Annotated in this window: 88 protein-coding genes, 2 tRNA genes and 2 pseudogenes (2 of these 92 only partly in view); 31 read left to right on the top strand and 61 right to left on the bottom strand. The window is 63.7% G+C overall.

Annotation, left to right across the window (positions count from 1 at the left end):
• The 3 genes from IPM16_21010 to IPM16_21020 form a co-directional block, all read right to left on the bottom strand.
• Positions 1-144 carry the 5' portion of a VWA domain-containing protein gene (locus IPM16_21010; protein ID MBK9125586.1) on the bottom strand. It extends 654 nt beyond the left edge of the window, so 144 of the gene's 798 nt are visible here — the first part of the coding sequence; the start codon lies at positions 142-144; the stop codon falls past the left edge of the window.
• A gap of 164 nt (positions 145-308) precedes the next feature.
• The gene (locus IPM16_21015; protein MBK9125587.1) at positions 309-1,430 is read right to left on the bottom strand and encodes an ATP-binding protein; all 1,122 of its coding nucleotides are present in this window, start codon (positions 1,428-1,430) and stop codon (positions 309-311) included.
• A gap of 123 nt (positions 1,431-1,553) precedes the next feature.
• Positions 1,554-2,357, bottom strand: coding sequence for a hypothetical protein (locus IPM16_21020; GenBank protein MBK9125588.1), 804 nt, complete (start codon positions 2,355-2,357; stop codon positions 1,554-1,556).
• A gap of 591 nt (positions 2,358-2,948) precedes the next feature.
• Here IPM16_21020 and IPM16_21025 point away from each other — a divergent pair.
• Positions 2,949-15,077 carry a hypothetical protein gene (locus IPM16_21025; protein MBK9125589.1) on the top strand — a complete coding sequence of 4,043 codons (12,129 nt, stop codon included), beginning with the start codon at positions 2,949-2,951 and terminating at the stop codon, positions 15,075-15,077.
• A 144-nt stretch (positions 15,078-15,221) separates the two neighbouring features.
• Here IPM16_21025 and IPM16_21030 read toward each other — a convergent pair whose 3' ends face one another.
• Positions 15,222-17,204: a hypothetical protein gene (locus IPM16_21030; GenBank protein ID MBK9125590.1), complete on the bottom strand. Its 1,983-nt coding sequence runs from the start codon at positions 17,202-17,204 to the stop codon at positions 15,222-15,224.
• Positions 17,205-17,231: 27 nt separating this feature from the next.
• Positions 17,232-17,642 (bottom strand): DUF4864 domain-containing protein, encoded by a 411-nt coding sequence (locus IPM16_21035; GenBank protein ID MBK9125591.1) that lies wholly within the window; start codon positions 17,640-17,642, stop codon positions 17,232-17,234.
• Between the two features lie 124 nt (positions 17,643-17,766).
• Here IPM16_21035 and IPM16_21040 point away from each other — a divergent pair, with 124 nt between their 5' ends.
• The gene (locus IPM16_21040) at positions 17,767-19,083 is read left to right on the top strand and encodes a hypothetical protein (GenBank protein MBK9125592.1); all 1,317 of its coding nucleotides are present in this window, start codon (positions 17,767-17,769) and stop codon (positions 19,081-19,083) included.
• Positions 19,084-19,121: 38 nt separating this feature from the next.
• Positions 19,122-20,447 carry a hypothetical protein gene (locus tag IPM16_21045; GenBank protein MBK9125593.1) on the top strand — a complete coding sequence of 442 codons (1,326 nt, stop codon included), beginning with the start codon at positions 19,122-19,124 and terminating at the stop codon, positions 20,445-20,447.
• Here IPM16_21045 and IPM16_21050 read toward each other — a convergent pair.
• On the bottom strand, positions 20,444-21,310 hold the full coding sequence (locus IPM16_21050; GenBank protein ID MBK9125594.1) for an SDR family oxidoreductase: 867 nt from the start codon (positions 21,308-21,310) through the stop codon (positions 20,444-20,446). The two genes, IPM16_21045 and IPM16_21050, sit on opposite strands and share 4 nt — an antisense overlap.
• A complete protein-coding gene (locus IPM16_21055) occupies positions 21,289-22,476 on the bottom strand; it encodes a hypothetical protein (protein MBK9125595.1) in 1,188 nt (395 codons plus the stop codon). Before IPM16_21055 ends, IPM16_21050 begins: the two co-directional genes overlap by 22 nt.
• 46 nt (positions 22,477-22,522) lie before the next feature.
• Here IPM16_21055 and IPM16_21060 point away from each other — a divergent pair, with 46 nt between their 5' ends.
• The 4 genes from IPM16_21060 (at position 22,523) to IPM16_21075 (ending at position 27,615) form a co-directional block, all read left to right on the top strand.
• Positions 22,523-23,128, top strand: coding sequence for a pentapeptide repeat-containing protein (locus IPM16_21060; GenBank protein MBK9125596.1), 606 nt, complete (start codon positions 22,523-22,525; stop codon positions 23,126-23,128).
• Positions 23,129-23,330: 202 nt separating this feature from the next.
• Entirely contained in the window at positions 23,331-24,764 is a 1,434-nt protein-coding gene (locus tag IPM16_21065) for a hypothetical protein (protein ID MBK9125597.1), read from the top strand.
• A gap of 62 nt (positions 24,765-24,826) precedes the next feature.
• The gene (locus IPM16_21070; protein ID MBK9125598.1) at positions 24,827-27,037 is read left to right on the top strand and encodes a hypothetical protein; all 2,211 of its coding nucleotides are present in this window, start codon (positions 24,827-24,829) and stop codon (positions 27,035-27,037) included.
• A 143-nt stretch (positions 27,038-27,180) separates the two neighbouring features.
• Complete coding sequence (locus IPM16_21075) at positions 27,181-27,615, top strand: single-stranded DNA-binding protein (protein MBK9125599.1); 435 nt, start codon at positions 27,181-27,183, stop codon at positions 27,613-27,615.
• Positions 27,616-27,702: 87 nt separating this feature from the next.
• Here the strand turns inward: IPM16_21075 and IPM16_21080 are convergent, their stop codons facing one another.
• The 7 genes from IPM16_21080 to IPM16_21110 all read right to left on the bottom strand — a co-directional run bounded on the left by IPM16_21080 (position 27,703) and on the right by IPM16_21110 (position 39,548).
• Positions 27,703-28,662 (bottom strand): ABC transporter ATP-binding protein, encoded by a 960-nt coding sequence (locus tag IPM16_21080; protein MBK9125600.1) that lies wholly within the window; start codon positions 28,660-28,662, stop codon positions 27,703-27,705.
• Positions 28,655-29,149, bottom strand: a complete 495-nt coding sequence (locus tag IPM16_21085; GenBank protein MBK9125601.1) for a DUF402 domain-containing protein — start codon at positions 29,147-29,149, stop codon at positions 28,655-28,657. Before IPM16_21085 ends, IPM16_21080 begins: the two co-directional genes overlap by 8 nt.
• Positions 29,146-29,799: a thiamine diphosphokinase gene (locus IPM16_21090; GenBank protein MBK9125602.1), complete on the bottom strand. Its 654-nt coding sequence runs from the start codon at positions 29,797-29,799 to the stop codon at positions 29,146-29,148. Before IPM16_21090 ends, IPM16_21085 begins: the two co-directional genes overlap by 4 nt.
• A 7-nt stretch (positions 29,800-29,806) precedes the next feature.
• A complete protein-coding gene (locus tag IPM16_21095) occupies positions 29,807-30,910 on the bottom strand; it encodes an alpha/beta fold hydrolase (protein MBK9125603.1) in 1,104 nt (367 codons plus the stop codon).
• Positions 30,911-31,282, bottom strand: a complete 372-nt coding sequence (locus tag IPM16_21100) for a response regulator (GenBank protein ID MBK9125604.1) — start codon at positions 31,280-31,282, stop codon at positions 30,911-30,913. It abuts the gene before it with no gap.
• Between the two features lie 4 nt (positions 31,283-31,286).
• Positions 31,287-38,525, bottom strand: coding sequence for a GAF domain-containing protein (locus tag IPM16_21105; GenBank protein ID MBK9125605.1), 7,239 nt, complete (start codon positions 38,523-38,525; stop codon positions 31,287-31,289).
• 87 nt (positions 38,526-38,612) lie between these two features.
• On the bottom strand, positions 38,613-39,548 hold the full coding sequence (locus IPM16_21110; protein ID MBK9125606.1) for a response regulator: 936 nt from the start codon (positions 39,546-39,548) through the stop codon (positions 38,613-38,615).
• Between the two features lie 156 nt (positions 39,549-39,704).
• Here IPM16_21110 and IPM16_21115 point away from each other — a divergent pair, with 156 nt between their 5' ends.
• Both IPM16_21115 and IPM16_21120 read left to right on the top strand, forming a co-directional pair.
• On the top strand, positions 39,705-40,646 hold the full coding sequence (locus IPM16_21115; GenBank protein ID MBK9125607.1) for a hypothetical protein: 942 nt from the start codon (positions 39,705-39,707) through the stop codon (positions 40,644-40,646).
• 118 nt (positions 40,647-40,764) lie between these two features.
• Complete coding sequence (locus IPM16_21120) at positions 40,765-41,859, top strand: hypothetical protein (protein ID MBK9125608.1); 1,095 nt, start codon at positions 40,765-40,767, stop codon at positions 41,857-41,859.
• A 140-nt stretch (positions 41,860-41,999) separates the two neighbouring features.
• On the opposite strand, the gene IPM16_21125 is transcribed toward IPM16_21120, so the two are convergent.
• The 9 genes from IPM16_21125 to IPM16_21165 all read right to left on the bottom strand — a co-directional run bounded on the left by IPM16_21125 (position 42,000) and on the right by IPM16_21165 (position 50,427).
• On the bottom strand, positions 42,000-43,475 hold the full coding sequence (locus tag IPM16_21125; GenBank protein MBK9125609.1) for a DUF348 domain-containing protein: 1,476 nt from the start codon (positions 43,473-43,475) through the stop codon (positions 42,000-42,002).
• Positions 43,476-43,482: 7 nt separating this feature from the next.
• Complete coding sequence (gene purE / locus IPM16_21130) at positions 43,483-43,968, bottom strand: 5-(carboxyamino)imidazole ribonucleotide mutase (protein MBK9125610.1); 486 nt, start codon at positions 43,966-43,968, stop codon at positions 43,483-43,485.
• A 78-nt stretch (positions 43,969-44,046) separates the two neighbouring features.
• On the bottom strand, positions 44,047-44,967 hold the full coding sequence (locus tag IPM16_21135) for an esterase (protein MBK9125611.1): 921 nt from the start codon (positions 44,965-44,967) through the stop codon (positions 44,047-44,049).
• A gap of 43 nt (positions 44,968-45,010) precedes the next feature.
• Complete coding sequence (locus IPM16_21140; protein MBK9125612.1) at positions 45,011-45,907, bottom strand: hypothetical protein; 897 nt, start codon at positions 45,905-45,907, stop codon at positions 45,011-45,013.
• Between the two features lie 22 nt (positions 45,908-45,929).
• Entirely contained in the window at positions 45,930-46,901 is a 972-nt protein-coding gene (locus tag IPM16_21145) for a nucleoside hydrolase (protein ID MBK9125613.1), read from the bottom strand.
• 254 nt (positions 46,902-47,155) lie between these two features.
• On the bottom strand, positions 47,156-48,679 hold the full coding sequence (locus IPM16_21150; GenBank protein MBK9125614.1) for a FesM: 1,524 nt from the start codon (positions 48,677-48,679) through the stop codon (positions 47,156-47,158).
• Positions 48,680-48,682: 3 nt separating this feature from the next.
• On the bottom strand, positions 48,683-49,075 hold the full coding sequence (locus IPM16_21155) for a FixH family protein (GenBank protein ID MBK9125615.1): 393 nt from the start codon (positions 49,073-49,075) through the stop codon (positions 48,683-48,685).
• A gap of 75 nt (positions 49,076-49,150) precedes the next feature.
• Positions 49,151-50,071 (bottom strand): aminoglycoside phosphotransferase family protein, encoded by a 921-nt coding sequence (locus tag IPM16_21160; GenBank protein ID MBK9125616.1) that lies wholly within the window; start codon positions 50,069-50,071, stop codon positions 49,151-49,153.
• A 23-nt stretch (positions 50,072-50,094) separates the two neighbouring features.
• Positions 50,095-50,427, bottom strand: coding sequence for a hypothetical protein (locus IPM16_21165; GenBank protein ID MBK9125617.1), 333 nt, complete (start codon positions 50,425-50,427; stop codon positions 50,095-50,097).
• Between the two features lie 109 nt (positions 50,428-50,536).
• Here IPM16_21165 and IPM16_21170 point away from each other — a divergent pair, with 109 nt between their 5' ends.
• Together IPM16_21170 and IPM16_21175 are read left to right on the top strand one after the other, a co-directional pair.
• On the top strand, positions 50,537-51,721 hold the full coding sequence (locus tag IPM16_21170) for a WXG100 family type VII secretion target (GenBank protein MBK9125618.1): 1,185 nt from the start codon (positions 50,537-50,539) through the stop codon (positions 51,719-51,721).
• 10 nt (positions 51,722-51,731) lie between these two features.
• The gene (locus IPM16_21175; GenBank protein ID MBK9125619.1) at positions 51,732-52,145 is read left to right on the top strand and encodes a CoA-binding protein; all 414 of its coding nucleotides are present in this window, start codon (positions 51,732-51,734) and stop codon (positions 52,143-52,145) included.
• Positions 52,146-52,193: 48 nt separating this feature from the next.
• Here the strand turns inward: IPM16_21175 and IPM16_21180 are convergent, their stop codons facing one another.
• The 10 genes and pseudogenes from IPM16_21180 to IPM16_21225 all read right to left on the bottom strand — a co-directional run bounded on the left by IPM16_21180 (position 52,194) and on the right by IPM16_21225 (position 63,635).
• A complete protein-coding gene (locus tag IPM16_21180) occupies positions 52,194-53,042 on the bottom strand; it encodes a transposase (protein MBK9125620.1) in 849 nt (282 codons plus the stop codon).
• Positions 53,043-53,205: 163 nt separating this feature from the next.
• Entirely contained in the window at positions 53,206-53,787 is a 582-nt protein-coding gene (locus IPM16_21185; protein MBK9125621.1) for a M23 family metallopeptidase, read from the bottom strand.
• A 29-nt stretch (positions 53,788-53,816) separates the two neighbouring features.
• Positions 53,817-55,325, bottom strand: a complete 1,509-nt coding sequence (locus tag IPM16_21190) for an amidophosphoribosyltransferase (GenBank protein ID MBK9125622.1) — start codon at positions 55,323-55,325, stop codon at positions 53,817-53,819.
• Between the two features lie 138 nt (positions 55,326-55,463).
• Positions 55,464-56,423, bottom strand: coding sequence for a phosphoribosylaminoimidazolesuccinocarboxamide synthase (locus IPM16_21195; GenBank protein ID MBK9125623.1), 960 nt, complete (start codon positions 56,421-56,423; stop codon positions 55,464-55,466).
• Between the two features lie 74 nt (positions 56,424-56,497).
• Complete coding sequence (locus IPM16_21200; GenBank protein ID MBK9125624.1) at positions 56,498-56,875, bottom strand: GxxExxY protein; 378 nt, start codon at positions 56,873-56,875, stop codon at positions 56,498-56,500.
• 60 nt (positions 56,876-56,935) lie between these two features.
• Complete coding sequence (gene purB, locus IPM16_21205; protein ID MBK9125625.1) at positions 56,936-58,336, bottom strand: adenylosuccinate lyase; 1,401 nt, start codon at positions 58,334-58,336, stop codon at positions 56,936-56,938.
• On the bottom strand, positions 58,333-59,289 hold the full coding sequence (gene purQ, locus IPM16_21210) for a phosphoribosylformylglycinamidine synthase I (GenBank protein ID MBK9125626.1): 957 nt from the start codon (positions 59,287-59,289) through the stop codon (positions 58,333-58,335). The genes purB and purQ overlap by 4 nt, the downstream gene beginning before the upstream one ends.
• Before the next feature lie 537 nt (positions 59,290-59,826).
• A pseudogene (locus IPM16_21215) lies at positions 59,827-60,813 on the bottom strand (phosphoribosylformylglycinamidine synthase).
• A gap of 390 nt (positions 60,814-61,203) precedes the next feature.
• A pseudogene (locus IPM16_21220) lies at positions 61,204-62,757 on the bottom strand (phosphoribosylformylglycinamidine synthase).
• A 329-nt stretch (positions 62,758-63,086) separates the two neighbouring features.
• Positions 63,087-63,635 carry a GNAT family N-acetyltransferase gene (locus IPM16_21225; protein MBK9125627.1) on the bottom strand — a complete coding sequence of 183 codons (549 nt, stop codon included), beginning with the start codon at positions 63,633-63,635 and terminating at the stop codon, positions 63,087-63,089.
• Positions 63,636-63,769: 134 nt separating this feature from the next.
• Here IPM16_21225 and IPM16_21230 point away from each other — a divergent pair, with 134 nt between their 5' ends.
• Positions 63,770-64,297 (top strand): DinB family protein, encoded by a 528-nt coding sequence (locus IPM16_21230; GenBank protein MBK9125628.1) that lies wholly within the window; start codon positions 63,770-63,772, stop codon positions 64,295-64,297.
• A 6-nt stretch (positions 64,298-64,303) separates the two neighbouring features.
• Here IPM16_21230 and IPM16_21235 read toward each other — a convergent pair whose 3' ends face one another.
• A complete protein-coding gene (locus tag IPM16_21235) occupies positions 64,304-64,792 on the bottom strand; it encodes a hypothetical protein (protein ID MBK9125629.1) in 489 nt (162 codons plus the stop codon).
• Positions 64,793-64,952: 160 nt separating this feature from the next.
• Here IPM16_21235 and IPM16_21240 point away from each other — a divergent pair, with 160 nt between their 5' ends.
• Together IPM16_21240 and IPM16_21245 are read left to right on the top strand one after the other, a co-directional pair.
• Positions 64,953-65,624 carry an aquaporin gene (locus IPM16_21240; GenBank protein ID MBK9125630.1) on the top strand — a complete coding sequence of 224 codons (672 nt, stop codon included), beginning with the start codon at positions 64,953-64,955 and terminating at the stop codon, positions 65,622-65,624.
• Between the two features lie 175 nt (positions 65,625-65,799).
• Positions 65,800-67,014: a PAS domain-containing protein gene (locus IPM16_21245; protein MBK9125631.1), complete on the top strand. Its 1,215-nt coding sequence runs from the start codon at positions 65,800-65,802 to the stop codon at positions 67,012-67,014.
• Here the strand turns inward: IPM16_21245 and IPM16_21250 are convergent.
• On the bottom strand, positions 67,011-69,236 hold the full coding sequence (locus tag IPM16_21250) for a protein kinase (protein ID MBK9125632.1): 2,226 nt from the start codon (positions 69,234-69,236) through the stop codon (positions 67,011-67,013). The genes IPM16_21245 and IPM16_21250 overlap by 4 nt on opposite strands.
• Before the next feature lie 477 nt (positions 69,237-69,713).
• On the opposite strand from IPM16_21250, the gene aspS reads away from it, so the two are divergent.
• The gene (aspS, locus tag IPM16_21255; protein MBK9125633.1) at positions 69,714-71,006 is read left to right on the top strand and encodes an aspartate--tRNA(Asn) ligase; all 1,293 of its coding nucleotides are present in this window, start codon (positions 69,714-69,716) and stop codon (positions 71,004-71,006) included.
• A gap of 43 nt (positions 71,007-71,049) precedes the next feature.
• On the opposite strand, the gene IPM16_21260 is transcribed toward aspS, so the two are convergent.
• The 8 genes from IPM16_21260 to IPM16_21295 all read right to left on the bottom strand — a co-directional run bounded on the left by IPM16_21260 (position 71,050) and on the right by IPM16_21295 (position 79,177).
• Positions 71,050-72,003 (bottom strand): MoxR family ATPase, encoded by a 954-nt coding sequence (locus tag IPM16_21260; protein ID MBK9125634.1) that lies wholly within the window; start codon positions 72,001-72,003, stop codon positions 71,050-71,052.
• A 57-nt stretch (positions 72,004-72,060) separates the two neighbouring features.
• Positions 72,061-72,849 (bottom strand): isoprenyl transferase, encoded by a 789-nt coding sequence (locus IPM16_21265; protein MBK9125635.1) that lies wholly within the window; start codon positions 72,847-72,849, stop codon positions 72,061-72,063.
• Positions 72,850-72,992: 143 nt separating this feature from the next.
• A complete protein-coding gene (frr, locus tag IPM16_21270) occupies positions 72,993-73,550 on the bottom strand; it encodes a ribosome recycling factor (GenBank protein ID MBK9125636.1) in 558 nt (185 codons plus the stop codon).
• 230 nt (positions 73,551-73,780) lie between these two features.
• Entirely contained in the window at positions 73,781-74,524 is a 744-nt protein-coding gene (rlmB, locus tag IPM16_21275; protein MBK9125637.1) for a 23S rRNA (guanosine(2251)-2'-O)-methyltransferase RlmB, read from the bottom strand.
• Positions 74,525-75,235: an aspartate/glutamate racemase family protein gene (locus tag IPM16_21280; protein MBK9125638.1), complete on the bottom strand. Its 711-nt coding sequence runs from the start codon at positions 75,233-75,235 to the stop codon at positions 74,525-74,527.
• A 2-nt stretch (positions 75,236-75,237) separates the two neighbouring features.
• Positions 75,238-76,695, bottom strand: coding sequence for a cysteine--tRNA ligase (locus tag IPM16_21285; protein MBK9125639.1), 1,458 nt, complete (start codon positions 76,693-76,695; stop codon positions 75,238-75,240).
• Positions 76,696-76,702: 7 nt separating this feature from the next.
• A complete protein-coding gene (locus IPM16_21290; GenBank protein ID MBK9125640.1) occupies positions 76,703-77,776 on the bottom strand; it encodes a PIN domain nuclease in 1,074 nt (357 codons plus the stop codon).
• Between the two features lie 216 nt (positions 77,777-77,992).
• Positions 77,993-79,177 (bottom strand): glycosyltransferase family 1 protein, encoded by a 1,185-nt coding sequence (locus IPM16_21295; GenBank protein ID MBK9125641.1) that lies wholly within the window; start codon positions 79,175-79,177, stop codon positions 77,993-77,995.
• Positions 79,178-79,481: 304 nt separating this feature from the next.
• On the opposite strand from IPM16_21295, the gene IPM16_21300 reads away from it, so the two are divergent.
• Positions 79,482-81,008: a hypothetical protein gene (locus tag IPM16_21300; protein ID MBK9125642.1), complete on the top strand. Its 1,527-nt coding sequence runs from the start codon at positions 79,482-79,484 to the stop codon at positions 81,006-81,008.
• A 148-nt stretch (positions 81,009-81,156) separates the two neighbouring features.
• On the opposite strand, the gene IPM16_21305 is transcribed toward IPM16_21300, so the two are convergent.
• The 4 genes from IPM16_21305 to IPM16_21320 form a co-directional block, all read right to left on the bottom strand.
• Positions 81,157-83,415, bottom strand: coding sequence for an NADP-dependent malic enzyme (locus IPM16_21305; protein MBK9125643.1), 2,259 nt, complete (start codon positions 83,413-83,415; stop codon positions 81,157-81,159).
• 159 nt (positions 83,416-83,574) lie between these two features.
• Positions 83,575-83,787, bottom strand: a complete 213-nt coding sequence (locus IPM16_21310; GenBank protein ID MBK9125644.1) for a cold-shock protein — start codon at positions 83,785-83,787, stop codon at positions 83,575-83,577.
• 372 nt (positions 83,788-84,159) lie between these two features.
• Positions 84,160-84,921 carry an SDR family oxidoreductase gene (locus IPM16_21315; protein MBK9125645.1) on the bottom strand — a complete coding sequence of 254 codons (762 nt, stop codon included), beginning with the start codon at positions 84,919-84,921 and terminating at the stop codon, positions 84,160-84,162.
• A gap of 53 nt (positions 84,922-84,974) precedes the next feature.
• Complete coding sequence (locus IPM16_21320; GenBank protein MBK9125646.1) at positions 84,975-86,240, bottom strand: SH3 domain-containing protein; 1,266 nt, start codon at positions 86,238-86,240, stop codon at positions 84,975-84,977.
• Between IPM16_21320 and IPM16_21325 the strand changes: the two genes are divergently transcribed.
• Positions 86,239-86,976 carry a hypothetical protein gene (locus tag IPM16_21325; GenBank protein MBK9125647.1) on the top strand — a complete coding sequence of 246 codons (738 nt, stop codon included), beginning with the start codon at positions 86,239-86,241 and terminating at the stop codon, positions 86,974-86,976. The genes IPM16_21320 and IPM16_21325 overlap by 2 nt on opposite strands.
• A gap of 38 nt (positions 86,977-87,014) precedes the next feature.
• Positions 87,015-87,087: transfer RNA gene (locus IPM16_21330), tRNA-Arg, on the top strand.
• Between the two features lie 39 nt (positions 87,088-87,126).
• On the opposite strand, the gene IPM16_21335 is transcribed toward IPM16_21330, so the two are convergent.
• Positions 87,127-87,870, bottom strand: a complete 744-nt coding sequence (locus IPM16_21335) for a HEAT repeat domain-containing protein (protein ID MBK9125648.1) — start codon at positions 87,868-87,870, stop codon at positions 87,127-87,129.
• 68 nt (positions 87,871-87,938) lie between these two features.
• The gene (locus IPM16_21340) at positions 87,939-89,033 is read right to left on the bottom strand and encodes an AlkZ family DNA glycosylase (protein ID MBK9125649.1); all 1,095 of its coding nucleotides are present in this window, start codon (positions 89,031-89,033) and stop codon (positions 87,939-87,941) included.
• A gap of 130 nt (positions 89,034-89,163) precedes the next feature.
• Between IPM16_21340 and IPM16_21345 the strand changes: the two genes are divergently transcribed.
• The 3 genes from IPM16_21345 (at position 89,164) to IPM16_21355 (ending at position 92,267) form a co-directional block, all read left to right on the top strand.
• Positions 89,164-90,228: a hypothetical protein gene (locus IPM16_21345; GenBank protein ID MBK9125650.1), complete on the top strand. Its 1,065-nt coding sequence runs from the start codon at positions 89,164-89,166 to the stop codon at positions 90,226-90,228.
• Positions 90,225-90,941 carry a hypothetical protein gene (locus IPM16_21350; protein MBK9125651.1) on the top strand — a complete coding sequence of 239 codons (717 nt, stop codon included), beginning with the start codon at positions 90,225-90,227 and terminating at the stop codon, positions 90,939-90,941. The genes IPM16_21345 and IPM16_21350 overlap by 4 nt, the downstream gene beginning before the upstream one ends.
• Before the next feature lie 108 nt (positions 90,942-91,049).
• On the top strand, positions 91,050-92,267 hold the full coding sequence (locus IPM16_21355; protein MBK9125652.1) for a hypothetical protein: 1,218 nt from the start codon (positions 91,050-91,052) through the stop codon (positions 92,265-92,267).
• A 2-nt stretch (positions 92,268-92,269) separates the two neighbouring features.
• On the opposite strand, the gene IPM16_21360 is transcribed toward IPM16_21355, so the two are convergent.
• Positions 92,270-92,728, bottom strand: coding sequence for a hypothetical protein (locus IPM16_21360; protein MBK9125653.1), 459 nt, complete (start codon positions 92,726-92,728; stop codon positions 92,270-92,272).
• A 194-nt stretch (positions 92,729-92,922) separates the two neighbouring features.
• Here IPM16_21360 and IPM16_21365 point away from each other — a divergent pair, with 194 nt between their 5' ends.
• A complete protein-coding gene (locus IPM16_21365) occupies positions 92,923-93,342 on the top strand; it encodes a GNAT family N-acetyltransferase (GenBank protein ID MBK9125654.1) in 420 nt (139 codons plus the stop codon).
• Between the two features lie 136 nt (positions 93,343-93,478).
• Here the strand turns inward: IPM16_21365 and IPM16_21370 are convergent, their stop codons facing one another.
• Complete coding sequence (locus IPM16_21370) at positions 93,479-93,964, bottom strand: MOSC domain-containing protein (protein MBK9125655.1); 486 nt, start codon at positions 93,962-93,964, stop codon at positions 93,479-93,481.
• 136 nt (positions 93,965-94,100) lie between these two features.
• On the opposite strand from IPM16_21370, the gene IPM16_21375 reads away from it, so the two are divergent.
• Both IPM16_21375 and IPM16_21380 read left to right on the top strand, forming a co-directional pair.
• Positions 94,101-95,087, top strand: coding sequence for an aldo/keto reductase (locus IPM16_21375; protein ID MBK9125656.1), 987 nt, complete (start codon positions 94,101-94,103; stop codon positions 95,085-95,087).
• A gap of 13 nt (positions 95,088-95,100) precedes the next feature.
• Entirely contained in the window at positions 95,101-96,060 is a 960-nt protein-coding gene (locus tag IPM16_21380; protein MBK9125657.1) for an ornithine cyclodeaminase family protein, read from the top strand.
• Between the two features lie 193 nt (positions 96,061-96,253).
• On the opposite strand, the gene IPM16_21385 is transcribed toward IPM16_21380, so the two are convergent.
• From IPM16_21385 to IPM16_21410, 6 genes are all read right to left on the bottom strand, one after another.
• On the bottom strand, positions 96,254-98,308 hold the full coding sequence (locus tag IPM16_21385; GenBank protein MBK9125658.1) for a S9 family peptidase: 2,055 nt from the start codon (positions 98,306-98,308) through the stop codon (positions 96,254-96,256).
• Between the two features lie 108 nt (positions 98,309-98,416).
• Positions 98,417-99,046 (bottom strand): hypothetical protein, encoded by a 630-nt coding sequence (locus IPM16_21390; protein ID MBK9125659.1) that lies wholly within the window; start codon positions 99,044-99,046, stop codon positions 98,417-98,419.
• A gap of 641 nt (positions 99,047-99,687) precedes the next feature.
• Positions 99,688-100,986, bottom strand: a complete 1,299-nt coding sequence (rho, locus tag IPM16_21395) for a transcription termination factor Rho (protein MBK9125660.1) — start codon at positions 100,984-100,986, stop codon at positions 99,688-99,690.
• 269 nt (positions 100,987-101,255) lie between these two features.
• Entirely contained in the window at positions 101,256-101,654 is a 399-nt protein-coding gene (locus IPM16_21400) for a zinc ribbon domain-containing protein (protein ID MBK9125661.1), read from the bottom strand.
• A gap of 438 nt (positions 101,655-102,092) precedes the next feature.
• Positions 102,093-103,124 carry a hypothetical protein gene (locus IPM16_21405; GenBank protein MBK9125662.1) on the bottom strand — a complete coding sequence of 344 codons (1,032 nt, stop codon included), beginning with the start codon at positions 103,122-103,124 and terminating at the stop codon, positions 102,093-102,095.
• A 23-nt stretch (positions 103,125-103,147) separates the two neighbouring features.
• On the bottom strand, positions 103,148-103,759 hold the full coding sequence (locus IPM16_21410) for a sigma-70 family RNA polymerase sigma factor (protein ID MBK9125663.1): 612 nt from the start codon (positions 103,757-103,759) through the stop codon (positions 103,148-103,150).
• Positions 103,760-104,082: 323 nt separating this feature from the next.
• Here IPM16_21410 and IPM16_21415 point away from each other — a divergent pair, with 323 nt between their 5' ends.
• Positions 104,083-104,577, top strand: coding sequence for a hypothetical protein (locus tag IPM16_21415; protein ID MBK9125664.1), 495 nt, complete (start codon positions 104,083-104,085; stop codon positions 104,575-104,577).
• A 705-nt stretch (positions 104,578-105,282) separates the two neighbouring features.
• On the opposite strand, the gene IPM16_21420 is transcribed toward IPM16_21415, so the two are convergent.
• Positions 105,283-106,776, bottom strand: coding sequence for a hypothetical protein (locus IPM16_21420; GenBank protein ID MBK9125665.1), 1,494 nt, complete (start codon positions 106,774-106,776; stop codon positions 105,283-105,285).
• A gap of 40 nt (positions 106,777-106,816) precedes the next feature.
• Between IPM16_21420 and IPM16_21425 the strand changes: the two genes are divergently transcribed.
• A tRNA-Leu gene (locus IPM16_21425) sits at positions 106,817-106,897 on the top strand.
• Between the two features lie 47 nt (positions 106,898-106,944).
• On the opposite strand, the gene IPM16_21430 is transcribed toward IPM16_21425, so the two are convergent.
• Positions 106,945-107,715 carry a hypothetical protein gene (locus tag IPM16_21430; protein ID MBK9125666.1) on the bottom strand — a complete coding sequence of 257 codons (771 nt, stop codon included), beginning with the start codon at positions 107,713-107,715 and terminating at the stop codon, positions 106,945-106,947.
• Positions 107,716-107,841: 126 nt separating this feature from the next.
• On the opposite strand from IPM16_21430, the gene IPM16_21435 reads away from it, so the two are divergent.
• Entirely contained in the window at positions 107,842-108,315 is a 474-nt protein-coding gene (locus IPM16_21435; GenBank protein MBK9125667.1) for a CinA family protein, read from the top strand.
• The gene (locus tag IPM16_21440) at positions 108,312-109,085 is read left to right on the top strand and encodes a hypothetical protein (GenBank protein ID MBK9125668.1); all 774 of its coding nucleotides are present in this window, start codon (positions 108,312-108,314) and stop codon (positions 109,083-109,085) included. The genes IPM16_21435 and IPM16_21440 overlap by 4 nt, the downstream gene beginning before the upstream one ends.
• Here IPM16_21440 and IPM16_21445 read toward each other — a convergent pair.
• Positions 109,082-110,131 carry a HAMP domain-containing histidine kinase gene (locus tag IPM16_21445; GenBank protein MBK9125669.1) on the bottom strand — a complete coding sequence of 350 codons (1,050 nt, stop codon included), beginning with the start codon at positions 110,129-110,131 and terminating at the stop codon, positions 109,082-109,084. The two genes, IPM16_21440 and IPM16_21445, sit on opposite strands and share 4 nt — an antisense overlap.
• A 54-nt stretch (positions 110,132-110,185) precedes the next feature.
• Positions 110,186-112,396, bottom strand: a complete 2,211-nt coding sequence (locus tag IPM16_21450) for an NYN domain-containing protein (protein MBK9125670.1) — start codon at positions 112,394-112,396, stop codon at positions 110,186-110,188.
• A 418-nt stretch (positions 112,397-112,814) separates the two neighbouring features.
• Between IPM16_21450 and ychF the strand changes: the two genes are divergently transcribed.
• The 3 genes in view from ychF to IPM16_21465 are tightly spaced (at most 53 nt apart) and all read left to right on the top strand, a layout consistent with a single transcriptional unit that may run on beyond the window.
• The gene (gene ychF / locus IPM16_21455) at positions 112,815-113,900 is read left to right on the top strand and encodes a redox-regulated ATPase YchF (GenBank protein ID MBK9125671.1); all 1,086 of its coding nucleotides are present in this window, start codon (positions 112,815-112,817) and stop codon (positions 113,898-113,900) included.
• Positions 113,901-113,906: 6 nt separating this feature from the next.
• Entirely contained in the window at positions 113,907-115,040 is a 1,134-nt protein-coding gene (locus tag IPM16_21460; GenBank protein ID MBK9125672.1) for a glycosyltransferase family 4 protein, read from the top strand.
• 53 nt (positions 115,041-115,093) lie between these two features.
• A protein-coding gene (locus IPM16_21465) for a tetratricopeptide repeat protein (protein ID MBK9125673.1) crosses the window boundary here: on the top strand, positions 115,094-115,343 show its 5' portion. 2,210 nt of this gene lie beyond the right edge of the window; only the first 250 of its 2,460 coding nucleotides appear in the window; the start codon lies at positions 115,094-115,096; the stop codon falls past the right edge of the window.

Below are 115,343 nucleotides of genomic sequence, written 5' to 3' on the forward strand. Positions count from 1 at the left end.
TTTTTGGTGGACAGCCGCGGCGCGCAAGGTGGCGTCGAAGGCGATGTCGTTGTTCTTGCCGTTGGCGGGGCGGGCCTGCACGTAACGCCCGCGTTTGCGGTCGGTCCGCGTGCGCGAACGGCGCCCGGACTGCCGGCGCGTGATCTTGTCGACCTGCGACTGGAGCTTGCGCGGGGCGAACTCGGTGTCGCTTTCGACCTTCTGCCCGCCTTCCCACCAGTGGCTTTCCTGCGCGCCCTGAAACGGATTCTGCGGCGCTGCCTGCATGTCTTTGACGTCGGGATTCTGCTCAGCGTCCCCGGATTCCGTTACCGGCTGGCTTTTTTTTTGCCATCCGCAGCTTCTTGCTGGGCCGTGGTCTGCGAGTCGCTGTCCGCGTCGCCTTCGCCCATCTCGGATTCGAGCTGATCCATCTGTGCATCGAGCGTGCTGAGGTCGATCTTGGCGTCGGCGAAGGGGCCGCGCTTGAGGCGATGCGGCACGGCCAGCTCGAACGCGATACGGATGTCCTCGCGGCTGACCTGACGGCGCCCGTTGAAGGCGGCGTTGGCGCGCGCGCCCTTGAGGATCACCAGATCGGCGCGGTGGCCGTCAATGTGCAGTTGGCTGGTCATCAGCGCGATCAGGCGCAGGTCGCCACGGGTATATTGCACGTCGTCCACCAGCGCGCGAGCGGAAATGATGCGCTCGGCCAGATCCTTCTCGTCCGGCGCCCACTCCTCGAGGAACCCCTGCGGATCATCTTCGAACGCGATGTGCCGTTCGAGGATCTCGACGCGGGCGCTCGGGTCGGTGATGCCCTCGACCTCGACCGACAGCGCGAAACGGTCGAGGAGCTGCGGACGCAGGTCGCCTTCTTCCGGGTTCATGGTGCCGACGAGGATGAAGCGGGCCGGATGGCTGAAGCTGATGCCCTCGCGCTCGACCACGTTGATGCCCATTGCGGCGCTGTCGAGCAGCAGGTCGACCACATGGTCGTCCAGCAGGTTGACCTCGTCCACGTACAGGATGCCGCGGTTGGCCGAAGCCAGCACGCCGGGCTCGAAATGCCGTTCGCCGCGCTGGATCGCCTTTTCGATGTCGAGCGTTCCGACGACGCGGTCTTCGGTGGCGCTCACCGGCAGGTCGACGAAGCGGATACGACGTTTCTCGGTCGGGATATCGTCGGCAGGTGTAGCGCTGTAGCGTTCGCGGCTGATGTCCGACCACGTCGCGGGGCTGTGCGGATCGTCGTTGAAAGGCGAGTCGGCGATAACGTCGACCTCGGGCAGCAGGGCCGCAAGGGCGCGCGCCGCGGTCGACTTGCCCGTGCCGCGCTCGCCGCGGATGAGCACGCCGCCGATGCGCATGTCGACCGCGTTGAGGATCAACGCGCGCTTCATACGCTCCTGCCCGACGATAGCCGTAAACGGGTAGACGAACCGTGCCATATGATGCCATCCATTCAGATTTTGTTGAATGCAACGCAATTATAGGAGGGGACGGCGCACGCGGCAATGCCCGAAACAGACCACGACCGGGGGTATTTCGATGCTGCCCCGCGGGAATGGAGGCTAGCCGTTGTTGCGCAGGAAGTCGACCAGCAGGCGTTTCTTGTCCTTCACGTGCTCGCCAGAGTCGAGGAATGCTACTAGCTTGCCGTAAACGCTGCTCAACTGGTTGTCGATCGTACGCGGAGACTTGCCAAGCGCGACCGCCAATTGACCGTTGGTGGAGTAAGGGTACTTCATCAGTGTCTCGACGACGTTGCGCTCTTCGTCGCTGAGTTTGACCATAAACAGCGTGCGCGCGTCGCGCCGCATGGTGAGGAAGTCCTCGACGTTCTCCGGGGCCATGCCCGGCGCAAAGCGGGCGGCGACCAGCGGCAGATCGACCAACTGGACGTGGCGGCGCTCGCGCGGCTTGATGTGGAACTTTCCCGGGACGATCACGTGGTCGGGCGAAAGCACGACCCACACCCGGTCGGCATGGCCGAACAGCACGTTGGCGGCGAGCGTGGCATAGATGCTCATCGCCTTACGCCCGCTTGAGACCAGCAGGTGCACGGTGTGCTTCTGCTTCAACTCGCGCAGCGTGTCGTATAGGTGCCGGAAGTAGTCCTCCGCGGCTTCCCGGGTAGTCAGCTCGGACAGAGGACGCCCGTCGGCATGACGCACTTCACGCCAGTCGACAGGGATCTCATAGTCCTTGTCGAGGACGCCTTTCAGCGACGTATAAGCATCCGCGATATTTGCCGCGCGTGGGTCCGTATGGATAACGATTGATCGATGAATGCGGACCGAGTCCATGAGTGCGTCGAGCGCGACCGTGATGGCTTCTGGTCGCTGGCCCAGCGTGGCCACAAATACATCTGGCATTCGGTAACCGGAACTGTCCTAATCAAGTAATGACATTACGTTGTAAATATACAGCGTGCGTCGGTGGTGTGCATGAGTGGTATTACCTAAATTCGCGTGCCATTGTTAAGCCGTATTCGGTACCGGTCGAAATCCGCATCGATCAAATAGACTGTGACAGCCGAAAGTATCGCCGGTTCGCCCTACTTGTTAAAGAGTTCATACATTACGTTAGTTTCGTCCATCCGAGCATCCAGCCTCGAAACATAAGCAAGAGATGAGGCGCGAGGCGATGCCTGGCGTGGTCTTGCACGGGACGGAGAACAGCTTAAGCGTCAGGGTAACGGACCGGGGTGGTTCATCGTTTACTCACATATCGAAGCCTGCGATGTGCCGGTCTTCACGGGTTCGCAGTCTGTCGTTAACGCCAAAGCGAGTTGACGTGCTTAACGCAACATGAATATACTTTGTGTAACGGGACGCTACATGAGGACCTGCGTACCATTCGTGTAGCGCTGCAATGACCGGCACTAAGCCAGAATTCGGTCTGACAGTACTTCACGAATGGGACCTCAGTCCCGATTATCGATAGGCCCTAGGAGATTATTGGCCATGACTTATCGAACTCGCGTTCGGGCGATCAGCGTCTGCGTGCTGATCGTCCTCGCTTTGGGAGTCGCCGGTCTAGCGTCGGCGACCAATCAAAGCATTACAGCGCCCGTCAGCGTCAACTGCGCCGAGGGCGACATCGGCACGACCGTCTGCGCCATCCCGGTATCGCATACCTACGACGGCGGCGGGACCACGCTGGGCAATCTCACGCTGCTTGGTGCAACTTCTGCGGTCGGGGCCAGCCCTGCAACTGCTGACGTCGACTACGTGGGACTTTCCGAAGGCCTCACCGTTTGCGAAAACGACACAAGCGTCGGCTCGCCGTATACCTGTACGTTCTTCGTGACAGTCTACGGAGATACCGGGATCGAGCCCAATGAGACCTTCCAAGTGGCGTTTACCTCGCCCGGATTCAACGACGTATTCACCAACGCCGTGACGACGGTCACCATCATTGACGACGACGCACCCGTCGGGCCATCGACGTTCCACGTCCCGACCGTCTACGTCGATGAGACGGCAGGCACGGCGACCGTCACCGTCGAGCTAAGTACGGCGCTCGCCGGCGGGGCATCGGTCGAGGTGTTCACCGCTGCGGGCACGGCATCGGTCCCCGACAACGACTTCACGGCCGTGCCGGTGACCACGCTCAACTTTGCGGCCGCTGGCAGCCCCGGCGATACCGCGCAGTCGTTCAACGTATCGATTACAGACGACGCTAAGTTCGAGCCCAACGAGTACTTCTACGTCATCCTGCAGAACAACAGCGCCGGCACCGAACTGGGCACGCCGGATTACGGCATCGTCGTCATCAACTCGGACGATGCGCGCCCAACGGTCAACTTGACGCCGCTGGCGACCGTGTCGGAAGGGGCGGGCAGCGCCGTCTACAGCGCAGCGCTCACCAACCCGACATTCGAGTCCGTCTCGGTCAGCTTCGCCGCCGCGCCAATCGGCGGGACACCCGCCACGGCAGGCAGCGACTTCGCCGCGGAGACGGGAACGGTCGTTATCCCAGCCGGCGGTGTCGGCGCGACGATCTCCATCCCGATCGTCGAAGACACGAGCGACGAGCCGGCTGAGACGTTCTCCGTCACGCTGTCGAACGCGCAGCCCGGTGGCTATTCGATCGGTACGGCGTCGCAAACCACAGCCATCACCGACAACGATGGCGCGCCCACGGTCAGCGTGTCGAACGTGTCGGTCAACGAAGGCGCTGGAACCGCGTCCTTCACCGTCGCTCTGAGCAATCCGACGGCGAGTACGGTCAACTTCAACTGGGCGACCGCCAATGGCAGCGCGACACAACCGGCGGACTACACCAGCGCCGGTGCCGCGGCGTCGATCCCGGCGGGCAGCACCAGCGTCGTGCTCGGCCCGATCCCGATTGTCGATGACGCGACCGACGAGCCTGACGAGACGTTCACGATCAATCTGACGGGCATCACCAACGCCAGTAACGCGAGTGCCAGCGGCACGGTCACGATCATCGATAACGACGGCGCGCCGACCGTGCGCCTGCTCAGCCCGGCCAACGTCAACGAACCGGTCGCCGGTACGACCAATCAGACGTTCACCGTGCAGCTCAGCAACCCGACCACGACTCCGGTCACCGTGCGCTACTACAACAACAGCGCGACCGCATTCTGGGACGTCGACTTTGACGGCATCAACGTGGGATCGCCGCAGTCGATGACCATCCCCGCCGGCAGCACGTCCGGCACGTTCAGTATGACGATTTTCGCCGATACGATCGACGAGCCGAACGAGTTCTACTTCGCGCGCCTGCTCGACGTGCCGACCGGCAACGCGGTCATCGTCGAGGACGAGGCAGAAGCGTATATCCTCGACAGCGACGCCGCGCCCGTGCTGACGATCAACAGCCCGACCCTTGTCGAAGGCGATTCGGGCACGACCAGCATGGTGTTTACGGTGACGCTCACCGGTTCGACGTCGTGGCTGCCGGTCTCGTTCAACTACGCCACCACGCCGGGGACGGCGTCTCCTGCCGACTTTGTCTCCACCGGCGGCGCGATCACGATTGCCGCTGGCGCGACCTCCGCGACGATCAGCGTCCCGGTCGTGGGCGACACCATCGACGAAGGCGACGAGACGTTCACCGTTGCGCTCAGCAACCCGGTCAACGCAACCGGCACGCCGACCGGTACCGGCACCATTCAGGATGACGACGCCGCGCCGACGATCTCGTTCAGCTACGCGCCGGGCACGACCGTCACCGAAGGCGGCCTACTGCAAGTCAACGCGACGCTCAGCAATCCGTCGGCCAACCCGATCACCGTTGACATCGCCACCTCGCCCGGCGCTCCGGCCGCGACGAGCGGCGCGGACTACACGCTCAACGCCGCGTCGATCACCTTCCCGGCGGGTGCCGTGGGCGCGTCGTTCACCGTGAGCATCGCGGACGATGCGCTGTACGAGGCGGGCGGCAACGAGGTATTCAACCTCGACTACACGCTCGGCTCAGGAACGGCAAGCGGTCTCCCGGCCTCTCAGGCTATCGAGATCGCCGAGAACGAATCGGCCCCGATCATCAGCGTGCTGGACGCGACGCCGGTCAGCGAAGGTAACGCCGGCACGCAGAACCAGAGCTTTACGGTTCGCCTGAGCCATGCCAGCACGCAGGCGGTGACATTCGGTTGGCGGACCGCGGGCGGTACTGCCGCTGCGGCCGACGGCGATTTTATAGCGCAGGGCGGGGCGGTCCTCGTGCCCGGAAGCATCGCGGCAGGGGATACTACCTTCACGCTGCAAGTCGTCGTCAACGGCGACACCAAGTTCGAGCCGGACGAGTTCTACAGCGTGCTGATCGCGAACGTGGTCGGTGCGACGCTGGGCGATTCGCTTGCCTTCGGTTATCTGCTGAACGACGATCAACGCCCGACCGTGTCGATCAACAGCGTGAGCGTAACCGAAGGCAACACAGGAACGCGCACAGCCGTACAGACGATCGCGCTGTCGAACCGCAGCTACGACTCGATCACCGTGACGTACAGCACGGCCGATGGCTCGGCCACCGCCGCGGGCGGCGACTATGGCCCGGTTGTCAGCGGTACGATCGTCATCCCGCCCAATGTCGACTCGATCAGCCTGACGACGCTCGTCAATGGCGACACGATCGACGAGGCCAACGAGACCTACACGGTCAACATCAGCGGCACGCACGGCACGGGCGGCTCGGCCGGCACCGACAGCGGTACCGTCACCATCCTCGATGACGACGCCGCGCCGACCGCCTCGCTCAGCGTTCAGCCGTCGACTACCGTCGAGGAGAACGCCGGCTTTGTGACTGTCACGGCGACGTTGAGCAACGCGTCGGCGCAAGCCGTGGACGCGACGGTCTCGACCACCGACGGCACGGCCGTCGGCGGCACCGACTTCGTCAATCCCGGCACGACCATCACGATCCCGGCTGGCAGCCTCAGTGGCAGCGCCACCATCACGATTGTCGAAGACTCAATCGATGAGACGAATGAGACGTTCGACGTCAGCCTGACCGGCATCACCAACGCGTCGAACGCCACCGCCGGCCCGGTCACCGTCACCATCGTGGATAACGACGGTCCGCCGGCGATCCGCGTGGCGGATGTCGTGGTCAACGAAGGCGTGAGCGCGGTCTTCACGTTTGAACTGGTGGACGAGGCCAACGCCCTGACGACCAGTCAGAACGCCGTCAGCTTCGATTACGCGCTGGTGCCCGGAACGGCATCCGCGGCCGACTACGGCGCAGGCGCGCCGGCCAGCCCGGTGACGATCCCGGCCGGCAGCAGCAGCGTTCAGGTCACCGTACCGACGGTCAACGACACCACCGACGAGCCGAACCAGACGTTTAGCATCGTGCTGTCGAACCTCGTCAATGCCAATGCGCTCACCAGCGACACCGAAGCGTTTGCCACCATTGTCGACAACGACAACCCGCCGACCGTGACGCTTGGCGCCGATATCACGCAAGCCGAGGGCCTGCTAGGCTTCACCGCCTTCAATTTCACCGCGACCTTGAGCGCCGCGTCCGAGTTCGATGCCAGCTTCCGCGTCAACACGTCCGACTGGTCGCTGCCGCCGGCCACGCTTGCCGCGGCCCACGTGGTCGATGACGACTACGTGCCGGTGCTGAACCAGACGTTCACCATCCCGGCAGGCAGCACCAGCGTTACCATCCCGGTGCAGGCGCTGAGCGACCTGCGCTACGAACTGGACGAGAGCTTCACGCTGTCACTGGTCGTCGGCAGCGGTGTCAACGCCACGGTGCCGACCGGCATCCTGGGTTACAACGCGCGCACGGCCGTCGGCATCATCACCAACGACGATACCGAGCCGGAACTGAGCGTACTCGACCTGCAGATCGTCGAAGAGGACACCGGCGATTTGACGACCGGGTACATCACGGTCAGCAAGAACGTCCCCAGCGGCGCGGTCGTGCTGTTCCAGCTTCAGCTTGCGGAAGGCACGGCAACCGAGCCGGAAGACTATATCAACATCGGCACGTTTAACGGCACGATCTTCGAGGGCGAGGATCTGGCCTACGTGCCGTTCACCGTGGTGGGCGACAACCTCGCCGAAGGCAACGAGACGTTCACCGCGACGATCACCAGCATCATCAGCGGCGCGGTGATCGGCGACGCCACCGGCGAGATCACGATCATCGACGACGACGGACAACCCGTGCTGTTCGTCTCCGATCTGAGCTACACCGAAGGTGATGGCGACGGCGCAGGCGTGTTGGACGCGACCTGTATTGGCACCGCCAACGTCACCGTGAACATCACGACAGCGGCGTCGACGGCGATTACCTTTGATTGGGCGCTCGCCGACGGCACCGCGCACGACACGCACGACTACGCGGCGGCTACCGGCAGCGGTTCGATCGCGGCGGGCGCGACCAGCACCACCGTGCCGGTCACCATCTGCGACGACGACCTGTACGACGCCACTGAAGAGACTTTCCTGTTCGTGGTGTCTAACGTCGTGGGTACGTCGGGAGTCGGCAGCGACCTCGTCGGTGAGATCACGATCGTCGACACGCCCGATCCTGCACCGAGCCTTACGGTCACGGGCGCGACGGTCGCCGAGGGTGGCGTCGTCACTTTCAGCGCCGACTTCGGCCCGTCAGGGCAGGCCGGCCCGGCCTTCGCCGGGACCGACATCACGGTCACGGTGAACACCGTCAACGGCAGCAATGCCAACGCGTTCCTGAACGCGGTCGGCGGCGCGGACTTCGCGCCCAGCGGCTTGACCGTGCTGGTGTTCCCAGAACTGACCGGTCAGCAAACGCTGGGCGTGCAGACGCTGGACGACGCCGTGTTTGAAGCGACCGAGGCGTTCGGCCTGACCGTCGTCAACGCCGGCCCGACGTTGTGGGACGCCGTCGACGGCGTCGGCACCATCACTGAGAACGACGCCGCCCCGACCGTAAGCGTGCTTGATCTGGCAGTCAACGAAGGCAATCAGGCAGGTATCAAGCTCTACACGCACGACTTGCAGGTGAGCCGTCTGTCGGCGATGCCGATCACCGTGCAGTATGCGGTCGAGGCTGGCGGCAACGCGCCGCAGGCCACTCTCGGCACGTGTGCGCCCGGTGTCGACCTTGACGAGTCCGACGGCGCGCCGCTGACCGCCACAGTCGCGGCGTACGCGCTAAGTGCCTCGCTGAGCGTCGAGGGCTGTCAGGACCTCAACTACGAGACTGACGAGTACTATCAGGTCACGCTGAGCGGCGCGTTCATCGACGTCGACAGCAGCGGCACTAACAACGCCGGTGACGTCACGCTGGCTGTGGCGCGTCCGGTCGGCTTCGGCACGATCCTCAACGACGACGCGCTGCCGGTGATCGAGTTTGCCGCGGCATCGCTGGCGCCGTCCGTGGCCGAAACTGCGGGCAGCGTCACGCTGACCGTACAGCTCGGCGGCGCGGCGGTTCCGGCCAATGTGCCGATCACGTTCAGCTACGTCACGGGCGATCTGAGCGCCAACGATGGCAGCGACTACACCGGAACGCAGGCCGGAGTCGGCACGATCCTCGCCGGCGCGACCTCGACCACCATCGGCGTGCCAATCCTTGACGACGCGGTTTACGAACTGACCGAATACTTCAGCGTGGCGCTGACCGGCGCCTCGAACGCGGCGATCAACGCGGCGGCCGATGTGTCGACCGTCGAAATCACCGACGACGACACCGCCGTGACGCCGACGCTCACCATCGACAGCGTGACGGTGACCGAAGGCAATACGGCGGTCTTCACCGTTAGCCTCGCGCCAGCGACCGGCTTTGATGTCTTCGTAGACTTCGCCACCAGCAACGGCACGGCGGACAGCAGCGACTACGTCGGCCAGTCCGGCACGCTGACCTTCCTCGAAGGCCAGACCAGCCAAACGATCTCGATCGTCACGCAGGAAGATACGCTGTTCGAGCCGAGCGAGACGTTCAACGTCACGCTCAGCAACGCCCAGCCCGGCGGCAGCGTGTCGATCGGCACCGCTGTCGGTGTCGGCACCATCACCGACGACGACGTTGCGCCGCAGCTCAGCGTCAGCGACATCGCGCAGGCGGAAGGCAGCGCTGGGGGTGGCACGAACTTCGTGTTCAGCGTCACGCTCGACGCGCCGGCGGGCAGCGCGGCGACGTTCGACTGGACGCTCGTCAGCACCACCACCGACGCGGCCGACTTTGTCGGTGTCACCAGCGGCAGCGGCAGCATCGCGGCCGGCGCGGCCTCGACCAACGTCGTCGTAACGGTCGCTGCCGACACGATCTACGAGCTGGACGAGTACTTCTATATCGAGTTGAGCAACCCGGTCAACGCCGCCATTGCGGACGCGTTCGGCAATGGCGTCATCGAGAACGATGACACCGCGCCGACAGTCACGATCAGCGACGTCACGCTTGCGGAAGGCACCGCTGGCACGCTGACGGTCACCCGTACCGGCTTGACGCAGCAATCGGTCGACATAACCTACACCAGCGTCGACGTCACCGCCGAAGCCGGCAGCGACTACACCGCGATCAGCGGCTCGGTGACCATCCCCGGCGGCGGCGCAAGTAACAGCGCGACCATCCCGGTCGACGCGCTGACCGATGCTGTGTTCGAACTGGCCGAGACGTATCACGTCGTCCTGACCGGCGCGGGCAGCGCCACCGTCGCTGACGACACCGGCGTGGTGACGATCACCAACACGAATCTGCTGCCGGTCATCGACGTGACGGTCGACCCGGTCACGGCCAACGAAGGCACGGTCACCAACACCTACCGAACGGTCACGTTCAGCCTGAGCACCGCGTCGGTGCAAACCGTCACGGTAGACTACGACCTGCTGGACGGCACGTTTGGCGGCGGCTGGGTGCCGGCCATCGCCACCGACGACGACTACATCGACGACGACGGCACCATCACGTTCCTGCCGGGCGAGACCGAGAAGACCGTCACGGTCGAAATCATCGCCGACACCAAGTACGAGCAGAACGAGCGCTTCCGCATCGGCGTCGGCAACGCCGTCAACGCGACGCTGTTCAACGGCAACCCGACGGCCATCCGCCAGATCAACGTGCCGAACGACGACGGCCCGCCGCTCGTCAGCATTCAGGCCGACGTCGAGGTGTTGGAGAACGTCGGCTCGGTGACGATCACGCTGACGACCGACGAAGAATCGTACGACAACATCGTTGTGCAGCTCGACACCGCCGACATCGACGCGCTGGGCAGCGGCCCGCTCGCGGACTATGTCGCGCTGGTCGCCGAGCCGATCACCATCACGGCCGGTAGCCAGTCGGCGTCCACGACCGTGACCATCATCAACGACGCGCTGGACGAGGACTTGGAGCAGTTCGAGGTCATCATCAGCGGCATCGTCAGCGGAGACGCGTTGATCGACCCGGATGACCGCACCGTCGTCACGATCCGCGACAACGACCGCGCGCCGGTCTTCACCGTCAGCGACGTGACCGACACCGAGGAAAACGGCCCGTTCGTCTTCACGATCAACTCGAGCGCACCGAGCGGACGCGTCCTGCGCTTCGACGCGGCGCTGGCCGACATCACCGCGCAGTTGGGAATCGACTACGCGACCGCGCCGGTCGTCATCGCCCCGGCGGCAGTGGACGCCGGTGGTGGCAGCATCGTGATCCCCGAGAACTTCGACGCGTACCCGATCACGGTCACGGTCGACATCGTAGACGACACGACGCTGGAGGCCGACGAGCAGTTCACGCTCTCGCTGGTCAACCTGCTGCCGTTGATCGGCTTTGACGACCTGAACAGCGACTTCGACGGCGTCGGCACAATCGTCAACACCGACACGGCCACGCTGGCCATCAGCATCGACCCGAACACGGTGGTCGAAGGTCTGCCGCTGCCGTTCGTCGTGACGATTACCGACCCGGCGGAAATCCCGGTCGAGTTCGCCTACACGGTCAGCGACGGCACGTCGGCCAGCCCGGCCACCGCGCCCGACTATGTGGACGAAAACGCGGTCTTCGTGACCATCCCGGCAGGCGCGGCCAGCGCGGCCATCCCGGTGCAGACCGTGGACGACGTGCTGTACGAACTGACCGAGGACGTGATCGTCGACATCGCCAGCCCGGTACCGGCCGCCTTCGTGTCGATCACCACCGCGCAGGCGCAGGGCTTCATCAGCGACAACGACGCCGCGCCGAGTGTCAGCATCAGCGACGCGCAGGTGGTCGAAGGCGATAGTGGCGACACCTACAACATGGTGTTCACCGTCACGTTGAGCGCCGCCGCCGGAACGCCGGTCAGCGTCGACTACACGACCGCCGACACCGGCGCCGGTGCGGGCTTCGCCACGGCCAATGTCGACTACACGACCACCGCCGGAAACCTGACGTATGCGCCGGGTCAGACCATCCGCTTCATCACCGTGCCGGTGCTCGGCGACGGGATCACCGAAGGCGACGAGGTATTCGCCGTCAACCTGACCAACCCGGTCCCGGCCACGGTGACAATTGCCGACGCGAGCGGGCAGGGCGTGATTGTGGACGACGAAGTCGCGCCGATCCTGAGCATTACGGATGTGACCGCCGATCCCGAAGGCGACGCCGACGGCTTGAGCGCGGCCGATCCGGACGCGTGTACCGGCACCGTCACCCTGACGGTCAGCATCGCCAACACGTCGGTCAGCGCGATCACCTTCGAATGGGCGACCGCCGACGGCACTGCGCTCGATACGCACGACTACCCGGCGCAGTCCGGCTCCGGCGTGATCGCGGCCGGATCGCTGTCGACCACCCTCGACGTCACGTACTGTCAGGACACCTACGACGACCTCGACACCGAGACGTTCACGGTCGTCCTGAGCAACCTGACCAACGCCGCGCTGGCGGGTAACGACACTATCGCCGCCGTCAACATCGTGGACGACGACGCGACGCCGACGATCAGTATCGCCGACGCGCCGGCGACGCCGGAAGGCTCGCCGCCGGGTGTGGGCGGGTCGCTGGTGTACCCGGTGACGCTCAGCGCGCCGACCGGACGCACCGTCAGCTTCACCTACACCGTGTCGGACGGCGCGGCACCTGCCGCGACCGTCTCCGACACCGACTATCTCGACGTCAATGGCGCACTGGTCAGCCTGCCGCCGTTGAGCGACGCGACGACCGTCAGCGTGCAGATCGTGGCGGACAGCCGCTATGAGCTGGACGAGAACGTCAGTGTGGCGATCAACGCGACGGCCGGACTGACCAACGGCACGACGACTGCCAACGGTGTCATCAGCAACGACGACGCGGCCCCGGTCATCACAGTCGCGGGCGACAGCGAAGTCTATGAGGGTGATGCCGGCACCACGCCGCTGGTCTTCACGGCAAAGCTCGACCGCATCAGTGGTGCCGACGCGCAGTTCACCTTCAGCACGGTGGACGGCACAGCGCTGGTGTCCGACAGCGACTACGTCGCAGTCGCCCCCGGCGCGGTGACGGTGACGATCCCCGCCGGCCTGACCGAGCAGACCTTCAGCGTCGACGTCGTTGGCGACACCAAGTTCGAACTGAACGAGACGTTCACGGTGACCATCGACGCCGTCGCGCCGCATGTGGTCAATGGCGCGGATGTCGTGGCGGTCGGGACGATCCTGACCGATGACATTCCGCCGGTGCTCAGCGTTGGCGACGCCACCGTGACCGAAGGCAACAGCCCGGCGATCACCGACGTCACGATCACGCTGTCGTTGAGCGAGCCGAGCGAGTACGTCACCGAGGTGTTCTATTACACGCTCGACGGTGACGGCCCGGCCCGCGCCACGCTGGCCGATACCGACTTCGTATACGTCATGCAGCAGGCGGTCATCCCGGCCAATACGCTGTCGATCGACCTCACGCTGCCGATTGTCGTCGGCGACGAGAAGTACGAGCAGGACGAGACGTTCTTCGTCGTGCTGACCGATGCCTACAACGCCACGCTTGGCGACGCGATCGGTCTCGTGACGATCACCAACGACGACGGCGCACCGTCGGTGTTCATGGACACGGCGGCCGTCTCGGTGGTCGAAGGCGACACCGGTCTGGTCGACATGATCTTCACCGCGCGCCTGAGCAACCCGACCTACCAGACTGTAACAGTGTGGGTCGATACGAGCGACGGCAGCGCGGCCTTCGCCGACAGCGATTACCAGCAGGCGGTCGATCTGCCGGTGGTGTTCGCTGAAGACGAGGTCGTAAAGACGTTCGTTGTCAAGGTCATCGGTGACGAGAAGTACGAGCTGGACGAGACGCTGCAAGTCACGCTGGGCCTCCCTGCGCCGCAAGCGTGGACGGGCAGCATCGGCGCGCCGGCCTCGCACATCGGCACAATCGTGAACGACGACCCAATCCCGACGCTGGCGATGGTCGACGCCTCGGTCAACGAAGGCGATCCGGTGCAGGTCGTGGCGGTTCTGACCAACCCGTCGTATGAGGACATCTCGGTGACGCTGGTGACGACCGCCGGCACGGCGCTCGATCCGGACGACTATGCGGGCACGGCCGGCACGACGATCACGATCCCGAACGGGACGATGATCTCCACGCCATTCGCCATCGCCACGGTTGACGACACGCTGTTTGAGCTGACGGAGACGTTCACGGGCGATGTGTCGGCGCCGGCCGGTGCAGTCACTCTCGGTGACGCCGACGCGACCTACAGCATCGTAGACGACGACCCGCTGCCGGTAGTCACGGTCAACGACGTCAGCGTGGTCGAAGGCGACGCCGGCACGACAACCATGACGTTCGACATCGCGCTGGCGACTCCGGCCGGTATCGACATCACGTTCCTCGTCAATACGGCCAACAGCAGTGTGGACGACGCGACGCTGCCGAAGGCGAAGAAGGCCATCGACTACGTCCAGATCATCGACGCCGCGGGTGTGATCCCAGCGGGATCCACGGTGCTGAACTTCGACGTAACCGTGATCGGTGAGGAGAAGGTCGAGGAGGACGAATACCTCAGCGTGCTGCTGAGTGGCTTCAACTATGTGAACGCGGGTGCGTCCGATCTCGCCGGTGTCGGCATGATCGAGAACGACGACGTGGAAGTGGTCGTGCCTGAAACCGACTTCGGCTTCGAGTTCGGAGTCGATCCGTGGGAGCTGAACAGCCCCAATGGTACGGATCAGGGCGACAAGCTGCGCTGCGGCAAGGGCGATGCCTACGAAGGCGACTGCTACTTCCGCTTCAAGGGTCGGGCCAACGAGAATGTGGGCCTCAAGATGATCCTGACGAGCGGTCTGATCCCGGGCCCGCTGGCGATCAACGACGGCCTGCGCTTGAGCCTGTGGTACAAGACCACCGCCGCGCTGCCGCAGCTCGCGTTCAAGGCCAAGGTTTTCTTCACCGATGGCACGGAGAAGCTGACGTTCGGCGGATCGATCCCGGTGGCGCCCACCAGCGACATCTGGACGTACGCGAGCGCCGAAGGCGTGCTGGCCGACAGCATCGCGATCGACAAGATCAAGCTGAAGCTGCGCCACAAGTCGATCACGTCACGCATCGACGTCGACGCCGTGCGGCTTGAGATCGTACCGGGGCTGGGCCTCCCGCGTGACGCACAGACTCGCAGCGGCACGGACGACGCGCTGCTTCCGCCGCCGCCGCCGGTCGTAGATGGCTGGAGCGGCCACAACTAGCCCGCAGACCCCGGCGCAGCGTCAACGCGCCGGGGGTGCTCCAAAGGGCTTTCGCCCTCTGGACTCCCATACTTGCAAAGGAGGCCGCATGCGGCCTCTTTTGCTGAGAAGGGGTCAAGGGGTGTAAATCCCTTGTACGGGTCGTTATTCGACGGTAGTCGCCGTTTGGGCGACCAACTCGGTGCGGCTGGTCCAGTTGCCGGCAAGGTCGCGCGCCCACACGTCGAACTCGTAGCGTCGGCCCGGTTCGCCTTGGAACGTCGCGCCGGTCGCTTCGGTTTCCAGCCACGGCGCCCAGTCGCCGCCATCCACGCGTACCCATACCAGATACAGGTCGATCCCGCTGTTGTCGGCTCCGCCCCAAGCGACCGTGAAGGTCGTCGGGCTGGTGTCGGGCAGCGGACGCATAAATGCCAGCGGCGCGGTCGTGTCATTGGCCGGGTTGATCGTCGGTACGGGAGTCGGAGTCGTCGGCGCTTGCGGCACCGAAACGACCGGGACACCGACCGGCCCGAGCGTGCGTTGGAAGCGCACCAGATCGACCACGCCATCGGGGCGTTCGATGATCAGGACAGGCGCGCCGCCAATGGCCGAATCGGCGCCGGGTTGAAGTTCGGGATAGCCGTCGGGCATGGCGGGCGGCAGCACGAGGCGATACTGCCCGTTTTCGTCGGGGGCCAGCATCTCGTCGCCGTCGAGCATAACGCGCTGCGCGTTGAACCCGGCCGCATCAACCGCGACAGTCGTCGCCGTGAATGTGCGGTTCCAGTACGCCGTGATGCGCCGCCCGTCGGCCATCTCGAACGCTGCGGCGAACACCCCGCGCGGCCTGCCGGTGCTGACCTGTTCGGGTTCGAACGTGATGTCGGGCAGGGGGGTGAAACCGCTGTCGAAAACTTGTGCCAGCAGTAGATAGGCGGTCGCAGAGGGACGCGGCGACCCCGGCACCGGATGCTGCGAGAAGCATACCGACGAGCTCACGTTGCGGAACAAGCCGTGCGCGTCGCCGCTGCACAGCGTTCCGGCCGAGCACAGGCTCCCATTGTGCGGTGGGAAGTCGGTGCCGGCGGGTTGGTCGCCGCAATCGTCGTAAAGCTGGTGGAAGATCAGCACGTCGGCACCCTCGTGCCAGCCGTACACCGCGCTCTGGATGACGTACCATGCCTGCTGAATCTGTGTAGCGCGGAGCTGCCGCTGAGACGGATCGCTGACCCACGTCGGTCCGGGGTAGTCGTCCCACACCGGCACGCCGGTCTCCGTCACCCAGATCGGCCGGCGCAGTCCGTACGCGATCAACGACTGCTTGACGTTGAGTACCAGCCAACCGGTGCGCCACGGGTCGGCATAGGCATGGACGGCGACAATGTCCATGTACCAGTTGTGGGCGTCGCGCATCGGGTCGTCCTCGAAGATCGCCAGCACGCGCGCCAGCCAGTTGTCCTCGGTGCCGAACAGCAGGCCGGCAAACATGATCTGTGCGTTCGGGTCGGCCAGCTTGGCGGACAGATACGCGACCTTGAGCAAACGCGCATAATCGCCGATCGATGCCGACCAGAAGATTTTGACGTCCGGCTCGTTCCAGATTTCCCACACGCGAATGCCAGTGGTGGGCGGTAGTATCCCAGCCGCCGCCGCTCCGCCATCCGGCTTGTAACGGTTGACGGTCTCGAAGACGTAGCGTGCCCACGGGTTGTCCGGGTTGAACGGCTTGCCGGGGGCAGGTGTATCGGTGCCGTCGGCAAAGATTGGGGTGTGCAGTCCCGCGATTCGATCGCCGTCTGCGTAGAAGCCGGGCCGGCCGAGCAGAATGGCGTTGATTTGCAGATCGAACTGGAGGTCGTCGGCCACCTGCCGGTCGTAGGCGCCCCACTGGAAGTTGCCGGGCGACGTCTCGATGCGATCCCAGTACAACGGGAAGCGGTTCCATGACGCGCCAAGCGACAGCGCCGTGACGTACCTCTCCGCCGGCGTTCCGCCTTCGGGCGCGCTCACGTGGGCCAAGCCGAGGCGTGCATTGCGCACGAACGCCTCGGTCGTGCCCGGGACGATGGGCTGCGCTTGAAGCTGCGCGCACGCCGTGATGGCAGTAAATAGCAACAGAACGATGACGACGGCAGCAGCCCGCACCCGCAAGTTTCCCTTTACTTGACCTGATTACTTCGTCCGCACGACCGCGTCGACCAACCAGCACCCGGCGAAATCACCGCGCTGCTGGCGTGACAGCACCCAGCGAAAGCCGGCCGTGCCGTCCATACGTCGCACGATCCACACCTGCTGCCACGCTTGATCGAGGCTGAACGTCATGTGTACCTGCCCCAACTCGGCCCGGTCGAACCCGATCAGCGGCGCATACAACGGGTTCTTCACCAGCGCGATGAAGCGCTCCAGATCGCCGGTCGCGGCACGGTTGTTCGGTGACGCAAACCGGTAGGCGATCCTGATGCCCGCGTCGTCCGGCATCAGGTCGTTGTTCTGCAGCGCGTCGAGCTGCAGGCTCACGACATCCTTGGCGAGCAGTTCGGGATCGGGATACGCGTCGTACAGCGGTTCAGGTGGTTGGAACATGGTAAATGCGAACGCATGACAACTTCCCGACATTATACACACAGTAGACAACAGCACTTAGTTGGCTTACGGCGAAGATAAGATTAGAATTAGACGTGCCAACGCCCTCGGAGACTCGCGACCAATGGTAGACCGTCGACTGATCGATGCTCTGGACAGCGCTCAGCCTGAACGACGTAAGGCCGCCATTCAACAGCTCGCCCGCACCAAAGACATCGAGGCGCTGCGCTACCTTGAGGCAGTCGAGCGCGCCGACAACGACGGAAGCGTGCGCGATCTTGCCCGCAAGGCCATCGTCTATATCAAGCGCAACAACCCGGGCGAGGCCGAATCGCCCGCGGCAGAGGTCAAGAGAGGCGCTCAGCCGGGTTACGCATCGGGCAGCATTCTTGCCGAGTATGCCAATCGGCCCGCAGAACCGGAACCCGTCGAAGCGGAACAGGAGGATGCACCGCCCCAACCCAGACCGCGTTCGCTGCACGAGGTGACCGAGTCGCGCCAGCGCGCGGCACGCGGCGCGATGGAGATGGCCGGCCGTGCCTCGTTCGACGGACTGAACGCGCGCGCCGCAAAGTATTTGGTCGAGGCGTTCAAGCTCAACCCGAACTTGCAGTACGATGCCTATGCCGTCGGTTTGGCCGCCACCATTTCCGGCCTCTACAAGGACGACGCGGTGAAGGCCGTGCAGGACGGCTCGATTCTCGAACTGTTCGACAAGAAGGAATTCAAGGCCAAAGCCAAGCGCGAGATCGAAAACGAGGCGCGTGACGACGCACCGCCGGCAGGATGGGGCACGGCTCTAATCGACCTGCTGCTTTACGGTCTGATCAACGCAGTCATCGTCGGCGTGTCGTTTGCGGCGTTTATCGCGCTGGTCACCAATATCATCAACAGCGATCCACAGCTTCAGGCGCAGATGGCGCAGGCCAGCGCGCAGGCGACCGGCATCATAAATCAGCTCATCGCGGCAGGGGTCGTCCTCACCCTGCTTTATGCGCTGATATACGGCCTGATCGCGATCGTGCTTCTGCTGCTCCAGTCGTTCTTCATCCATGTCGCCGCGCGCATGATCCTCGGCGGAGACGGCACGCTGGCAAACCTGATTCACAAGACCGCCCTTTTCCTTGGCATCATGACTGCGCTCGTCTTCGTGGCGCAGATCGGCGGCTTTCTGCTTCCGCTCGTCACCGAACCGGCGATCGGAATCGGCATCTATGCTGTATCCTTCTTCTTGTCTTTGTGGACGCTGATGGGATACAGCTCGCGTATCGGTCGCACGTACGATTTCGGTGCGGGCCGTGGATGCGCGGCAATCTTCCTTGCGAATATCTTCTTCATCATTCTCGGGTTAGTGTGTTTTGCCGCATTCGGGCAAGCCTACCTGAGCGAACTTTCGAACCAATTGAGCATCCTCGCACTGACCCCAATGGTCGTGCCGTAGAGGTCGCCAACTAGTGAGTATTCGGTGGGGGTGATGTTGTGGTCGACCGTCAGTTAATCAGTCAGCTGCAAAGCATCAATGCGAGCCAGCGCCGCGAAGCCATCATCGCGCTTGGACGCACTAAAGACCGCGAGGCCATACCGCACTTGTCGCGCGTGGTCGAGATCGACCCCGACGAGGCGCTGCGCGAACTGGCGCGCAAGGCGGCGATCTACATTGACAAGCACGCGCCGGTGGTCAACGTCAAGCCGTTCAAGATGCCGTGGGACGACCTCGAAGAAGACGAGGAGGAACTCGACACTGACGCGGATGCCGCGCAAGCGGCCGAGGGTGTCGACGCTATCCTGGCCAGCTATACACCGCCATCGCCGGAGGAGGTCAGCGCACAGCAAGACCTCGAATGGGCGGAGAGATATATCGAGCGCGCGTGGCAGGCGTACTACACCGACGACAAGGCCGGCGCCGAATCCAACCTGCGCAAGGCGTTCGAAAAGTCGCCGGCCATCGCCGACAACCCGAACGCGCGCGAGGCCGCCGGCAAGATTATGAACATGAACGCCGATCGGGCCGTGGCGGCACTGCTTAAGCCGCACACACAGCGCCGGCCAGCCTCGATGAGCAAGAAGCCCGCTACGTCGTCGGCGCAGCCGGCATCGAAGACGCGCAAGACCGGCGTCGCAGCGGCGGTGTTGGAAGGCCGCACCGGCAAAACGGTCGATGAAATCGAAGACGGCAACTTCGGCCGGGCGCTGCTCGACCTGTTCGTCTATTTTGCGATCGCGTTCGTCATCGGTTTTGCGACGATCTACCTGTTCGCTCAGTTCTTGAGCACGCGATACGATCTGAATAACCCGGCAGCGGCGAACGACCCGTCGGTACAGGCCCTAAGTCCGGTACTGGAGGCAATCACCGGCGAACAGGGCGTGGTCAACAGCGCAGGTTACGCCGCCGTTTCAGCGGCCAGTAATGCCGTGACGTTCCTGATTACCTCGTTCGTCACGCACTTGGTGGCCGTGACGCTGCTGGGCGGAAATGGCACCATGCCGCGCTTGATCCGCAAGACGTTCTTGTACTACGCACTGGTCAACCCAGTGCTGGTGATACTGATCGTTGTTGCGGCGTTCCTCGCTGCATTGATCGACTTCGTGCAAGTCCTGACGATCGCGATTGGCGTGCTGTCTGTCGGCGCGATTCTATTCCTCGCGTGGCGCATCAGCGTGGCGTACCGGTTCGACATCGGGCGCGGGTGCATGACGATGATCCTGACGGTCATCGGCTATGTGTGCTTGGGCGCGTCGCTGGTCTTTATCCTTGTCGCGCTTGGCGTTGGCCCGTTTGCCCAGCTTGCGCAGTCGTTCGGCTAACCGCGCACAGCGACCTCGGCCGGCAGGCCGGCGATCTCGGCGCTGATCGCCCAGAGATGCTCTTGTGCCTCGACGTCCCGCGCCGCGCGTGACGCCTCGGTGACTCTCTCGTTGTCGAAATAGGCGCCGGTCGTGTGCGCCAGTTCAGGCGCCGTCGCGGCATAGATGCTCGTAAGCGCGCCGTCTTCCGGTGACTTGCCGAACGCGCTGAACACCGCGCCGGCGGCCTTTGCGACGATCCCGGAGTTGTTGCGCCCGAAGCCAGTGGCGACCATCCCCGGGTGCAGTGCGTTGACGGTGACGCCGGTGCCCTCGAGCCGACGTGCGAGCGCGTTGCTGAACAGAATGTTCATCAGCTTGCTCTCGCTGTAGCGCGTGAAGCCGATGTAACCACGCGATTTCTGCAGGTCGTCGAAGTCCACGCCGCGCGCCGAGAAATGCGCACCGGACGACACGTTGACGATGCGGCTAGGCGCGCTGGCGAGGATCAGCGGAAGCAGGCGCCGTGTGAGCAGGTAGTAGCTCATGTGGTTGAGGGCGAAGGTCAGCTCCAGCCCCTCGTCGGTGACCTCGCGCGAATAGAAGATCGCGCCCGCGTTGTTGACCAGTACGTCTAGGCGGTCGTACCGGGCGAGGAACGTGTCCGCAAGGCTGTTGACCTCGCGCATCAGCGACAGGTCGGCAAGCAGGCCGTCGACCGCCGCGCTGCCTGTCGACTCGCGCAGGTCGGCCACGACGGCCTCGGTCTTTTGCGGGCTGCGGCCGACGATGACCACATGTGCGCCCATCTTCGCCAGCGCCCGCGCGGTCTCCAGCCCGATGCCGTTGGTGCCACCGGTGATTAGAACGGTCTTTCCGTGCATGGTGTCTCCTTCAAGAATTCGGAAACAGTATGCGCGGTCAGGCTGTGTCCTTCATGATTCCAATGTGAGTCGTAGGTGTAATACGTGAGCGTCTGTGCCGCGGCGGCCTGAAACGCCGGAACGAGGTCGATGAAGGCGTAGCCGGAATCCTGCGCGACCTGCGCAACGACATCGCGCTGGTTGTCGAGGCGCGCGGCCAACGTGTCCCAGTCGACCGGCGCGACATCGCCGTGGGTCAGCCATCCGTCGGCGTCGAGCGACAGCGTGCGCGCGTTTTGCAGCACGTACTGGCGGTTGCCATCCGGATCCGCCAGCGGCATGTAGATGTGCTCTTTGTTCGGCACGTAGATCAGGCCCACGCATGCCCCGTTGGCCGCTGCATTGATCGCGTCGAGCGCCGCGCGCAGTTCCTGCACGTTACGGCTGTCGGCATACGTCTCCGTATCGCCGTTGAGCCACCACAAGTAGTCGCTGATGTACGCGACTTCGAACGTCGATCCGTCAGGGCGCGGGTGGTCGAGCGGGTAGAGATACCGTTCTTGCGGGTCTAATGTGATATCGTTATAGTCGCTAAGCGCACGCACCGAGGGTGCTGGCGCGCCGAAGGCTTTGGTGAGGTTCAGCGTCACAGGGCCGTCCCCGGCGCTTTGGCGGCTGGTCCGAATGTTGCTGAGGTCGTTGCCTTCGAAGTAGGCGACGAGCACCCACGTGTGATCGTCCGCCAAGTACTGTTCGGCGATGGCCTGATATTCGAGGGGGCCGAATCCGCTCCAACCGAGGTTGCGCACCGGCGCGTTAAGTTCTTCCGCCAGCAGGTCGGTCCACGGTACCTGACCGCCATCGGTGAACGAGTCGCCGATCACGGCGACAGGGTAGCGGTCGGCAGTGCGCGCGGGGCGGCGGAAGCCGTCGGCATCGTCGAAGCGCACGCCGTCCTCCAGCACGCGGTTTTCGGCCGGCGGCCGCACTTGGCCCGGCTGATGGCGAAACGTATCGCCGTCGAGGTCGGTGAACAGGAAGCGTTGGCCGCCGGGTTCGAGCGAGGGGAACGCCCGGATCAGCACGACGACCAGCAGCACGCCCACCAGCGTGCCGGCGGCGATCAGCACTAACGCCCCGAGGATCGAGGCGCGGCGGGAGAGCGTAGGGCGTTTGTTTTGCGTCATCCGCGCCATTATGCGCACAGTTGGTGGTTTTAGGAAGGTGTACCGTATGTTGGGTTGGTTCAGCCGCAAGATCAAGACACAGGTCGCCGCGCGGATGTCTCGCGAGGCGCTGTTGGCACGCGCTGTCCACAGCGATAACATCACCGCGCTTGCCGCCATCGAAGAGTTGAAGGAGCGCCTGCACTTTCAGGACGGGTCGATGCAAGGGCATAACCTTGCCGGGGCGCGGCTGCAAAACGTGCGGCTGGCAAAGGCGCTCATGCAGTTGATCGACCTGACCGGCGCCGACCTGCGCGGGGCGTACTTCGGCGAGACCGATCTGGTCAAGGCGAGGCTGATCAAGGCCGATCTGAGCGATAGCAACTTGCGCGAAATCCGTCTGACCGATGCCGATCTGACCGGCGCGAAGCTGCGCGGGGCGCACATGGCCGGCGCCGACCTGCGCGGCGCCCTGCTACGCAGTGCCGACCTCACCGGCGCGAATTTGTGGCAGGCGGCGTGTCAAGCCACGGACCTCACCGGCGCCGACCTGACCGGCGCGAACCTGACTGGCGTGCGTTTCAATTCGCACACCATTCTCCCCGACGGCCAGCTGTGGTCGCACGAGATCGACCTGACGATCTATACCGGCCGGCGCGTCGAAGCAGATTGACCTTGTGCTCGGGGCGCTGCCCCAAACCCCGCCAGAATGCTTGCGCCCTCTGGCCTCCCTGCGCCGTGACGGGGTCAAGGGGTGTAAATCGCTTTTGGAGGTGTGGAGGCGAAGCCTCCGCGACTTCGATCATCGCCCCAACGCACGCAGATTTCAGACTGGCCTATACTGAGGCTGTGCTCGATAGATCGGGAGGTGTGCGATGCGCGCTGTCCGCTTGAGTGTGATATTGTGCCTCGTGGTGGCCGTGTTTGGCGTGACATACGCCGCGCCGCCGTCGATTGGCGGCTGTCAGATTTTTCCCTCGAATAACGCATGGAACACGCCGGTCGATACCGCGCCGGTGCACCCCAACAGCGCCAACTACAGCGCCAACATCAACGCCAACGGTGGCGATTATGTGCACCCCGACTTTGGCGAGAATCCGGGCTACGGAATCCCGTGGACGACAGTGACGTCCAGCCAGCCGCTGGTGCCGATCTCGTTCTACTATCCGAACGAAAGCGACCCCGGCCCGTATCCGATCCCGTCCGACGCCCCGGTCGAGGGCGGCGGCGACCGGCACGTACTGGTCGTCGAGACAACCAACTGCGTGCTGTATGAGGTGTACGACGCAGAGTACACCGGCAGTGACATCACGGGCTGGGACGCAGGCAGTGGGGCGATTTGGCCGCTGAACACCAACGACCTGCGCCCAGACGGATGGACGAGCGCCGATGCCGCGGGCCTGCCGATCCTCCCCGGCTTGGCGCGCTGCGACGAAGCCGAGTCCGGCACGATCGACCACGCCCTGCGGGTGACGTTCTCGCGCACGCAGCGGGCGTACATCTACCCGGCGACGCACTTCGCGTCGAGCTACACCGGCGCGAACTATCCGCCGATGGGCCTGCGGCTTCGACTCAAGGCCAGCTACAACATCGGGCATCTCGACGGGCAGGCGCTGGCGATCGCACAGGCGCTCAAGAAGTACGGCATGATCGTGGCCGACAACGGCTCGAACTGGTACATCAGCGGCGAGACCAACCCGGGCTGCTGGGACGACAACGACCTCAACCGGCTCAAGGCGATCCCCGGCACGGCGTTCGAGGTGATCGTTTCGCCGCCGCCGCCGTCGGATATCCCCGGCGATCTTCTCAACAACGGCGGGTTCGAGGCGGCGGACACGGGCGGCAAGGCGCCATCGTATTGGACGCGCATCACGAAGAAGGACAAGCGCGTATGCAATTCCGAGGACGCGCTCGGCCCGGATGTCATCGTGGCGCAGGCCGGCAACTGCGCGTTCCGATTCAAAGGCAGCGGCATGAAAGACAAGCTCCAGCAGACCCTCAACCTCAGCCCCGCGATTGCCGGTGGCGTGACGGTTTCGGCCCAGATCAAGACCGAGTCCAACCCGGCCGACAGCGGTCTGATTAAGGCCAAGCTGATCGGCACGGGTGGCGAGAAATCCGCGCTGTCGATCAATTTCCCTGCCGGTACAACCGCGTGGACGCCCTATGGCGCAGGGCACGATCCCGGCTTCGCGATTGCCAAAATCAAGCTGAAGGTACAGTCCACGGCAGGCAGCGGATTCGTCTGGCTCGACAGCCTGTCGGTCGTGGCGGGATCGCCGCGTTTGCCTGTTCCGGCAGGGCCGTAGTACACTGTAAGGATCGAGCACAGCTACCATCGTGCGACCAGCGTCCGGGGTAAGAGGTCGCCATGAAACACTATGCGCAACGCGTGCGGAGAAAGTCCGAGAAGACGCCGCGGCCAGTGGCTCATGCCCATGCGCAGCAGCAGACGTCCGATCTTGATGAACTGATGCGTTTGCTGGCTACGGGTCCACGCAGCGACAAGACGACCGCTGCGGCCACGTCGCTCCAGCGTGCGATCGGCAACCGCGCCACCGCCAACCTGATCTCACGCGGCACCGCGCCCAAACAGCCCGTCATCATGCGCAACCTGTGGGACGATCTGAAGTCCAAGGTGCGCAAGCCGAAAGCAGCACCAGCAACCCCGGCGTCAAGCCCGTCAGCTCCGTCAAGCTCGTCGCCTTCGCCGGCACCTTCCGCCTCTCCGGCGCCTGCCGGAGGTGCAGGGGGCAGCGGTGGAGCGGCCCCTGTAGTGTCGCCCGTGGTTCCAGCTGCCGGCGGCGGTGGGGGTGGCGGGGGTGGATCGGTGCCGGCAGGGCCTGCAGCACCAAAGACGAAGTCGCCACGGGTTCGCAATCAAACCGGGCTGGAAACGATGCACACCGGGATTGGATCAACCGTCATTGCGAATACGAACCCGGCCGCGGGTGATGATGAGAAAGTCGATCCGCTGGATGTTGCTTCGGAAGCGATCGAAGACGTCACGAGCGCGGCCGACTTCCTCAGCGGGGTCAAGGGCGATCTGACGATCGAGCCGAAGAGCGCCAAATACGACTCGATATACAAAGACTTCCTGCGTGACAAAGGCTTGCCCGCGAACACGAAGGAAGACAATCTGACCGACAAACAAAAGGAGCAGCTCGCCGAGAAGCAAAAGGATGAGGGTGGCGTTCGCGTGCTGATCAAGGACGACAATGCGCGTGCCGATCTCGGAATCGCCGCAACGGCATTCTCAGGCGCCGCCGCGGCGGGCGGGTCTCTGAGCGGTATCGTCGGGTTCATCTCTTCGATTCAGAACTGGGGCGAGGCCGAAAACCATTGGCAGCGCGCGGACCTCGTGATGGACATGATCGGGCAAGGCAGCCAAACGCTGACGGGCGCGGGTCAGACCGTCGCCGCCGCGGGTGGTGTCGTGGCTGGCGGGGTGGCACGCCATCATGACAACCTGAGCGCCGCCAGCGACGTGGCCGACGGATTCTCCGGCGCGTCGGACTTCATCGGTGCACTCGGTGGGTCTGTCGAGACGTTGGTCTCCGCCGCCAAGATCGTACCGGCCGCCGTGCAGCTCTTCAAAGGCACCGGCGAAGGCTCGACCGCCGATCAGGTGCTGGACATCACCGGTCACAGCATCAAGGTGCTCAAAGGTTTCCTGAGCGTCGCCAAGAGCACGATCTCGGGCCTGCGCGTGTTCCTCGACATTGCCGGCAAGTCGGCGGACTTCGTCGCGGCCGTACCGATTGTCGGGTCGGCCATTAGCATCGGGATCCAACTGCTCGACATTCTGTTGCAAGCGGTCGAGATCATTCGGCATGCGATTCGCATTCACAAGGCGCGCCGCAACGCCGCAAAGATGGAACGTCAGCTGACCCCGCTGGGCACCGCCGCCCTCAAGGCCAAGAAGCGGAATCGAGCCGCGGCTGTGGCCAATATCACCGACGACAAGGATCATCTGCTGCTCAAGCTGATCGAAGTCAACAGGAAGCGCGTCAATCGGGCGGTGCTGCCGCTGACGTCGGCGTGCATCAACACCATCGCCGACGTGATCTCGATTTCCGGCTCGATCCTCAACATCGTCGGTGTAGCGACCAGCGCGGCCTATGGTGCCGGCGTTGCGCTCATGGCGACCGGCTACGCCGCGACGGGTACGGCCGGCGCGCTGAAGCTCGGTACCGCGCTGGCCAAGCCGACCGCAGCGCTCATCCGGTTCCAGAAGCAGCAGATGCGCAATCTCGCCGCGAAAGACACAACCAACAGCGGCAAGAAGACGAAGTGGATTGTCGAGAAGGCCGGCAAGGTCTACAACAAGGACAAGTCCAGCACCAAGAAGAAGGCCGAGTACCTTGCCAACGCGCGTCGCCTGATGACGATAGCGAAGGGTCTGGACGTGGTGAAGGACACGGATAAAGAACCCGTCAAGACTCAGAAGCTCAAGAGCTACGAACAGCTCGAGCTGATGATCAAGGCGACCGGCGTCAGCCCCAAGAAGCTGTACAAACAAAACGGCAACCCGGCCGAGCAGATGAAGATGCTTATAGCGGCGATGAAGGAGCGCGGTTAGGCGAAAAAGTGGGGCATTCGGCGTGCAGCCTCATAGAATACTTGTTCTATAACAGGGACGGTGCTATACTGTCCCTGTTGCGTCCTCTCCGAGTACATGGACGAAGCACACGCAGTGGATGAAGCGGCTAAAGGAGAGTATCGATGTATCAGCAAATCACAATTGTCGGCAATGTGGGGCGGGATCCCGAACTGCGGTATACGCCGCAGGGGATCGCAGTGTGCGACTTCTCAGTGGCAGTCAATCGCCGTATGGGGAGTGGCGAAGACGCGCGCGAGGAGACGACGTGGTTCCGCGTTACCGTGTGGCGGAATCAGGCCGAGGTTGTCTCGAAGTACCTGAAGAAGGGCCGGCAGGTGCTGGTCGTCGGGGACGTTCAGGCATCGGCCTACCTCGACAAATCGGGCCAGCCCGCCGCGACGCTTGAGGTTACCGCACAGACGGTGCGGTTCATCGGGTCGCGCGACGACTCCGAAGGCGGCGGTGGCGGGGGGGAACGCTACGAAGAGGACTTCCAGCCGCGCGGCAAGCGGGGCGGCGGTCGCGCGCCGGAGAACTCCGAGGACATCCCGTTCTAGGTCGGGTTACAGGCTGTCAGAACCACACAACGAGGGACGCAGCGCGCGTCCCTCGTTTGATTCAGATGCCTGTTTGATGGTTAGGGGTCAGCCCACGATTCCGTGCGTCACGCGCATGAAGACCGATTCGAGGTCGTGGACTTCTTCCTGAAACCCGAGGATTGCCACGCCGCCGGTCGTCAGAGTCTGATTGAGCGCCGCCACGCCGTCGTCGTCGCCGCTGAAGTCGACCCGCAGGCGGGAACGGCCGGCCTTCTGCTCAAGGATCTCCGCGGCGATCACGCCCTCGAACGCCAGTGCAATCGTGCGGGCGGTTTCGGCGGCGGTGTTGTCCTTGACCGTCACGAAGATTTCGCGGTGCGGCATAAGCCGGGCCTTAAGCTCGCCCATCGAGCCTTGCATGACGAGCCGGCCGGCCTCGACGATACCAATGTGCGAGCAGATGTTTTCGACGTCGGCGAGGATGTGCGTGCTGAAGAAGATCGTCTTGCCCATGCGCGCCAGCTCGACCATCAGTTCGCGGATTTCGATTCGTGCGCGCGGGTCGAGGCCGCTGGCCGGCTCGTCGAGGATCAGCACGGCGGGGTCATGCGCGAGGGTACGCGCCAGCGACAGGCGCTGCTTCATACCACGGCTGAGTTTGTCGACCATGTCCTCGCGCTTGTGGGCGAGGTCGACCAGCGCCAGTAGGTCGTTGATCAGCTTCTTGCGCTCACCCTCGGCGATGTCGTAGCACGCCGCGAAGAAGTCGAGATATTCCCACACGCGCAGGTCTTCGTAGACGCCGAACTCGTCCGGCATGTAACCGATCGAACGGCGCACGGCGATCTGATCTTCGGTGACGCTGAAGCCGTTGACGCGGGCGCTGCCGCTGGTCGGGCGCGTAAGCGTCGTGAGCATGCGCATGGTGGTGGTCTTGCCGGCACCGTTGGGGCCCAGAAAGCCGTAGATCGACCCGGCTGGCACTTCCAGCGACAACCCGTCGACCGCGGTGAACTTGCCGAATCGCTTGACGAGATCGACAGTCTCGATAATCAGGTCAGCCATCTGATAGCCTCATCACACCGTGAAACGGGATCTGCCGCCGCGAGACGTGGTCAGCGAGCGCATCCAGGCCGCGCCACACTGCCGCCACCAGCGACTCGGATAAGTGTAGCGCGTCCAACTCGTCCTCATCCAGAACCAACAAGTTCCCGAAAGGATCGACAAAGGCGTCGAGCGCGAGGTCGTCGTACTGAATCGTCAGCGTTTCGTCCGCGCCGATCAACTGCGCAGGCCGGCAGATGTTGCAGTACCACCCTTTGAGTCGGTCGTCGTCGACGTCGTGCATCTCGAAGATGTTGTACCAGCGGTCGGCATAAAACGTTTCGACCATGCGGTCGCCCTGCCGGAAGTGCACGTAGTCGGTGGGGATATCGCGCGCCATGCGCGATTCGATCACGACGTGGAGGTCGCTTTGCTCGACAACGTCGCCATAGTAGTGCCAGACGTACACGCCGGCATGATCGCGCTTTTCGATCCTTGCGCGTGTCATGCTTTCCCGTCCGTATGGATCACCAACAACCAGCCGTGTTCAAGCGAGATATGCGCGCTGTCGGCCAGCATTTCGTTGCTGATGCCGCGTGCTGGCCCGAACTCGAGCGTCTCACTGCGCAGCGGATAGGCAAGGCCGCTTGTCCGTACGCCGTATGCCGGCCCGCCGACGGGCAGCAGCGATACCGTATCGCCGGGATTGCCGTGCAGCGTGTGCGAACCGGGCCGCAGCAGCAGCACTTCCTCGTACCCGGCGACCATTCGCACCGTGCGCCCGGCCAGTTCCGGCAGTGCCAGCAAATACACGTTGGCAAGCGATTGATCGAGGCGTCCGCCCGTGCCGCCGATGATGATGATCGGGTCGCAGTCGCGCGCCGCTGCTTCCTTGAGTGCGAGTTCGAGGTCGGTTTCGTCTTTCTCCGGCGGATGACGGATGATCTGCATGCCCTGTCCCTCAAGTTCGGACAGCAGGGCCGGCGCGACCGAGTCCATGTCGCCAATGATCGCGTCGGGCCGCAGCTCGTAGGCGGCGGCAATGTGCGCGCCGCCATCGGCCGCCAGCACCAGCGGGCGATCGATCAAGTTCAGCCACCTGTGGACGGTCGGCCCGGTTCGCAGCTCGCCATTGGCGAAGACCAGCGCAGCGGTCATCGAGGAGTCACCGCGAGCGCCGCCGCCAGCGCTCCTTGACCTCGAATTCGCGCAGGTCGTTGGCGTCCAAGAATCCGGTCAGCAGGCGATGGAAGTTGTCGTATTCCGACATCGGGAAATGCCCGCCGGGCACCGGGATAGGGACGCACAGTTCCTCTTTCTCATGCGTGAGGTAGTTCCACACCGCCTCGTCGGGCGAGGGGATCAGCGGATCGTTCTGGCCGTGCACGAGCACCGTCGGCACCGGGATGACGCGCAGATTGTCGAGCATGCGGCCCGCGTCGTAGAAGATCGCGGTCTCGCGCAGCACGCGCCCGTCGATGCGCGAAACATCCGGCCCGAGGCGGTTGTACAGCCCGTCCGTCCGGCGCACGCAGCGGTTCAGCAGAGAGTCGGGCGACTGTGCCGCCAGCAGTTGGTACAACGGGTTCTGCGGGTTCGGGTCGGGGATATCGAGACCGGCGGCTTGCCGTTCGGCCTGCGCGCGGGCGGCTTCCTCCAGCTTAACCTGATTCAGCAGGCGGGCATTCGGAATGGTCGGGTCGCCCGGGCCGAGGTCGGCAATCGACGGCTGACGGGGACGGCTTGCCGGTTTGTCGTCGTAACCGCCGCGCCCCAACGACGCCAGCGGGCGTACGCCGCGCAATCCCTCCGCGTTGTAGATCGTCTTGTCGGGATCCATCGTACCGTGCACGGCCGAGGCCCGCATGCGCATCGGCGGCGCGCGGTGATCCAAGTCCACCGGCGAATACAACGGCGCGCTGATCAGCATCATGCGTGCCACGCTGTCCGGTGCACGCCTCGCGATCTCCGCGGCGATCCACGCGCCCAGCCCGTGCCCGATCAGCGCCGCACGCTTGAGGTCGAGCGCGTCGAGCACGAACTGCACCATGCGGATTTGTTCTTCGATCGGGTAGCGGCGCGGGTTTTTGGCGCTGTCGCCGAAGCCGAACAGGTCGATTGCGTAGACCTTATACTTGAGGTGCAGGTGCTGCATGGTCGGCACCCAGTAGCGCCAACTGCCAATCCACCCGTGCAACAATACGACGGCCCGGCCCCGGCCAAGCGTCTCGTAATGGACGAGGTCGCCGCCAACGGTAATCGCGCTCATCTATGCCCGCGCCAAGAACTGGTCGATATCCGCAATGAGCTGCGCGGTATCGAACGGCTTGATGAGGTACGCCGTCGCGCCGGCGTCCAGCCCGGCCTGTACCTCGTCGTCGAGGCCGCGGGCGGAAAGGATGACGACCGGAATATGCGCGACTTCGCGGTTGGCCCTGAGGCGTCGACACGCTTCCAGACCGCCCAGCTTAGGCATGCGCAGGTCGAGCAAGATCAGATCCGGCATCTGCGTGGTGGCAGCGGTAATCGCCTCTTCGCCGTCGACCGCCTCGATCACGGTGTGATCGCCCAGCAGCTCGAGCGTAAACCTTACCAGTTCGCGGATGTCGCGGTCGTCTTCGGCAACAAGAATTCGGGCCATGCGGCTAATCCATCGCCGGTAGGCCGACGGCCTGACCGGGCTGTACCAACGGCAGGGCGACATGGAAGGTCGTGCCCTTGCCGACTTGCGACTCGAACCATACCTCACCGTGGTGCAGTTCGACCATTTCTTTCACGATTGACAGGCCGAGGCCGGTGCCGCTGACTTCCAGCTTGAGCGCGTGTTCGTCGATGCGCTGGAAGCGGCGCCACACCGCGTCACGGTACTGCTCGGGGATGCCCACGCCGTCGTCACCCACGCTGACCAGCACGCGGTCGCCATCGAGGGCGGCGCGCACGCTGATCGTGCCGCCGTCCTGCGTGTAATTGAAGGCATTGTCGATGATGCTGCTGAAAATGCGCATCAGCTTGGGCCGGTCGGCCTGAATGTGCGGCAGCTCGTCGCTGATGTCGACATCGAGCGTGCGCGTCTTGTCCTTGTGCTGCGGGCGATTGCGCTGTTTGTCGACGGCCTCGCGCAGGACTTCGGCAACGTCGACTTCTCCGACCTTCAACGTGTCGCGCCCGCTGTCGATGCGCGAGATGTCGAGGATATCGTCGACCAGTACGGTCAGGCGTTCGACGTTCGACTTGATCATGCCGAGCGTGTTCTTCTGCGGGTCGGTGACCGGTCCGAGCGCCCCCAACAGAAGCATTTCGGCAAAGCCCTTGATCGGTGTGAGCGGTGTGCGGAACTCGTGGCTGACGTTCGACACGAACTCCGACTTCATGCGGTCGACTTCGACATCGCGCGTGATGTCGCGCAGGACGGACACCAGCCCGACAAACCGGCCATCGCTGAAAACCGGCGTGGTGCTGGTGTTGATGATCGAGTCGAATAGGGTGAGGCGGAATTCGATCGGCGCGTCGTCCTCGTGGGCCGCTTGCGTCTTGTCGAGCAGGCTGTCGATCCACGGCGTGAGGCCGCCGTCCTTGATGCTGCGCAGATCGCTCAGCGGGCGCCCGAGCAGTTCGTCGGCGCTCATGGCGAGCAGGCGTTGCGCGGCGGGGTTGCTCACGATCACCTTGCCGTCGACATCGGCCAGCACCACGCCGTCCGAGATCGAGTCGAGGATCGCCGCGTTCTTCTCGGCTTCTTCCTGTTCCGTGCGCAGCATCTGGCCGAGGCGTTCGGCTTGATCGCGGATGAGCGCGTACAACTGCGCGTTGTTGATGGTTGCGGCGACCTGATTGGCAGCGGCGGCGACCAGCCGCATCGCCGACTCGCCGAATGCATTGATCTCCCGGCCGAGCAGCACGATCACGCCGAGCGATTCGCCGTCGCTGGCTTGCAGCACCGCGCCGACCGCGCTGCGCCACGCGCTCGCGCCGGACTGCTCGGCGTCGTAGTGCGGCCACGACTCAAGATCGCCGACGTTGAGTTCCGGGCCGTTGTCGATCAGCCAGTGACCGACCTGTTCGCCGGCGTGCGGCGTATCGTCGCCTTCGGCCCGCGTACTGAGCGTCGCCATCGTCACCAAATCGTCGCTCAGCGCGTCGAAGCGCATGATCAGCCCGTCGTCCGCGCCGACCGCTTTCGCCAGCATTTCGAGTGCGCGCTGCTCCAACTGTGTCATGTCGAGCGTGCGCGCCAGCTCGGACGTAATCTGGTACAGCGTGTCGAGGCGGTCGCGCTCGTCTTCAAGCTCCTGCGTGCGCGCCACGACCTGCCGTTCGAGGTCTTCGGCAAGGCTGCTGATCTGGCGGAACAGGTTGGCGTTTTCCAGCACAGCGGCAAGCTGCGCGGCGACCGTCGACAGCACGCGCTGATCGTTCAGCGAGAACGCGCGCGTCCGTTTGCCGTCGAGGACCGCGATGGCCCCGTAGACCTTCGCGCCGACCGTGATCGGCACGGCCATGTAGCTCTTGTAGTCGCCTTCGCCGTTTTGGATGCCGATGCTGCGGCGCAGCTCGTCCGGCGTGAAGTAGTCCGCGCCGATGCTGAGCATGCGGTTGTTCTTGTAGACGTAACCGACCTCGTCGTTGGCAAGAGCCCGTGACGGGACGCTGACCGCTTCGCCATCGCGGATGACGACCGGGAACGACACGTTGCCCGTCTCTTCGTTGAACAGCGCGACATAGAACTGGCTGGCGGTCAGTACACCGGGCAGGCGCGTCCGAATCGTGTCCATCATCTGCTCGACCGACAGCGACGAGGACAGCGACTGGCTGAGGTCGTTCAGCGCGAACGACTCCGCCACCATGTTCGACATCTCGTGGGTCAGGCGCGCGCTCTGGATACCGACGGCAAGCTGGCCGCCCAACGTGCGCACCATGCGCAGGTTTTGCGACGTGATATCCAGTGGCTCGCGGCTGTAGGTCTCGAGCTGTACGAGACCGATTGCGCCGTCGGCGGTCACCAACGGGATGAGCACGCGCTGGGTTTCGCCGCGCTCGCGCATTTCGGTCACGTCGCGCCCGAACACGTCCTCGTTGTCGGAGGCGATCAGGATCAGCGGCTCGCGCGATTTGAGCACCTTGCTCTTGGCGCGGTACTGGGCGAGGTCAAGCCGGTCGCCGCGTTCGCGCAGGCGCGACAGATCGCCGTAGCGGTCGGTATCCTGAATGATCTCGACGTTGTCTTCAATCTCGTTCCACGCCATGATCAGGCACTGATCGACTTCGACGACGCCGAACATCAAGCCGGCGATCAGTTCGAGCAGTTCGTTCAAGTCGCGGGTCGCGGCGGTGGCCTGCGCGGCCTCGAGCAGCGTGGACATTTCGTTGGTGCGCTCGAACGCCTGCATGAACAGCTCGGCGTTGGCGGCGGCGTTGGCGACCTGCGAGGCGAAGGCGAACGACACGTTCTGATCGGACGGGCTGTCGTAGGCGCTGGCCTCGGGCGTTGCCAGCGTGATGACGCCGACGACGTTGCCCTGATTGACCATCGGAATGCCAAGCCACGACTGTGCGCCTTCTGCGCCGGGAGGCATCGGGTCGTATTCGGTCGGCTCGTCAGGCGGCAGGTTGACCGCCAACGTCCGTTGACTGTCCACGACCTGCCGGAGCGCGAGATAGTCGTTGATCCGCAGGCGGGTGGCTTCTTCGCCCGCTTCGGCCTCGGTGCGCACGCCTTCCCACAATTCGCCGGCGGCGTCTTCGAGCGTCAGTACCGAGCCGGAGCGCCGCCACACGGCCATCGTCTGATACGGGATCAGCCGGTGCATCTCGGTCATGGCGTTAAGGATGACGATCGAGCGTTCGGTCGAAGCCGTCACGCGGTTACTGGCCAGTGTCAGCGCGCCAAGCTGATCGGCGCGCACCTGAATGGCCTGTTCCAGCGCGCGGCGCTCGGTGGTGTCTTCGAGCAGGAGCACGGCGCCGCTGCCTTGTTGGCCGGCCAGCGGGTATACGTACATGTTGAGCGTCTGCGGCCGGTCATCGTAATCGTACGTGCCGACGTCGGTCATTTCTTGCGGCTGACCGCCAGCGAGCACGACGTCGATCGCGTAACCGATCAGTTGAGAAAGCTCGGGACGGTACTCTTCCAGTGTGTAGCCGATCGCGCGATCCGTCCACTGGAACGCTTCGCGCATCGTGTGATTGATGGTCACAATCCGGCCGGTCTCGTTGATCACGACGATGCCTTGCTGGATCGAGTTGACGACCGCTTCGTTCAACATCCGCAAGCGCACCGCTTGGTTAAAAAGTGTCGTGCTTTCGGCGGCATTGGCGGCCTGATAGGCGAACGTCTCCAGCAGATCGACAGTGGTGCGGTCGGGCTTCAGGTCGTTGAACGGCCGGTCCAGCAGCATCGCCCCGATGGTACGCCCGCTGGGCGCGATCATCTGCACGACCAGCAGTTCGCCGTCGTGCCATGCCTCGGGGCCGGTCGCCTGAACCTCCCGCTGGCCGTCGAAGCGCGTCTCGAGCGAGTCGCGCTGGCGTTCACGCTGTTCGGGCGGGATCAGGAAGACGTTGGTACCGTACAAGTGATACTCGGGATCGAGCAGTTCGCGCAGAGCGGCCGACGTCAGCGTGCTGACCTGACTCTCGCGGAACACCTCAAGCGGCACACCGGCTTGTGCCACGCGATGCAGCACGTTTTCGTCGTCGGCCAGCAGCATCACGACCTGATCGAAGCCAGCCGAGTTCTGCACGCTGAACGCCACCGCCTCCATCAGTTCGACCGGTTCGGTCGTGGAGGCCAGCACCGAGCTAAGCTCGAAGATACGGTTGAGCTGTTCGACGCGCTGGCGCAGGGTGTCGGAACGCTCGCGCAGCTCGTTATAGCGAATGTAGTTGCCGTAGCCCAGCGAGGCTTTCGTCGCCAGCGTGTAGAGGAACTGCGCGGCGGTGTCGTCGAACACCTCGGGCTGGTTGTCCCACAGATGGATCACGCCGATGACCGTGTCGACCCACAGAATGGCGCAGGCCAGCGCCGAGCGCGCATCGCGCGGGATCGGGCCGAGCTTGCTGTCTGGCGCGTGGTAATCGTGGATCAGCACCGGCTCGGCGCCGGCGGTGACTGCCTGCCGCTCGATCGGCGCGATGGTATCGAAGCTGACGGTGTCGCGCAGGCCGCCCAAGCGCCGCGCCAGCACCGGTTGATCCGGCGTCGGCCACTCCTCAGGCGGCGCAAGCAGCGCGACCGTGCTGTTGCCGGCCGATGTCGCGCGAAGCGCCTCGCGCCGGATGACGTTCAAGATTTGGTCGAAATCGACCGTCAGCGTCAGTTCGTTCGACACGCGGCTGACGGCGTCGAGTTCTTCGAGGCGGCGGGCGAGGTTCTGGCCGGTCGCTTCGTAGAGCAGCGCGCGGTCGATGGCCGGCGCGACCTGCGACGCAATCGTCATCATCAGTTCGACGTCGTCGTTGGTGTAGTCGCGGCCGCGGTTGGCGATGCCCATTTCGCCGATGCTGCGATCGCCGACGGCCAGCGGCACGAGCACCGACTTTAGCACGTTCAACTCGCTGGCGATGCGTTTGTACTCCGGTAGCACACGCTCGTCGTTGAGCACGTCGTTGCCCATGTACGGTCGCCGGCTCATCACGACCGAATGCTGGAACATCGGCGCGTACATGCTCTGGACGGTCGGCTTGTCGAGCTTCTCGCCGTATACGCGCTCCGGCGTCGTGATCAGGTTGCCGGTGCCGTCGAGAATGCTGATGTACGCGATGGGCGACAGAGTGGCCTCTGCGATCGCCATGAGCAGATCGTGCGCGACCTCGTCGAGGCGGTTCATCGCGCCTGCGAGTTCGGCAATCCGCCGCAGCGACTCCGACCGCTGCGAGGCACGCTGGATCTCTTGGAACAGCCGCGCGTTCTCAAGGATCGTCGCGGCTTGTGTGGCGAAAATGGTGAGCAAGCGCCCGTCGCCGTCGTCAAAGTCGCGCCCCTGATCGGGGTCGGCGATTTGGATGACGCCGGTGAGCTGGCCGCGCAAGGTGAGGCGGGCAAACATCGTGCGCTGGATGCGCGCCTTCTGCACGATCGGCTCGAGGCCGGCGGCGATGATCAACGCGCTGGCGGCGGTGTTGTTGGTGTACCAGCTATCCTCGTCTTCCCAGAGCGCGCGGAACACGCTCCCCGACGCGAAGTCGATGGCGTACTCGCTGGCGATCTTGTCGTCGAGGCCAGTCGCAGGGACGATGCAGCGAAGCTGAAGCGCTTCGCGGTCGAACAGCAGCAGCGCGCACGTCCGCACGTTCATCAAGGTGCTGATGCGGTCGGTCAATGCGCGGTAGAAGTCGGATTCGGCGGCCAACGACCCGATCGCCAGCGTCATCTGCTGGAGACCTTCAAGCTCGGCGTCGAGGCGCTGTTCGCGGCTGAGCAGGCGCGTGCTTTCGACCACGACCGTCGCTTGGGACGCGATCGCGCGCAGGTTGGCGACGTCGCGGATGGTGAACTCGCCGCCGCGCAGTTTGTTGAACACCGCCAGCATACCGATCCGGTCGCGGCTGATTTGCAGCGGAACCCACAGCGTGTTGCGGATCCCGATCGTGCTCATGACCGTCACGAGGCCCATCTCGGTGGCGAGCGGTTCGTCGCGGAGGTCGCCGGCAAGCCAGTAGGGCTGTCGCTCGAAGATGTCGCGGGCAGCGCTGCCGGCCGGCAAAGCCACGAACAGCGACCGCGCCAATGCATCCGGGATGCCGTGGAAGGGCAGGGCCGCCGTCAGGCCGCCGCGCACCTCGTCGTACAGCAGCACGCCGCACATCTGCGCGCTGCTCAGTTCTGCCACGCGTTTTGCCAGCGCGCCGTACACCGCTTCGGGCCGCGATTCGCCACGGCCGGACACCTGTTCGACCAGCGACTGCAAGCTGACGAGGTCTTCGATCCGGCGCACCTGCTGCGCATATTGCTGCGCTTCGCTGATGGTGCTAGCCAGCGCGTCGTTGAGTGCCAGCAGCAGCGTTGCATCCTGCTGCGAGTAGGCGTTAGGCCGGTCGTTATACAACTGCAGCGTACCGAGCACCTGCGCGCCCAACACCAATGGGATGCCGACCACGCTCGCATACGGGAACGGCGAGACGATCGGGCGCAGCGCCTCGATGTCAGTCGGGTTGTTGAGCACCAGCGCCTTGCGGTTGTCTAGAATCCAGCCCGGCAGGCCGCCTTCCAACGGGTACTGGCCGCCGCGTTCGTACAGCGAGAGGATGTAGCGCGCGTCACCGAACCATGCCTGCGGGGTGAGCGCCGTGTTGTCGTCGGTGTAAAGGTTGATCTCGCCGCCGTCGAAATGGATGACCGGATGCAGCACGGTCAGGATGGCTTGCAGGGTCGGCTCGACGCCGGCCGTGATGTCGACCAGCTCCGACGCCTGATTGAGCACGCGGAACGCGCGCGAGAAGTCAAGCCCGGTCGACGTGGACGCGACCGTCTGGTCGGAGTCCTTCGCGCCCACCTGGCGCACGACGATCATGCGGCGCCGGTCGTTCTCGTGCGGGACGTCGTAGACGAGCGCTTCCATCCAGCGATCGCCGATGCGGAAGGCCGCTTCGCGCTGCGAGCCGAGCAGGCCGAGGAAGTTGTCCGGCGGCTGAATCAATCGCGTGATTTGTTCGAGGTCGGGGACGTCGTCATCAAGGCCGAGCCAGCCCTTCAGCGTCCGGTTGGCGTGGACGACCTGACCGAGGCCGCGCACGATCAGCACACCTTCGCCGGGCCGTTCGTCGGGCAGTGATTCGGCGATCTTGACCGCGGACTCGGTGCTAACGGCGCTGCGCTGACGCGTGAAAAGGTACAGCCACAGCGTGACGACACCTCCCCCCAGCAGCAATATCAACGCGACGTTCATGGCGTTCCGTGGTTTGTTGTTAAGCCGGTGTTACAGCATACTCCAGTGTAACGCAAAAAACGGCTGTTTTGCGATTAGGGTGTTCGCCTACCACGTACTGCGAAAGCGCGTGTTCTCGCTCTCGACGATTCCAGCGGCACGGCGGCGGCGATCTTCGGCGGCGAGTTCGGTGATCTCGCGGATGTCCGAGAATCGGTGTGTCGCGGTGCTGACCGCTCCGATCGCCATGGACATCAGGTCGACCCGGCGGTCGCCGCTGGAGTCCGGCACCAGCACGTAGCCGCGCTCGCGGTCGATGAACGAATAGTGCTGCTTGACCCCTTTTGCGAAGCGGCTTTCGATCTCCTCCTGCAGGCGCTTCGAATCGGAGGCGTGCGTGACGACGACGAAGTTGTCGCGCCCCGGGTGCCCGATGAAATCGTCAGGAGTCCCGTGCTGTTCGATGACCTCGGCCAGCAGCATCGCCGTGAAGCGGATCAGCTCGTCGGCGGCGACGAAGCTGTAGACGTCGGCGAACGTGTCGAAGTGGTTGATCTTGCCGTCGATGTACGTCCACGGGCGGGACTGGCGCATCAAGCCGCGCAGGTAGTCCTCGATCAGCCGGCCTGTCGGGAGCTTGCTGCGGGGGTCGATCTCGCCGATCTGGTTGGCGCTTTGGATCGCATTGCCTACGCGCAGGCCCAACTCGTCCACGTCGAACGGTTTGGTGACGTAATCGTCCGCGCCCAGTTCGAGGCCGTTCAGCCGGTCGCTGCGCTCGTCGCGCTGGGTGAGGAAGATGATCGGGATGTACTTGGTACGGTTGTTGGTACGCAGTTCGCGGCAGACCTCGAAGCCGTCCATGTCCGGCAGCATGATGTCGAGGATGATCAGCGAATGGGGCTGGCGGCGGGCCAGCGCGATCGCGTCGCGGCCATGATCGGCGGTTTCGACTTCGTAACCGACGCCGGTGAAGTAGAACTTGAGCATGAACTGAATGTCGGTGTCGTCGTCGACGATCAGGATGCGCCCTTTGGTCGCCATAAATCCGCCCTTAACCACACACGGCTTGAGGCGCCGTGCAGCGATAACATTAGGTACCATGATACCGCATGTTTGAGCGTGGTGCATTTAGGGATGCTTGCGCCTTGTCGCCGATGCGTCGTGCGGTCAGAGGCCGACCGTCAAGATTCGCAGGGCATGCGCGGCGATAATCGAGTCAACGACGGCAGATGGCGAGGCTTAGCAGCGATCATGTTCCGGCGTCCGTTGAGATCCGCGATTCTTGTTTTCGGCCTTTTGTTCCTGTTTGGCAGTGTACCCGTGTTGGCGCAGAACACGTCCGAGACTCCCGCGCTCGTGCCGACGTGTCCCTATGTGCTGCGCCCCGGCGTGCCTTTTGCGTGGCTGAGGCAGCAGCCCTCGTCGGCGGCTGGTTTCAACGCGACGGTGTTTCCCGGTCAGAAGCTGGCCATCGACAATCCACCGCGCACCGTATGGGACGGCACACAGTGGTGGGTGAGCGCATGGATAGCAGATACCAGCCCCGCGGCCACGTGGGTCGAGGTCGAATCGATCCAGCCCGCCTGCGAGTCGGCGACGCCCGTGCCGGGCGGCGTACAGTGGGGCCCGGGTAAATCGGTGCGCGTCAACAGCACGGTGCCGTTTGCATGGCTGCGCGTACGGCCGTATCCCGACCCGGAACAGCCACCGCTGCTGACGGTCTTCCCCGGCGCCGTATTGACGTTGATTCAAGGCCCGGTCGCGGACAACATGAACCAGTGGTGGTGGTATCTGCGCGATCCGCGCACACGCATCGCGGGTTGGGTCGAGCAAGCGTCGCTCGTGTTGATCGAAGGTTCGGTTCCCGTGCCGACCCCGCTGCCCACCGACGTACCCGGCACGGATTGGAGCGCGAACGACCGGGTCCGGGTGCGGTCGACCGTGTCGTTCAGCTGGCTGCGGCCTGCGCCGGCATCCGACGTTGGCCCCTTCTACACTGCGCGCCCCGGCCAAGAGTTGGTATTGGTGCAGGGCCGGCACGCCCAAGGCGGGCAGTTCTGGTGGTTCGTCGCCGTTCCCGGCACGATCACACGCGGATGGGTCGAGGAGACGTCACTCACGTTTGTGCGTGCAGGATAGTACATTTCGCGCGCATAGATGGGACAGTTCTCATCATGTGACTATGCCGAGCGGTGTATAATTCGGCTCTCTTGTCGCGTCTACCGATCGTATCCATGTTGAAAGTCCGCGCGCCATCATGCTTGAAGTCACCCTTCCCATCGCTTTCGTATTCGGCCTGATCTCGTTCATCTCGCCGTGTGTGCTGCCGCTTGTACCGGCCTATATCAGCTATCTCGGCGGGCGTGCCATCCATAACGCCGAAGCCACGTCGGTGCAGGCCGGCCCCGGCGGTACGGCCGTCGTCGCACGCTCGTTCAGCGAGCGGTTCGCGCTCGGGCTGCACGGGTTAGCGTTCGTGTTCGGATTCACGATCGTGTTCGTGCTGTTGGGCGTCATCACCACCGCGCTGATCCGCGAGATCGGCGGCCAGAACGTGTCGAGCGTGACCGGCATCATCGGGCGGCTTGGTGGCCTGTTGATCGTGTTCTTCGGCTTGCATTTCGGCGGCTTCCTGCCGGCGCTGTTCGAGCGCGTGCGCCGCATTGAATCCAGTCGGACGCACGCGCTGATCGTGGCTGGCGTGCTGATTGTCGGCGTCGTCGCGCTGGTGTGGGGGTTCGCAGGCCGCCTGACGATCTGGGAACCGGCGTACACCGGCGCGCCGGTGTGGCCGGACGCGCTTGCGCTGTTTTCCGCCGCGATCTTTGGGCTCGTTCTATTTGCTTTTGGCGCTTTCGCCAACCCGCGCCAGTTCGTTGCCATGACGACCACCGGCATCGAGATGGGCCTCTATCAAGACACGCGCGGCCAGATGGATCAGGAAGGCCGCGGCCTGCTCAGCTCGATGCTCATGGGCATCGTGTTTTCGGCCGGATGGTCGCCGTGTATCGGCACCGTGTACGGGTCGATCCTCACGCTGTCTGCGCAGACCGGCAACGTCGGCCTCGCGTCGCTCCAGTTGACCGCCTACAGTCTGGGCCTTGGCATCCCGTTCATCCTCTCGGCGCTGGCGCTGGACCGCGCGCAGGGCGTAATGCGCCGGCTCAACCGCCGCATGAAGACGATCAAGCGCATCAGCGGGATCATCCTCGTGCTGATCGGCGTGCTGGTGGCGTCGGGCGAGCTTCAGCGCCTCAGCTTGCAGCTCTCGACCGGCGAACTTGCCGACCTGTCGCTGCAGCTCGAAGAGCGCGCTCTCGAAATCCTCGTGCCGGAGACCGGCGGGGAATAAGTGCTGTCGCGGGGCGCTGCTCCGCACCCCGGCAGGAGGCACGGCCTCCTGCACCTCCATAATGCGAAATGAGGGCGCAGGCGCCCTCATTTCGCAGATACGGGAGTCCAGAGGGCGAAAGCCCCTTTGGAAGACTCGTGCTACGGCAGCAGCAGCGGGATGTTGTTGGGCGGCGGAGCCAGCAGATACACGTCGACGTAGCGCGACCAGCGGCGGTAGTTGTCGTCGTCATAACCGAGGTCGATCCAGTACGGCGTGCTGCGCGGGCCGCCGGTATCCGCGGCGAGTCCCTCGCCATAGCCCTCGACGTACAGGATGGTCCCGTAGGGCACGATGCGCGGGTTAATCGCGACGATGCCTTTGGTCAGCCGCGCGCCGGTGGCGGTGACGTCGTCGCCACCGAGCGCCGCCGGATGGTAGCTAGTGGCGTACATGCGCAGCTTGCGCCAGTACTCGCGTGGGCCGTCGGGCGTGTCGATAGTCCGGTAGACGAGGCGCGTGCCGTAGCTCAAGACCTCGTTGACCGGATCTTGCACGCGCACCACGCCCTCATCGAAGCGCTGCACTTCGACGCCGTTCTCGTAGCGGATACGGATGCGGCGCTCGTCGCGCCCGGGGACGCCGGCGGTAGTGATCGCCGTAGTGTCGAGATCCATATCGGCGTTGGCCAAGGTCACGCGCGTGTAGGGCACGTCGATCGGCTCGACGATAATCTCCTCCGTGACGCGGACGATGTGCACGGTCATATCGGCGCGCAGGCGCGCGTTGACCGGCGGCACAGCGTAATCCAGCCCGTTGAGCGCGATGTTAAGCTCGGCCAGCAGCGCCCCGACACGCTCGGCTTGCGTGCGGGTCGCGGTGGTACTGCCGTCCAGCTCGACGGTGACCGGCAGCGACCGATCGATGACGATCTGCATGTCTTGTTCGAGCGCGGACTCGGCGGGGGGATTGATCGAGTCGCCCAAGTACAGGGTGACGTCGGCCTCTGCCAGCGCATCGCCGACCGTGTCGGCCGTTGTGACAAGCGACTGCCCAGGTCCGTCGCCATCGACTAGCGACACCGTCAAAGCATGACGAATTGAAATGCGGTTGGCCGGCAGCGGATAACGACGCAGTTGGTCGGGCTGGACCGGCGCGCCGTTGACGATCACCTCGTCGTCGTTATCGACGGTGACGCCGGCGGCGCGCAAGATGTCGGCCGGGTTTTCGATCACCGTGCGGAATACGCTGGTCGCGCCGTCGACGGTCAGGGTGACGGGTCGCTGGTCGTCGACCAATACGGTCATGCCGGCCTGTAGGCGCGCGTCCGGGCCCGGGTCGACGGCGAGGCTACCGGTCAGCGTGATGCCCTCGCGTTCGAGCAGTTCGCGGACCGTACGGGCATCGGTCGTGACGTCCTCGGCTAACCCGTCCACGATCAAAGTGAGGTGCACGAGCGGCGGCGGGGCCGGGCGCTGCGTGAGCGTCGAGATCAGCGCGATGCCGCCGGCGATCGCCAGCGCCGCGCTTGCCAATGCGGCGAGGATCAGGAGGGTGTTGGGCCGGCGCGTTCCGATCGGGGACGTGGGCTGCGTGTCGTCGTGGCGCGGGTTGGGCTGGGTGTCGCTCAAATCCATGCGCAGGTTACTCGTCCGGCAGGCGTTTCGCGAGGCTTTGTTCCGCCAACGCCGCCTTATACGCGGAAACCTTTTCCAGCAGCACCGGATCTGACGCGGCGATGACCTGAACGGCGAGCAAGCCGGCGTTGCGCCCCGCGCCAATGGCGACCGTCGCGACCGGCACGCCGGACGGCATCTGAACGATCGACAGCAGCGAGTCGAGGCCGCTGAGCGCCTTGCTCTGCACCGGCACGCCGATCACCGGCAGCGGTGAATAGGCCGCGAGCATCCCCGGAAGATGGGCCGCGCCGCCCGCCCCGGCGACGATCACCTTCAGCCCGCGCACGTGCGCAGATTGGCCGTATTCAGCCATGTCGGCAGGGGTCCGGTGCGCCGAGACGACCCGCGTTTCGTACGGCACGCCGAACTCGCGGCACACTTCGGCCGCGGCTTGCATCGTCGGCCAGTCGCTGTCGCTGCCCATCACGATTCCGACCAGCGGCGCGGTCATCGGCATGTCTCCGGCGTACTCATCTCCGGCGGAATTATAGCGCAGCAGTCGAAGCCCAATCGCACGCCTGCCCGGCGTTCACCGCGCGAACGCATTGAACGGGTTGACGTGAGTCAACTGCCGGATCGCCTCGTCGTCAAAGCCGGCGGCGCGCAGCTTGGGGATGAACGTCTCGCTGAGGTAGGTGTACGGCTTGGGCACAAAGTCCGGCGTGCCGGGGTCGAACCAGCCGCGGTCGTGGCTGAGCAGCACCTGCGCGCCGAATCCCGCGTCGTGCAGCGCCCACAGCCATCCGATTACCGTGTCGTCGTCTGGCGCATCGGGGTTGCCGAGCGCGTCGTATTCGACCCATGCGCCGCGCTTCACCATCTCGAGATGCAGCGCAAAGTCCGGCTCGGCCTGCGTGTGAATCCACACATATCGGCGCGGGCTGCCACCCGTTGCCTCGATGATGTCGAGCTGGTCGCGCACGACTCGCCCGCGGATGGTGTGGCTGCCGATCAGCGCGCCGGTCGCGGCAGAGGCGCGGGTCGCCGCCTTCAGGATCTTGGTCTCGGTGGCGGTCAGGCCGTCGTCTCCTGCGCTCAGTTTGATCCACGCGGCCGGGAAGTCGCTCTCTTGGAGATGATCGTTGAGTTCGCCAAGCATCCAGTCGCACAGCGCGTCCTCGCCGGCCTCGTGCGCCCACGGCGGAATCCACGGCTCGCGGTAGATGCCGGTCGGCACGGCGATCGGAAAGCCGGTCGCCTGTGACACGGCCTTGTCGAGGTCGGCGCGCCGGCCAACGCCGATCGGCGTACATTCGATTAGGGCTGTCACACCGAGCGCCTTGATGCGTTCGATCTCCGGCGCCATCACGGCGATGACGTCGGCGGCCTCGGCTTGCGCGTAGCCGGGCTTGTCCCACGTGCGCAGGTCGACGAAGACGTGCTCGTGCGGCAGGATCATCCGAAGGTCGGACGCCGACTTGGGGCCGAGGGTCGTGTAGAGATAGGGCATGGGGTTGTCCTTTGCGTACGTTTCGGTTTGAGCTGCCGGCCACTCACCGGCTTTCGAGCCACGCAAGCCGCCGGTCGCGCTCGGCAATCAGGTCGGGACGATCGAGGTTGACCAACCCTTCGGTCTCGAGTGAAAACGATGCCGCGACAGCGCCCCAACGCGCGGCGGTGAGCGCGTCGCCGGTGCGCCGCCATGCCACCGTAAACGCGCCGTTAAACACGTTGCCCGCGCCCGTCACGTCGACAATGCGCTCGACCGGCACGGCAGGGACATGGATCGGTTCCGGTGAGTTGCGCTTCGCGACAAGCGACCCGTCCGCGCCCATACGCAGGACGGCCACCCGCGCGCCCGCGCTCAACATGCTGTGGACGATCGCGGATGGGCTGAGCGGACCGAACATGGCGCGTGCTTCGGACAGATTGGGTGAGACGACATCGACCATGGGCAGCAGGTCGATCATGTCGCGCTCGCGGTCTGCAGTCATGTAGTACTGGTTCGGTTCCCAGATGATGTCGGTGTGGGGGAACGTCATGTGCCAGCGCAGGAAGTCGTCGCCCGAAAGCACCATGTACAGAGTCGGATCCTCGCCCCACGCCGGAGGTAGCTGTACCGGCGCTGGTCCGGTCATGAACGGCTCGATCTCCTTGACACGCAGGATTTCGTGGCGCGTGCCGTCGTGTTCGAAAACCTGCCATGCGCGGATTTGCGGCAGGTCGACCACGACGATGCCTTCGGTGTCGCAGTGCGCGGAGAGACGCGGCAGGATCGTGTCGACGATGTCTGCCCCGACGGTGACGCACAGGCCCGGCCGCTCGTCCCAGATGACCATGCCGCACGCCGCGTGAATCGGCCCGCCGCCGAGAACGCCCATCTGAGTGCGGCCGTCCGGATACACGATGTCGTCGATGAACACCGATCCGATGCTGACAATGTCTACCATGCCAAGATATTCCTTGTGGCGGTTAACGCAGCAGGTCGAACAGCAGGTCTTTCCAGCGTGCGACGTCGATCTCCCAACATACGGTGATGTGCGGATCGCCTTTGGCACGGTGCGGTGCCCACATCGCCACGTTGCCGGTGCCGTGTTTGGTGACGTTCAGCGCGTCGACCACCGTCATGCCGCGCGTGTATTCGCCGTCGCATTCGACTTCGACATAGTGCTTGCTTGCGCGCGTGCAGATGGCCGGGTCGATAGCGACCGCCATCGCGACCGGATCAGGCAGGCCGATTCCCGGGTCGCCCAACCACTCGCGATTGGTCTGCAGCGCGCTGATATTGCAGTCGATGGTGAAGTGCGAGTACACGGTGTCGAGTTGGTTCTTACAGTAGTCGATGTCGGAGTCGAGCAGGTTTGCTTCGCCGCGGCACAATTCCCATCCGACCATCTCGACCGGCAAGCCGCTGCGGAACACCGCGCGCGCCGCTTCCGGGTCGCACCAAATGTTGTACTCCGCGGCCGGCGTGATGTTGCCGACGACGTTGGCCGCGCCGCCCATTACTACGCACCGGCTGACGTTGGCGACGATCTCCGGCGCGCGCGACACAGCCAACGCGACATTGGTCAGCGGGCCGAGCGTGACGAGGACAATTCCGGGATTGTCCTTGATCGTCTCGATCAGGGCGTCGACGCCATGGCCGGGCTGTGCGGGGCGCTTGGGCGCGGGATAGAACATACCGCCCATGCCGTCTGGCCCGTGGAAGAACTGCGCGTCGTAGTATTCGCGGATCAGCGGCTTTGACACGCCTTCGTAGACTGGCGTCTCCTTGCCGCATAACTCCACCGTGTAGCGCGCGTTGATGCTGGCTTGCTTCAGCGGCACGTTGCCAGCCACGATGGTGATCGCCTTGACGTCGATGTCCGGGTGCCGCAGCGCCATCAGCAGGGCGACGGCGTCGTCGCTGGCGGTGTCGGTGTCGATGATCATGCTTCGCATACGTCGCGTTCCTCATAAGCGCGCCGGAATCCATCGGCACAGTGTAGCGCAGACTCGCGGCTCATCGTACCCGGTTTGGCAGGTTGTAACGCACGTGCTGCAAGCATGAGGCAGCGGCATCGCCGATGGTCGGGCTAAGTGCCGTCGCACTCTATCACGGCGGGCGAGCCAGCGGCTCGCCCCTACAGGTCCTCGGTGGTCTCTGTATTCCTTCTACGAAGCTCAGATTCCAGCGTCGGCAGTGGTGAAGGCCGTTAGTCGAAAAAGACCGTCCCGCGCATCTCCATCGGTTGGCTGAAGGTGAGCAGCGCGAGCAGCATCATCACCAGCAGCAGCAGCGCGAACGGCAGCAGTCCCGGCATCGCCTTGCGCTTGTAGAGCCGGAATGCGGCGCGCTCGGCCACCAGCAAGCTGAGCCCTATGCCCCCGACCATCACGACGACCTGAATGATGCCGATGATCGTCATGTCGGTGATCCCCACCAGCGACCAGTTCGGCTCGCCCAGCAGCGTGATACCGTGGTCGATCAGGAACGTCTGTACGACCGGCACGATGGTGAAGAGTCCGATCAGAAAGTGGAAGCCGTAGTGCGCGATCCAGACGGCCAGCCCCAATGGCACGAATGCCGGCGTGAAGGCGGCGGCGACATCACGGTCGGAATAGGTGAACTTGGTCGGCGCGAGCGTGCGGCTCAGGCGCGCAGCACCCTTTACGAGAAGGGCAGGAAGCGCGACCGCGAACACGCCGAACAACAGCACTAAAGCGATCGCTTCGCCCAGCGGCGTGACCGTGCCGTTCTCGACCTGACCGAAGATGCTGGCGATGCGGCCGATGACCTCGTATACGGGCGGGATCATGCCGAAAGCGTTGACGATCCCCGCGCTGGCGAGGACGACGATGAGCAGGATGACGTCCCAGCGCTTGGGCCACGCCGCAGGATCAAACCACTGGCGGAAGGGACGGCGTGCCGCAAGGGCGACGTTGTCGTGCGGGCAGGCCCGCGCGCAGTCGAGGCACAGCGTGCAGTCGAGGTTCGAGCGAATCTGCGGGACGAATAGCTCGGTGCCGCACCCGAGTACGCCTTTTCGGTCGTGCGTGACCTGCACCTGCCAGCCATCCGGCTGTCCGGCGACAGGGATGGTGTCGATGCGAATCAACGGCGTCATCGCAAAGCTGCCGTTGACGCATTCCTTACCCACGCACGCTTTGCAGACCTCCGGGTCTTTGGCCTCGATCATCAGCGGAGCGCCACTGCTGTAAGCGAAATTGAACGACCCGAGCGGACACACGTACTTGCAGAACGGCGACTCGGCGAACAGCAGTTCGAGGATGAACGACGCGGAAAAATAAACGACGATCAGCCACGCGGTGAGCAACGGAGACGCCCACAGGTTGAGCCATTCATAGGCGAAGAACAACGCGATCAGGCTGGCGATGGCGACCCACTTGTTGCGCAGCACGCGCGGAAACCGGCGCTTGGGAGACGCGAACCGGCGGGCCAGCGAGCGCGGCAGCGTGAATGGGCAGCCCATGCAAACCAGATTGCCGAACAGCAGCAGGGCGATTACCACGACGCCGCGGAAATGCACCCACGGAACGACGGTAGCGAGGTTCTCAGCGGCCTGCTGTGGCCCGGTGAAGCCGTCGTAGATCAGCAGCACGGCTAACAACAGAAACGGGATTTGCAGGATCAACCGGCCATTCCGATGCCTGAGCAGCCTCCCCATCAGCGGAAGCCTTAGGACATCGCGGGTGGGGCGTGACGGGACCGCCGTCATGGCTTAGCTGTCGATCTCGAAGTCGAACGTATCCTCGACCGTCGTCCCGTCAGTCAGCACGACGGTGACCGTCACCGTCCAACTGCCGCCCATCGTCCAGCCGAAGGGAATGCGGTAAACACCGTCCTCGCCGCTATCCGTCTGTTCCTGCACCAGCATCATGCCGGCGTGCGCCATATCGCCGCGCAGCCGGACCTCCTGTGCTTCGACGGGTGCGCCGGTGGCATCGGTGACGGTTACGATCAGCACTGTCTCGCCGACCGAGGTCGCTTCGGCCTCCAGTGCGATATCGATCTGGGGGACATTTTCAGGCGTGGCCGTTGGGGTTTGCGCCGACTCGCGGCATCCGACCAGCGCCACGGTAATCGCGACTAACAGCACGAGCATTCGGGTCATCGGTGGTTCATCCCCGTTCATTTGTTACGTGGTTCACAAGTATAGCACTCGCCGGTTTTGCGGCGAGGAGCGATCCTAGTCGGCGGCGCGGTCGAAGGCCGCGCCCAGCACCTGAGCGATCGTGTACCGGGCGATGTCTGCCAGCATCCAATTGGTGTCTTTGTAGTACGGCAGCGCGACCAGCGCGACGGCCAACGCCACGCCGCGCCCGCGCAGCCATGTCGCGTCGTCGACTTCCACGGCAGCCCTGAACACAGAGCGCGCCGCTGGCCCGAACCAGCTCCAGGCCGGGATGAGGTCGTAGGCCGGGTCTCCGGTGCCGAGGCAGCCGAAGTCGATGATCGCCGAGATTCGCCCGTGCTGCACGAGCACGTTGCCCGGAAGCAGATCGCCGTGAATCCACACTGGCGGCCTGTCCCATGCAGTCGCCACGAGCGACTCCTCCCATGCCTGTTGGGCCGCGCGGGTATCGATCAGGCCATCGAGCTGTTCGAGCGCAGCGCGTACATGCGGGTCGCGGTTGGCGAGGGGTTCGCCGCGCCCGACGTTGTGCGCGCCGTATCCCGGGCCATCCGCCGGGTCGATGCGACGCAGCGCGCGGACGAACTGCGCGAGGTCGGCGGCGCCTTGCAGAAGGTCGGCCACCGGGCTATCGAACGCGTTCCGTCCCTCCAGCCACGGGTTGACCGACCAGTGCCACGGGTAACCGTACGCGGGTTCACCCCGGACCAACGGCACCGGGATCGGCAGCGGCAAGCGCGGCGCCAACGTGGCGAGGTAGCGGTGCTCCTTCTCGACCATGCGCGCCGCCCAGTCGACGCGCGGCATGCGCACGACCTTGTCCTCGCCGAGGCGGAACATCGCGTTGTCGGTGCCGGACGACACGACGCGCTCAAGCGGCAGGTGTGCCCACTGCGGGCACCGATCGGCCAGCAAGCGCCGCACGAGATCCGAGTCGATCTCGACTTCATGATCGTGCATCTTGCTGAGGCTCACCGGGCGTTCCTCATGCGCGAGTCCTACTCAAACAGCGCATCGAGCAGCCACACGCCGGTGATCTCGTAGCGCAGGCGTCCGCTCTGCACCGCCGGGTCGCCATCGACCAACGCCCGGGCCTGATCGAGCGAATTGGCTTTGATCAGCAGCATGCCGCGCCACGGGTCGGGCGGCTCGTAGAACGGCCCGACGATCTTGTAGGTGCCGTTCTCGGCGAGCGTGCCGTTGTAAGCGAGGTGCGCGCGCTGGGTTTCCTCGGTCTGCGGCGTAGACTCAGGCGACCAGATCGGTCCTTTGGTGTAGATCGCCAAGAAATACAGAGACATACCCGGCATCGGGGGAGTCGGAGCGGTCATCACTGCTTTCCTTAGAAAACCGAACAGATGTGCGTCATTGTATCGTGACAAAGCGCGCTTTCGCAAACTGTGTATAATGACTTTGGGCCAGAGAGGAAATGACCCTACAATGAACGATCACATTCGCTATCACTACGACGACATCGAACAAGCGGCGCGGCGTTTCCGCGATCATGCACAACAAGTGGAGGACATGCTTCAACGTTCGATGCGCTGTGTGCGCATGATGGACGAGGGCGCATGGATTGGTGAAGGCGCGGACGAATACCGGTTCGAGCTTGAGAACTTACTTATTCCGGCGCTGCGCAAGCTGCACAACGCTGTCGGCGATACGGCATGGGCGCTGCTGCGCGCGATTGAAATGATCCAAGACGCCGATCAGATGATCTCGAACGGCTTCGAAAGCAATCTGGACCTGTCGACGATCCCCAGCTTTGCGCTTGGGACGGTCGGTATCGGAGGCGGTTCGGGGTTTGGCGGTTTCGGCGCGCGCTTCTTCGAACGGTTCGGTGCGTGGATGGGCGGCGCCATGGGCGCGCCCGGTACCACCGGATCAGCGCCTGAAGGCACGATCGAAATGGGTCAAGACCCGGTTACTGGAAGCCTGTCCGGGCGAATGGGGCGTGGCGGGTTCTTCAACCAAGTCGAAGAGATGCTCAACAATCCCGGCGGAGCACCGGATGGCTCCGGTGCGGGCGGCTCGTCCGGCGACAGCTTGTCCGGCATGATGGGCCGTGGCGGGTTCTTCAACCCCGTTCAAGACATGCTCGACGGTCAAGGTGGCCTGCCGGACTCGTTCAACGGGCCGGATGGTCCGGTGCAGCGCCCGCCGTGGTTCACCGAATTTGACGGCAGCGGCGCGGGTGTTTCCGGCGCGACGGACTCCTCGATCCTCGTCGCTGGCGCGGGCGACCCGCAGCAGTTGGCGTCCGACATCGTCAAGACCTCGCAGGCCACGGGCGGTGGCGGGGTCAGCGGTGTATTCAACCCCGATCCCGATGCCGCTCTGCGCGGACCGGGCGCGCTCCCCGGCGGCCAACTGGCGCCCGGGACTACGCTCAGCCCGGCAGCGCAGGCGATGATGGACTGGATCAAGGCGCATCCTGACGGCACGCTCGTACTGCCGCCGTTTTCTGCCGGCACTGGCGCCGAAGCGCTCGCCGCGCTCGCCAACGAGGGTTTCGACCTTTCCGGCCTCAACATCGCAACGGTCGGCTCGCCGGAGGTCAACTTCCCTGACGGCTTGCAAATCACGTCGATCGCGAGCCTGAGCGATTTGGCGAAGCTCGCGTAGGCTCGGCCCTGTGGACGACACCAAACTGCGTGACTTGCTCGAGAACGCCCGCGTGATCGCCGTCGTCGGCCATTCCGACAATCCGGCCCGCGACAGCTACCGTATTGGCCGTTACCTGCGCGATGTCGGCTACACCGTGTATCCGGTCAATCCGACGCTGACCGAAATCGACGGCGAACCGTGCTATTCCGACCTCGCTAGCGTGCCAGAGCCGATCGATATCGTCGACGTGTTTCGGCGTGCAGAGTATCTCCCCGACATTGTGCGCGACTCCGTGCGTGTCGACGCCGGCGCGGTGTGGGGCCAGCTTACCGTCACCCACCCCGAGGCCGCGCAGGTCGCCGCCGACACCGGCATCCCGCTGGTGATGGATCGCTGTATTCTTGTCGAACACCGCCGCTTAGGCATTACGAAGCGCAAGTGACGTTCCAAAGGGCTTGCGCTGCTCTGTTGCAAAGATGAGAGCGGCAGCTCAGACATGGAGGTTATAGGCGATGGCCTTAAGGATGGGTTCACGCCGCTGCAGCAGTGGGCGGCGCGAGCGGATGGTGTCTCCCATTTTGCGTTTGATGACCGAGTACACTGTTTCCACCTGCCAACGCTGTCCGTAAATGCCATCCAAGCGGGCTGCCATCACCGCCTCCCGCCGCGCCACCAAGTCTGGTCGGGTTGGTGGGCGTTTCATGCGGTTGATGACGGGGATGATGTCGGAGGGCTTGGTGGCGACCCCATCGAACCCCCGATCCCCCACCAAAAACCAACGCTCTTTCACACACCATCGCCGCGCCTGTCGCCGCAGCGGGGTCAGGTAGTGGATATCCGACGCACAGGCCCGTCCGCTGCCGGTTTTCCAGCCCAAAATCAATCGCGTTCGGCAGCCGACGGCATAGCCGCACTTGAGCCAGTCCAAGTGGCGTTTGCCGCTTCGGGCTCGGTAGTAGGCGCTAGCGTTCTCGAGCCGAAAGCTGGTGGTGTCAACCGCGACGACATCCTCCTTGACTCCCATCCCCCCGAGCAAGCGGTCGCTCATCGCCTGCCAGCGCGCCAACGGCAGCTTGCGGTAGGTGCGAAACAGCGTGCTATGGTCGGGCACCCGCACCAGGCCCAGCACCTGGCGCACCTCTCCGGCCGCCAACAACCACTCTTCGGTATCGCGATAGCTCAAGTCCAGGTAATACGACAGCAGCACACACACCGCCAACTGCGGCAGCGTGAAGGTCTGAGGGCTCTTGGGATGGCTATACCGAGGCAGTGTCGCCTCCGCCAACTCCAACGCCATCCGGGCAAACGTGACGTAGCGACTTTCACGGGATCTACTCATCCCTCCAGTCTACCCCTTTTCTCTTTGCAACAGAGCAGCTTTCGCCCTCTGGACTCCCTTGTCTGCGGATTGTTGCCGCCCGCGGCAACAATCCGCAAGCAACGAGTTGCAGAGACCAAGATCCCTGCCCAACGATTGAGAGTCACCACTCGGCACGTCTAACCTAATTGGAATACGCGTCGATAAGGCGCGAGGGCATACGCCACTGCGGCTCGTCGTTTTCGGGCAGCACCCACGAATAGCCCGGCCCGGGCGCGTCGGGCAAGGCCAGCTTGATCTCAAGGTGGACATGGGGGGCCGGGCGCACGTCGGCGATCACGCCGAGAACGTCACCTTGTTCGACGCACGTGCCGATCAACGGAAACGGCACCGCGTCCGTGGCGCTGATGTGCCCGTACTGACTGAGGATCTGCACGCCGTCCGGCAGCGTGTGGCGGACGATCACGACGCCCGCATCACGGCCCCAACCGAGCGTATAGCTGTATGTCACCACACCGCGGCCGATGGCCCGCACAGGTTCGGCCAACGACTCGCCGCCGGGAATCGCGTAGTCCTCACCGGTGTGATAGCGCCCTTGATGGCGCGGGCTGGGCACACTGAACCCTTGCACGAGCTGGTAGCGCTCCATGTCGACCGGGTAGGCGAGCGTCTCCGCGACGCCGCAATCGACGTTCTGCCACTCCACGACGGGAATGATTCCGAGCGTTGTAAGGATGAGTGCCGCCAGGATGACGACTGCCGTCATGCGCATCGTCCGTTCGTCCTGTAATGCATCTACCGCTCGGCCCAGATGCCTTGGCCGTAGACGGTCTGCGGTGTACGGTCTTCATCGAACAGCCACGCGGGAATAGTGATCGGGTAGCGCCCGCTGAAACACGCCGTGCAGTGACCGCTAGGCTGTTCCGCACCTTCGTTGATGGCGTCCAGCATGCCTTCCAGCGACAGGTAGCCGAGGCTGTCCGCGCCGATTTCCTCGCAGATGCGCTGTTCGTCAAAACGATGCGCGATGAGCTGGCTCTTGGTCGCCATGTCGACGCCCATGAAGCACGGATGGCGCACCGCCGGCGAGGACACGCGCACGTGCACCTCGGCCGCGCCGCCATCGCGGATCAGCGCGACCAACGGCCCGGAGGTCGTGCCACGCACGATCGAGTCGTCGACCAGCACCACGCGCTTGCCGGCGAGGTTGTCCACCAGCGGCGTGTACTTCAGACGGACGGTATCGCGCCGAAGCTGCTGATCGGGCTGGATGAACGTCCGGCCGATGTACCGATTTTTGGTCAGGCCCTCGGTGTAGGGCAGGCCGATCTGCGCCGCATAGCCGATGGCCGCCGGTACCGCGCTGTCCGGCACGCCGATCACAATGTCGGCGTCGGCAGGCTGTTCGATGGCGAGCTGGCGGCCCAAGCGCTGGCGCACGCCGTGGATGATCTGGCCCTCCATCCGCGAATCCGGGCGGGCGAAATACACGTACTCGAAGCTGCACAGCGCGCGCTGCTGCGGGGCGCGTCCCGCTACCGATGTGATGCCGGACGCGTCCAGCTTGACGATCTCGCCGGGCCCGACCTCGCGCAAGAATGTTGCGCCGATGGTATGCAGCGCCGCCGTTTCGCTGGCGAGGACGTAGCCGCCGTCGGGCAGTTCGCCGATGCACAGCGGGCGCAGGCCGTGTGGATCGCGCACGCCGTACACCGCGTCGCGGGTGAGAATGGTCAGGGAGTAGGCGCCGTCGGCCAATTGCATGAAGGCGCGGATACGCTGCTGCCACAGGTCGAGCTGCTCGCTTGACACGTCGGGTTCCACGCCCGTCCATACTTCGGGTGGCGCGGCCAGCATGAGCGTGACGACTTCGCTGTCGGTGGTGCTGTTCAGGCCGGCGCCGCGATGCAGCAGCTGTTCGCGCAGCGAAGCGGTATTGGTCAGGTTGCCGTTGTGCGCCACACCCAGCGGCCCGTAGGCCGATTCGATCAGATACGGCGATGCGTTGCGCACATGCGACGATCCGGTCGTGCTGTAACGGTTGTGGGCAATCGCGAGATGGCCGTGCAGCGGGCGCAGGTTGTCCTCGTTGAAGACCTGATTGACCAGACCCATGCCTTTGTGCGAATAGGCGGTGATCCCATCGCTGGTGGCAATGCCGGCCGACTCCTGACCGCGGTGTTGGAGTGCGTACAGCGCGAAGAAGGCGAGGCGCGCGGCTTCGCGATCCGGCACGTAGGCACCGAAGATGCCGCACTCCTCGTTCGGATGATCGTCAAACGGCGTCGTGTCGGCGAGACTCATCGGAAGCGGTTCAGTCATGCGGTTCGAATGCCTTTAGGGTCAAGCCGGACGGGTGGATTGGATGGGGCGAATGGTTCGGCATGTGTCGAGGTGCACCCATTGTATCATGCGCGGTCCGATTGTTCGCACCCACAGCAATCACCGCGGCGGGTTAAGCCATCGCGTTAGCGCGGCCGAAATCCGCGGGCCTGCCGGAGTTGGCGCGGGTTGGAACGCCGACGCGGTGAGGCGTTCGTAGGCATCGATGTAACGCGCGGCGACTTGCGCGACGAATTCAGGCGGCATGGGCGGCGGTGTGCCATCGCCGCGGTAGCCTTGCGCCGCGAACCATTTGCGCAGGAACTCCTTGTCGAGGTTGTCCGGTTCCTGCCCCGGTGCCACCGACTCGGCCGTCCAATAGCGCGAGGAGTCCGGAGTGTGAATCTCGTCGATCACGGTGAGGTGGCCGTCGATCAGGCCGAACTCGTACTTGGTGTCGACGAGGATCAAGCCGCCGCGCCGCGCGACCTGTTGGCCACGCTCGAACAGCGCGAGCGCCGCGTGTTCGACCTGATGCCACAACTCCGGCGAAAGAATGCCCTCCACGATGTCGGTGCGGGTCAGCGGACGATCATGCCCGCCGTCGGCGGCTTTGGTCGTCGGCGTGATTACCGGGGACGGGAGCGGATCGTTCTTCTGCATGCCTTCGGGGAGCTCGAGGCCGTAGGGCTGGCGCTCGCCGGCTTGATACAGCGTCCACAAGCTGGTCGACGTCACGCCGGTGAGATATCCGCGCACGACGACTTCGACCGGCAGCGCCTGCGCTTCGCGGGCGATGGTCACGTTCGGATCGGGCGAGGCGACCACATGATTGGGGACGATGTCGCGGGTCTGGTCGAACCACCATAGGCTGAGTTGATTGAGGACCTGACCCTTGTACGGGATCAGGCCCAACACGCGGTCGAATGCGCTAATCCGGTCGGTGGTGATGAGTGCGCGAACGTCGCCGTGGGTATAGACGTCGCGCACCTTGCCGCGGATGCGTTCACCCCATCCGGGGACGTCCACGCCGTCCAGCGCATCCGCTATCGCGTCGATCAGTTCATTATGTGTGTGCATATTGGCCTTTCAGAATGTTGGAACTGATTCTGAACCACAGAGATCACAGAGGACACAGAGAAACGCAGAGTGGATTAATCAAGAATGACACGGCGGATTCCGGTCTTCAGGATCTTCACGTTGAAGTTGATGAGTAATCCGAGGTTCAATCGTGTGGCACGCAAGTACGAAATGACTTGCGCGGTGTGAACCGGATGAAACTCGTCAACGGCTTTGAGTTCCACGACAAGTCTGTCATCGATCAGGAAGTCGAGACGTGCTTCTCCGATTGTCGCACCTTTGTAATTCAGGCTGATGATGTGCTGGCGTGAATAGGGTATCGCTCGTTGTGCGAGTTCGACTCCCAACGCCTCTTCATAGACGGACTCCAAGTAACCCGGCCCGAGAACTCGGTGAACCTCAATTGCGGCACCGATTACGCGTTGGCTAAGCCCGTTGATTCCGTCGATCATTCTCTGTCGCAATGCACTTCATGAGTCTCTGTGCTCTCTGTGTTCTCTGTGGTTCATTTCCTACGTCAGTGCATCGCGGATTGACGCGGCGAGCTGGCGGGCACGGGCGGGTGCGTCACCGATGTGACCGGACGCGTCGAGCAGGTCTCGCACCGCGGCTGGATCGACGTGGCGCGTGATTCGCTCGTCCGACGCCAGCAGATCGGGCAGGGGATTGGGTTGACCGGCGCGCAAGGCATCCCATGCGGCAAGGCTGTGCTCGCGGATCACTTCATGCAGTTCCTGCCGGTCGCCGCCGCGGCGGGCCGCTTCCATCAACACGCGCTCGGTCGCCGCAAACGTACCGTAAACCCGCAAGTTGCGCGCGACGGCGTTGCTGTCGATGCGCAGATTGGAGACGATCTTGTTCAGCCGGCGCAGAATCTCGTCGGTGACGAGGAACGCCTCGGGCAGCACGGAGCGCCGGTTGCCGCTGTCGTCCAACGTGCGCTCCAGCAGATGATGTGCGGCGTTATCCCATGCCACGCGGGGCAGGGCCGCGACGAGGCGCGCCAGGCTGTCGACGTTCTCGGCGTTGATCGGGTTGCGCTTGAACGGCATCGCTGACGATCCGACCTGCTTGGCCCCGAACGGCTCGGCCCACTCTCCGAAGGGTGGCGACTGCAGCAGACGGACGTCGAACGCCAGTCGATAGCCGGTCATGGCAACCGAGGCCAACGCGTTGACGATCGCCCAGTCCTGTCGGCGCGGATAGGTCTGATGGGTTATGGTGAACGCGTCGAGTCCGAGCGACTGCATGATCCGCGCTTCGAGATCGGAGGGGGTTACGCCGGTGCCATGAAGCAGTTCGGCATAGCTCGCGCCAGTCCCGACCGCGCCCTTGAACCCTTTGCCGCGAATCCCGGCGCGGATTTGGACGAGATCGGTGTAGTCGGCCAACAGGTCTTGCGCGTAGTTGGCAAGCCGGTAGCCGACGGTGGTCGGCTCGGCGGGCTGGAGATGGGTAAAGGCCATGCACACGCGGTCGGCTTCGGCGTCGATCTTGTCGGCGAGGACGCGCAGCAGGTCGCGGACAGACGCGACGATTAGGTCGAGCGCGTCGCGCAGGCGCAGCGCGTCGGCGTTGTCCTCGATGTCCATGCTCGTCGCGCCGAGGTGGATGATCCCGCCGCCCACTGCGCACTGTTCGGCATAGGTGCGCACTTCGGCCATCAGGTCGTGATGAATCTCGGCCTCGATCTCCAGCGCGCGGGCGATGTCGATGTCACCGGCATGGGCGCGCAGGTCGGCGACCTGTTCGGTACGGACGAGACCGGCGTGCTGCTGCGCCTCCGCCAAAGCGACCCAAATCCGCCGCCACAACCTGCGCTGATTCTCCAGCGACCAGACGCGGCGCATCGGCTCCGACCCGTAGCGCCATGTGTACGGGCTGATGTATGTGCTGTGGTTGAAGTCGGTCATGCCCGGCGAATCCCATTCTCGAACAAGCGTAGGCCGCTGTACCCATGCACACGCTGCGGGTGCTGCCACGGGAAGATATGGTTCTCCGGATGCGGCATCAATCCGAACACGTTGCCTTCCGGATTGCACAGCCCGGCGATGGCGTCGATCGACCCGTTCGGATTCTCCGGATAGTCGCTGCCGCCGTAGGTCAGCGCCGCCAGTCCGTCCTCCCACAGCCGTTCGCGGGTCGCCTCGTCGGCGACCATCACGCGGCCTTCGCCGTGCGCGATTGGCGCGTGGATCGGTTCTTCGAGGCCTTCGGTAAAGAGGCACGGACTGTCCAGGTTAGCGTGCAGCGTCACCCAGCGGCACTCGAACCGCCCGCGCTCGTTATAGGTCAGCGTGACCGAGCGGGCGCCGCCGTCCCATGCGTGACCCGGCAGCAGGCCGGATTTCACGAGGGTCTGGAAACCGTTGCAGATGCCGAGCACCGGTTTGCCGGCACGCACGAACTCTTCGATGCCAGGGATGCGTTCGCGCAAGTCGAGCGCCCACAGCACGCCCGCGCCGAGGTCGTCACCGTAGCTGAAGCCGCCGGGGATCACCAGCATGGCGTAGTCGCGCACGTGGCGCTCGCCCCGTACAAGCTGGTTCACGGTGACGATTTCCGGGGCACCGCCGGCAAGTTCGCAGGCCAGCGCGGCGTCGCGGTCGCGATTGGTGCCGGTGGCGTGCAGGAGGAGGATGGGTTTGGGACGGATGTGCAGCCCCTCACCCCCTAGCCGGGAAGCCCTCACCCCTCGCCCCTCTCCCTCAGGGAGAGGGGAATCTGGCACGGCGTTGGTGGGAGGTTTCGGGGCGCGATTTATGGTTCGAATACAGGTCTCCGCGATGGAGGCAAGCGTCTCACGGGTCTGATTGAAGACCTGCTCGTTCGAGAAGCGAAGGACGATATACCCCAACGCTTCGATATCGTGCTGGCGATCGTTATCGGCCTCTTGGCGGTCAGCATGGATAGGACCGTCCACTTCGACGATCGTCCGTGCCTCGTAGCAAAGGAAGTCCGCCACATAGGTTGTGCGCGCGATGGGATGTTGGCGGCGGAACTTCAAGCCGCCGAGCCTGCGATTACGCAGACACTCCCACAGCATATCCTCGGCCCGTGTCTCACGCTGGCGAAGGTCACGCGCGATGTACACCATCGCTTGCGACGCCATATCGCGAAACTCCGGGTCCGGCATGCCGGGATCCCCTCTCCCTGAGGGAGAGGGGGCGGGGGTGAGGGCTGAGTTGGTTTGCGGGGTGAGGGGCGCTGCGCCCCATGCCGCCGCCAAGACCTCCACGGCAATCGACTCGCCGACGAGGACGAGCGAGTCGCCACCCACCGTGCCGATACGCGCCGCATGCACTCCCATCACCGCCTCAAAGTCCGCCGCGAGCGCGGGATCGACCGCGACGACGATGCGGCCCTGCGACTCGCAGAACAGCGCGTCGGGGTCGCTGTCGACGAGCTGAATCTCCGCGCCGATCTGCCCGCCGATGCACATCTCGGCCAGCGCGACGCCCAGACCGCCTTCGCTGCAATCGTGCGCGGCTGTGACATAACCCGCGCGCATGGCGCGGTGCAGCAGACGATACCGTTCGACCGCGTCGCGCACAGGCTGCGGGACGATTCCGCTGTCGCCGGTGAGTTCTTCGTACAGGCTCCCGCCAAGCTCGTCCGGCTCGGTCTCACCGATCAGATAGACGAGGTCGCCGGCATGCTTGAAGTCGCTTGTGACGGTTTCCTCGGCATCCGGTACGATGCCCAGCGCAGAGATCACAAGCGTGCCGGGGATACTGTGCCGTTCGCCGTCCAGCCCGATGTATTCGTTGTTCAGGCTGTCTTTGCCGCTGACGAACGGTGTCCCGTACGCCAGCGCCGCGTCATAGCACCCCTGCGCGCAGCGCACGAGCGACCCGAGCCGGTCGGGGAGCTGCGTGTTGCCCCAACTGAAGTTGTCGAGGATGGAGATGGTGTCGGGATCGCTGCCGACGGCGACGGCGTTGCGCACCGCCTCGTCGACCGCTGCCCATGCCATTGCGTACGGATCAAGCGCGGTGTACTGCGGGCACAGCCCGACAGATAGAGCGATGGCGCGGGGGATCGGTTCCCCTCTCCCTGAGGGAGAGGGGTTAGGGGTGAGGGTGTCCTGCGGCACGATCACCGCGGCATCGCCGGGGCCCGCGCCACGTCCGACCAGCGGCTTGATCGCCGTGCCGGTGCCGACCTCATGGTCGTAGCGGTGGATGACGTCGGCCTTACTGCGAATGGTGGGGTGGGCGAGCAGGGCGAGGAGGGTGGCAGCAATAACCCCCTCTTCCCCTGACCCCCTCTCCCTCAAGTGGAGAGGGGGAAATGCAGCGCGGCGAATCGTATTGAGAACGTGGTTGAGGCGAAGCTCTACGTCTTCAGCAGTTACCCGAACAAATCGAATTCCAGTTTCCTCGATGATTTCCTGCCGAAGGCGATCTGCTTCGACTTGTTCGTCGTGTATCGATCCGTCCACCTCGATCGCGAGCATCAATTCCGGACAGTAGAAGTCAAGCACGAAAGCGCCAATCGCCTGCTGACGGCGAAACTTGAGGCCGGCGAACTGCTTACGCCGTAGAGCTTGCCATAGAATGTCTTCGCTCCGGGTTCGTTCCTTGCGCAACGTCCGCGCGATTTCCAACATTACTTTCTGAAAGCGTTCAGGAACAGCAATCTGCCGTTCCGGCCTTTGAGCGAAGTCACGGGCACGGTTCCGTCTCTTCGCCTCTTGAGGACCAGATCCGCCACCCGAGTCGGCGTGGGTTTCTCCCCCTCTCCCATTGAGGGAGAGGGGGTCGGGGGGAGAGGGGGCTTCCCACTCCGCCGCCAACTCCCGCCGCGGGATGCCGCCGTGCAGGAACGCCATGCTGACGTTCCCGACCGGCTTATCGCCGTAGAACAGCTCGAGCTGACCGGTCGGCGCGAAGGTGCCGATGGCGACGGCCTCGACATCGTGGGCCGCGCATATGGCGGTAAATGCGTCCCAGTGGGCCGGCGGAACCGCCAGCACCATGCGCTCCTGCGCCTCGCTTAGCCAGATTTCCCACGGCCGCAGACCCGGGTACTTGAGTGGTACGTCGGCAAGCTGTACGCGCGCGCCGAGGTCTTTGCCCATCTCGCCCACCGCGCTGGAAAGCCCGCCGGCGCCGCAATCGGTGATGGCCGTGTAAAGTTGAGCATCACGCGCCTTGAGCACGACCTCTTGTACCTGCTTTTCGGCGATCGGGTTGCCGATCTGCACCGCGCCGCCGGAAAGCTGGGCGGTCGACGTGTCCATCTCCATGCTGCTGAACGTCGCGCCGCGCAAACCGTCCCGGCCGGTACGTCCGCCGATCACGACGATCAGGTCGTTGGGCTCCGCTTCGGTGCGGTGCGATCCGCGCGGGACCAGCCCGACGCATCCGGCGAAGACCAGCGGATTGGCCGTGTAGCCGGGATGATAATGCACCGCGCCGTTGACCGTCGGGATGCCCATCTTATTGCCGTAGTCTTCGATGCCGTGGACGACGCCTTCGATAATCCGGCGCGGGTGCAAGACGTTGTGCGGCAGCGCGTCCATCGGTGTGTCGGGCAGGCCGAAGCACAGCACGTCGGTATTGGCGATCGGGCGCGCGCTGACGCCCAACACGTCGCGGATCACGCCACCGGCGCCGGTGTTTGCCCCGCCGAACGGCTCCAGCGCGGATGGGCGGTTGTGCGTCTCGACCTTGAACGCCACGTCGAATTTGTCATCGAAGGCGACGATCCCGGCGTTGTCGACGAACGCCGAGCGCACCCACGGCTTGGCAAGTTGGTCGGTTGCCGCGCGGATGTACGTCTTGAGCAGGCCGTCGATCTCCTGCGTGACCGGTGGACTGTGCGGCGATGCGCCGTGCGCCGGACCGGTGTAGGTGATTTTGGCGCGGAACGTCTTGTGGACGCAGTGTTCCGACCACGTCTGCGCGAGCATCTCGAGTTCGGCGTCGGTCGGGTCGCGTACGATTTCCTCGTAGTAGGCCTGGATCGCGCGCATCTCATTGAGATCGAGCGAGAGCCGCCGGTCTTTGCTCAAGTTGAGCAGGGCATCGTCGGAGAGCCCGCGGACGGGGATCGTCTCGACCGTGTCGTCGGTGGGCTGGACCGCGACAAACGGCGCGCTGATCGCCGTACCGAGGCTGACGCGGTGGATGACAGTGTTGACCAGCACCCCGCGCGCGATGGCGTCGATATCGGAGTCGGTCAGGTCGCCGGAGAGTTCGTAGCGTTCACCGGTGGCAGCTTGCTCGACGGGCACGCCGATCAGGCCCGCCGCGTGCTTCAGGCTGTCGGCGACGGCGTCGGTGACTCCCGGGAGCAGCGTACGCTCGACCAAGCGCGTGCCCTCCATCGCGGGCGATACACCCAGTGTGTACGTTTCGGTCACCGGATCGGTGAGCAGTGCACCGGCGAGTCGATGTGCGCCGTCATCCGTGAGCGTGCCGGATACAAAAAACAGCCGCGTGACAGTGCACGCGGTGAGGGTGGGGAAGCCGAGTTGGTGTGCAGCGTCGACAAGACGACGATTGCTGGAGGGAATGCGCGGACGAACCTCGATACGGGTGATCTGCACCGTATGAACCCCCTGAACGTGCGGCGGATTTCAGCGCACAACGTTACATGAGAATGGCCGCAGTGAGTACCCTGGAATGCCCGCCGACGTGTCGATTCCCAGCCTGTCTATGCCGTGAGTTGACGTTTCATGTACACCGCGACCTCTCCGTCGGTGAGGTCGTTATTCGTGTACAACGAGACGTCGACGGCCTCGATCCGAAATCCGACTCGCCGGTAGAAGCGAATCGCCGGCACGTTGGTGTTCTGCGTCTCTACGATCATCGTGCGGCACTCGACGGTTGTGGCTCGTTGCGCCAGCGCCTCGATCAGCGCCCGTCCAATACCGCGCCCCCGATGCGCCGGGACGACATGCAGTTCGTGAATCCAGAACGTGCGATTCCACAGATGGACGTCTGCCAGCCCGATACCGGCCAGCACATCCCCATCATACGCGCCGAACGAGTGGCCATCGCGCACGATGGCGTCGTAGTAGTCCCGATCTTCGAGGTCGAACCGTTTGACATATGGCGCGGGCAGCGGCTCGAGGTCAAGCTGGAACATCACGCGGTCGTCGGACTCGTGCCACGTCACCCGATACACCCCATCCGACTCGTAGCCGGTGATGACGTGTCGAAGCGCGTCGCGGTCGATCGAAGTCAGCGGCTTGACGTTCACGGCCAGAACTCCCAGCGATTCAATGCGTAGTTGACTCTACGGCGAGATTGGCCGCGGCGTCAAACTCGGTGATGGGTCGCAGGCCGGGACTGCGCGTTACACTACACCCGTTCAGAATCGACGGGGAGGCGGACATGGACGATGAATCCAAGGCGGGCATCTGGCGGCAGTTCGGCGCGGTCATCGATTATCTGGAACGCACCGTCACGGCTTGCCCCGACCGGCTGTGGCGCCATTCGATGTGGGACACCGGCGCGAAAAGCCCGGTCTTTTCGGAGGTGTGGTACGTCGCCTATCACGCGATGTTCTGGCTCGACCTGTACCTCACCGGCAGCGAAGACGGGTTTGTGCCGCCCGCGCCGTTTACGCTGATCGAGCAATATGACGACGGCCCGCTGCCGGAGCGCGTTTACACGAAGGTCGAACTGCTGGACTATCTGCGCGGCTGTCGACAGCGATGCAAGCAGACAATCCGGTCGCTGACCGGCGAGATGGCGCAGCGGCGCTGCTGGTTCCCGTGGGGCGAACCGACCTTCCTCGAGCTGCTGATCTACAACCTGCGCCACGTGCAGGAACACGCCGGACAGATCAACCTGATGCTCGGGCAACACGGCGTGCAGACCGCCGACTATCCGACATGGAGTAGAGACCCACTTGCGTAGATGCGGCTAATCCCCGCGCTGCAGCACGAACGACAGCGACGTATCGGTCACCGTAATCGACGTGACTTCAAACACGCGGACGGTTCGCTGCAAGCGGGCATTCAGCTTGTCCGCCAGCTTGGTGGCGAAGTCCATCAGCGCGTCGTCAGCGTTGGGCAAGCCGTCGATCGCGACCGACTCGACCGTAATCTCAAGCCGGTTGTTCGTGACGGTCGGACGGAAGCTGATCGAGCCACTCACAGTCGCCCCGCTGCCGTCCCGGCGAACATGCTCGCCATTGACCACGATCAGCCCGGGCTGCAGGTCGACGGACGGGTTGCGCAGCAGAGGATTGGATTGTGCAGCAAGTGCTTCGGCGATCACGTCGTTGATGTCCGACTCCTGCAATGTGACCGATACGCTGCGGCTTTGCGGGTCAATGGTGATCTCACCGCGCCGACAGCCCGTCAGCAGGAAGACAGAGGCGACGGCAAGCACTAGTACGGCCTTGAACATGGTTCTTCCTCAGGGTTCGAGCGCCGAACACGGGCGCAACTGCCATTAGTATCGCGGGAGAATTTTGCCAGAGTGCGTCCGATGTGCAAACTCCTTGCAAACCGTACTCCCAACCGGGGATAATCCCGCTACATCAGGTGCGTATGCAAAGGACACCGCCATGGACCGTTCGGACGTGAAGGCATTGCTTGCTGAATTGTTGGGCACATTTACGCTTGTTTTTGTGGGTGCGGCCAGCGTGACGATCGCGCCGCAATTTGGCGTGACGGTCCCGGCGTTTGCGCACGGGTTGGCCGTATTGACGATGGCGTTCTTCTACGGGCCGATCAGCGGCGGGCACTTCAACCCGGCAGTTACGGCGGGTTTCCTCGCCGTGGGGAAGATTAGCGTGTCGAAGGCTGTGCAGTATTGGGTTGTGCAGTTGATCGGCGGCATTATCGGCGGCCTGTTGGTTGCGGCCCTGATGAACACCGGCGCGGCCGACTTCAACTACGGGCAGACGCTCGGCTCGATCGACCCGGCCGACTTCCGCGTGATGGCGCTCGAAGCGGTGCTGACGTTCTTCCTCGTCACCGCAATCTTCCAGTCGGCGGTGTTTGGACGCGCGGGGGCGTTCGCGCCCATTGCAATTGGCTTCACACTGACGATCGCCATCCTCGCCGGTGGCCCGTACACCGGTGCGTCGCTGAATCCGGCGCGCACGATTGGCCCGGCGCTTGCTGCGGGCGACCTGAGCTACATTCTCCCGTACATCATCGGGCCGGTGGTCGGCGGCGTGGTGGCGGCCCTGCTGCACGCCTTCCTGCTGGGGCCGGACGAAGAGAAGAGGTAGCAGGCGAGAAACTCTTCACAACAACACAAACGGCCTCGCGACATTTCGGGGCCGTTTGCACAGTGGGTAGGCGCCGCCCTGTCCGGGATTGCCGTTCCCGTGGCTGAACGTGGAACTCCAAGCACGGTTGGCATGCGGCGTGCCGAATAGGAGTGTTTCGTGTCATAATCTCGGCATGATAACGTCCGATCGACCACGACCTTTTGGCGCGTCGCTGCGCTGGCGCGTGCTGCTGCCGATTGCGCTGAGTGGCATTTTCGTGCTGATTGTCGGCGCGATTCTGTACACAGCGCCGGCCGACCGCGTGCGTGCGCGCTTCCCGCTGTATGTCCTGATGGCGGCGATGGTGCCGCTGCTCGCCGCGCTGTACGTCGGATTGCGATTCTCGTACCGGATGCGCCGCACGACCGACATCATCGCGCAGTTGGCGGCAGGGCATCGCACCGCGCGGCTGTACATCGCGGCGGACGAGTTCGGCGATCTGGCGCTGGCCCTCAACCGGTATGCCGAGTATGTGCAGGACAAAGCCGACACGCTTCGCTCCCAACTGCGAGTCAGCCGGCAGGAAACCACGCAGCTTGCCGCAAGTATAGATGCGCTGCCGGAAGGCGTGATCGTCCTCGACCTGAACGGGCGCGTGGTGCAGGTCAACACGTCGGCGCGCAAGCTGCTCGGACCGCTGATGAAAGGCGACGATCCAACGGCGCTGACCGAGGCCGTAACCGATGCATTAGGCGATGCGTTGGCGCCAGGCGTGTATGCGTTGGGCGACCCGATGCGCGTCGACGTGGCCGACCAGCTCGTGCAGGCGCAGGTTACGGCGGTGATGAACTACGATAGCACGCGCATCGGCACAGTTGTGCTGCTGCGCAAAGTGCTGGCGGACAGCGACGTTTTGCAGCTTCCGCACGAGACGTCGGTGCTGCCGCTGGAGACGTTGATCTGGAAGGTTAGCAACGAGTGGCGCCAGATCGCCATCAACCATCACATCGAGCTGCAAGTGCAGATCAAGACGCGCGGCCTGAAGATCAACGGCGACATTCAGCGGCTGAGCTGGGCGCTGGGGAGCATCCTCGACAACGCGATCAAATACACGCCGGCGGGCGGCACGATCATGCTGCAGACTCGCGAGCCGGAAGACGGCAAGGTCACGATCCGCGTGCGCGACAACGGTGTCGGCATCAAGCGCGAAGAACTGCCGCACGTATTCACGCGCTTTTACCGCGGCACGCCGGAAACCGACGACGGCAGGCCGGTCAGCGTCCCGGGAAGCGGGCAGGGGTTGGCACTCGCGCGCCAAATCGTGATGGAACACGGTGGCGAGATCGACCTTAAGAGCAGGCCCAGCGCCGGGACTGCCGTCTACGTTGGTCTGCCTCTGGTCGACTAGCGGATCACCAGCTCGCACTGCCGCTCTTCTGTGCGGGACGCCGGAGTGCAGTTGCCTAGCCGCGAGCCATTCCACGATACTGAGAAAATCGTGCGCCAGAACACGGCCTCGCTGGGGATCTGAGCCAGTCGATCGACCGGCAGCGGACAGCCGTACACTTCTGGATCGAATACGCGCCGCTGCTGCATCAACACGGCGCAAACGCCGGGCTCAAGCAGGCCGATCGGGCGCGGGCCGCCTAGCGACGGGGCGTTGATGTCAGCGGCGGAGAACGTCAGACGCGAGACGTCGACTGGCTGTTCGCTGGTGACCTGTACGACGAAGAAATCGAACGAGTAACGCAGCAGCAGGCGGGCGGGTTCGGGCCGTGGCGTGGGCGTGCTCGTGCGCCCAACAACCGCATCGGATGTCGCAGTCGGGGTTTCGCTCTCGGTCGGGGCCGAGGTCGGGCTGAGGGTGACAGTTACGTCGGCGGTTCCGGAGGCTTCGGCGGTTACGGATGCGGTCGGCGCAACAGCCGCCGTTTCGGTCGCTGCCTCGTCGGTCGGCGTCACGCGCTCGGCGGTCGTGGTGGCTGACGGAGTTGCGGACAGTTCCTCAGTTGCGGTGACTTCAGTGGTAGGCTCAGCGGTTTCGCCGGTTGGCGCAGGCGTGCCGGCGGTGGCGCTGGGCGCCGCGGTCAAGCTGGTGGAGGCGATCCACGTCGCTGTGAGATCACCGGGTTCGATTGTGCGTGTATCGGCCGGTGTCACCGTCACGAAGATGTCCGGCCCGGTGGTCAGCGCGACGATGGCGATAAATTCGGCAGTCGCCGTTGTGGCGGCTTCTGCGCGGTCGGTCGCCCGCGCTTGCCGCGCTTCGGTGGTTTGTGCCGCGTTGGCGGTTGGTGGGACATCAGTCTCGGTCGGTGTGTCCGTCGGGGTTGCCGTTGCCGTTTCCGTCGCGGTTGGGGTGTCCGTGGCGGTGGGCGTAGCGGTCGGCGTGTCCGTCGCGGTCGGGGTCGCTGTCGGCGCGAGAGCGGTTTCGGTCGCCATGATCGACGCGGCGGTGTTGGCCGCATTGACCGTGCCGGTGGCGTTAACGATCGCGATGGCGGTCTGCGCAGTGGCGGTCGCGGTCGCGTTGTTGTTGGCGTACAAGCGTGACAGCCCGACAATCGCCGCGACGCCGAACACGAGCGCGCCGACGAGCACGACGATAATCGCGATGATCAATGTCCAGCGTGTCTCGGGCGGCGGGGCAGGGCGCTCAAGACGCTGCGAAACCGGCGTGCGGGCGTCAGGGATGACGACGGTCGGAGACACGTCGCCGGGGAGAAGCCGCGTGCTCCCCGATGACGACGGCGCGGTGTGCATCGTCTGCGCGCCTTGATAAGCCGCTTTGACCGCGCGAATAAATTCGCCGGCAGTTTGATGGCGGGCCTTAGCGTCCTTGCTCAGCGCCTTGAGCAGTTCGCGCTCGACCGCTTCGGGGATGTCCGGGTTGACGCCGCGCGGCGAGGGCGGCGGTTCGCTGATGTGGCTGAGCGCGACCTGCATCGGCGTGTCGGCACGGAACAGCATGTCGCCGGTGAGGATTTCGTACAGCACAACGGCCATCGCGTAGATGTCGCTCTGCGGGACGGCGGTCTCGCTGGCGAGGGCCTGTTCGGGCGCGATATAACGCGGCGTCCCGAAGGCGGTGCCCATGGTCTTGTCTTTGGACTGCCACAGCGCCAGTCCGAAGTCGGTCAAGTAAGCGCGGTCGCCTTCGGTGAGCAAGACGTTCGACGGCTTGAAGTCGCGGTGGATGATGCCGCGTCCGTGCGCATAGTCAAGCGCCTCGGCGATCTGTTCGAGGATGTTCAGCGCCCGCATCGGATCCATCAGCTTGCCGAGGCGGCGCAGGCGCGAGATTTCATCGGCCAAATCGTTGCCGTCGATCAGGCGCATGGCGATGAACATATAGCCGTCTTGTTCGCCGGTCTGGTAGACCGTGACGATGTTGGGGTGATCCAACTGAGCGACAGCACGCGCCTCGCGGGAGAAGCGTTCCGGCAGGCTTTCGTCACTGTCGAGCAGTTCGCGCATCAGGACTTTGACGGCGGCGTAGCGCTGAAGCCGCTTGTCCAGCCCTTTGTAGATGCGCGCCATGCCGCCCGATGTCAGCAGGTCGACAAGCTCATAGTCGCCGAGCGATTTGCCGATCAGCGTGCCTTGCGGGCCGAACGGGGTTTCGTTCATCCGCGTCCTCAGTCGCGTGGATCTCAGCCGCTAACTGTAGCACGCACCGGCGCGGCGTGCTAGACGATGCCAATGCGTATTCTGTGCGGATTTTCTACCGTTTCGTTACGTCCTGCACGCCCCGCGGTGCCCCCGATTAGGGTGGTTGACAGGTCGCACAGGTTGTCCTACTCTCTATCGAAAGCGTTGAGGGAGATGAGTACGCGTATCCATTCTGTCCAGAGAGCCGCGCCCTCGGCTGTGAGCGCGGTCAGCGGTGGTATGCGGAACGACACTCCTGAGCGCGGCGAAAAACGCAGACGTCCGGATTCAAACATGGCCGTCTGACCAGTAAGCGCCGCCGGGTCGCCCCCGTTATCAGGCTTCGAGGCTTACGGCATGCTCGACACCGCGTGCCGAAAGCAAACTGCGGTGGCACCACGGATGCCCCCTCCGTCCGCAGCGGAGGGGGTTTGATTCCAAGAGGAGGTGTCACCCATGTCCCGTGTTCTCGCATCCCAATTGGCCCGGCACGTTGGCGAAACTGTCAGTGTGTCGGGGTGGCTGCACCGATGGCGCCCGATGGGGGGATTCGGTTTCCTCATCGTACGTGACCGCTCCGGTCTGGCGCAGGTCGTGATCGATTCGCCGGCAGTGCTCGACGGTGTGTACGCCGAATCGGTGGTGTGCGTCGAAGGCGAGGTTGTTGCGGAGCCGAAGGCGCCGGGCGGCGTCGAAATTCACGACGTGCGGGTGAAAGTCCTATCGCCTGCGGCTGAGCCGCCCCCGTTCGACCTGTTCCGCCCGGAGTTGAACGCCCAGCTTCCGACGCTGCTCGATCACGCGGCGATCACGCTGCGTCATCCTAAGCAGCGCGCGCTGTTCGAGATCGCGTCGGCGAGCATGGAGGGGTTCCGGTCAACGCTGCGCCGCCTCGATTTCACCGAGATTCAAACGCCGAAGATCGTGGCCTCCGCGACCGAGAGCGGCGCCAACGTCTTCAAGATCGACTACTTTGGGCGTGCGGCCTATTTGGCGCAAAGCCCGCAGTTCTATAAGCAGATGATGGTCGGTGTATTCGAGCGCGTATTCGAGGTGGCGCCAGTCTTCCGTGCTGAGCCGCATGATACGCCTCGGCACTTGAACGAATACGTCTCATGCGATGTCGAGTTCGGCTTTATCGACAGCCACCGCGACGTGATGACTGCGCTGGTCGAGGTGATCCGTGGAATGGTCGCTGCTGTCTCGGATTCGGCGGCTACCGCGTGCGCATTGTGGGGCATTGTCCTGCCGCGCATCCCGGCGAAGGTCCCAATCGTTCACTTCACGGACGCGCTCGACCTGATCGCCGCGGCAACCGGCGAGGATTGCCGCGCGGAGCCGGATTTGTCGCCGCATCACGAGCGTTGGCTCGGCGAGTGGGCGCTGCGCGAATACGGCAGCGATTTCGTGTTCGTCGAAGGCTATCCGATGGCGAAGCGACCGTTCTATACGCATCCGGACGTGCAGCGACCCGCCTACAGCGCCAGCTTCGACCTGCTGTTTCGCGGTCTTGAACTGGTGACGGGCGGTCAGCGCCTACACCTCTACGCGGATTATCTGGCAGCGTTGGACGCGCGTGGCATGCCCGTCGAACCGTTCGAGGGATATCTGGAGGCGTTCAAATTTGGACTGCCGCCGCACGGCGGGTTTGCGATCGGGCTGGAGCGCTGGACAGCGCGGCTTGCCGAACTGCCTAACGTGCGCGAAGCGGCTCTGTTCCCGCGCGACGTCGGGCGGCTGACCCCATAACGGAGTCTGGATGTGGTGCCGATCCGCGCGAAGCGGGTCGGCACTAATTATTGAATCCGCGCCCGAAGCTGCGACGTCCGCGGTCCGACGCCGAGCGTCCCTCGCCGCTGAGCATGCGCTTGGCCTTATTGACGTCGCTTTCGTGCTTGAGCAGAACGGTCAGCGTGTTCTGCAGCGTGTCCTTGTCGAGTGTATCGGCATTGAGCATGACCAGCGCGCGCGCCCAATCCAGCGTTTCTGAGACGCTCGGGGCTTTCTTGAGGTCCATGCTGCGCAGGCTTTGCACGACTTCCACGGCCTGTTCGGCGAGGCGGGCGTTAAGCTGTGGCACGCGCAGGCGCACGATCGCCAGCTCTGCTGCCTGCGTCGGGTAGTCCACGAACAGGTACAGGCAGCGCCGCTTGAGCGCCTCGCTGAGTTCGCGCGTATTGTTACTGGTCAGCACGACGGTCGGCATGTGGCGCGCCTTGATTGTGCCAAGCTCCGGCACCGACACCTGAAAGTCGCTCAGGATTTCGAGCAGGAACGCCTCGAATTCGGCGTCGGCGCGGTCGATCTCGTCGATCAGCAGGACGACCGGTTGTTCGGCGGTCAGCGCTTGCAGCAGCGGACGGGCCAGCAGGAAGCGTTCGCTGAAGAACACGCTCTCCTCCGCGCCGAGCCGGTCGGCCGCTTCGCGCAGGGTGCCGGCGCTTGACAGCATGTCGCTCAGCTTATCGCGCAGGAGCTGGGTGTACAGCATCTGCTTGGCGTATTCCCATTCGTAGAGCGCCTTGCTTTCGTCCAGCCCTTCGTAGCATTGGAGACGGATCAGGGGGCGTTTGGTCGCCAGCGCGTAGGCCTTCGCCAGTTCGGTCTTACCGACACCCGCCGGACCTTCGGCGAGCACGGGCTTGCCGAGTCTGTCGGCGAGGAACATGACCGTGCCGATGTCGTCGCTGGCGATATACTGCTGCTCAGAGAGCGCTGTCTTGAGCTCGTTCAAGTTCGAATACATGGCGTGAGTGCCTTTGTGCTAAAAGCTCGTTCGAATGCGTCCGTGGTCGGGCGGCGCCTAACTTGGAAGTGTCTCGCTCAGATCTTGGTCGTCCTCGACCTGTTCGGTGGTCAGCCCGAAGCGCCGCCGCCGCTTGCTGAAGTCGATTAGTGCCAGCAGGAACTGCTCGCGGTTGAAGTCTGGCCACAGCGTGTCGGTCGCGTAGTACTCGCTGTACGAGCCTTGCCAGATCAGGAAGTTGCTCACCCGCAGTTCGCCGCTGGTGCGAATGATCAGGTCGGGATCGGGCAGGCCGCTGGTATACAAATAGCTCGAGATCAGATCCTCGTTGATGCTCTCCGGCGGGATGCCATCCTGCACGATGCGCCGCACCGCATGGACGATCTCGTCGCGCCCGCCGTAGTTGAAGGCGACGTTGAGGATCAGGCGATCGTTGTGGCGGGTGTATTCGCAGGCGTGCTGCACCTTGCGCTGAATGCCCGGCGGAATGCCGTCCAGCTCGCCAATGTGGCGGATTTGTACGCCGTTGGAATGCAGCTCGCGCAGTTCGCGGTCGATCACCATCTCAAGGATCTTGAGCAGCAGGCGCACTTCGCGCCGAGGACGTCCCCAGTTCTCGGTCGAGAACGCGTAAATCGTGAGGATCTCGACGCCGAACTCGACCGCCGCGCGGATGATCGTGCGCAGGTTTTCAGTGCCCTGCCGGTGTCCCTCGCTTCGGGGCAGCCCGCGCGCCGCGGCCCAACGCCCGTTGCCGTCCATGATTATCGCGACGTGGCGCGGAACACGCTCCGGCACGGCAAGCGGCGCGGAGGTGACAGATGGATCTACGACATTTGCGGCCATGCAAGCGGCCCTCGATCAACTTCGCTTCAGGGTGCCGGGACGGGGGCGGCCTGCGATAAGCCCGCAGCATCGGAGCCAGTTCAGGTCCCGGTCCCCTTCGTCTCCGTGCAGCGCAGAATCACACTGCGCCGTACTCCATTGTATTACACTTCCATCATCTCTTTTTCTTTGTTCTTGGTCAGCTCATCGACCTGCGCGGAGAATTGGTCGATCAGCTTTTGGACCTCGGACTCGCCGTGCTTGAGGTCGTCCTCGGAGATCATCTTCTCGCGTTCGAACTCTTTCATGTCCTCGATGGCGCTGCGGCGGATGTTGCGCAGGCTGACACGGGCGTCTTCGGCACGCTTGTGCAGCACCTTGATGAGTTCGACGCGGCGTTCGCGCGTCAGCGGCGGCATGTTCAAGCGAATTTGGGTGCCGTCGGTGTTGGGCTGCATGCCGATGTTGGCTTCAAGAATCGCCCGCTCGATGGCCTTCACGGCCGAACCGTCGAACGGCCGAATAAGGATTTGCATCGGCTCCGGCGTCGAGATATTGGCAAGCTGGCGCAGTTCCGTCGGTTGGCCGTAGTACTCGACTTCGAGCCGGTCGACAAGGCCGGTACTGGCCCGGTTACTGCGGATGCCGTGCAAGTCCTGCTCGTAAACGCTGAGGGTGGACTTCATCTTGTTGCGGGTCTCTTTGAGTACGTCGTCGATCATGTTCTAACGCCTCTGCTGAGCGTAAATCAATATCGTGTACGCTTAACTATACCGCAACGCGGGCTGTCGCTGAAGGCTGGCGCAGAAGTCAGTTGTCAGTAGACAGTCTTCAGTGGTCAGTGCTCTGAATCGGCCAGCATGCCTCGCCAATCGTCGAGCGAGCACTCCTTGCCGTCGATCGACTCTGTTATCTGATTACTGACACCTGATACCTGAAAACTCAGCACTTGCTACGTATATCCTCGGGCTTGGTAGGCGGCGTAAAGGGCGACGGCGCCGGCGGTGGCGACGTTGAGGCTGGCGACGTGACCGCGCATCGGCAGGGACATCAGCAGATCGCATGTCTCGCGCACAAGCCGTCGCATGCCTTCGCCTTCGCTGCCCATGACGAGGCCGAGCGCCATGTTCAGGTTGGCGTTTTCGAGCGCGGGAACCTCGGGGCCAGCTTCCATGCCCACCAACCAGATGTCGTGCTTCTTGAGGTCCTTCATCGTGTTGACGAGGTTGGTGACCTGCACGACGTGGATGTGCTCGACCGCGCCAGACGACGCGTTGACGACCGCCGGCGTGACACTGGCGCTGCGCCGGTCTTGCATGATGACGCCGTGCACGCCGACGGCATCCGCCACGCGAATCAGGGCGCCGACGTTTTGTGGGTCTTTGAGCAGGTCGAGCAGCAGGAGAAATGGCCGTTCGCCGCGTGCCGTCGCCAGATTGAGCACATCTTCAAGCTGCACATAGGGGTAGGGGGTAACGCGCAGCAGCGTGCCCTGATGATTCGCGCCGTTGGATAGATCGTCGAGGATGCGGCGCGTCACGCGCTTGACGTCGATACGCCGCGCCTGTGCCATCTGAACAATCTCGGCGACCTTGCCGCGTTCTTCGATGCGGTCGGCGATCAGCAGTTGGTCGGGCTTGCGCCGGCGCGCACGCAGCGACTCGAGGACGGCCCAGTGCCCGTACAGAAACTCCATTTAGATGTCCTCCGGCGCCTCGCCGATAGCAAAATCGACGATCGCGCGCGCGTGAAGCAGGGTCGTGTCGTAGAGCGGAAGCGGGCTGTGCTCCGGTTTGATGAGCAGACCGAGTTCGGTACAACCAAGGATGATCGCCTGAGCGCCGAGGGATTGAAGTTTCTCGATGACTGCGACAATTTGCGTCCGGCTTTTGCGGCGCACCTTGCCCTGCACCAGCTCGCGATAGATGATGCCGTTCACCGCGCGGCGATCTTCATCCTCGGGCACGATGACGTTGAGGCCGTGCTTGATGACAAGCCGGCCCCGGTAGAATTCCTGCTCCATCGTGTAGATGGTCGCCAGCAAGCCGACCGTTTCATGGCCGGACACCATCGCGGCGCGGGCGGTCGGATCGGCGATGTGAATCAGCGGGACGTCGACGGCGGCTTGTACCTCGCCGGCCATGCGGTGCATGGTGTTGGAGCAGATCACGATGCACTCTGCACCGGCGCGTTCTAGCCGATGCGCCGCATCGACCATTAACCGGGCGGCCGCATCCCACTCGCCGGCGGATTGCAGCGCCTCGATTTCAGCGAAGTCGAAGCTGGTCATCACGCAATCGGCCGAGTGCATCCCGCCCAGCTTCTCACGCACCAACTGGTTGAGGAGCCGATAGTATTCCGCCGAGGATTCCCAGCTCAATCCGCCGATAAGCCCGATGCGTTTCATGGTCATTCGCCTTTCCACACCGTACCGTCAGGCCGGTCTTCCAGCGTGATTCCGAGCGCAGCCAACTCGTCGCGAATCCGGTCGGATTCGGCCCAGTTCTTGGCTTTGCGCGCCGCCGTACGCATGTCGATCAGCATCTGAACCAAGCCGGCTTCGCGCTCGGCGTTGGCTCCGGCTTGCTGCTGCGGCGCGATGATCCCCAGCACGTCGCCGGCGAGGTCGCTGTACAAGCTGTCAATGGCCTTGAGCGTTTCGACACCGACGGTCGTCCCGCCGTTGAGCAGCACGTTGACATCTCGTGTGAGGTCTTGCAGGGCAGCAACGGCCAGTGGCGCGTTGAAGTCGTCGTTCATTGCTTCGGCGAAGGCGGCGCGCGCCTTGTCGAGCCGTTCGCTGAACGCCCCGCCCTCGTCACCGGCGGGCGCGCCGGCGAGCTGCGAGCGCACCAGCCACACCGCGTTGTTGAGACGCTCCCAACCGCCCTGTGCGCCGCGCATCGACTCGTCGCTGTAAGTGACCGGGCTGGTGTAGTGCGCGCCCAGTACAAACATGCGAATGACCTCGGGCCGGTACTTCTCCAGCGCGTCCTTGATCGTGACGTAGTTGCCGAGCGATTTGCTCATCTTGGTCGGGATGCCGAACTGATCCGGCACGTTGAGCGACCCGACCAGCATCCAGTAGCGGGCGAAGTCGGCGTCGTTGGCGCATTCGCTCTGCACGATTTCCGACTCGTTGTGCGGGAAGATGTTGTCCACGCCGCCGCCGTGGATGTCGAACGTCGCGCCCAGATACTTCTTTGCCATAGCCGAGCACTCGATGTGCCACCCGGGGAAGCCTTCGCCCCACGGGCTGTCCCAACGCAGGATGTGTTCAGGATCGGCGCGCTTCCACAAGGCGAAGTCTTCGGCATGGTGTTTCTCGCCGCGGACGGCCTCGCGCGTGCCGGCTTCCTGCTGGTCAATGCGCCGGTTCGACAGCTTGCCGTATCCCGGCGCGCTGGTCACGTCGAAATACACGCTACCGTTGGCGACGTACGCGTACTCCTTCTCGAGCAGCGTCTCGATCATCTTGATCTGCTCGGGGACGTGGCCGCTGGCACGCGGCGAGATGTCGGGCCGCTGCACGCCGAGCGTGTCCATGTCCTGAAAGTAGTGGCGTGCGTAGTGCTCGACGATCTGCATGGGCTTGGCCTGAAGCTGGCTGGCCTTACGCAGGATGCGGTCTTCGCCGCTTTCCAGCAGGTGCCCGACGTCGGTGATGTTCTGGACATACAACACGTCGTAGCCGGATGCCCTCAGCCAGCGCACGACTACGTCGAACGACACGTAGGTCTTGGCGTGGCCGAGGTGGGAGTACTCCTGCACGGTCGGGCCGCAGACGTACATGCCGATGCGTCCGGGCTCAAGCGGGACGAACTCGACCTTCTGGCGGCCCAGCACGTTGTAGATCATCAAGCTCATTGACGGTTTACTCCGTTTCCTCAGGAATGTCGCCCTTGCGTTCCATGCCCTCTGGCACGGCAAAGATGATGCGGCCTGTCTCGCGGTTAATCAAGCGCGTGACGACCACTTTGATCGTACGATCCATGAACTGGCGGCCCTGTTCGACAATCACCATCGTCCCGTCTTCGAGGTAGCCGACGCCTTGATTGGCCTCGCGTCCCTCTTGGAAAATGTGGATCATCAGCGATTCGCCGGGGATGTAGATGCTGCGCACGGCATTGGCCAGCAGGTTGATGTTGAGCACCAGCACGCCTTGCGCGTCGGCCACCTTGTTCAGGTTGAAGTCGTTGGTGATGATGGCGGCCTCGTAGCGGCCCGCGAGAGCGACCAGTTTATCGTCGACTTCCGCGATGTCCTCGAAATCGTCCTCGACGATCTTGACGATGATGAAGTCGCTGCGCTGCAGCTCGTTGAGCTTGACCAGCCCGCGCCGGCCGCGGTTACGGCGCAGCGGATCAGACGAGTCCGCGACGTGGTGGAGTTCGCTCAGAATGAAGCGTGGCACGATAATCGTCCCGACCAGAAAACCGGTGCGGACGATGTCGACGACTCGCCCGTCGATCAACGCCGACGTATCGATGATGACCTGCCGGTTGGACGGCATGAGCAGCTTGCGCTGGCTCGATCCGCCGCTTATCCGCTCCCACAGTTCGCGGCTGCGCAAGGCGAAGGTCGTCGCCAGCAGGTACGTGCCGATGATCGAGATGACGGCCGGGAGCACATTGCCGACCACGCCGCCGAGCAGCGAGATCGGGTACGCCAGCAGGAGTGTAAGCAGCAGACCGATCGCCGCGCCGATGATCGACATCAGAAGTACTTCGATCGACAGCGAATTGACCATCCGGCGCAAGGCGCGCACCGGCCGTGTCGTCAGCCACGGCGTGAGGATCAGGCCGAAGAGCGTCCCGACAAGGCCGAACAGGACACCGCCAATCGGCTGTTCGAGGCTGATCGCCTCGCCAAGGTCGGCGCCCAAACGCGCACCGAGTACGGCGAAGACGACCATCCCTATCATACGAGAGAGAAAGTCGAGCGACATGGACACACTCCTGTGGATCGCGCCCGCGTTCCGCCTACCGATAATCCCGGGTAGGCGCGTGACACATCGCGTCACGGTGCAGGTGGCGAACCAGCGATAATGAAGGAAGGTGTTGTGGCGCGCTGGCTGCGGCACTCACGCGCTAATCGATCGATTATACGCTAGAGTGTGGCTGCACGATAGACGCGGCGCCCTCCAATGGCCCATGCGCTGCCCTTAGTCGGAGAGGGACTTGTTGGCACGTGGTGTGGACGACTGTGGCCGGCCGAACCGGTCTTTCCCAGCACGGATGGCGATGGCCTGCTCGTAGTACCCGATCACGCGGTCCATCTTGTCGTCCCATGTGTTGATCTCCGCCCATGCCCGGGCGGCGGCGCCCATTTGCGCACGGACCGCAGCGTCGGCAGTCAGCGCACGCACGCCGTCGATCAGTGCCGTTACGTCACCCACTTCGAACGTGAAGCCGGTCGCGCCGTCTTCGACCATCTCCGGTACGCCGCCAACCCGCGCCGCCACCGCCGGCACGCCGGACGCCATCGCTTCGGCGACGACGAGGCCGTAGGTCTCCATGCGCGAAGGAAATACGAACACGTCGGAACTCGCGTAGGCGGCGCTCAGATCGTCGCCGTGCAGGTTGCCGGTGAACGTGACCGGCAGGCCGGCGAAGTATGCCTCCAGATCGGGCCGCTCTGGACCGTCGCCGACCAACGCAAGGCGGGTGTTTGGCACGGTTTCCAGCACGGCCCGCAGATCGCGCAGGCGCTTCTCCTCGCTGAGCCGCCCGACGTACAGCAGCAGGGTGGATCCCTCGTCGCCCCCGAGTCGCGACCGCATAGCGTCGGATCGAAAGCGCGGATGGAAACGCACGGTGTCGACGCCGCGGCCCCACACCTCGATCGGCGGGCGTAGGCCCTGCTCGCGGATGCGCTCAATCATGTGGCCGGCCGGGGCGATCAGCAGGTCGGCACGGTTGAACATGATGCGCGCCAGTCCGCCGACGACCGGCCATGCCCATGCGAAGCCGAACTGCGGGGCGAGGCGCGCGTAATCGATGTGAAAGCTGACGACGCGCGGGGTGTTCAGCGCCAGCATCATGAACATGCCGCTGCCGCCGGTGAATCCGGCGTGGATGAAATGCCCGACGTCCGGCTTGAAGGCGCGTACCTTGCGATACGTGAAATACCCCGGCCAGCTCAGTTTGAGGCCCGGGTAGGCCCAGAACGGAATGCCCGGCACGCGCACGACCTGTGCACCGGCGTACTCGTCCACCGGGCCAAGATCGGGGCAGACGACCATGACCGTGTGCCCGCGCTTCTGCAAGTGTTCGAGCAGAAGCCGGATAACCGTGACGATGCCGTCGACTTTGGGCAGAAACGTGTCGGTGAACAGGACGATGCGCATGGGAGAGGAATCAGGAGTCAGGAGTCAGATATCAGGGTAGCGACGAGCGCAATGGGCGGCAATCGACATGCGCAGGCAGGGTAGTGGGTGCGCAGACTGTCGCGTCCGCGGCGATCTACCTTCAGGACGGGATCGGTCGGACGGCACTCCGGGTCTGTAACCCTCTTCCGGCAGCCTACAGCCCATCTGTCTGCCAAAGTACCGCTGTTAGTTGTGGAGAACGCTGCCTCGCGCATCTTAATCCTTCAGACTCTCACCCGCGCTATGATACGTTCACTGAACCACTACTCGGTAGATCGGACGAATGAGTCGCGCAAGCTTCGGCAGTATTGCTATACCACTGGTGCACGCTGCTATCGCAGTCATCGTGCTGGCTTTGGCCACAAGCAAGTTTGGCCTCGGCATTTCTGCCGATTCGGTCGAATATCTCTCGATGGCAGAAAACTTTGCAGAGACTGGGCGCCTCGCGAACTACCGCAATGAACTACTGACCGTATTCCCTCCGCTTTATACAGTATCGATCTCGCTCATTTCCGGCGCTCTCGATGCAGCAACCTCGGCGCATGTATTGGCGCTTCTCCTGTTTGGCGTACTGATCTTCGCTCTGTCAACTGCAGTGCGAAACTTGACTGGATCGAGAACGATGCTGAACCGGGCGGCATATCATATGCTTGTCGCGGCCTTGGTGTTCTCGCCCGTATTTGCTGTCTCGCGATTCGCGTGGTCGGAATCCATGTACATCGTGATCAGCGTGGCGCAGTTCTGGGTCATGAGATCACTTTTGAGGCAGCCCTCACTTGCGGGAGTTGTGGGAGCTTCCATGCTGGCGGGTGCGGCAGCAATGACGCGCTACATCGGGGTCGTCAACATTGGGACACTGCTCTTTGCCGTACTGTACTTGATCCCCACCCAAACCTCACGAAAGCTGGGTTACGTTGCTGTGACGATTGCGGTCAGCGGCATCGCAATTGGCCTCTGGATGTTTCGAAACTACGGGGTGGATCAAACAATTCTTGGACCGAGGTACCCGTCGGACGTCGGTGTTGTTGAGAACACTCAACGGGTAGTTACTACACTGATGAGCTGGATTGTTCCGTACCCGTTGGCATCAAAAGCAGCATTGGCATTACCCGGTTTCGTACTTGGAGCGACGGCGACTGCATGGATGATATGGAGGAATCGCACACGACTGGATTCGCGCCTCCTCCTCCTGCTCACGTCATATACGGTGCTCTTTGCCGGGTGGATGGTCATTTCGGCTTCTAGCTATGCGTTTGATGCTATAAACACGCGGCTAATGGCGCCAGTGTTCTTGCCGCTCTACTTCATTGTCGTGCAGGCTGTGAAAGCGCAATTAATGCGCGGCGCTGGATCCTTATCGCTCGTGAAGACCCTTTCCGCAATCGTGCTGACGCTAGTCGTTTTGGTTCACTTCTCGAAAGATCTCGTCATGCCAATTCAAAATGGCGCAGGTGGTTACAATTCGGTGGATGTCCAGAGCACGCGAGACCTTGCGTTATCACTTCGAGATGTTCCCGAGGGGGCGCGTCACGCCTCACATCCCGACCTCGTGTACTGGCTTACAGCCGGAGAACTGGTCGTCGACGAGATTCCCAGACAATGGGAGTTCAACGCCCCGCGCGCGGTTGTGGCTACCATTGATGATCTGCGCGGAAACTGGCCCGGACAGATTCCCGCACACATGCTCATCTATCCGGGGCGAGTCTATCAGTTTGGCATCGATCAACTGGGCCAAATCGCGGAAATTACGTTCGTGGCGCGCAACGGAATCGCATCAATGTACGTCGCAACCGAACGAATCAATCCTTAGGCCTGTAACTCAAAGCCGGTTTCTCGGACGCGCCGCCTCGACCTCCGCGGCAGTGAGCCGCATGTCCCTTTCCAATCCTCGGCCACGCCGCAGTCCTACCTGAATACTGACACCTGATCCCTGTCGACTTGCATCTGACTCCTGATCCCTACCCTGCAGTTGTCCTCCGCTGGGCGTCGAGGGCGGCGAAGGCGGTAAGCGCCACGATGCTGTCCACGTCGTCGCCCGCCTGCAAGACCTGCACCGGACGGCCCATACCCAGCAGTACCGGCCCGATCGCCTCGGCGTCGGTGAGCCGCGCCAGCAGCTTGTAGGCGATGTTCGCGCTGCTCAGACCGGGGAACACCAGCACGTTTGCGTCGCGCACGCGGCTGAACGGGAAGCGGTCGTTGGCGATCTGCTCGACCACCGCCGTGTCCGCCTGCATCTCGCCGTCGATGACGATGTCCGGGCGCAGCTTGGTCACGATTTGCACGGCGTCGTGCATTTTGTCCGCCAGCGGATGCCGCACGCTGCCGAAGTTGCTGAAGCTGAGCATGGCCACGCGCGGCGTGAAGTCGAGCGAGGCGGCAAAGTCGTTGGCGAGGATGGCGATCTCGGCCAGTGTCTCGGCGTCCGGATCGATGTTGATGGTCGTATCGGTGAAGAAGTAGACGCGGCCTTTGATCACCATGATGTAGATGCCGCTGGCGTGCTTGGTGCCGGGCCGGGTACCGAACAGTTGGAGGGCTGGACGCGCCACGTCGGGGTACTCGCGGACGAGTCCGGCCACGTACGCGTCGGCGTCGCCGGACAGCACCATCATCGGCGCGTAAAAGTTGACCGAGCGCAGCATCGACCGGACCACGGCCTGACTCGCGCCCTTGCGCTGGCGCATCGTGTACAAGGTATCGAAATAGCGGTCCCGGTTTGGGTCGGTCGCCGGGTGAACAATCGTGGGCCTCCACGAGAAGTTGAGGTCTTCCAGCGCGGCTGCGATCTTTTCCGGGTCACCGAGCAGGATCGGCTCGCCGATGCCTTCCTCTACTACGCGGTATGCGGCGCGGATGATCTTCGACTCTTCGCCCTCGGCAAATACGATGCGCTGCTTCTTGCCCAGCGTGGCCTTGTTGAACAGCGTGTAGCGGAACTGCTGACCGTAACCCTGCCGCCGGATGAGCTCGTCGCGGTAGGTGCGCAGGTCGATCTGGCGGCGCGCAACGCCGCTGTCCATGGCGGCCTTTGCAACAGCCGGGGCGACCCACAGCAGCACGCGCGGGTCGAGCGGCTTGGGGATCAGATACTCCGGCCCGAACTTGAGCGACACGAGGCCGTAGCCGGACAGTACGCTGTCGGGCACGTCCTCTTTGGTCAGGCGGGCGAGGGCTTGGCAGGCGGCCAGCTTCATCGCCTCGTTGATTTGCGTGGCGTACACGTCGAGCGCGCCGCGGAACAGGAACGGGAACCCGAGCACGTTGTTGACCTGATTGGCGTAGTCGGTACGTCCCGTGGCGATGATCGCGTCGGGCCGGGCCTCGCGCGCAGCCTCCGGCATGATCTCCGGCGTGGGGTTGGCGAGCGCGAAGATGATCGGCTGCGGGTTCATGCCGGCCAGAATCTCCGGCTTGATGACGTCCTTCGCCGACAGGCCGAGCACCATGTCCGCGCCGACGAGGACTTCGGCCAGCGTGCGCTTATCGGTGTCCTGCGCGAAGGCTTCCTTGTAAGGGTCCATCTCGACGGTGCGGCCCTTGTAGACCACGCCGTGAATGTCGCACATGGTGATGTGCTCGCGCTTGACGCCCAGCGAGACGTAGAACTCGCCGCTGGCGATGCCTGCCGCGCCCGCCCCGACGATGACGACCTTGAGTTCCGCGATGTTCCGGCCCGTGACTTCCAGCGCATTGAGCAGCGCCGCGCCGGTGATGATCGCGGTGCCATGCTGATCGTCGTGGAAGACCGGGATGTCCAACTCGGCGCGTAGGCGCTGCTCGACCTCGAAGCATTCCGGCGCCTTGATGTCTTCCAAGTTGATGCCGCCGAAGGTCGGGGCCATCGCCCGCACTGCCGCGACGATCTCGTCGGGCGTCTTGGCGTTGATCTCGACATCGAACACGTCGATATCGGCAAAGCGCTTGAACAGCACGCCTTTGCCTTCCATCACGGGCTTGCTGGCGCTGGGGCCGAGGTTGCCGAGGCCGAGGATCGCGGTGCCGTTGCTGACGACCCCGACGAGGTTGCCTTTGGCCGTGAGGCTGTAGATTTCGAGCGGGTCGTCGTTGATGGCGAGGACGGCTTCGGCGACGCCGGGCGAATAGGCGAGGGACAACTCGCGTTGGGTGTTGACCGGTTTAGTGGGGACGACTTCGATTTTGCCCGGGCGGCCCTGCCGGTGATATTCCAGCGCGTCGACTTTAGTGATGCTCATGAGGGGTATCCTGGATATGGAAGAAACTCTATGACGCTTATTCTAACCCGTCGGAGGCGCATCGGTCGCGTGAGGTTGGACTCAGGCGGTGCGCGCGCGCACAACAAAAAACGCCCCCGGCGTGAACCGGGGGCGTTTCGTTTTTGTGTTCGGGACGAACTAGGCGGTGATGACCTTGACGGCGCTCGCCTGCTTGCCCTTACGACCCTCAGTGATCTCGAACTCGACCTTGTCGTTCTCGTTCAGGGTGCGGAAGCCAGCGGACTGGATTTCCGAGTAGTGAACGAAGACGTCCGGGCCGTTCTCCGGGGTGATGAAGCCGTAGCCCTTTTCACCATTGAACCACTTGACGGTGCCGGTAACACGTGCCATTGCGCAATCCTCCTACAGAGTGCGAATTGTGTTTGACACATCCTGCTGCTACTGCTGCACACAATTCCGGAATTCTGGAGGTGCTGCGTCGTGCGTCTGAGGGTTGAAGCGGGTCGGAACCAGCGGGGCACTCAGGGTTGAAACAGGTTTGGTGCAAACATTGGCGCCCGAGGCAACATCGCCCCGTGTATCACGCCGTAAATCAGTGTACATGACTTTCGGTGGCTTGTGAAGTGGCTAGGTGAAAGTCAGGACCAAATGGCTATGCGCGTTTGCGATGGATCAGATGGCGGTCTCGCCAGAGGAATAGGGCGTGAAACATAGAACAGGCCCCTGAATTGCGGTCAGGGGCCTGTATACCACAGCCTTCAGTTACTGCGCGACGTAGCCACCGTCGACGAGCACGGCGCTGCCGGTCATGAACGAGGCGCCGTCGCTGCACAGCCACACGATCAGATCGGCGACTTCTTCGGGCGTACCGAGCCGCTTGAGCGCGTGCATTTGCGCGAGGCCGTTGTACATATCACTGCCCGGCGTGATACCAGCCGCTTCAAGCAGCGGGGTCTGAATGAAGGCCGGCGACACCGCCGTCACGCGCAGGTTCTGCGGGCCGTATTCCAGCGCCGCGTTCTTGGTCAGGCCGATTACGGCGTGCTTGGCGGCCACGTAGGCCGGCGCGTTGGCAAACCCGACCCAGCCCAGAATCGACGACACGTTGACGATCGCGCCGGCGCCGGTCTTGAGCATTTCGGGGATTTCGTAGCGCATGCACAAGAACACGCCGGTCAGGTTGATTCCGATGACCTTGTTCCAGTCGGCCAACGTATAGTCGGCGGTCGGGGCAGAGAGGCCGCCGATGCCGGCGTTGTTGATCCCGAAGTCGAGCCGGCCATACGTTTGTACGGCTTTGTCGATCAACGCCTTGACCTGCTCCTCTGAAGAGACGTCGGCGTGGACGTAAATCGCCTCGCCGCCCTCGGCCTTAATGGCGGCCACGACCTCGTTGCCCTTGTCGTCCAGTACGTCCGAGACGACGACTTTCGCGCCTTGTCGCGCGAACAACTTTGCCGTTGACGCGCCGATTCCTTGGCCCGCACCGGTAACCACTGCCACCTTACCTGAAATACCGTTCATGATTTTTCTCCTGTGCCGACCGCAAAATGCGGTTTAGCGATCTATTTGGATGACTACCGCACGACGAACGTGCAGGTGCCGGTCTCCTCAAGTGTACGCGTGCCGGGGCCGAAGTAGTTATAGCCGTCATAGATCTGCTCCGACCACGTCACGCGGTATTCGATGACGTAAGTGCCGGCGTCCAATTCGCCAGTGGGGTAGAAGAAATCGACGATGTAGTCGGTGCCTTGACGGCGCACTGGCTTGGCGTATTCCAGCGGCCTGCGGACGTCCTGCCCGTTGACGCTGATGGCGTACTGTGCCGTGTTCATGTGCTGCTGAATCTGTTCTTCCGTGCGGGCGTACCAGTACCAGTACACCTCTGCGGTCGACCCGGCGGCAAGGTTCGAAGGCGCGCGCAGTTGGCCGCGCGGCGGATTGTCGCAGTTGACGTACAGGTCGACGCCGGTCTGGACTTCCGGTTCGCCGCTGGTGGTCGGCGCTGCGATCGGACCGCTGTTGGTCGGGATCGGGGCGTTGGTTTCGGTGGGAGTGCCCGGCTGCGGCGTTGGGCCGCCCGGCGTACTGCTCGGCGCTGCGGTGCCGAGCACGGCCGCGAGCGCGGTCGATGTCGCGTTGATCGGGTCGAAGTCGATGATAGGTAGATTCGGCGTGCCGGCTTGCCCCTCCGTCGTACTGGTCGGCGGCATGTCGGGCAGGTCGAGTGCAGGCGTCGCGGTGACCGCGCCGGTCTGCTGCGACGGAGTCACGGTGCCGCCGCCGATGAGCGCGGTCGGGAGCGGTGTGCCGCCGGCCACCACGGTCTGATCGGGCGGCAAAGTGAACGTCGCCAGCGGCGTGGCGGTCGGGTCGATGCGCACCAATGGCGTATTGATCCAACCTTCGCGCCCATCCTCAAGCTTGACGTTAAGCCAACGGCCGGACTCATCGACGCCGATCACCTGCACCTCGGTGCCGGGGAACAAGGCCTCGAACGCGCCGAAGCTCGCGCCCGGCCCGCGCCGGACGTTGACCGTTTGCAGCGAGCTTACGATGCCCATGATGGGCGGCGTGGGCGACGGCGTCAGCGTGGCTGTGGCGGTCGGCGGAACCGGCGTGATCGACGGCGTATAGGTTAACGTCGGCAGCGGTGTGCGGCTGACCTCTGGCGTGGCGGTCGCACGCGGCGTCAGCGTGACCAGCGGTGCAAGCGTGTTGGTCGGAAGCTGCTCGGTAGTTGCCTGCGGTTGGCAGGCCGCCGCGATCAGCGCGAGCGACACGATCGCCAGCACACGCGCCCACTTCCGTTTCCCGCCGGTGATCCGTAAAATACGCGCCATGACTGATCTATTCCTGCTGCTTCTGACGTTGTTAGCACCCGCCTTTGTAACGGGTAATTCTACCATATCCGAGCACGTTATCCGGGCGGCTGACCTCCGGTTGACCGGGGACGGGCGGTTCGCCGAGCTGACATTCGAGGCGCGCGCCGGGGATGTCGTGACGATCACCGCGTGCGCAGAGAACCTCGACCTCGTTGTCGACATACTCGACATCAACGGCAACCGGCTTGCCTACAACGACGATTGGGCAGGCGGACACGACGTCGAATCCGACGATCCGGCGCTGGCAGGACTGAACGCGACCGACGCGGCTGTTGTCCGGCTACCTATCCCCGTAGATGGAGAACTGACCGTGCGCGTCAACACGTTCAACGGCGAGGGGGCAGGGGACGTCTCGGTGGCCGTGCGGCTTGCGGACCCGGTCGAACTCACGATCGGTGAGACGCTGTGGGTGCCTATCCCGCTGGCAGGCAGCACGCCGGTTGCCTTAGCGGTCGAAGGCGGCTCGTTCACGGTCACTGTGAGCGACCCGAGCGGCAGGCTCGATCCAGTGGCGCGCGTGCTCGATGCGTCCGGCGCGGTGGTCGCCGCCAACGACGATCACGACGGACTACGCCCGGACCTCAACCGCTTCGACGCGGCCGTGGGCGTGCGGCAAGCCGGGCAGTTCGAGCTGCAAATCGCCGAGTTTATGGGGCGTGCGGGATGGGTTCGGGTGCAAGTGGCCCTTGACTGACCCGCTCAAGTTTCATATCCTTATCGAACCAAACACCCGTGCCTGTAGCTCAGTGGATAGAGCGCTTGTCTACGGAACAAGAAGTCGGGAGTTCGAATCTCTCCAGGCACGCACGACGCTCACCGCATGGTGGGCGTTTTTGGTTGTACCCTAGCTCAGCCGCTTGAACAGCGCCGACGCATAGGCGCGGGTCGGTGCGTCCGGGTGCGATCCCGCACTTTCGAGCGCGGCGCGAGCATCCGGATTGTGCAGGAGATGCGCGAGCGCTTCGAGCGCCGCCGACCGGACCTCGAACGACTCGTCGTCGAGCGTCGCAATCAGCGCCGGCACCGCCGCCTCATACCGCAACGCGCCCACTGCACGCGCCGCGCTCTCTCGGATAACCTCTTCCGTTCTGTTCAACGCCTCCGTCAACGCCGGGCCCGCATTCATGACCGGCAGCGTGAGCGTCTCGAACGTCGTCCAGCGCACGTTTTCGTCGTCGTCGGCGAGCCGGTCGATGAGCGCCGGAACCGCCTCCGCGATGCCGATCTGACCGAGCACGAATACAGCCTTGGCGCGCACTTTCTTGTCAATATCGCGCAGGCTGGTGATCAGGGCGTGGCTGGCCGTGGGGTCGCCGATCTTCCCGAGCGCATGCACGATATTGTGCCGCCCGTAGGAATTGGCGTCGGCATACGCGTCAAACAGATTCTGAATCAGCATCGATCCGAAGCGGGTCAGCGCCCACGTCACGTCCTCGATCACGTTCAGGTCGCGGTCGGTGCACAGCGCGACGATCAGCGCTGGAATGACGCCTGGATCGCCCGATCTGCCCAGGGCGAGTGCGGCATCGCTGCGCTGATGATGGCTGCCAGTTTCAAGCTGTCGGGTAAGTGCCTCGATGTCAGGCATGCTGTTGTCCTTCGGGTGTGAGTGCGCGACACCGACCGTCACATGGCCGAACGGGTCGCAAGCGCCTGCTACGATACGACCCGAATCCGTACGTTCGTCGTCTCGGCCGTGTCAGCAATGAACCGCACGAGGCGGCCGCCTTCCTCGTGCATGGCGGATTCTACGCCGGACGATGCTTTTCCGAACAGTTCGATTTCGAGCACGGCGTCCCGTTTCGTGTTCACGACTTTCCACGTGCCGGCGACGAAACCGTCGATCAGCACGGTGGCGGCAATTCGCCCGGCAGACAGAAACACACGGCCTCGATCGGCGTCAGCGATGATCCGCGACCGATCCGCATGGCTGATGAGCAGGTTGTCGTATTCCGGCACGAAGCGCACGGGTGCGGGCGTGTCGGCGTGCGGCAGGGCGTTGTCCGGCAGGTCGTACAGCGTGCGGCCCTGTTCGTCTTTGTATTGGACAAGGTCGATCAGCGAGTCCGCGAGCGTCTCCTGCATCTTCGTCATTCCGCTCCAGGTCTGGAAGTCCATGATCGAGGCCGGGCCGAACGCGGCCAAATAGCGCCGGAAAAGCGCCGGCACATTTGGCTCGCCCAGCGGCCCGAGACGCGCCTCGGCACGTTCGTAGGTTGGCGCGCCGCTGCCCCACGTCCCGCTGGGATACGCCTGAATCAGCGGCAGGTAAGTGCGGACGACGTAGCTCAGCGCCTCGGGGTCCCGGTCGGGCGCGACGGCCAGCAGCGCCGGTTTCAGTTCGCCCTTCGTTCGAGCACTGCCGTCGAGGTGTGCACGCGCCGCCTCGATCACCGGTTCCTTGTCGAGGCCGTCGATGCGTTTGCCGAAGAACGAGCGCAGCCCTTTTTCCAGCGCCGGGAGCAGGGTGGGCCGGAACAGGGCGTGGTCGGCCGCGGTCACGAGCTGCAGCGTGGAGCGCATGAGCGCGGCGCGTACGATACGGCGCTCGCGGATCGCGTCCGTGAGATCCGCGCGCTCGAAGTCGCTCAGCCGGCTCCACAGCCCGATGTACGGCGGATTCGGCACCTGCGATTGGAGGCCCGCTACACGCGACGTCGCCGCTTCGGCGCCGAGGTCGGCGCGGGTCAGCAGAAGCTGACGGTCGAGCAATGCGCGGCTGAGCTGGCGTAGAGTGAGGCTTTCAGGCATCCAACTGTTCCCCGAGTAGGCCGGATAGCGAGAGTGTAGCGAGTTCGAATGACGAAAACCCGAGGCACTCATGAACCGTTCGCTGTTATTCGCTATGATTGCCGCATGCCAAATGCAACGAGGAACCATCATGGCGAGCACGACGACGACCACTCCCGAAGCAGCAGCACTGGCGCAGGTTCGAACGGGACGACCTGCGGTATCTCTCCGTTTCGACTGGCTGATGGCGATGCTGTCGGCCTTGTTCTTGGCCGGCCTGTGGGTCGACGGATGGGCGCACTTTCACAGCCGCGTCGACGACAGCTTCTTCACGCCGTGGCATCTGGTGTTCTACGGTATGTTTGTGGTCAACGCGATTGTGCTCGCGCGGACTCAACTGCGCGGCGTCGGGCAGGGGTATCCGTTTGCGCGGGCGATGCCGTTCGGGTACGGGCTGTCGCTGGTGAGCGTGCTGGTGTTCGCGCTGGGCGGGGCGGGCGACATGGTGTGGCACGAGCTGTTCGGCATCGAAAGCGGCGCTGAGGCGCTGACCAGCCCGACCCACTTGATTCTCGGCGCGGGGATGCTGCTGATGTTCGCCGGGCCTCTGCGCTCGGCGTTGGGGCGAGCACGTGCAGGCGCAGCGCTGACAGGCTGGCGCGAACTGGGACCGGCGATCGTCTCCGTCACGCTGCTGCTGACCCTGTTGATGTTCTTCACCAGTTACAGCCATCCGATCACCGCGCCGGTGGCGTACCTGAACCCGAACATCCCCGGCCCGCTTGACCTGACCGATTTCGGGGTGACGAGTGTCATCTTGCAAGCGGCTGTGCTGACCGGCTTCTGGGCGGTGCTTGCAGCACGCTGGACGCTGCCGCGCGGCGCGCTGACGTTCCTTGTCATGGTCAGCAGCGGGCTGCTCACGATCCTCGTGGATGTGTATATCCTGCTGCCGGGCTTCCTGATCGCGGTCGTGCTCGTCGAGATCGTCGTAGCACGGCTCAAGGTTGCGCCCGACCGTCCCAACGCGATGCTGTTGGTCGGCGGGCTGCTGCCGATGCTGCACTACTTGGCGTATTTCGTCACCATGTCGTTCGTGACCGGCGTACGCTGGAACGTTCACGTGTGGGCCGGCGCGATCGTGCTGGCCGGCGCGGCGGGGCTGCTCGTCGTTTACCTGATCAACGCCGTGCGCGATCAGAAGGCGCTGTCATGACGCTGCATGACGAAGTGCTGGCGCGGATGTTCGCGCAGGCCGACGCATGGGATCAGGCCGACGATCAGCGCGGGGTGTTCTTGCGCTGCTACGCCATGATGACCGGTCAGGTGTTGGCTGATGCCGACGCAGGCGGTTTCGCCGACGCGGTGTGGGTGCGCGGGTTGCTGTGCCGCTTTGCCGACTATTATTTCGACGCTCTCGCAGCCTATGATTCCGGCGCGGTCGTTCCCGAGGTCTGGCGCATCGCCTTCGATGCTTGCACGCGTCGCGATGTGCACGTGCTGCAGCAGTTGATGTTGGGCGTAAACGCGCACATCCGCTACGACCTCGTGTTCACGCTGGCGGATGTGCTGCGCGACCAATGGCCGCAGCTCAGCGACGCAGAGCGTGCTCGCCGCCTGACCGATCATCGCCGCGTGAACGAGGTGATCTATCGAACCATCGACAGCGTGCAGGATCAAGTGTTGGAGCGCAACAGCCGCGCGATGGCGGCGCTCGATCTGGTGATGGGCCGGCTTGACGAGTACCTGATCTATCGGGTGATCATGGGCTGGCGCGATATTGTGTGGCAGCAGGCGTGCGCGTTGATGGCGTGCACCGACTCAACACAGATCGACTGCGTACGCGCGGAAGTCGAGGCACAGTCGGTCGAGTCGGCGCGGGCAATCCTCGGCGAGCGCGGCGTCAGGGGTGTGCTCGACCTGTTTTAGGTTCGGGCCAGCGCAGACATAAGTGCAGACTATGTCGCAATTTCGCGGGTCTGCGTACGAAGTGTCGTACGCTGAATGACGCGCACGAAGCAATGTGGAGATTCTAATATGACGACCATGACGAAGCTCGAAAACCTACCCGGCCGGCATCACGAGACAGGGAGCGTTGCAAACGCGCTGGCGCTGGCGGGCGTGACCGCGCCGCACACGGGCGAGCCAGTCAGCGAGGCGCTGCTGCTCGGCCTCGCCGACGGCCCGGCGTTCGGATACTTCACGTTCTTGTACGAGGGGTTCCCACCGCAGTTGGTGCTGCTGCCTCGCAATACGTTCGACCCGATGGAGACGCTGCTCGACCGGCTTGGCAGCCCGCGCGAGGAATACAAAACCGCCAAACCAGAGACGGCGGCCGACAATTTGCGCACGGCGCTCGACAGCGGGCCGGCAATCGTGTGGGCCGATGTGTTCAGTCTGCCGTATAACCCGCACGCGACGTCGTCGCAGATGTGGGGGATGGCGCCGCTGGTCGTATCCGAACTGACCGTCGGCGATGTGGTCATTGCCGACCGCAGCGCGCGACCGCTGCACGTCCCGCTGGCCGATCTGATCCACGCGATGGGGCGGGTGAAGTCGAACCGCTACCGGACGATCAGCATCGAGCCGCCGAACTGGGAACGACTCAAGGAAGGTCTGCGCGCGGGCATGCGCCAGAGCGTCGCGCTGTTTTTCGACACCCCGCCGAAGGGCCGCAAGGAGAATTTCGGCGCGGCAGCCTTCGCGCATTGGGCCGACATGCTGGAAAACACGCGCAACAAGCAGAGTTGGGCGCGCTTCTTCGAGCCGGGGACGCCGATGGCCTCGGCGCTGGCGGGCAGCGGGTGGATGAGCGGGGTGTTCGACTATGTGCGCGCCCACGCGGCGGGCGATGGGTTCGAACGCGGTGTGGCTGCCGACCTGTGCGACGAGGCCGCCGGACTACTCAAATTGCCGGGACTTAAGGACGCTGCCGCGGCGTTCCGTGAGGCGCAGTCGGCGTGGGTCGCGCTGGCCGAAGCGGCGCTGCCGGACAGCGTGCCGGCGTTCAAGCGGCTGAAGGCGCTCAAGCTGGAACGGCGCGCGATCTTTACCGAACAGGGCAGCGAAGGATATGCCCAGCTTGCGGCACTCGACGCCGACATCAGCGCGCTCAAGGCGGAGATCAGCGCGGATTTCCCGCTGGATGCCGCTGCTGCAAACGAGCTTCGGGCCGAGCTGCGGACGCACGTCCAAGCCGTCGCTGCGTTGGAGACGGACGCGTTCACGGCGATTCGAGCGGCTCTCGCAGGCTAAGACTAAGCCGCTTCGGTGACGGCCAGCACGCGGATCGAGTCGCCGACCCACACGCGCCCGCCGCGCACCACGCGGGCCATCACACCCAGCCACTGATCCGGGTGCACGTTCGCCGGGCCGTCGACGCCGCGGGTGGTCGTGCACCCGGTGCGCGGTACGGTGATTTCGATCACGACGTCCGGGCCAATCGCGATATGGGCACCGCGTGGAAGCCGCGACAGGTCCAGGCCACGCAGGATAATCTGCTCTCCGAGTTCGCCGGGCAGGGCGGGCTGACCGTCGACGAGGAGGTGCGCGTGGATCTCGGCCGCGATTACGTTGAGATTGCGTTTTGGGCTGCGGCCCGCCTTTTCGTCCCCAACGATGCCGTGATCGGCGCGCAGGTCGGCGGCGTGCAGGCGGACCGGCTCGGCGTGGCCGGCTTTGCGGATCGTGATGCTGACGACGTGGGCGCTGTTCATGGGCATGTCCTGTTGTGAGTCACATACATTACGTGTGGATTCGCGGGGTTGGATCAGCGGCCCTCACCCCTAACCCCTCTCCCTTAGGGAGCGCGGAATCCGATGGTAAGGTAGGCAGATGTAGTCGCGCCGCTGTAATTTTCGGTACGTTACTATCTGTCGGGTCATGAACTGCGCTGGAGGCCGTGACGAAGATGGACGACCTCGTTATTCGTGTGGCAGATGGTGGCGATCTGCCGTATTTGCTTGAGAAGGATCCGCACATCACGCCGGATATGCTGCGGCGGAAGGTCGCGGCGGGCGAAGTGCTGGTCGCGTCGGTCGGCGGGGGATTGGTCGGTTATCTGCGTTGGGGCTGGTTCTGGGACAACGTGCCGTTCATGAACCTGCTGCGGCTGGATGCCGAGTGGCGGCGCAAGGGGATCGGGACGCAGCTTGTGGCGCGCTGGGAGTCCGACATGCGCGCGCTCGGCGCTGAATTCGTGCTGACCTCGACGTGGGTCAGCGAAGAGGCGCAGCACTTCTATCGAAAGCTCGGGTATCAGGACATCGGCGGCTTCGTACTCCCGCGCGAACCGCTGGAGCTGGTGCTGTACAAGTATCTGAGTGCGTAGTGATCTGTGGTCGTTCGTCCTGCCGGCAGGCGGACGCGGCAGGCCACGTCCCTGCACACAAGCCGAACAGCATGGGTGCCCCAAATCGAACACTCCACACGGTGAGCGCAACTGACAGCTGGAAACTGAATCCTGCCTACTGAAAACCCTGCAACGTGGGCACAGGCTCGACGGACACCGGGTCGCCCACGGCGATGGTACCCGACGCGATCACCGACGCCATCATGCCGAGCCGACCCTGCACGACGGACGGGTGCTGGCCCTGAATCGCCTCGAACTTCTCACATCCGGTGCGCGGCTCGTTGATGACGATGATGGCATCCGTGCCCAAGCGCAAGCGATCGCCGGGCTGCAGCGCGTCGACGTCGATGCCGGCAAGGATCAACTGCTCGCCCATACGCCCCGGCGCGGTCTGAAAACCTTCGCCCGACAGTTCGTCGAGGCGCTCGGCCGACATGATGTTGAGGTGGCGCTTGGGATGATGCCCGGCCTTGCGGTCGCCCGCGATGCCGTGGCTGGCCCGCAGTTGGGCATTCTCAGCCGGCTCGCGATCGTACTTGTCGTCTGACTTGACCGTGACGGACATCGGCGTAAAAACAATGCTGGCGATTTTCGCAGTCATGACGTGGTCCCTCTTTTCCCGGATCATGGCAGTATAGCACGGGTTCTGCGTGAAGATGGGCCAGTTGGTGCACCCCGGGGAGCATGCCGTGCGGTACAATCTGGCCGATATGTGATTTGGCTAAGGATGTGACGATATGAAGTACCGTGCATTTGGGCGTACCGGTTGGGACGTCTCGGAGGTGAGCTTTGGGGCGTGGGCGATCGGGTCGGCGTGGGGCGCGGTTGACGACAGCGAGTCGATTGCGGCGATGCACACGTGCATCGACAACGGCGTCAACCTGTTCGATACCGCCGACGTGTATGGCGACGGCCACAGCGAGCAGTTGATCGCCAAGATTCTGCGCGAGCGCAAGGGCGACAAGGTGCGTGTGATCACCAAAGCGGGGCGCCGCCTGCCCAAGCAAACCGTCGAGGGCTATACCAAAGAAAACCTGACGGCGTGGATCGAGCGCAGCCTGACGAATTTGGGCGTCGAGTCGCTCGACCTTGTGCAGCTCCACTGCCCGCCGACCGACCTGTACTATCACCCCGAAGTGTTCGGCTATTTGGACGATCTGATGGCGGACGGGAAGATCCAGCATTACGGCGTGAGCGTCGAACGGGTGGAGGAGGCGCTCAAGGCGATCGAGTATCCGAACGTCAAGTCGGTGCAGATCATCTTCAATATGTTCCGTCATCGCCCCGCCGATCTGTTCTTCGAACAGGCGAAGGCGCGCGACGTGGCCGTGATCGCCCGCGTGCCGTTGGCATCCGGCATGCTCACCGGCAAGATGAAGCCCGATACGCAGTTCGCAAAAGACGACCACCGCAATTTCAACCGCCATGGCGAGTCGTTCGACGTGGGCGAGACGTTCAGCGGTGTCGACTATGACACAGGGCTGGCGGCCGTCGAGGCGATCCGCGAACTGCTGCCCAAAAACGCGACGATGGCGCAGTTTGCGTTGAAGTGGATTCTGATGTTCGACGCGGTGACGACGGTCATCCCCGGCGCCAAGCGTCCGTCACAGGCAGAGGACAACTGCGCCGCCAGCGATCTCGAGCCGCTCTCGGACGCGCAGATGCACGCCATCGCCAATATCTACAATACGCTCATCCGTCCGCAAGTACATCAGCGCTGGTAGGGCGACGGACAGCATGATTCGAATCCTCACCGCGGACGATCTGCGCGCTGCCCTGCCGATGCCTGCCGCCATCGACGCGATGGCCGCCGCGTTTTCAGCGTTGAGCGCCGGCGACGTCGAGCAGCCGCTTCGGACGAAACTCACGACACCGCGTGGCGTGACACTCGCAATGCCGGCCTATGCCGACGGCACCAGCGCGCTCAAGATCGTATCGGTCTACAGCGAGAATCCGGCACGTGGCCTACCGGCCATCAACGCGCTAGTAGTCGTGCTGGACGGCGAGACTGGCCGTCCGCAAGCGTTGATCGACGGGACGGCCCTCACGGCGCTGCGCACGGGCGCGGCCAGCGGATTGGCTGCCAAGCTGTTGGCGCGGCCCGTGTCGGAAGTGCTGGGCGTGATCGGTGCGGGCGGCATGGCTCCGGCGCAGATCGAAGCCGTGTGCGCCGTCCGTCCGATTCACTTGATCCGCATTTACAGCCCGAACCGCGCCGCCGAGCTGGTCGAGCGCCTGCACGGTAACAACGGCATTGAGGTCGTTCAGGCTGGCTCGGCGCATGACGCCGCGTTCGACTCCGACATCATCATCACGTGCACCAACAGCCACACGCCCGTGCTGACGCGCGCCGACGTCTGCCAAGGCGCGCACATTAGCGCGGTTGGCAGCTACACGCCGGCAATGGCCGAGCTGGCGCCTCAGTTAGTGCATGACGCGCGCGTGTTCATCGATCAGCACGAGGCCGCATGGGCGGAGGCGGGCGAACTGATTCAGGCGCGCGATGGCGGTCTGCTCGATCCTGCGAACGTCCACGAAATCGGGGCCTTGGTGCGTGGCGAGACTCCCGGGCGCACGCGCCCCGAAGAAATCACCGTGTTCAAGTCGGTCGGCGTGGCCGCGCAGGATCTGTACGCGGCCAGCGCGGCGTTGATCGCCGCCGAGGAGCGCGGGATCGGCACGTTGGTGGACATGTAGATAGTTAAGAGGAGTCAGTGTTCAGAAATCAGTTGTCAGTGTCGAGCAGGCTTCCTGCGTGGCCCGATGTCGGCGGGGCGAATATCCCAGATATTGAGGGCGATCCACCGGGTCGCCCTCTACTGAACCGGCCGAATCATGCCCTGACAACTGACTCCTGACAACTGGTTCCTGACTCCTGAATACTTCCTTCCTAGAACTCGAGTCCGAACTGCTGGGCGAAGAACGTGAACTGGTCGGCGACCGAGTCGAGGATGAACGCCAGCGGCTTGCCGATACCGTGGCCGACGCGCGTCTCGACATGCAGCAGAATCGGCGCGTCGCCGCCCTGCGCCGCTTGCATCGCCGCCGCGAACTTGTACGCGTGCGCCGGCACGACACGATCATCGTGAGAGCCGGTCGTGATCAACGTGGGCGGATACTTGGCGCCGGGCTTGATGTTGTGCAGCGGTGAGTAGGCTTTCAGCCATTCGTACTGCTCCGGGTCTTCGCTGCTGCCGTACTCGCCGATCCACAGCCGGCCGATCGTGAAGTGCTGGTAGCGCAGCATGTCGGTGAGCGGCACGGCCACGACCGCCGCGCCGTAAAGGTCGGGCCGCTGGGTGATGGCCGCGCTGGTGAGTAAGCCGCCGTTGCTTCCACCCTGAATGCCGAGCCGCGACCGGTGCGTGATACCGTTGGCCTCCAGCCATTCGGCGGCAGCGTGAAGGTCGTCGAATACGGCCTGTTTCTTCGCGAGCATGCCGGCCTTGTGCCAGTCTTCGCCGTATTCGCCGCCGCCGCGCAGGTTGGGTACAGCGACGACGCCCCCGAGTTCGAGCCACGCCATCCACGGCGCGCCCTGCACCCCGAACGACGGCATGACCGGAACGGCAAACCCACCGTAGGCCGTCATGTAGACGGGCGCGCGCCCATCCAGTTGCACGTCGGCGCGGTGGACGATGAACATCGGCACCCTCGTGCCATCCTTGCTCGGATAGAAGACCTGATCGACAAGAATGGACGACGGGTCGAAATCCAGCTTGGGCGGGCGGAATGCAGTTACGGTGCCATCCGGCACGTCGACGCGGAAGACGGTCGGCGGGTAGGCGAACGACTCGAAGCGGATGTAGAAGTCCGTGTCGTCGGCCTCGCCGAAGCTGTTCATGCCGATCGTGCCGAGCGTCGGCAGATCGACCGAGCGCACGTGCTGGCCGTCGATCGTGTAGTAGTCGATGCGGCTGGTCACGTCTTTGAGGCTGAGCACAACCATGTGGCCGTTACACAGCGCCGCACCGCCGAAATAGCCGGACACCACGCCTTCGCTCTCGGCGATGACCTCGTGCATCACGCCGGGCGCATCGAGGTCGACGTAGACGACCCGACCACGTGGCGCGCCGTGCAGCGTCACCATGTAGAAGCGCGTGCCGATGTTCCCTGAGAAGGCACTGATCTCCGAATCGTCATCCACCAGCTTCACCACCTCACCGGGGCGGTCGAGCGGCAGCACCCAGACCCGGTTGCCGTTCAGGTCTTTCCACGTGTTGAGGACGATGTACTTCTTGTCGTCGGTGAGGATCGGGACGTGGTTGAGTTCGGGCCGGTCGGGTGTCTCGAAGATCAGCGTGTCGTCGGATTGCGGCGTGCCGATACGATGCAGCCACACTTGGCTGAACTGCATGTCGTTGCCGCTCTTTTCCGGGTAGCGGGCGTAGTAGAACGCGCTGCCGTCCGCAAGCCAGCCGATCGGCGTGTAGCGGGTGCGCTCCAATACATCGGGCAGGTTCTCACCCGTTGCGACGTTCAGGATACGCACCACATTCCAGTCCGAGCCGCCGTCGGCGATGGCATACGCGAGCAGCTTGCCATCCGGGCTGGGTTTGAAGACCGGGACGGCCACCGTGCCATCGTCGCTCAGCGTATTGACGTCGAGCACGACGCGCATCTCTCCGGTCGTCTCATCCATCACCATAATCTTGGGCTGGGATGTCGTGCCGTCGTTCTCGAAGAAGAACAGCTTGCCCGCAGCCTTGGTCGGCGGGGTGACCTTGTTGAACTTTGCGAGCGTGTTGAGCCGTTTGCGCAAGTGCTTCCAGCGTGCGTCCTCGCGCAAGATCGACTCGGTGACGGCGGTCTGCGCCTCGGCCCAGTCGAGCACTTCGCGCGACTTCATTTCTTCCAACCAGCGGTACGGATCGGGGACCGCTTCTCCGTGGTACGTGTCGACATGGTCGATCGTGCGGGACGCGGGGTAGTCGATGCGCGGCATGGTGTCTCCATTCGTTGACGGGTCGAGTGCCGGGGCCGCGCTGCGGCGACCCCGGGAACCAGACAAGTGTAACGTTGCGCAACGCCGGATGCGAGACGTTGCGGATTGCTATGGTCGGGCATAGGCGGCGCGGACGCGGGCGTGCGCCATGCCGGTCAGATGTATGCCGTGCGGGTTCCGCCCGAAGGCGAGCCGCTTGGCCCACGATGTCGATACGCCGCGAAGCGCCGCGGCGTCGAGGTCGACCGTGCGCAGCATGTCGAAGCCGGCGTCCGCGAGGCTGTCGCGCACTTGCTGCGCGCCGTCTTTGAGCGACCACCCCGCCTCCGCGAGCGCACCACCATTGAGCCGCACCTCGACGAGCGCACCGGGCAGGCACGCCGCGGCGATCCCGTCTAGGACCGGCGAGGTGATGTCGAGCAGACCGTCGAGCAGGCTACCCCACGGGAAGTTGACCGTCACGCTCGACGCCATGCCGTGCAGCATCACCGGCAACTGCTCGGCATTGGCGATGACGAACAGTGCGTTATCGGGTGCGTTGCGCGAGCGATCCACGAGGTTCTCTCGGCATGCGTCCAGCCCGATCACGAACCGGTGGGGGTGCTTCGTGGCATGATGAACGACATAGCGGCCGTCCCCGGTGCCAATGTCGAGATGGATAGCTCCATAGGCGTTTACGCGCGCGGCGAATGCGTTTGCGCTCAGTACGACCGTGCGTTTTCCTTGCATGATCTCCATGCGAGTTCTCCTCTGCTGTCTTGTCGGATGGAAGTGGACAGAGACGGCAGAGGAGGCGGAGCACGGGCAGCATTAGACGCCTCACGGACGGCGCGGGGTCAAGCACCGTCGAGGTCGTCGGGGGTTGGTTTCTTTCGAAGCGGGAGGAACGCCAAATAGGCCCTGAGGCGGGCCGGAGAGGGGCGTTCGTGTGAGGTTGTGCTAGCTAGCGACTAGCAGGGCGGGCGAGCGAACTGCCTGTACGTATGCACGCCGATTGACTTTCTAGGTCACGCGGACCGTGGTGTTCGATACCGAACAGTATACGCGACTTTTCACGGTGTGCGCCGACCAAACAGTGGGGCGCTGCCCGAAGCGATGTCAGATGGATGTGCGTCTGAATCGGTACCCTCACCCTAGCCCTCTCCCTCAGGGAGAGGGAACCCAGCTCGATTGCCAATCTGCTCAATCTTGAGCGCCGGTCTTTGCAGGTGCTCATGAGGGATTTCGAGCCAACTCCCCTTCTCCATGAGCGAGAAGGGGGTAGGGGATGAGGGCCTCGCAGCGGCCCAGTCATAACTCGAGTTTCGCAGCCTATACTCGGAATCAAAACCGGCCCACGCACTTCGCGGGCCGGTGTGAGTCGTGGTCGTAGAAGGCGGCTAGCGCCAGGCGCGAGCCATCGCGCCGACCGTCGACGCGTTGCTGGTGAGGCTGTTGAGGAAGTCCTCGTTGCTGTCGTATTGGCGCAGGGTCTGCAGGAGCTGTTCGGTCGCGCCGGCCTGCCCGACGGTCTCGTCCTCGGCCAAGTGCGACCACATCCGCCGCAGCAGATACACACGCTGGAGCACGTCCGGCCCGAGCAGAAGCTCCTCGCGGCGGGTTGACGACTGTTCGACATCGAAAGCCGGGAACACGCGGCGCTCCTGCAGCTTGCGGCTGAGGTGCAGCTCCATGTTGCCGGTGCCTTTGAATTCCTCGTAGATCAGGTCATCCATCTTGCTGCCGGTATTGACGAGGCAGGTCGCAACGATGGTGAGCGATCCGCCCTCCTCGACGTTGCGGGCCGCGCCGAAGAATCGTTTGGGCGGTTGAATCGCCATCGGGTCGAGGCCGCCGGAGAGCGTGCGTCCGCTGGTCGGGACGACGAGGTTATAGGCACGGGCGAGGCGCGTGATCGAATCGACCAGCAGCACGACGTCTTTCTTGCCTTCGACGAGGCGCTTGGCGCGTTCGAGCGCCATCTCCGCCACCTGCACGTGATGATGCACGGGATCGTCGAACGTCGACGCGACAACTTCGGCGTCGACCGAGCGGTCCATGTCGGTGACTTCTTCCGGGCGCTCGCCGATCAGCACCATCATCAGATGGACGTCGGGATAATTGTGGCTGATGGCGTTGGCGATTTCTTTGAGGATGGTCGTCTTACCGGCCTTTGGCGGCGAAACGATCAGTCCGCGCTGCCCGCGCCCGACCGGGGCGATCAGGTTAAGCAGGCGGGTAGAGAGGATGCGCGGCGAGGTTTCGAGATCGAAGCGGACTTCAGGGAAGATCGGCGTGAGATCCTCGAAATTGGGCCGCACTTTGTTCTCGTCCGGCGCGACGCCGTTAACCGCGTCGACCCGCAGCAGGCCGTGATACTTCTCGTTGTCTTTCGGAGGCCGCACCTGCCCGATGACCATATCACCGGTGCGCAGGTTGAACCGCTTGATCTGGGCTTGAGCGACATAGATGTCGTTCGGGCCCGGCAGGTACTTGTCTGCACGCAGGAATCCGACCCCGTCATGCGTGATTTCGAGTACGCCGCCGCGCAGCTTGAGGCCGCGGCGCTCGGCGTCGGCGCGCATGAGCTGCAGGATCAGATCCGGCTTCTTCAGCCGGCTGTAGCGCTGAATTCCCGCATCGCGTGCCTGCTGGCGGAGTTCGTCTAGCGTGAGTTGTTCGAGTTGTGCAATATCCATCGTTCCGTCCGGAGGGGCCGCGGCGGGCTGCTAAGGGTGGGCGATCAGCGATGCGCGATCTATGCCAAATACTGGGCAATTACGCATATACGATCCGGTCAAAAGGGTATGACTGCGCGTGATTCACAGCGGTGCGCTGCAGCGCGCAGTGAGGCGGGGAAACCCGGCTCCGAAGGTGTAGTCAGGCAAGATCTGCCTCAACTGAGCGCAATATAGCAGATTCCGCCAGCGGCGTCAAACGGTTTCCTTAATGTTTGGGAAATTATCGGTCAATCGTCCGCAGCTGTCGACGGGGGCGGCTGCGTAGCCTCGGCCAAGCTGCGCTCGACGGACTCCATCGATTTGCCGGCCATGAGCTGCTTTGCCGCGTCGTGATAGGGTAGAGCTTCGTCCGGCGATGCGCCACCAAACTGCTCGCCGAACTGCTGGAACATCTGGCCGACCTGCTTGGATTCGCCCGACTCGAAGACGTTGAGCATTTCGTCGGAGGACAGCTTGGTAAAATCCCGGCTGGAACGCGGGATAGCCACGCCGGAAATCAGGCGGCTGAGCGCTGTGCTCCCGCACGACGGGCAGGCCGGAGCGAGGGCATCGTATTCGGCATAGGTGGCGACCGTCACGGTGAAGCGCGTGCGGCAGTCTTTGCAGCGGAAGTCGTAGTCGTGCATGGCGTCCAATGGAAGTCGGCGGAAACATCGGCAGGAGTATAGCGCGGCAGTGTTAGACGCGGATTGGTGGGTTGGGCGCAGTCTAAGCAGCATGCGAGAGGCCGATGAGACTTGGCCTGTTTCGCTTGCCATGTGAGCAGAACCCGCCTATACTGGCAGTATCGTTTACAACATATTGAATGTTGTGAACGACTGAACATCGCGTGATCGTGGCGGGAAGCGCAGCCCGTGGCCTCCTTGCTGGCGAAGATGTGACAACGTACGGCAGACGCAATCCCTTTACCGTTAGCCGCGTTTCATCCGCCACCGATTACGGCCGCTGCAGTTAGGCGAGAGCTGCAGCGGTTACGGCGGGCCGGCCTGCCCAATGGCCGGTGCGTGGTGTCCCCTCCTTTGCAAGTTCGCTGCTGGCTTCCGGTCAGCGGCGAACTTGCGCGTTTAGCGGCGGCGTGGGCGAGCGATCAGGGCGAGCAGGCCAATCACGAGGCCCGCGGCGATGAGGACGACTCCTCCAACCGGAGGCTGCTGCGGAGCGGCGACAGATTGCTGTTCGGGGGCGATGTAAGGTGCAACCTGCGGCGGTGCGGCTTCTGCGACGGCGGTTGCCGCAGCGGTCGCCGTCGCCAAGGGAGCGCGTGTGCGGGTTGGCACCACGAGCTGGAAACTGGCAGCGGCGGTCAAGTCGATCGCGCCCGGCGCCTGCATGTCGCTGGCCGGTAGGGTGTCGAGTGGTACCTCGAGCGTCGGCATCGCGGCAAGCGCGCCCGCGCCCTGACTCTCGCTGGGTGCCGCGTCGTACAAGACATCCGGTGTGCCGAACGGCGCAGCAGTTGCCGTGCCCATCGGTGCGGCTGACCGTGCGGCCATCGATAGATCGGCGTCTTCGGTACCGTCCGCAGCTTCTTCTGTCTGCGCGCGATCGTCCGCCGCTTGCCGTCCGATTTCGGCCTCACCCAGTTCATCGCGAAACTCGTCGGCGCCTTCGGTCGCCGGGTCCGCAAACGTGGCGTCATCCTCGGCCTCGTTCAGCACAGCCGTCGCAGTCTCGACCGCCTCGGTATTGCGCAGGGCGACAACCGGCGCGGTTGTCGGAGCGTCCACACCCGGCTGAAGCAGGGTCAACGCACCGGCCACCACAAGCACGAATGACGCGGCCGCAGCCACCAGATTCGGCGCATAGCGGAGGACTTGTTGACGGAACGTGGGACGCAGCGGCGGATAGCGCGTCGGCTCGGTGCGCGGGACGGGCTGCTCCTCACCGAGCATTGCGGGGGTCAGGCGCAGGTCGCGCAGCGCGGTCAGCGTGGGCATGCCCTTGACCAGATCGACCGTCCGCCGCAGTGCGGCAAGTTCGGACGCGAATTCCGCGTCGGTCTCGAGGCGGCCTTCGACCTCACGGTGTTCGTCGCTTGAGACGTCGCCGTCGAGGTAGGCTGAGAGGAGATCGTAGTCGCGGCTAGAGAGCGGCATGATGATAGACAATCCGTAACATGTTATGAGTCAAGACGCCGGGGCGCATCGAAAAGTTCCCGTTTGCCCTCGAGGCAGCGACGCATCCCAAGCCGGGCGCGGCTCAGGCGGGATTTCACGGTGCCTAGCTGCACGTCGTTCGCTTCGGCGATCTCCTGATAGCTGTAGTCCTGCATATCGAACATGACGAGCGTGAGGCGCTGGTCGGCGGGCAGCGTTTGCAGGCAGTCTTGAATCACCTGCTGGGTGTCGCGCTGTTCGGCGGCATCCTCGGGCAGCACGTCGTCGCTGGCGAGCGGCGGACCGTCGTCGTACTCGGCGCCCGGCAAGTCCTCGATACCAGTCGCCGGGCGGCGCTGGTCGTAGCGGATCTGATCGTATGCCGTGTTGGTGACGATCCTGAGCAGCCAAGCTTTGAAGCTGCCGCCCCGGTACTCGCGGATTTTGCGATAGGCGCTGATGAACGCGTCTTGGGCGGCGTCTGCCGCGGCGAACGGTTCGCCCAACAGGCGATACGCCACGGTATACGCAACGTTCTGATAGCGCGTGACAAGCCCGTTGAACGAGTCGAGATCGCCGCGCTGGGCAGCGAGTATCAACGGGAGGTCGTCTGGCGGCGGAGAACTGGGGGGCATCTCGCGCACTTGGTCCTGTAGTGAATCCGTAAACGTGGACAGTAGATCGTACCAGATGTTTACCGGTGTAGCTTAAGCTATCGTGGCGTGTTGTCGAATGTGCCCTAGGTGCGGTCTGCGAATGGCGCCGGCCAAACGGGAGCTATGAGGATTCCGGCGGCGATCGGGGATACTAGGGATGGCTCAGAAACAGCCCCATATGCACCAAGATAAGGAAAAAGGGTAATCTTTTCGCCTCTCACCGCAGAAAAGAGACCCTTCTTCCATGACAACCATAACGGAACTGAGCGAAACGCTGCAAGGTCTGTTGAGTACAACAGCCAATGAGTTGGCAAAAAACGGGATTCATCCGTCGGCAGCGAAAAGTCACGGGAGCAGGGTTTGCCCAGACGCTGGTGCTTGGCGGGCTGATGGCCCCGGCAGCGACGCGGCGCGAACAGCAGCACCATGCTGTGCAGGTTGGAATGCCGATCAGTACGCAAGGACTGGAACAGCGTTTCACAGCGACCGCGGTGACGTTCATGCGGCAGTTACTCGAGGAAGGGCTGCGGCAGACCATTCGAAGCGAGCAGCAAGGGACGGTGTTGCCGTCATTCAACGGCGTCTACATCAGCGACTGCAGTCGGGTCGAGTGGTTGGCAACGGGCGTGAAACTGGCGGTACGCTGGGAGTTACAGCGCGGGCAGTTGGAGATTCAACTGCGGGAACTACGAGAGAACGACCAGAAGAGCGCGGTGGTGACGCGGCGCTGCCCAAGGTGCGCTGCATCTGAACGATCTGGGTTTCTTCAAGCTGACCCGCTTCCAGCGCTGGAATGAGCAGGGTGTGTTCTGCTCACCCGCTTCAAAGTCGGCACGACCGTGTTCACCACAGAGGAGAACCGCTCGATCTGCTGCAGCATTTGAAACAACTGCCCGGACCGCAGTGTCTGCCTGTTCAAGTCGGGAACCAAGCGCGTCTGTCTGCTTACTTGATAGCGGCCCCCATCCCGCGCCAAGCGCTGCAAACGCGGATGGCGCGGCTAAAAAGAACAAGCACGGCTGGACCAACGCCCGACCTCCCCCGTCAAACCGCCTGCGCGCTGGACGATCTATCTGACCAACATCCCCGACTTGACCTTCGACCAAGCTCACCCTGCGCGCACGCGCTGGCAAATTGAGCTGCTGTTCAAGCTCTGGAAGTCTCATGGTCAGATCTTGCGCTCAGGCCGATCCCTGTCGACAACTCTGTCAGGGCTACGCCAAGCTCTTGGCGGTTTTGGTCGCCCACTGGATGCTGTTGGTCGCTGGCTGGTCCCTTGACAACCTCGGCTCTCTCGATGCGCTTCGCCTCGTCCGCACGCATACACCTCTGCTCATGCGCGCCTTCACATGCCCACCCCTCTGGCGTGTCCTCTGGCTCTGGCTCACCGCCGATCTGCGTCTCGCCGCACGCCGTTCCAAACGGGCCAAAGTCCCTCTCGCTTTCCAACTCTGGCAGGTTTTCGACTTCTCATGGTCTTAACTTGGTGCATATGGGATGGCTCAGAAACAGCCCGAATCGAGGTTGCGGTACAGTTTGCCTCCGGGGATGTCGAAGACGGCCTCAACCCGTAGTTGATATCCAATGTGTGCGTAGAGAGCTTCGTCGAGAAGGAGATAAGCGGACTTGACTGGAAACGCAATACCGCGCTCGAGAGTTAGCAACGAAAGCCCGATACCGTTGTCAAGCGCGATGCTGACTCCGACATTGTCGAAGATATAGTATGGTGAGACTAGGGCCGTGTTACACCATGGCGAAGGACGTGCAGGATCATACGGGAATGCTTCGGACAGCAAAGGGGTCCATTTGGCGACCTGCCTGTCGACCCGCGACGACACGTGCAGTGCGGAGTTTTCGGCGTAGTACGGAATGGCCCATATCAGCGCGATGGCTTGCACCCCGACCATCGCAATTCCCCAGCGCAGGGGCAACATTACGATCAGTAGCGTCAGCGCCATAAGAAGTGGTGATGTGATCAGGCGAAAGTCGCGGAAGTACTTGATTTGATACAAGACAATCCCGGCGACGAGCGTGACCGAAACGGTTCCCGCGGCGACGAGTAGGGCTGTATTGCGTTCGTCCAGTCCGGCACGCCACCGCCGGAAAACGGAGACTAGCGCGACAGCGGCACCAGCAATCACGAGCAACCTAGTGAAGACCTCCAGCGGATGACCGCTGTTGAACAAGCCGAGATTTTCGCGAATGCCACCAAGTACTGCTTCGAATGTTCCTGTCAGCCCGTCTGAGGAAGCGGCGGCAAATGGATAAGGCGCCGCCGTCAATCTATGGATCACAGCTGCAAGTATTGCCAGCGACATCGAAGCAAAAAGTGCAGCGGCGACCGTTCGCACTAGCACTTTGCGCGATAACAGCACAAAGTACGGGATCCACAGAATAGCCCACGTGACCTTCGTGATTGACATCGCCATAATCAGAATCGCGATTGCGGCACGCGCTGGCCACGGTGTGTCTTGTCGTCTGCGGATCAGATAGACGAATGCTGTCGCGGCCATAACGGCGAGCGCATGCTGAAACAACTCCTGCATTGATGTCGGCGCGTGAATCAGAGTCGACGGGAATGCCCCAAAAACAACGATCAGCATCAGGGTCTGCGGAATACGTGGCCGGACGATGGTGATCAACACAGCTAAGCTACCGGTCAGCAAGGCCAGGTTAACGAGTGGTACACCATAGTAAGGCCACGCGATTGTCGCCGCGGCGCCGTATACGAGCGGCGTGGCCAAACCCCACGCAAAGAACCGCGCGAAAGGCAGTGCAGAGAGTTCTTCTGCGGCCGTCATGTAGCCGCCGTTGAAGCCTGCGCGCGCAAAGACAGCAGCCTGTCTCCAATAGAAGACATCGTCTGGGCCAGCGGGCATTAGGTCCGTGAGGGAGGCGCCATGTACGATAGCCAGCATCGCCATCGTCACAGCGATAGGGGTAGTAAGGAGGATCAAGTAGAGTACGGCACGGATGGCTCGGTGTTCACCCAACATTGACGACTACCTTCATGTTACTTATACTCGATCTTACCACGCCGGAGTGGTGAAATGGCAGACACGAACGACTCAAACTCGTTTGCCGAAAGGCGTGTGGGTTCGACTCCCACCTCCGGCAACTGACGAGCTCGCGATAAGCGCGGGCTCGTTTTGTTTGCGCAACCGTCAGCGCGGATTCAAGATCGCGTCTACTGTCAGCGCGTGCCGCATGTTGGCCACCACCGAACCGCTGCCCTGCACTTCGACGGTGAAGGACAGCGACTTGCGTGAGTCGAGCTGATCAAACTCGACGACCCGATACGCAGTCAGGCGGGGTCCGTCGAACAGGGACACGACAGCGCGTATCGAGCGCACGTCGGCGAGATAGCGGTTGGAGACGATCACGTCGACGCGATAACGTCCGTCTTCGGTTTGCGATTCACGGGTCTCGGCCTCGAGAGTCACCGTGTCACGCGAGGGCGGGCGGGTCTGCGCGACCGAGAACAAAACCGGCCCGGTTACGTCGGCGGCGAGCTGCAGGTGAAAGGGCGCGGCTTGGCCGGAGGTCAGTACGCGCGGAGCCAGCGCCACCCGCAGTGTATCGATGACCTGTTCGCCTTCAAAAACGGCAGCAGCGACTTCGACGGGGCCGACCGGTTGATCGGAAACGACCCGGACGACGCCGATACACGTGAGTCCAACGCCGCTCGAATCGCTGCAGTTCGCATTTTCGATGCGGACGGCCGGGTCCGGGTCGTCCGCAGGGCGCGAGATCAACGCCTCTACTGTCGGCCGTGGGGTAATGGGCGGTCCGGGTGTGCTCTGCCGGATGATCAGGGTTGGGGCTGGCGACGGCGTAACGACGACGGTCGCCGCCGGCCCGGCATCTGAGCATGCGACAACGAGGACGCTGATGAACGCGATCCACGCTGCCTGTCGCCATCCCCAGAAGCCCACGAGCCAATAACCCTCAATTTCCCAAAATGTGCGGGAGTTATCCCACAGTATAGCGCGACTCGACCTCAACGTGTTGTTGATTCCCGGTATACTGGCGGCGTCTGACTGAGTGGCAGAGGACAAACTATGGCGGATGAATTGGCGCTGGACGTTGGCCGGCGGTTGACGGCGCAGGGTGCGACCGTCACGACGGCGGAAAGCTGCACGGGCGGGTTGATCGCCCATCGGCTGACGAACATCCCCGGCAGCTCGGCGTATGTGTTGGGCGGGGTCGTCGCCTATAGCAACGCGGTCAAACACGCGCTGCTCGGCGTCGATGAGGCGGTGCTGGCCGAACACGGTGCCGTGAGTGCGCCGGTGGCGGAACAGATGGCGCGCGGCGCACGGCAGGCGCTGGGGGCGACTTATGCTGTCTCGGTGACCGGGATCGCCGGTCCGGGCGGTGGCACGGCTGACAAGCCCGTCGGGCTGACGTACATTGGTGTCGCGGGGCCGGACGGCGTTACGGTCGAGCGGCACATTTGGGCTGGCGACCGCGAGCAGAACAAGGCATACAGCGCAGATGCGGCTTTGGCGTTACTGCTGAAGGTGATGACGTGAGACGGGTGATCGTCCTGATTGCGGTGGGGCTGGCGCTGACGGCGTGCATGACCGACCCCAGCGCGGAACAGACGGCGCAGGCCATCGGCGGTACGCTGGACGTAGAATTGGCGGCGATACGCGCTTCCGCAACGTTCGAAGCCGACCGGCGGATGATCACGCAAGCAGCGGCCGAGGGCCGAGCGACACAGATCGCCCGGCAGCGCGGCCAGATCGTGGGCACGCTGGTCGAGTTGGGTTATCCGGCGCCCGACCTCTCGCTCATCACACCGGCGACGCCGAACCCCGACGCTGCTCAGCCGCTGTTCACGCCGACCGTGGACGTCCGCGACGTGCCGGCGGGCGGGATCACGCGACTTCCACCGACGGCCGATCCGAACGTCACGCCGACGGCAACCCCCGAACCTGTGACCGCGGTGCCGACGCTTGATCCGAACGGGCCGCGATTCGAGGGCGTTGTGACAGCGACCGGCGTCGGCGATGACGACTGCGCGGTCGAAACGACGTCCGCGTTCAGCCCGACAACCCCTGAAATCTACGTCGTAGCCACCGGCTTCAACATCGCGGCGGGGACGACGATCCAGTCCAACTGGCTGCGCGGCGAAGCACCGCTGACCAGCTTCGACTTTGCGCCCGCCAATCCGGTCAATGGTGCGTGCATCTGGTTTTTTGCAGATCAAACGGACTTCGTATTTGAAGCCGGGGCATATCGGGTCGACCTGCTGATTGGCGGCGTGCTGGCGGGAAGCGCGACGTTCGAAGTGCGCTAGTCGCGCGCGAGCGGCAAACGGAAGCCGAATTCGCTGCCTTCGCCGACCGTGCTCTCGACGAATACGGAGCCTTGGTGTTCTTCTACAATGCTTGTAACGAGGCTGAGGCCAAGGCCGAAGCCGCCAGAGCTGGACCGAGAACGCCGGCCGCCAGTGCTGTAGAACGGCACGAACACACTGCCGAGCTGGTCGGCGGGGATGCCGACGCCGGTGTCTTTCACACGGTATTCCATCACATTGTCGCTAAACGTCAAATAGACCGTCACGGCGCCTTCCGGCAGCGTGAACTTGAGCGCATTGGTGACGAGGTTCTCCATCGCGCGCTGCAGCAGGAATGCATCGCCCATGACGAACGCGTCTGCGTGCCTGTCGAGGTGCGCCACCAGCGTGATGTTCTTCTGATCGGCGCCGTCCATGCAGTCTTCGTACACGGTCTGCGCCAACGCGGCGACCGGCACGCGCTCGTACAACTCGCGCGGGGAGTGGCGAATGCGCTCCAGCCGCAGCAGGCTTTCGAGCAGCTTGTCCATCGAGCTGGTGGCGTTGATGATGCCGTTGACGAATCGCAAGAGCATGGCGTTTTCGGCCACGTCCATTTGCATCAAGTGGGCATAGCCGATGATTTGCGCTAACGGCGTCCGCAAATCATGCGTGACGAGCCGCAGCATACGATCGCGGTAAGCTTCGACCTCGCGTTCGGCGAGATCCAACTCGCGGTCGCGCAGCAGGCTGCCGAGCAAACGCGCAGTGACGTCGAGAATCGGGTGGTCTTCGCGTTCGTCCGTGCTGTCTTCGGCGAAGCGCAGCGCGAGGCTTCCCAGCGGGCGGCCGCGATGGTTGAGCGAGATTGTGCGCGACGGGCCAGAGCCGGGGTCGGTGCCTGCTTGCCACGTCTCCTGGCCTTCCGACTTGACGCTGGCAAACAGCAGCCCGAAGTCATGCAGCAGCAAGTCGAGGATGCCCTCGATTGCACGCTCGGTTACAGGCTCCGACGCGAGGCGTGCTACCTCGGCCAAGAAGTCCGTATCCCTTTCTGTCGGCGTCATCTGCTGCAAATCCACTCGTGACGTTTCCTGAATATTCTAGTCCGGAACTCCCGTTTATGAGTCTCCGTCTGCCTGACGCCCGTCGTCCTGAGAGTCCGGGTCGCCCGTGTCACCCATGAGCGACGCGACCTGAGCCACGGTGTGATGTGTGCGAAACAGACTGTAGAACCCGGGACGTCCATTGAGCGCGTTCAACACGTTTTCGCGCTCCATGATCGAGAACCACAGTTCGTGATCCCACATCTGCGCAGCTTCGCGGGCGGCCGATACTGAGATTAACACGTCACGGCGATAGAGCGCCAACAGAAGCCGAATAAACGCATCGCGCTCTGCCAATACGGTCGTGACCAGTTCGGAGTCAGTGACCAGCGAAATCCCTTTGGTATTGTAGAGGCTCTGCGGGTTCGGATACTCCGCGACCACGACAGCCTCATGATAGATGAGGTACTCGACCGCGCTCTGGAAGGTCATGCCGATATCGTAGGGCCGCAGGCGCTGATGCAGACTGCCCAGCGGACACCACTCGAAGCGGCGGTAACTGGTAAACTGCTCAACGCTCACGATGATCCGCCGCAGCATCGATGCCGTGCCGGGGCTTTCGGCGGTCAGCTCGCGCAGGTTGAGTTCAAGCGGTACCGGCGTAGAGCGTGACGAAGGGTCGCCCTCTTGCATATCGGTGTCCATCGGCCGAGAAGGAGTGGAGTAGTCCTCTGTTGATGCACGCGAGATCGGTGTCGGCATACGAATCACCGGCACGAGGTCTTCGGGGTTGAGGTGGTGCGGCGTCAACTCGCGTACCAGCAGCCCCTCGCGAACGAGGAAGTCGATCCAGTGGGATCGCCACTGATCGTCACGGTTCAGACCGGGGCGCTCCAGCTCGCGATCCATCGCCAGCCCCTTGAGCAGGAACCCGTAGTTGACGTAGTTCCAGCTCCGGGTCTGCAGCGTGTTGGCCACGCGCAGTGTGACACGGTCTCGGATCAGGCGCGTCTTGTCGACGATCGGGTGGCTGTCGTTGAGCGCCAGCGTGCCGGTCGTATCGACCTGACGGAGGATCCCCAGAGAGATGGCCTGTGCGATCAGGTCCTCGCCGCGCTGGTCGGTTAGGACGGCGTTGGTCGCCAGCAGTTGATCGAGCAGCGCGCGATCCTTGACGGTGCGCTGCGTCGTGCCTGCAGTCAGGCGGTCGAACTGTACGATCAAGCTTGACCACTGCGACGGCGCGAACGTCTCGACCGGTTCTTCCGGCACGGCCGCCGCCACCGCGCGACTGGCGTAGGTTTCAAGGTTGGTGAACTCGTCGATGTACTCGACCAGCAGGTTCGGGTTGGCGCTCAACTGGCGGCTGAGCGCGCCGTGCACACCCCAGATGAGCACCGATTTGCCCCGGCTGGCAAGTGTGTTGACGACCTCGTTGAAGTCGCGGTCGCCGGTCGCCATGATGTACACGTCGGCGGCCTCGGCACTGGTGGAGTGGGTGAGGACGTCGTTGGCAATCTTGACGTCGGCGCTGTTCTTGCCGGGCAGGTGATATACCGGGTCGATGTTGGCGAAGGCCAAGCGGCTTTGGGCTTCCGGCGTGACATCGTTGCCGGCGGTATCGACCAGCGGCGGCAGCGCACCGCGGTTGCCCCATGGGGCGTAGGCGGCCATCTTGGTCACGTTGCCGTGCGCCCGGGCCTGCCGAACAAACGCCGCAATCAGCCGATCGAGGTTGACCAGAAACGACTGCTGCGACAGGCTGATGGCGATGTTCTCGAAATCGATGTACAGCGCGACGTTGCGGCTTTCGATGCCGAGCAGTTCGCCCAAGTCCTGAAAGATCGCGCCGTCCTCGATGTCTTCCTCGGTGAGGACGTTGTCGAGGCCCCACAGGCGCGTGCGGGCGCTGCGCGTCATCTTGACGCGTCGCGAGAGCTGCATCAGTTCGTTGCCGACGGTGACGAGGATCAGCTCGGTGACGGGTTCGCTGTCGAAGGCGAAGTAGTGCATTTGCAGCGCGTCGACCAACTGGTCGTGCGCCGGAACGTCGAACAGCTCGAAGCGCGCGTTGCGAAACACTTGCTCGAGCAGCGTGTCGTCGCGCCGGCGGTGTTCTTCCCAGTCGGCAGCGGCAATCGCGCGGAGCTGCTCGGACGGCACCCCCGCGGCGAGCGCGGCGCGCCCGCGCATGGCAACCGCCATCTCTTGCAGATCGACGTTGAAGCTTCGGTCTTTGAACTGCTTGAGGAGGCGATCTAAATCGACAATCAGGTAGGCAGCCATAAATCATAATCCAAAAAACGCATGTGCCAGTCGGACGGCTCTCGGCCCGCCCACCGGCAAACTGAACGAATTGAATGTGGAGAATGCGCTTATTGACTCAACAGTATTGGGTTGTGCAGAATTTCTCAATTGTCAAAAGTGACGAAATCTAATCCTCAGAGTAGCACTATCACTCCAAAAGTATAGTGCAACTCGGTTAAATCCGTGTAAAACCACTTCGGATTGTTACAGCAATCGAATGTTGGTCATTATTGCCCAGACGCGGTCTCGTTGCACGGCTCGTTTATCAGTTTTCAGGCAATCTCGACAACTGTAGGCGGCGCACAACGGGCGTCAACAGCGGCAAACTGTCTCCTGATAACTCGCTCGTCGTCTGCTACACTTGCCGCAATTCGACCAGCCACGTACAGGATGACTCATGCGACTGGGCATCATCGGCCTGCCGAACAGCGGCAAGACCACGATCTTCAACGCGCTCACCGGCCAGAATCTCGAGACCGCCGCCGTCAGCAGCGGCCAATTCGAAGTGCACACGGCCGTCGTCAACGTGCCTGATGTGCGCATTGACAAGCTGACCGCGATGTACAACCCGAAGAAGACGATCTATGCGACGATTACGTTTGCCGATATCGCCGGCATGGATAAAGGCATCTCGGAAGGCGGCTTGAAAGGGCAGTTCCGCAACGAGCTGCAGCAGGTGGACGGGTTGGTGCACGTCATCCGTGCGTTCGAGTCGGCCAGTGTGCCGCACCCCTACGAGACGGTCGACCAGCAGCGCGACCTGAGCATTATCGACGGCGAGTTCATCATCAGCGACCTGATTAGCGTCGAGAACCGCTTGCAGAAGCTGAACGACGAGCTGCGCATCAAAGGCAAGAAGGCCGAGGGCGAGGTCGGTCCACAGATCGAGCTGATGAACCGGCTCAAGGCCGCGCTGGAGGAAGAGACTCCGCTGCGCGACCTCGATTTGACCGCCGACGAGGTCAAGTCGCTGCGTGGCTACGGATTCCTCTCGCTCAAGCCGGTCATCTTGGTGTTCAACGCCAGCGACGGCCAGCAGGTCGATCCGTCACTGCTCGACTACCCGCACAAGAACGCCTTTGCGACCGTGCTGCAAGGCAAGCTCGAAGCGGAGATCGCGCAGCTTGACGCCGAAGGCGCGGAGATGTTCATGGCCGAGTTCGGCATCACCGAGCGCAGCGCCGCCAAGGTGATCCGCCTGAGCTACGAACTGATGCACATCCAGTCGTTCTTCACGGTGGGCGAAGACGAAGTGCGGGCGTGGTCGGTGGCCGTCGGCGCGACGGCGCCGGAAGCTGCCGGCACAATCCACACCGACTTGCAGCGCGGGTTCATCCGCGCCGAGGTGATGTCCTACACCGACCTGATCGCGGCAGGCAGCGAAGCCGCCATCAAGGCCGCTGGCAAATTCCGGCTTGAGGGCAAGGACTACGTCGTCAAAGACGGCGATATTCTCAATATCCGGTTCAGCCCGGCCAAGTAACCCGTCATGCGCTTCGCGATCCTGACCGGTGGCTTCTACCCGGAACCCGGCGGACTGTCGACGTTTCTGCATTACTTCCTGCCTGAAGCCCAAGCGGCGGGCCATGACGTGGCGCTGGTGACGTTCGGCGAGCCACAGCCCGGCGATGCCGCGCGCGGCTATCCCGTGACGCGGATTTCGCGGTCGGCAGGCTTCGTGCGCCGCGTTTTTCGCTATGCCCGATCTGCGCGGGCGATCGCCCGCGACGCGGACACGGTATTCGTCGTCGGGTTCGCCGTGCTGCTGACTCCGCTGCTGGGCCGCCTTCCGCGTCGGACCGTGATGAAGATCGTCGGGGACTGGTCGTGGGAGATGGCGCGCCGGCGCGGCTTGACTACGCTCGATCAGGTCGAGTTTCAGACCGCCCGCCACGCACCGCCACTGCGCATCATGCGCGCCTACTACTTGTGGTGCGTGCGCCGCGCCGACCGGATCATCACGCCGAGCCAGCATCTTGCGCGCGTCATCGCCGGGTGGGGCGTTCCGCAAGAGCGCGTCCGCGTGATCTACAACGCCGTGCCGGAAAGCGACCTGCACACCGCCGATCGCGCTGGCCTGCGCGCCAAGCTCGGCTTGCCCACCGACAGTCGCCTGCTCGTAAGCGTCGCCCGCTTGACTCCGATCAAAGGCGTACATACCGCGATCGAGGCGCTGGCGCACCTGCCGGCGGATGTCGTGCTGGTCGTCGTCGGCGAGGGGCCGCAGTTGGCCGAACTGGAGCGCATAGCGCCGGCGGGGCGCGTGACTTTCGTCGGCGCGCAGCCCCACGACCGCGTGCTGGAATACATGCGGGCCGGCGACGTGTACGTGCTGTCGAGCGTAATCGAAGGCTTGAGTCACACACTGCTCGAAGCGTTGAGCGTCGGCACGCCGTCGGTCGCGTCGAACGTCGGCGGCAATCCCGAGGTCGTCCGCGACGAGGTCGATGGGCTGCTGGTGCCTCATTCCGATCCACGCGCGCTGGCCGCGGCCATCCAGCGCATTCTGGACGACCCGCAGTTGGCCGAACGCTTCGCCGCTGCTGCGTATCAGCGTTCGCTGGCGTTCAACTGGGGCGACGAGGTGCGGCAGGCGCTCGACGTCCTGACGACCGATGGTTGACCGTAGGCCGGGAACGGTTGACGCTTGCGGTACGCTCCGCCGATAATCGCGGCATGAAGACGTATCTCCGATTCCTGTGGATGACACTCGCGGCGCTGAGCTTGGCCGCGTGCACGCTTGGCGCCGCCGAGGACGTGCCGGTCACGTATGTCGTGATCACCAACACGGCGCCGGCCGATGCCTCAAACAGCAGCGCGCCGATCACGTCGGTTCCGCCGCCGACGGTCGCCTCGGCCGCGCAGCTTCAGCCGACCGTACCGCCCACGCCCGCGGCGACCCCCATCACCGATCCGTCGGCCGCGC

The organism is Candidatus Flexicrinis affinis (assembly GCA_016716525.1).
GTDB classification, from domain to species: domain Bacteria; phylum Chloroflexota; class Anaerolineae; order Aggregatilineales; family Phototrophicaceae; genus Flexicrinis; species Flexicrinis affinis.

Excerpts from the sequence above, each read along its gene's own strand:
- IPM16_21190 (MBK9125622.1), bottom strand. The coding sequence starts at position 55,325 with ATGAGTCTCGCCGACACGACGCCGTTTGACGATCATCCGAACGAGGAG.
- IPM16_21460 (MBK9125672.1), top strand. The coding sequence starts at position 113,907 with ATGCGCTTCGCGATCCTGACCGGTGGCTTCTACCCGGAACCCGGCGGA.
- IPM16_21305 (MBK9125643.1), bottom strand. The coding sequence starts at position 83,415 with ATGAGCATCACTAAAGTCGACGCGCTGGAATATCACCGGCAGGGCCGC.
- IPM16_21385 (MBK9125658.1), bottom strand. The coding sequence starts at position 98,308 with ATGCCGCGCATCGACTACCCCGCGTCCCGCACGATCGACCATGTCGAC.
- purE (MBK9125610.1), bottom strand. The coding sequence starts at position 43,968 with ATGACCGCGCCGCTGGTCGGAATCGTGATGGGCAGCGACAGCGACTGG.
- IPM16_21360 (MBK9125653.1), bottom strand. The coding sequence starts at position 92,728 with ATGAACAGCGCCCACGTCGTCAGCATCACGATCCGCAAAGCCGGCCAC.
- IPM16_21400 (MBK9125661.1), bottom strand. The coding sequence starts at position 101,654 with ATGCACGACTACGACTTCCGCTGCAAAGACTGCCGCACGCGCTTCACC.
- IPM16_21035 (MBK9125591.1), bottom strand. The coding sequence starts at position 17,642 with ATGTTCCAACCACCTGAACCGCTGTACGACGCGTATCCCGATCCCGAA.
- IPM16_21420 (MBK9125665.1), bottom strand. The coding sequence starts at position 106,776 with ATGTTGGGTGAACACCGAGCCATCCGTGCCGTACTCTACTTGATCCTC.
- IPM16_21115 (MBK9125607.1), top strand. The coding sequence starts at position 39,705 with ATGCGCGGCGATAATCGAGTCAACGACGGCAGATGGCGAGGCTTAGCA.
- IPM16_21185 (MBK9125621.1), bottom strand. The coding sequence starts at position 53,787 with ATGACGGCAGTCGTCATCCTGGCGGCACTCATCCTTACAACGCTCGGA.
- IPM16_21060 (MBK9125596.1), top strand. The coding sequence starts at position 22,523 with ATGTTGGGTTGGTTCAGCCGCAAGATCAAGACACAGGTCGCCGCGCGG.
- IPM16_21350 (MBK9125651.1), top strand. The coding sequence starts at position 90,225 with ATGACGCTGCATGACGAAGTGCTGGCGCGGATGTTCGCGCAGGCCGAC.
- purB (MBK9125625.1), bottom strand. The coding sequence starts at position 58,336 with ATGACCGACTTCAACCACAGCACATACATCAGCCCGTACACATGGCGC.
- IPM16_21085 (MBK9125601.1), bottom strand. The coding sequence starts at position 29,149 with ATGACACGCGCAAGGATCGAAAAGCGCGATCATGCCGGCGTGTACGTC.
- IPM16_21095 (MBK9125603.1), bottom strand. The coding sequence starts at position 30,910 with ATGAGCGCGATTACCGTTGGCGGCGACCTCGTCCATTACGAGACGCTT.
- IPM16_21365 (MBK9125654.1), top strand. The coding sequence starts at position 92,923 with ATGGACGACCTCGTTATTCGTGTGGCAGATGGTGGCGATCTGCCGTAT.
- IPM16_21320 (MBK9125646.1), bottom strand. The coding sequence starts at position 86,240 with ATGGCGCGTATTTTACGGATCACCGGCGGGAAACGGAAGTGGGCGCGT.
- IPM16_21300 (MBK9125642.1), top strand. The coding sequence starts at position 79,482 with ATGAGTCGCGCAAGCTTCGGCAGTATTGCTATACCACTGGTGCACGCT.
- IPM16_21090 (MBK9125602.1), bottom strand. The coding sequence starts at position 29,799 with ATGACCGCTGCGCTGGTCTTCGCCAATGGCGAGCTGCGAACCGGGCCG.
- IPM16_21390 (MBK9125659.1), bottom strand. The coding sequence starts at position 99,046 with ATGGAGATCATGCAAGGAAAACGCACGGTCGTACTGAGCGCAAACGCA.
- rlmB (MBK9125637.1), bottom strand. The coding sequence starts at position 74,524 with ATGGAGTTTCTGTACGGGCACTGGGCCGTCCTCGAGTCGCTGCGTGCG.
- IPM16_21415 (MBK9125664.1), top strand. The coding sequence starts at position 104,083 with ATGAGTTGGCAAAAAACGGGATTCATCCGTCGGCAGCGAAAAGTCACG.
- IPM16_21295 (MBK9125641.1), bottom strand. The coding sequence starts at position 79,177 with ATGCGCATCGTCCTGTTCACCGACACGTTTCTGCCCAAAGTCGACGGC.
- IPM16_21055 (MBK9125595.1), bottom strand. The coding sequence starts at position 22,476 with ATGACGCAAAACAAACGCCCTACGCTCTCCCGCCGCGCCTCGATCCTC.
- aspS (MBK9125633.1), top strand. The coding sequence starts at position 69,714 with ATGTCCCGTGTTCTCGCATCCCAATTGGCCCGGCACGTTGGCGAAACT.
- IPM16_21150 (MBK9125614.1), bottom strand. The coding sequence starts at position 48,679 with ATGACGGCGGTCCCGTCACGCCCCACCCGCGATGTCCTAAGGCTTCCG.
- IPM16_21135 (MBK9125611.1), bottom strand. The coding sequence starts at position 44,967 with ATGCCCTATCTCTACACGACCCTCGGCCCCAAGTCGGCGTCCGACCTT.
- IPM16_21245 (MBK9125631.1), top strand. The coding sequence starts at position 65,800 with ATGATAACGTCCGATCGACCACGACCTTTTGGCGCGTCGCTGCGCTGG.
- IPM16_21120 (MBK9125608.1), top strand. The coding sequence starts at position 40,765 with ATGCTTGAAGTCACCCTTCCCATCGCTTTCGTATTCGGCCTGATCTCG.
- IPM16_21325 (MBK9125647.1), top strand. The coding sequence starts at position 86,239 with ATGACTGATCTATTCCTGCTGCTTCTGACGTTGTTAGCACCCGCCTTT.
- IPM16_21290 (MBK9125640.1), bottom strand. The coding sequence starts at position 77,776 with ATGTCGCTCGACTTTCTCTCTCGTATGATAGGGATGGTCGTCTTCGCC.
- IPM16_21280 (MBK9125638.1), bottom strand. The coding sequence starts at position 75,235 with ATGAAACGCATCGGGCTTATCGGCGGATTGAGCTGGGAATCCTCGGCG.
- IPM16_21065 (MBK9125597.1), top strand. The coding sequence starts at position 23,331 with ATGCGCGCTGTCCGCTTGAGTGTGATATTGTGCCTCGTGGTGGCCGTG.
- IPM16_21050 (MBK9125594.1), bottom strand. The coding sequence starts at position 21,310 with ATGCACGGAAAGACCGTTCTAATCACCGGTGGCACCAACGGCATCGGG.
- IPM16_21180 (MBK9125620.1), bottom strand. The coding sequence starts at position 53,042 with ATGAGTAGATCCCGTGAAAGTCGCTACGTCACGTTTGCCCGGATGGCG.
- IPM16_21450 (MBK9125670.1), bottom strand. The coding sequence starts at position 112,396 with ATGGCTGCCTACCTGATTGTCGATTTAGATCGCCTCCTCAAGCAGTTC.
- rho (MBK9125660.1), bottom strand. The coding sequence starts at position 100,986 with ATGGATATTGCACAACTCGAACAACTCACGCTAGACGAACTCCGCCAG.
- ychF (MBK9125671.1), top strand. The coding sequence starts at position 112,815 with ATGCGACTGGGCATCATCGGCCTGCCGAACAGCGGCAAGACCACGATC.
- IPM16_21025 (MBK9125589.1), top strand. The coding sequence starts at position 2,949 with ATGACTTATCGAACTCGCGTTCGGGCGATCAGCGTCTGCGTGCTGATC.
- IPM16_21435 (MBK9125667.1), top strand. The coding sequence starts at position 107,842 with ATGGCGGATGAATTGGCGCTGGACGTTGGCCGGCGGTTGACGGCGCAG.
- IPM16_21080 (MBK9125600.1), bottom strand. The coding sequence starts at position 28,662 with ATGGCTGACCTGATTATCGAGACTGTCGATCTCGTCAAGCGATTCGGC.
- IPM16_21260 (MBK9125634.1), bottom strand. The coding sequence starts at position 72,003 with ATGTATTCGAACTTGAACGAGCTCAAGACAGCGCTCTCTGAGCAGCAG.
- IPM16_21285 (MBK9125639.1), bottom strand. The coding sequence starts at position 76,695 with ATGAGCTTGATGATCTACAACGTGCTGGGCCGCCAGAAGGTCGAGTTC.
- IPM16_21110 (MBK9125606.1), bottom strand. The coding sequence starts at position 39,548 with ATGGCGACCAAAGGGCGCATCCTGATCGTCGACGACGACACCGACATT.
- IPM16_21355 (MBK9125652.1), top strand. The coding sequence starts at position 91,050 with ATGACGACCATGACGAAGCTCGAAAACCTACCCGGCCGGCATCACGAG.
- IPM16_21410 (MBK9125663.1), bottom strand. The coding sequence starts at position 103,759 with ATGCCCCCCAGTTCTCCGCCGCCAGACGACCTCCCGTTGATACTCGCT.
- IPM16_21200 (MBK9125624.1), bottom strand. The coding sequence starts at position 56,875 with ATGATCGACGGAATCAACGGGCTTAGCCAACGCGTAATCGGTGCCGCA.
- IPM16_21070 (MBK9125598.1), top strand. The coding sequence starts at position 24,827 with ATGAAACACTATGCGCAACGCGTGCGGAGAAAGTCCGAGAAGACGCCG.
- IPM16_21105 (MBK9125605.1), bottom strand. The coding sequence starts at position 38,525 with ATGAACGTCGCGTTGATATTGCTGCTGGGGGGAGGTGTCGTCACGCTG.
- IPM16_21405 (MBK9125662.1), bottom strand. The coding sequence starts at position 103,124 with ATGCCGCTCTCTAGCCGCGACTACGATCTCCTCTCAGCCTACCTCGAC.
- IPM16_21380 (MBK9125657.1), top strand. The coding sequence starts at position 95,101 with ATGATTCGAATCCTCACCGCGGACGATCTGCGCGCTGCCCTGCCGATG.
- IPM16_21250 (MBK9125632.1), bottom strand. The coding sequence starts at position 69,236 with ATGAACGAAACCCCGTTCGGCCCGCAAGGCACGCTGATCGGCAAATCG.
- IPM16_21040 (MBK9125592.1), top strand. The coding sequence starts at position 17,767 with ATGGTAGACCGTCGACTGATCGATGCTCTGGACAGCGCTCAGCCTGAA.
- IPM16_21445 (MBK9125669.1), bottom strand. The coding sequence starts at position 110,131 with ATGACGCCGACAGAAAGGGATACGGACTTCTTGGCCGAGGTAGCACGC.
- IPM16_21370 (MBK9125655.1), bottom strand. The coding sequence starts at position 93,964 with ATGACTGCGAAAATCGCCAGCATTGTTTTTACGCCGATGTCCGTCACG.
- IPM16_21015 (MBK9125587.1), bottom strand. The coding sequence starts at position 1,430 with ATGGCACGGTTCGTCTACCCGTTTACGGCTATCGTCGGGCAGGAGCGT.
- IPM16_21340 (MBK9125649.1), bottom strand. The coding sequence starts at position 89,033 with ATGCCTGAAAGCCTCACTCTACGCCAGCTCAGCCGCGCATTGCTCGAC.
- IPM16_21170 (MBK9125618.1), top strand. The coding sequence starts at position 50,537 with ATGAACGATCACATTCGCTATCACTACGACGACATCGAACAAGCGGCG.
- IPM16_21075 (MBK9125599.1), top strand. The coding sequence starts at position 27,181 with ATGTATCAGCAAATCACAATTGTCGGCAATGTGGGGCGGGATCCCGAA.
- IPM16_21140 (MBK9125612.1), bottom strand. The coding sequence starts at position 45,907 with ATGGTAGACATTGTCAGCATCGGATCGGTGTTCATCGACGACATCGTG.
- IPM16_21315 (MBK9125645.1), bottom strand. The coding sequence starts at position 84,921 with ATGAACGGTATTTCAGGTAAGGTGGCAGTGGTTACCGGTGCGGGCCAA.
- frr (MBK9125636.1), bottom strand. The coding sequence starts at position 73,550 with ATGATCGACGACGTACTCAAAGAGACCCGCAACAAGATGAAGTCCACC.
- IPM16_21125 (MBK9125609.1), bottom strand. The coding sequence starts at position 43,475 with ATGGATTTGAGCGACACCCAGCCCAACCCGCGCCACGACGACACGCAG.
- IPM16_21345 (MBK9125650.1), top strand. The coding sequence starts at position 89,164 with ATGGCGAGCACGACGACGACCACTCCCGAAGCAGCAGCACTGGCGCAG.
- IPM16_21235 (MBK9125629.1), bottom strand. The coding sequence starts at position 64,792 with ATGTTCAAGGCCGTACTAGTGCTTGCCGTCGCCTCTGTCTTCCTGCTG.
- IPM16_21265 (MBK9125635.1), bottom strand. The coding sequence starts at position 72,849 with ATGGCCGCAAATGTCGTAGATCCATCTGTCACCTCCGCGCCGCTTGCC.
- IPM16_21165 (MBK9125617.1), bottom strand. The coding sequence starts at position 50,427 with ATGACCGCTCCGACTCCCCCGATGCCGGGTATGTCTCTGTATTTCTTG.
- IPM16_21335 (MBK9125648.1), bottom strand. The coding sequence starts at position 87,870 with ATGCCTGACATCGAGGCACTTACCCGACAGCTTGAAACTGGCAGCCAT.
- IPM16_21155 (MBK9125615.1), bottom strand. The coding sequence starts at position 49,075 with ATGACCCGAATGCTCGTGCTGTTAGTCGCGATTACCGTGGCGCTGGTC.
- IPM16_21145 (MBK9125613.1), bottom strand. The coding sequence starts at position 46,901 with ATGCGAAGCATGATCATCGACACCGACACCGCCAGCGACGACGCCGTC.
- IPM16_21230 (MBK9125628.1), top strand. The coding sequence starts at position 63,770 with ATGGACGATGAATCCAAGGCGGGCATCTGGCGGCAGTTCGGCGCGGTC.
- IPM16_21310 (MBK9125644.1), bottom strand. The coding sequence starts at position 83,787 with ATGGCACGTGTTACCGGCACCGTCAAGTGGTTCAATGGTGAAAAGGGC.
- IPM16_21100 (MBK9125604.1), bottom strand. The coding sequence starts at position 31,282 with ATGGCCCGAATTCTTGTTGCCGAAGACGACCGCGACATCCGCGAACTG.
- IPM16_21020 (MBK9125588.1), bottom strand. The coding sequence starts at position 2,357 with ATGCCAGATGTATTTGTGGCCACGCTGGGCCAGCGACCAGAAGCCATC.
- IPM16_21375 (MBK9125656.1), top strand. The coding sequence starts at position 94,101 with ATGAAGTACCGTGCATTTGGGCGTACCGGTTGGGACGTCTCGGAGGTG.
- IPM16_21195 (MBK9125623.1), bottom strand. The coding sequence starts at position 56,423 with ATGCACACACATAATGAACTGATCGACGCGATAGCGGATGCGCTGGAC.
- IPM16_21240 (MBK9125630.1), top strand. The coding sequence starts at position 64,953 with ATGGACCGTTCGGACGTGAAGGCATTGCTTGCTGAATTGTTGGGCACA.